This window comes from Streptomyces sp. NPDC047869 (assembly GCF_040704065.1).
GTDB lineage: Bacteria > Actinomycetota > Actinomycetes > Streptomycetales > Streptomycetaceae > Streptomyces.
In genome coordinates, this window is sequence record NZ_JBEYRK010000013.1 from 1 (window position 1) to 109,964 (window position 109,964).

112 protein-coding genes, 4 pseudogenes and 2 riboswitches (1 of these 118 running past the window's edge) are annotated in these 109,964 nt (G+C 72.6%); of the genes and pseudogenes, 67 read left to right on the top strand and 49 right to left on the bottom strand.

What is annotated here, in order from left to right:
- Positions 1–213: pseudogene (locus AB0924_RS18375) on the top strand (IS110 family transposase); the annotation flags it as partial.
- A gap of 211 nt (positions 214–424) precedes the next feature.
- Here AB0924_RS18375 and AB0924_RS18380 read toward each other — a convergent pair.
- From AB0924_RS18380 to AB0924_RS18390, 3 genes are read right to left on the bottom strand one after another with little or no spacing between them, the layout of a single operon-like run.
- Entirely contained in the window at positions 425–1,423 is a 999-nt protein-coding gene (locus AB0924_RS18380) for a phytoene/squalene synthase family protein (protein ID WP_366911927.1), read from the bottom strand.
- Entirely contained in the window at positions 1,420–2,961 is a 1,542-nt protein-coding gene (locus AB0924_RS18385; protein ID WP_366911928.1) for a phytoene desaturase, read from the bottom strand. The genes AB0924_RS18380 and AB0924_RS18385 overlap by 4 nt, the downstream gene beginning before the upstream one ends.
- The gene (locus AB0924_RS18390) at positions 2,958–4,229 is read right to left on the bottom strand and encodes a polyprenyl synthetase family protein (protein WP_366911929.1); all 1,272 of its coding nucleotides are present in this window, start codon (positions 4,227–4,229) and stop codon (positions 2,958–2,960) included. The genes AB0924_RS18385 and AB0924_RS18390 overlap by 4 nt, the downstream gene beginning before the upstream one ends.
- A 277-nt stretch (positions 4,230–4,506) precedes the next feature.
- Between AB0924_RS18390 and AB0924_RS18395 the strand changes: the two genes are divergently transcribed.
- The 4 genes from AB0924_RS18395 (at position 4,507) to AB0924_RS18410 (ending at position 8,626) form a co-directional block, all read left to right on the top strand.
- Complete coding sequence (locus AB0924_RS18395; RefSeq protein WP_358930185.1) at positions 4,507–5,718, top strand: lycopene cyclase family protein; 1,212 nt, start codon at positions 4,507–4,509, stop codon at positions 5,716–5,718.
- A 101-nt stretch (positions 5,719–5,819) separates the two neighbouring features.
- Positions 5,820–6,554, top strand: coding sequence for a methyltransferase domain-containing protein (locus tag AB0924_RS18400; protein ID WP_366911930.1), 735 nt, complete (start codon positions 5,820–5,822; stop codon positions 6,552–6,554).
- Entirely contained in the window at positions 6,551–8,131 is a 1,581-nt protein-coding gene (locus tag AB0924_RS18405; RefSeq protein WP_366911931.1) for an NAD(P)/FAD-dependent oxidoreductase, read from the top strand. Before AB0924_RS18400 ends, AB0924_RS18405 begins: the two co-directional genes overlap by 4 nt.
- Positions 8,132–8,446: 315 nt before the next feature.
- Complete coding sequence (locus tag AB0924_RS18410) at positions 8,447–8,626, top strand: DUF6480 family protein (protein WP_366911932.1); 180 nt, start codon at positions 8,447–8,449, stop codon at positions 8,624–8,626.
- 138 nt (positions 8,627–8,764) lie between these two features.
- Here AB0924_RS18410 and AB0924_RS18415 read toward each other — a convergent pair whose 3' ends face one another.
- Positions 8,765–9,334, bottom strand: coding sequence for a DUF4383 domain-containing protein (locus AB0924_RS18415; RefSeq protein ID WP_358930177.1), 570 nt, complete (start codon positions 9,332–9,334; stop codon positions 8,765–8,767).
- Between the two features lie 246 nt (positions 9,335–9,580).
- Here AB0924_RS18415 and AB0924_RS18420 point away from each other — a divergent pair, with 246 nt between their 5' ends.
- The 3 genes from AB0924_RS18420 (at position 9,581) to AB0924_RS18430 (ending at position 11,829) form a co-directional block, all read left to right on the top strand.
- Entirely contained in the window at positions 9,581–10,003 is a 423-nt protein-coding gene (locus AB0924_RS18420) for an SsgA family sporulation/cell division regulator (protein ID WP_358930175.1), read from the top strand.
- A gap of 44 nt (positions 10,004–10,047) precedes the next feature.
- On the top strand, positions 10,048–10,560 hold the full coding sequence (locus AB0924_RS18425; protein ID WP_366911933.1) for a TspO/MBR family protein: 513 nt from the start codon (positions 10,048–10,050) through the stop codon (positions 10,558–10,560).
- A gap of 78 nt (positions 10,561–10,638) precedes the next feature.
- A complete protein-coding gene (locus tag AB0924_RS18430) occupies positions 10,639–11,829 on the top strand; it encodes a spore photoproduct lyase family protein (protein ID WP_366911934.1) in 1,191 nt (396 codons plus the stop codon).
- Between the two features lie 106 nt (positions 11,830–11,935).
- Here AB0924_RS18430 and AB0924_RS18435 read toward each other — a convergent pair whose 3' ends face one another.
- Positions 11,936–12,700: a CbtA family protein gene (locus AB0924_RS18435; protein ID WP_358930169.1), complete on the bottom strand. Its 765-nt coding sequence runs from the start codon at positions 12,698–12,700 to the stop codon at positions 11,936–11,938.
- 25 nt (positions 12,701–12,725) lie between these two features.
- Positions 12,726–12,947, bottom strand: coding sequence for a CbtB-domain containing protein (locus AB0924_RS18440; RefSeq protein WP_366911935.1), 222 nt, complete (start codon positions 12,945–12,947; stop codon positions 12,726–12,728).
- A 35-nt stretch (positions 12,948–12,982) separates the two neighbouring features.
- A riboswitch (cobalamin riboswitch) is annotated at positions 12,983–13,127 on the bottom strand.
- A gap of 105 nt (positions 13,128–13,232) precedes the next feature.
- Here AB0924_RS18440 and AB0924_RS18445 point away from each other — a divergent pair.
- From AB0924_RS18445 to AB0924_RS18455, 3 genes are all read left to right on the top strand, one after another.
- Positions 13,233–13,835, top strand: coding sequence for a histidine phosphatase family protein (locus tag AB0924_RS18445; RefSeq protein WP_358930165.1), 603 nt, complete (start codon positions 13,233–13,235; stop codon positions 13,833–13,835).
- An 86-nt stretch (positions 13,836–13,921) separates the two neighbouring features.
- Complete coding sequence (locus AB0924_RS18450; protein WP_366911936.1) at positions 13,922–14,281, top strand: DUF779 domain-containing protein; 360 nt, start codon at positions 13,922–13,924, stop codon at positions 14,279–14,281.
- A gap of 76 nt (positions 14,282–14,357) precedes the next feature.
- Positions 14,358–15,599 (top strand): phosphodiester glycosidase family protein, encoded by a 1,242-nt coding sequence (locus AB0924_RS18455; protein WP_366911937.1) that lies wholly within the window; start codon positions 14,358–14,360, stop codon positions 15,597–15,599.
- Positions 15,600–15,624: 25 nt separating this feature from the next.
- Here AB0924_RS18455 and AB0924_RS18460 read toward each other — a convergent pair whose 3' ends face one another.
- The 6 genes and pseudogenes from AB0924_RS18460 to AB0924_RS18485 form a co-directional block, all read right to left on the bottom strand.
- Positions 15,625–15,819 carry a hypothetical protein gene (locus AB0924_RS18460; RefSeq protein ID WP_199209621.1) on the bottom strand — a complete coding sequence of 65 codons (195 nt, stop codon included), beginning with the start codon at positions 15,817–15,819 and terminating at the stop codon, positions 15,625–15,627.
- Positions 15,820–15,922: 103 nt separating this feature from the next.
- A pseudogene (locus AB0924_RS18465) lies at positions 15,923–16,078 on the bottom strand (hypothetical protein); the annotation flags it as partial.
- Between the two features lie 42 nt (positions 16,079–16,120).
- A complete protein-coding gene (locus AB0924_RS18470; protein ID WP_366911938.1) occupies positions 16,121–17,203 on the bottom strand; it encodes an acyl-CoA dehydrogenase family protein in 1,083 nt (360 codons plus the stop codon).
- A complete protein-coding gene (locus AB0924_RS18475) occupies positions 17,200–18,384 on the bottom strand; it encodes an acyl-CoA dehydrogenase family protein (protein ID WP_358930158.1) in 1,185 nt (394 codons plus the stop codon). The genes AB0924_RS18470 and AB0924_RS18475 overlap by 4 nt, the downstream gene beginning before the upstream one ends.
- Positions 18,381–19,352 carry an NADPH:quinone oxidoreductase family protein gene (locus AB0924_RS18480; RefSeq protein WP_358930156.1) on the bottom strand — a complete coding sequence of 324 codons (972 nt, stop codon included), beginning with the start codon at positions 19,350–19,352 and terminating at the stop codon, positions 18,381–18,383. Before AB0924_RS18480 ends, AB0924_RS18475 begins: the two co-directional genes overlap by 4 nt.
- Positions 19,353–19,439: 87 nt before the next feature.
- The gene (locus AB0924_RS18485) at positions 19,440–20,057 is read right to left on the bottom strand and encodes an XRE family transcriptional regulator (RefSeq protein ID WP_358930154.1); all 618 of its coding nucleotides are present in this window, start codon (positions 20,055–20,057) and stop codon (positions 19,440–19,442) included.
- A gap of 77 nt (positions 20,058–20,134) precedes the next feature.
- Between AB0924_RS18485 and AB0924_RS18490 the strand changes: the two genes are divergently transcribed.
- The 8 genes from AB0924_RS18490 (at position 20,135) to AB0924_RS18525 (ending at position 27,910) form a co-directional block, all read left to right on the top strand.
- Entirely contained in the window at positions 20,135–21,082 is a 948-nt protein-coding gene (locus tag AB0924_RS18490; protein WP_358930152.1) for an NAD(P)/FAD-dependent oxidoreductase, read from the top strand.
- A 29-nt stretch (positions 21,083–21,111) separates the two neighbouring features.
- Entirely contained in the window at positions 21,112–22,650 is a 1,539-nt protein-coding gene (locus AB0924_RS18495; protein WP_366911939.1) for an ATP-dependent DNA ligase, read from the top strand.
- Positions 22,647–23,120 (top strand): NUDIX domain-containing protein, encoded by a 474-nt coding sequence (locus AB0924_RS18500; RefSeq protein ID WP_358930148.1) that lies wholly within the window; start codon positions 22,647–22,649, stop codon positions 23,118–23,120. Before AB0924_RS18495 ends, AB0924_RS18500 begins: the two co-directional genes overlap by 4 nt.
- A gap of 75 nt (positions 23,121–23,195) precedes the next feature.
- The gene (locus AB0924_RS18505; RefSeq protein WP_366911940.1) at positions 23,196–24,581 is read left to right on the top strand and encodes an NADP-dependent succinic semialdehyde dehydrogenase; all 1,386 of its coding nucleotides are present in this window, start codon (positions 23,196–23,198) and stop codon (positions 24,579–24,581) included.
- 25 nt (positions 24,582–24,606) lie between these two features.
- Positions 24,607–24,837, top strand: a complete 231-nt coding sequence (locus AB0924_RS18510; protein ID WP_199209628.1) for a DUF6213 family protein — start codon at positions 24,607–24,609, stop codon at positions 24,835–24,837.
- A 157-nt stretch (positions 24,838–24,994) separates the two neighbouring features.
- Positions 24,995–26,059 carry a type III polyketide synthase gene (locus AB0924_RS18515; protein WP_358930143.1) on the top strand — a complete coding sequence of 355 codons (1,065 nt, stop codon included), beginning with the start codon at positions 24,995–24,997 and terminating at the stop codon, positions 26,057–26,059.
- Positions 26,056–27,294, top strand: coding sequence for a cytochrome P450 (locus AB0924_RS18520; RefSeq protein WP_358930141.1), 1,239 nt, complete (start codon positions 26,056–26,058; stop codon positions 27,292–27,294). The genes AB0924_RS18515 and AB0924_RS18520 overlap by 4 nt, the downstream gene beginning before the upstream one ends.
- A 118-nt stretch (positions 27,295–27,412) precedes the next feature.
- On the top strand, positions 27,413–27,910 hold the full coding sequence (locus AB0924_RS18525) for a cupin domain-containing protein (RefSeq protein ID WP_358930238.1): 498 nt from the start codon (positions 27,413–27,415) through the stop codon (positions 27,908–27,910).
- 85 nt (positions 27,911–27,995) lie between these two features.
- Here AB0924_RS18525 and AB0924_RS18530 read toward each other — a convergent pair whose 3' ends face one another.
- Positions 27,996–29,222, bottom strand: coding sequence for an acyl-CoA dehydrogenase family protein (locus AB0924_RS18530; RefSeq protein ID WP_358930139.1), 1,227 nt, complete (start codon positions 29,220–29,222; stop codon positions 27,996–27,998).
- A 183-nt stretch (positions 29,223–29,405) separates the two neighbouring features.
- Here AB0924_RS18530 and AB0924_RS18535 point away from each other — a divergent pair, with 183 nt between their 5' ends.
- On the top strand, positions 29,406–30,050 hold the full coding sequence (locus AB0924_RS18535; protein ID WP_366911941.1) for a TetR family transcriptional regulator: 645 nt from the start codon (positions 29,406–29,408) through the stop codon (positions 30,048–30,050).
- Between the two features lie 10 nt (positions 30,051–30,060).
- On the opposite strand, the gene def is transcribed toward AB0924_RS18535, so the two are convergent.
- Entirely contained in the window at positions 30,061–30,612 is a 552-nt protein-coding gene (gene def, locus AB0924_RS18540; protein ID WP_366911942.1) for a peptide deformylase, read from the bottom strand.
- Positions 30,613–30,762: 150 nt separating this feature from the next.
- Between def and AB0924_RS18545 the strand changes: the two genes are divergently transcribed.
- The 8 genes from AB0924_RS18545 to rocD all read left to right on the top strand — a co-directional run bounded on the left by AB0924_RS18545 (position 30,763) and on the right by rocD (position 37,984).
- Positions 30,763–32,001, top strand: coding sequence for a MurT ligase domain-containing protein (locus tag AB0924_RS18545; RefSeq protein ID WP_351668589.1), 1,239 nt, complete (start codon positions 30,763–30,765; stop codon positions 31,999–32,001).
- 21 nt (positions 32,002–32,022) lie between these two features.
- A complete protein-coding gene (locus AB0924_RS18550; RefSeq protein ID WP_358930130.1) occupies positions 32,023–32,751 on the top strand; it encodes a glutamine amidotransferase in 729 nt (242 codons plus the stop codon).
- A 201-nt stretch (positions 32,752–32,952) separates the two neighbouring features.
- Positions 32,953–33,978, top strand: coding sequence for a 6-phosphofructokinase (locus tag AB0924_RS18555; RefSeq protein ID WP_358930128.1), 1,026 nt, complete (start codon positions 32,953–32,955; stop codon positions 33,976–33,978).
- A 104-nt stretch (positions 33,979–34,082) separates the two neighbouring features.
- Positions 34,083–35,033 carry a cytochrome c oxidase assembly protein gene (locus AB0924_RS18560; RefSeq protein WP_358930126.1) on the top strand — a complete coding sequence of 317 codons (951 nt, stop codon included), beginning with the start codon at positions 34,083–34,085 and terminating at the stop codon, positions 35,031–35,033.
- A 71-nt stretch (positions 35,034–35,104) separates the two neighbouring features.
- The gene (locus AB0924_RS18565) at positions 35,105–35,272 is read left to right on the top strand and encodes a hypothetical protein (RefSeq protein ID WP_358930124.1); all 168 of its coding nucleotides are present in this window, start codon (positions 35,105–35,107) and stop codon (positions 35,270–35,272) included.
- A 35-nt stretch (positions 35,273–35,307) separates the two neighbouring features.
- On the top strand, positions 35,308–35,823 hold the full coding sequence (locus AB0924_RS18570) for an Lrp/AsnC family transcriptional regulator (protein WP_366911944.1): 516 nt from the start codon (positions 35,308–35,310) through the stop codon (positions 35,821–35,823).
- Between the two features lie 134 nt (positions 35,824–35,957).
- Entirely contained in the window at positions 35,958–36,767 is an 810-nt protein-coding gene (gene ddaH, locus AB0924_RS18575) for a dimethylargininase (protein ID WP_358930120.1), read from the top strand.
- Positions 36,767–37,984: an ornithine--oxo-acid transaminase gene (gene rocD, locus AB0924_RS18580; protein ID WP_366911945.1), complete on the top strand. Its 1,218-nt coding sequence runs from the start codon at positions 36,767–36,769 to the stop codon at positions 37,982–37,984. The genes ddaH and rocD overlap by 1 nt, the downstream gene beginning before the upstream one ends.
- A 41-nt stretch (positions 37,985–38,025) precedes the next feature.
- Here the strand turns inward: rocD and AB0924_RS18585 are convergent, their stop codons facing one another.
- The 3 genes from AB0924_RS18585 to AB0924_RS18595 all read right to left on the bottom strand — a co-directional run bounded on the left by AB0924_RS18585 (position 38,026) and on the right by AB0924_RS18595 (position 39,928).
- On the bottom strand, positions 38,026–38,655 hold the full coding sequence (locus tag AB0924_RS18585; protein ID WP_366911946.1) for a DUF305 domain-containing protein: 630 nt from the start codon (positions 38,653–38,655) through the stop codon (positions 38,026–38,028).
- Positions 38,656–38,731: 76 nt separating this feature from the next.
- Positions 38,732–39,127 (bottom strand): DUF6153 family protein, encoded by a 396-nt coding sequence (locus AB0924_RS18590; protein ID WP_366911947.1) that lies wholly within the window; start codon positions 39,125–39,127, stop codon positions 38,732–38,734.
- A gap of 84 nt (positions 39,128–39,211) precedes the next feature.
- Positions 39,212–39,928, bottom strand: coding sequence for a histidine phosphatase family protein (locus AB0924_RS18595; RefSeq protein ID WP_358930112.1), 717 nt, complete (start codon positions 39,926–39,928; stop codon positions 39,212–39,214).
- A 249-nt stretch (positions 39,929–40,177) separates the two neighbouring features.
- On the opposite strand from AB0924_RS18595, the gene AB0924_RS18600 reads away from it, so the two are divergent.
- The gene (locus AB0924_RS18600) at positions 40,178–40,831 is read left to right on the top strand and encodes a response regulator transcription factor (protein ID WP_358930109.1); all 654 of its coding nucleotides are present in this window, start codon (positions 40,178–40,180) and stop codon (positions 40,829–40,831) included.
- The gene (locus AB0924_RS18605) at positions 40,828–41,931 is read left to right on the top strand and encodes a histidine kinase (protein ID WP_358930107.1); all 1,104 of its coding nucleotides are present in this window, start codon (positions 40,828–40,830) and stop codon (positions 41,929–41,931) included. The genes AB0924_RS18600 and AB0924_RS18605 overlap by 4 nt, the downstream gene beginning before the upstream one ends.
- Here AB0924_RS18605 and AB0924_RS18610 read toward each other — a convergent pair.
- Entirely contained in the window at positions 41,889–42,515 is a 627-nt protein-coding gene (locus tag AB0924_RS18610; RefSeq protein ID WP_366911948.1) for a TetR family transcriptional regulator, read from the bottom strand. The two genes, AB0924_RS18605 and AB0924_RS18610, sit on opposite strands and share 43 nt — an antisense overlap.
- A gap of 269 nt (positions 42,516–42,784) precedes the next feature.
- Here AB0924_RS18610 and AB0924_RS18615 point away from each other — a divergent pair, with 269 nt between their 5' ends.
- Complete coding sequence (locus tag AB0924_RS18615) at positions 42,785–43,504, top strand: lysophospholipid acyltransferase family protein (protein ID WP_358930103.1); 720 nt, start codon at positions 42,785–42,787, stop codon at positions 43,502–43,504.
- A gap of 70 nt (positions 43,505–43,574) precedes the next feature.
- The gene (locus tag AB0924_RS18620) at positions 43,575–44,591 is read left to right on the top strand and encodes an NAD(P)-dependent oxidoreductase (RefSeq protein ID WP_358930236.1); all 1,017 of its coding nucleotides are present in this window, start codon (positions 43,575–43,577) and stop codon (positions 44,589–44,591) included.
- A gap of 52 nt (positions 44,592–44,643) precedes the next feature.
- Here the strand turns inward: AB0924_RS18620 and AB0924_RS18625 are convergent, their stop codons facing one another.
- The 8 genes from AB0924_RS18625 to AB0924_RS18660 form a co-directional block, all read right to left on the bottom strand.
- Positions 44,644–46,239: an alpha/beta hydrolase gene (locus AB0924_RS18625; protein WP_358930101.1), complete on the bottom strand. Its 1,596-nt coding sequence runs from the start codon at positions 46,237–46,239 to the stop codon at positions 44,644–44,646.
- 133 nt (positions 46,240–46,372) lie between these two features.
- A complete protein-coding gene (locus AB0924_RS18630) occupies positions 46,373–47,140 on the bottom strand; it encodes an urease accessory protein UreD (protein WP_358930099.1) in 768 nt (255 codons plus the stop codon).
- A complete protein-coding gene (ureG, locus tag AB0924_RS18635; protein ID WP_366911949.1) occupies positions 47,128–47,805 on the bottom strand; it encodes an urease accessory protein UreG in 678 nt (225 codons plus the stop codon). The genes AB0924_RS18630 and ureG overlap by 13 nt, the downstream gene beginning before the upstream one ends.
- A gap of 76 nt (positions 47,806–47,881) precedes the next feature.
- The gene (locus tag AB0924_RS18640) at positions 47,882–48,556 is read right to left on the bottom strand and encodes an urease accessory UreF family protein (protein ID WP_366911950.1); all 675 of its coding nucleotides are present in this window, start codon (positions 48,554–48,556) and stop codon (positions 47,882–47,884) included.
- On the bottom strand, positions 48,556–50,277 hold the full coding sequence (locus tag AB0924_RS18645) for an urease subunit alpha (RefSeq protein ID WP_358930093.1): 1,722 nt from the start codon (positions 50,275–50,277) through the stop codon (positions 48,556–48,558). The genes AB0924_RS18640 and AB0924_RS18645 overlap by 1 nt, the downstream gene beginning before the upstream one ends.
- Positions 50,270–50,581: an urease subunit beta gene (locus AB0924_RS18650; protein ID WP_366911951.1), complete on the bottom strand. Its 312-nt coding sequence runs from the start codon at positions 50,579–50,581 to the stop codon at positions 50,270–50,272. The genes AB0924_RS18645 and AB0924_RS18650 overlap by 8 nt, the downstream gene beginning before the upstream one ends.
- A gap of 11 nt (positions 50,582–50,592) precedes the next feature.
- On the bottom strand, positions 50,593–50,895 hold the full coding sequence (locus AB0924_RS18655; protein WP_358930089.1) for an urease subunit gamma: 303 nt from the start codon (positions 50,893–50,895) through the stop codon (positions 50,593–50,595).
- 309 nt (positions 50,896–51,204) lie between these two features.
- Entirely contained in the window at positions 51,205–51,483 is a 279-nt protein-coding gene (locus tag AB0924_RS18660; RefSeq protein ID WP_358930087.1) for a type II toxin-antitoxin system Phd/YefM family antitoxin, read from the bottom strand.
- 86 nt (positions 51,484–51,569) lie between these two features.
- Between AB0924_RS18660 and AB0924_RS18665 the strand changes: the two genes are divergently transcribed.
- The 3 genes from AB0924_RS18665 (at position 51,570) to AB0924_RS18675 (ending at position 53,566) form a co-directional block, all read left to right on the top strand.
- Positions 51,570–52,208 (top strand): ATP-dependent Clp protease proteolytic subunit, encoded by a 639-nt coding sequence (locus AB0924_RS18665; RefSeq protein ID WP_366911952.1) that lies wholly within the window; start codon positions 51,570–51,572, stop codon positions 52,206–52,208.
- A 7-nt stretch (positions 52,209–52,215) separates the two neighbouring features.
- Positions 52,216–52,524 (top strand): hypothetical protein, encoded by a 309-nt coding sequence (locus AB0924_RS18670; protein ID WP_366911953.1) that lies wholly within the window; start codon positions 52,216–52,218, stop codon positions 52,522–52,524.
- 341 nt (positions 52,525–52,865) lie between these two features.
- A riboswitch (cyclic di-AMP (ydaO/yuaA leader) is annotated at positions 52,866–53,089 on the top strand.
- Between the two features lie 3 nt (positions 53,090–53,092).
- The gene (locus AB0924_RS18675) at positions 53,093–53,566 is read left to right on the top strand and encodes a C40 family peptidase (RefSeq protein WP_358930081.1); all 474 of its coding nucleotides are present in this window, start codon (positions 53,093–53,095) and stop codon (positions 53,564–53,566) included.
- Positions 53,567–53,758: 192 nt separating this feature from the next.
- Here AB0924_RS18675 and AB0924_RS18680 read toward each other — a convergent pair whose 3' ends face one another.
- The gene (locus tag AB0924_RS18680) at positions 53,759–54,217 is read right to left on the bottom strand and encodes an ATP-binding protein (protein WP_358930079.1); all 459 of its coding nucleotides are present in this window, start codon (positions 54,215–54,217) and stop codon (positions 53,759–53,761) included.
- A gap of 211 nt (positions 54,218–54,428) precedes the next feature.
- Here AB0924_RS18680 and AB0924_RS18685 point away from each other — a divergent pair, with 211 nt between their 5' ends.
- Positions 54,429–55,289, top strand: coding sequence for a helix-turn-helix transcriptional regulator (locus tag AB0924_RS18685; protein WP_358930077.1), 861 nt, complete (start codon positions 54,429–54,431; stop codon positions 55,287–55,289).
- A 9-nt stretch (positions 55,290–55,298) separates the two neighbouring features.
- Complete coding sequence (locus AB0924_RS18690) at positions 55,299–55,523, top strand: DUF397 domain-containing protein (RefSeq protein ID WP_359549260.1); 225 nt, start codon at positions 55,299–55,301, stop codon at positions 55,521–55,523.
- A 95-nt stretch (positions 55,524–55,618) separates the two neighbouring features.
- Here the strand turns inward: AB0924_RS18690 and AB0924_RS18695 are convergent, their stop codons facing one another.
- Positions 55,619–56,746: an 8-amino-7-oxononanoate synthase gene (locus AB0924_RS18695; protein ID WP_358930073.1), complete on the bottom strand. Its 1,128-nt coding sequence runs from the start codon at positions 56,744–56,746 to the stop codon at positions 55,619–55,621.
- 147 nt (positions 56,747–56,893) lie between these two features.
- On the opposite strand from AB0924_RS18695, the gene bioB reads away from it, so the two are divergent.
- From bioB to AB0924_RS18750, 11 genes are all read left to right on the top strand, one after another.
- On the top strand, positions 56,894–58,120 hold the full coding sequence (bioB, locus tag AB0924_RS18700) for a biotin synthase BioB (protein ID WP_366911954.1): 1,227 nt from the start codon (positions 56,894–56,896) through the stop codon (positions 58,118–58,120).
- Entirely contained in the window at positions 58,113–59,402 is a 1,290-nt protein-coding gene (locus tag AB0924_RS18705; RefSeq protein WP_358930069.1) for an adenosylmethionine--8-amino-7-oxononanoate transaminase, read from the top strand. Before bioB ends, AB0924_RS18705 begins: the two co-directional genes overlap by 8 nt.
- Position 59,403: 1 nt before the next feature.
- Positions 59,404–60,120 (top strand): dethiobiotin synthase, encoded by a 717-nt coding sequence (bioD, locus tag AB0924_RS18710; protein ID WP_366911955.1) that lies wholly within the window; start codon positions 59,404–59,406, stop codon positions 60,118–60,120.
- A gap of 107 nt (positions 60,121–60,227) precedes the next feature.
- Positions 60,228–60,920, top strand: a complete 693-nt coding sequence (locus tag AB0924_RS18715) for a class I SAM-dependent methyltransferase (RefSeq protein WP_358930065.1) — start codon at positions 60,228–60,230, stop codon at positions 60,918–60,920.
- A 180-nt stretch (positions 60,921–61,100) separates the two neighbouring features.
- Positions 61,101–61,913: an ABC transporter ATP-binding protein gene (locus AB0924_RS18720; protein ID WP_366911956.1), complete on the top strand. Its 813-nt coding sequence runs from the start codon at positions 61,101–61,103 to the stop codon at positions 61,911–61,913.
- 4 nt (positions 61,914–61,917) lie between these two features.
- Positions 61,918–64,485: an ABC transporter permease gene (locus AB0924_RS18725; protein ID WP_366911957.1), complete on the top strand. Its 2,568-nt coding sequence runs from the start codon at positions 61,918–61,920 to the stop codon at positions 64,483–64,485.
- A gap of 103 nt (positions 64,486–64,588) precedes the next feature.
- Complete coding sequence (locus tag AB0924_RS18730) at positions 64,589–65,476, top strand: LLM class F420-dependent oxidoreductase (RefSeq protein ID WP_358930058.1); 888 nt, start codon at positions 64,589–64,591, stop codon at positions 65,474–65,476.
- Positions 65,477–65,520: 44 nt separating this feature from the next.
- Positions 65,521–65,946: a GNAT family N-acetyltransferase gene (locus tag AB0924_RS18735; protein WP_358930056.1), complete on the top strand. Its 426-nt coding sequence runs from the start codon at positions 65,521–65,523 to the stop codon at positions 65,944–65,946.
- Between the two features lie 217 nt (positions 65,947–66,163).
- On the top strand, positions 66,164–67,507 hold the full coding sequence (locus AB0924_RS18740) for a hemolysin family protein (RefSeq protein ID WP_366911958.1): 1,344 nt from the start codon (positions 66,164–66,166) through the stop codon (positions 67,505–67,507).
- Entirely contained in the window at positions 67,504–68,517 is a 1,014-nt protein-coding gene (locus AB0924_RS18745) for a hemolysin family protein (RefSeq protein ID WP_358930052.1), read from the top strand. Before AB0924_RS18740 ends, AB0924_RS18745 begins: the two co-directional genes overlap by 4 nt.
- A gap of 115 nt (positions 68,518–68,632) precedes the next feature.
- Entirely contained in the window at positions 68,633–69,421 is a 789-nt protein-coding gene (locus AB0924_RS18750; RefSeq protein WP_358930050.1) for an SGNH/GDSL hydrolase family protein, read from the top strand.
- On the opposite strand, the gene AB0924_RS18755 is transcribed toward AB0924_RS18750, so the two are convergent.
- Positions 69,418–69,552: a hypothetical protein gene (locus AB0924_RS18755; RefSeq protein WP_358930048.1), complete on the bottom strand. Its 135-nt coding sequence runs from the start codon at positions 69,550–69,552 to the stop codon at positions 69,418–69,420. The two genes, AB0924_RS18750 and AB0924_RS18755, sit on opposite strands and share 4 nt — an antisense overlap.
- On the opposite strand from AB0924_RS18755, the gene purB reads away from it, so the two are divergent.
- Together purB and mug are read left to right on the top strand one after the other, a co-directional pair.
- Entirely contained in the window at positions 69,553–70,995 is a 1,443-nt protein-coding gene (purB, locus tag AB0924_RS18760; RefSeq protein WP_358930045.1) for an adenylosuccinate lyase, read from the top strand.
- Positions 70,992–71,540: a G/U mismatch-specific DNA glycosylase gene (gene mug / locus AB0924_RS18765; protein WP_358930233.1), complete on the top strand. Its 549-nt coding sequence runs from the start codon at positions 70,992–70,994 to the stop codon at positions 71,538–71,540. Before purB ends, mug begins: the two co-directional genes overlap by 4 nt.
- A gap of 4 nt (positions 71,541–71,544) precedes the next feature.
- Here mug and AB0924_RS18770 read toward each other — a convergent pair whose 3' ends face one another.
- Genes AB0924_RS18770 through AB0924_RS18780 form a run of 3 tightly spaced genes read right to left on the bottom strand, consistent with a single transcriptional unit; the run spans position 71,545 to position 73,660 of the window.
- On the bottom strand, positions 71,545–71,985 hold the full coding sequence (locus AB0924_RS18770) for a hypothetical protein (RefSeq protein ID WP_366911959.1): 441 nt from the start codon (positions 71,983–71,985) through the stop codon (positions 71,545–71,547).
- 41 nt (positions 71,986–72,026) lie between these two features.
- Entirely contained in the window at positions 72,027–72,737 is a 711-nt protein-coding gene (locus AB0924_RS18775; protein WP_366911960.1) for an ABC transporter permease, read from the bottom strand.
- A 2-nt stretch (positions 72,738–72,739) separates the two neighbouring features.
- Positions 72,740–73,660, bottom strand: a complete 921-nt coding sequence (locus AB0924_RS18780) for an ATP-binding cassette domain-containing protein (RefSeq protein WP_366911961.1) — start codon at positions 73,658–73,660, stop codon at positions 72,740–72,742.
- A 106-nt stretch (positions 73,661–73,766) separates the two neighbouring features.
- Here AB0924_RS18780 and AB0924_RS18785 point away from each other — a divergent pair, with 106 nt between their 5' ends.
- The 3 genes from AB0924_RS18785 to AB0924_RS18795 all read left to right on the top strand — a co-directional run bounded on the left by AB0924_RS18785 (position 73,767) and on the right by AB0924_RS18795 (position 76,846).
- Entirely contained in the window at positions 73,767–74,921 is a 1,155-nt protein-coding gene (locus AB0924_RS18785) for a histidine kinase (RefSeq protein ID WP_366911962.1), read from the top strand.
- 14 nt (positions 74,922–74,935) lie between these two features.
- On the top strand, positions 74,936–75,589 hold the full coding sequence (locus AB0924_RS18790) for a response regulator transcription factor (RefSeq protein WP_366911963.1): 654 nt from the start codon (positions 74,936–74,938) through the stop codon (positions 75,587–75,589).
- A 99-nt stretch (positions 75,590–75,688) separates the two neighbouring features.
- Positions 75,689–76,846: an ROK family transcriptional regulator gene (locus AB0924_RS18795; RefSeq protein ID WP_358930032.1), complete on the top strand. Its 1,158-nt coding sequence runs from the start codon at positions 75,689–75,691 to the stop codon at positions 76,844–76,846.
- A 102-nt stretch (positions 76,847–76,948) separates the two neighbouring features.
- On the opposite strand, the gene AB0924_RS18800 is transcribed toward AB0924_RS18795, so the two are convergent.
- Positions 76,949–77,710 (bottom strand): GntR family transcriptional regulator, encoded by a 762-nt coding sequence (locus tag AB0924_RS18800; protein WP_358930030.1) that lies wholly within the window; start codon positions 77,708–77,710, stop codon positions 76,949–76,951.
- 278 nt (positions 77,711–77,988) lie between these two features.
- Between AB0924_RS18800 and AB0924_RS18805 the strand changes: the two genes are divergently transcribed.
- Together AB0924_RS18805 and AB0924_RS18810 are read left to right on the top strand one after the other, a co-directional pair.
- Positions 77,989–78,819 carry an alpha/beta fold hydrolase gene (locus tag AB0924_RS18805; protein WP_358930028.1) on the top strand — a complete coding sequence of 277 codons (831 nt, stop codon included), beginning with the start codon at positions 77,989–77,991 and terminating at the stop codon, positions 78,817–78,819.
- Between the two features lie 116 nt (positions 78,820–78,935).
- Positions 78,936–79,646 (top strand): annotated as a pseudogene (locus AB0924_RS18810) (PhoD-like phosphatase N-terminal domain-containing protein); the annotation flags it as partial.
- 15 nt (positions 79,647–79,661) lie between these two features.
- Here AB0924_RS18810 and AB0924_RS18815 read toward each other — a convergent pair.
- Positions 79,662–79,895, bottom strand: coding sequence for a winged helix-turn-helix domain-containing protein (locus AB0924_RS18815; protein ID WP_366911964.1), 234 nt, complete (start codon positions 79,893–79,895; stop codon positions 79,662–79,664).
- A gap of 210 nt (positions 79,896–80,105) precedes the next feature.
- Between AB0924_RS18815 and AB0924_RS18820 the strand changes: the two genes are divergently transcribed.
- Positions 80,106–80,429: a hypothetical protein gene (locus AB0924_RS18820; protein ID WP_366911965.1), complete on the top strand. Its 324-nt coding sequence runs from the start codon at positions 80,106–80,108 to the stop codon at positions 80,427–80,429.
- Positions 80,430–80,494: 65 nt separating this feature from the next.
- Here AB0924_RS18820 and AB0924_RS18825 read toward each other — a convergent pair whose 3' ends face one another.
- The 11 genes from AB0924_RS18825 to AB0924_RS18875 all read right to left on the bottom strand — a co-directional run bounded on the left by AB0924_RS18825 (position 80,495) and on the right by AB0924_RS18875 (position 93,564).
- Positions 80,495–80,653 carry a hypothetical protein gene (locus AB0924_RS18825; protein ID WP_366911966.1) on the bottom strand — a complete coding sequence of 53 codons (159 nt, stop codon included), beginning with the start codon at positions 80,651–80,653 and terminating at the stop codon, positions 80,495–80,497.
- A gap of 115 nt (positions 80,654–80,768) precedes the next feature.
- Complete coding sequence (locus AB0924_RS18830) at positions 80,769–85,460, bottom strand: peptidoglycan DD-metalloendopeptidase family protein (protein WP_366911967.1); 4,692 nt, start codon at positions 85,458–85,460, stop codon at positions 80,769–80,771.
- Between the two features lie 355 nt (positions 85,461–85,815).
- Positions 85,816–86,082, bottom strand: coding sequence for a hypothetical protein (locus AB0924_RS18835; protein WP_366911968.1), 267 nt, complete (start codon positions 86,080–86,082; stop codon positions 85,816–85,818).
- Between the two features lie 67 nt (positions 86,083–86,149).
- On the bottom strand, positions 86,150–86,656 hold the full coding sequence (locus AB0924_RS18840) for a DNA primase (RefSeq protein WP_366911969.1): 507 nt from the start codon (positions 86,654–86,656) through the stop codon (positions 86,150–86,152).
- Between the two features lie 366 nt (positions 86,657–87,022).
- A complete protein-coding gene (locus AB0924_RS18845; protein ID WP_366911970.1) occupies positions 87,023–87,361 on the bottom strand; it encodes a hypothetical protein in 339 nt (112 codons plus the stop codon).
- 727 nt (positions 87,362–88,088) lie between these two features.
- Complete coding sequence (locus AB0924_RS18850; RefSeq protein ID WP_366911971.1) at positions 88,089–88,424, bottom strand: hypothetical protein; 336 nt, start codon at positions 88,422–88,424, stop codon at positions 88,089–88,091.
- Between the two features lie 14 nt (positions 88,425–88,438).
- A complete protein-coding gene (locus AB0924_RS18855) occupies positions 88,439–89,305 on the bottom strand; it encodes a hypothetical protein (RefSeq protein ID WP_366911972.1) in 867 nt (288 codons plus the stop codon).
- A 591-nt stretch (positions 89,306–89,896) separates the two neighbouring features.
- A complete protein-coding gene (locus tag AB0924_RS18860; RefSeq protein ID WP_366911973.1) occupies positions 89,897–90,490 on the bottom strand; it encodes a hypothetical protein in 594 nt (197 codons plus the stop codon).
- A gap of 642 nt (positions 90,491–91,132) precedes the next feature.
- A complete protein-coding gene (locus AB0924_RS18865) occupies positions 91,133–91,351 on the bottom strand; it encodes a hypothetical protein (RefSeq protein ID WP_366911974.1) in 219 nt (72 codons plus the stop codon).
- Complete coding sequence (locus tag AB0924_RS18870) at positions 91,348–91,869, bottom strand: hypothetical protein (RefSeq protein ID WP_366911975.1); 522 nt, start codon at positions 91,867–91,869, stop codon at positions 91,348–91,350. The genes AB0924_RS18865 and AB0924_RS18870 overlap by 4 nt, the downstream gene beginning before the upstream one ends.
- Before the next feature lie 78 nt (positions 91,870–91,947).
- On the bottom strand, positions 91,948–93,564 hold the full coding sequence (locus tag AB0924_RS18875; RefSeq protein ID WP_366911976.1) for a recombinase family protein: 1,617 nt from the start codon (positions 93,562–93,564) through the stop codon (positions 91,948–91,950).
- A 26-nt stretch (positions 93,565–93,590) separates the two neighbouring features.
- Here AB0924_RS18875 and AB0924_RS18880 point away from each other — a divergent pair.
- The 4 genes and pseudogenes from AB0924_RS18880 to AB0924_RS18895 form a co-directional block, all read left to right on the top strand.
- Positions 93,591–94,481: pseudogene (locus AB0924_RS18880) on the top strand (alkaline phosphatase D family protein); the annotation flags it as partial.
- 150 nt (positions 94,482–94,631) lie between these two features.
- The gene (locus tag AB0924_RS18885) at positions 94,632–96,047 is read left to right on the top strand and encodes an SWIM zinc finger family protein (protein ID WP_366911977.1); all 1,416 of its coding nucleotides are present in this window, start codon (positions 94,632–94,634) and stop codon (positions 96,045–96,047) included.
- Positions 96,044–98,740, top strand: a complete 2,697-nt coding sequence (locus AB0924_RS18890) for a DUF6493 family protein (RefSeq protein WP_358930022.1) — start codon at positions 96,044–96,046, stop codon at positions 98,738–98,740. The genes AB0924_RS18885 and AB0924_RS18890 overlap by 4 nt, the downstream gene beginning before the upstream one ends.
- A gap of 118 nt (positions 98,741–98,858) precedes the next feature.
- Complete coding sequence (locus AB0924_RS18895) at positions 98,859–100,298, top strand: GNAT family N-acetyltransferase (protein WP_358930019.1); 1,440 nt, start codon at positions 98,859–98,861, stop codon at positions 100,296–100,298.
- Between the two features lie 64 nt (positions 100,299–100,362).
- Here AB0924_RS18895 and AB0924_RS18900 read toward each other — a convergent pair whose 3' ends face one another.
- Positions 100,363–101,580: a PLP-dependent transferase gene (locus AB0924_RS18900; RefSeq protein WP_358930017.1), complete on the bottom strand. Its 1,218-nt coding sequence runs from the start codon at positions 101,578–101,580 to the stop codon at positions 100,363–100,365.
- A gap of 60 nt (positions 101,581–101,640) precedes the next feature.
- On the opposite strand from AB0924_RS18900, the gene AB0924_RS18905 reads away from it, so the two are divergent.
- From AB0924_RS18905 to AB0924_RS18930, 6 genes are all read left to right on the top strand, one after another.
- Complete coding sequence (locus AB0924_RS18905) at positions 101,641–102,132, top strand: Lrp/AsnC family transcriptional regulator (RefSeq protein ID WP_358930015.1); 492 nt, start codon at positions 101,641–101,643, stop codon at positions 102,130–102,132.
- 33 nt (positions 102,133–102,165) lie between these two features.
- Positions 102,166–103,857: a DUF885 domain-containing protein gene (locus tag AB0924_RS18910; protein WP_358930013.1), complete on the top strand. Its 1,692-nt coding sequence runs from the start codon at positions 102,166–102,168 to the stop codon at positions 103,855–103,857.
- 169 nt (positions 103,858–104,026) lie between these two features.
- On the top strand, positions 104,027–104,701 hold the full coding sequence (locus tag AB0924_RS18915) for a hypothetical protein (protein WP_358930011.1): 675 nt from the start codon (positions 104,027–104,029) through the stop codon (positions 104,699–104,701).
- Positions 104,702–104,879: 178 nt separating this feature from the next.
- Complete coding sequence (locus AB0924_RS18920; protein ID WP_366911978.1) at positions 104,880–105,125, top strand: ferredoxin; 246 nt, start codon at positions 104,880–104,882, stop codon at positions 105,123–105,125.
- Positions 105,115–106,503 (top strand): FAD/NAD(P)-binding oxidoreductase, encoded by a 1,389-nt coding sequence (locus AB0924_RS18925; RefSeq protein ID WP_366911979.1) that lies wholly within the window; start codon positions 105,115–105,117, stop codon positions 106,501–106,503. The genes AB0924_RS18920 and AB0924_RS18925 overlap by 11 nt, the downstream gene beginning before the upstream one ends.
- Positions 106,504–106,538: 35 nt before the next feature.
- A complete protein-coding gene (locus AB0924_RS18930; protein ID WP_366911980.1) occupies positions 106,539–107,771 on the top strand; it encodes a cytochrome P450 in 1,233 nt (410 codons plus the stop codon).
- A 16-nt stretch (positions 107,772–107,787) separates the two neighbouring features.
- Here AB0924_RS18930 and AB0924_RS18935 read toward each other — a convergent pair whose 3' ends face one another.
- Both AB0924_RS18935 and AB0924_RS18940 read right to left on the bottom strand, forming a co-directional pair.
- Complete coding sequence (locus tag AB0924_RS18935) at positions 107,788–108,303, bottom strand: immunity 21 family protein (protein ID WP_366911981.1); 516 nt, start codon at positions 108,301–108,303, stop codon at positions 107,788–107,790.
- 37 nt (positions 108,304–108,340) lie between these two features.
- Positions 108,341–108,814, bottom strand: coding sequence for a rhodanese-like domain-containing protein (locus AB0924_RS18940; protein ID WP_358930000.1), 474 nt, complete (start codon positions 108,812–108,814; stop codon positions 108,341–108,343).
- A gap of 93 nt (positions 108,815–108,907) precedes the next feature.
- On the opposite strand from AB0924_RS18940, the gene AB0924_RS18945 reads away from it, so the two are divergent.
- Positions 108,908–109,354 (top strand): winged helix-turn-helix transcriptional regulator, encoded by a 447-nt coding sequence (locus AB0924_RS18945; protein WP_199209682.1) that lies wholly within the window; start codon positions 108,908–108,910, stop codon positions 109,352–109,354.
- A gap of 5 nt (positions 109,355–109,359) precedes the next feature.
- On the opposite strand, the gene AB0924_RS18950 is transcribed toward AB0924_RS18945, so the two are convergent.
- Positions 109,360–109,964, bottom strand: partial view of an SMC family ATPase gene (locus tag AB0924_RS18950; protein WP_366911983.1) — the final stretch only. The gene runs 2,386 nt beyond the window's last position; only the last 605 of its 2,991 coding nucleotides appear in the window; its start codon lies off the right edge, out of view — the gene reads right to left on this strand; the stop codon is at positions 109,360–109,362.

A 109,964-nucleotide genomic window follows, 5' to 3' on the forward strand; every position in this document is an offset into this window, starting at 1 on the left:
AAAGCCCTCAAACGCGTCTTCTACCAGGCGTCGTTCTGCTCGATCCAGCGCGATCCCACCTCGCGTGCCTACTACGACCGGAAGAGGGCCGAAGGTAAACGCCACCACCAGGCCCTGATCGCCCTGGCCCGCCGCAAGGTCAACGTCCTCTACGCCATGCTCCGTGACCGCCAGCCCTTCCAGGCCCAGCCACCCCTGCGTCTCGTTGCTTGACAACAGCATTAGGCAGCCTCCTCGCAGGGTGCGGACGAATACAGGGCACGGGCGGAACCACAGTGGGCGGCCAGGCCGCCCACCGCCATCCGCGGCAGGCCATCAGCGGCGACCGGCGCCCGGCGCACACGCGGCACCACAGCGCGGCAGCCGCCCGCCACGCCACGCTGACGACGACGCGGACCGGTGCGACGCGACAGACGACCGTGCGTCATGCGGCCTCCTCGCAGGGCACGGACGGGTACGGGGCGCGGCCGGACCGGCGGCGGGCGGTCAGACGCGCCGCCGCCACCCGCAGCAGGCCGTCCGCGGCGACCAGGGCGCGGCGCCTGCGGGGAACCGCCGCGCGGCGGTTCAGCACCGCCCAGCCGTCGTCGGCGACGGCGTCCAGGATGCCGCCGTAGAGCACGAACGCCGTGCGGATGCAGGGCCGGGCGACGGGGTCGAGCATCGGTACGCCGGGCGCGGCGCGCCGGTAGGCGGCGCGGGTGAGGTCGGCGAAGGCGCGCAGGGCCGCGGTGACCCGGCGGTCGGCGCGGCCCTCGTCCCGGCAGCGGCGCAGCAGTTCACGGTCGACGCCGTGGGCGCCGAGGAGGTCCTGGGGGAGGTAGACGCGGCCGCGGTCGAGGTCCTCGCCGACGTCCCGCAGGAAGTTCGTGAGCTGGAAGGCGACGCCCAGTTCGGCCGCGTACGGGGCGGCCTCCTCGCGTGGCACGACGGTGCCGAGGACGGGCAGCATCTGCAGGCCGATCACCGCCGCCGAGCCGTGCATGTAGCCGCGCAGCGCCGCGTAGTCGGCGTACTCGGTGACCGTCAGGTCGCTGCGCATGGATGCCAGGAAGTCGGTGAAGTGGCTCCGGTCGATGGCGTAGCGGCCGCTGGTGTCGGCGAGGGCGGTGACCACCGGCTCGGCGCCCCGCCCGCCCGCCAGGCCCCGGGTCAGGTCCTCGCAGAGGCGGTCCAGGGCGGCGGCCCGCCGGGCCGCCTCGTCGCCGGTGGGGGCGCCGGGGCCGAGCGAGTCGACGATGTCGTCGGCCCAGCGGGCGAAGCCGTACAGGGCGTGCACGGCGGGACGCCGGTCGGGGGGCAGCAGGCGGGTGGCGAGGAAGTAGGTGCGGCCGTGCCGGGCGTTCAGGTCCCGGCAGTGGGTGTAGGCGGCGCGCAGGCCCGGGTCGGTGATGCGAGCGGCGTCCAGCTCGCGGGTGGTCATGGCCGTACTCCCTCGGCGGCCGGCCGGGCGGCCCGGCGGGAGGTGGTGCGCGGGCGGGTGCCGCCGGTGACGCGGGCCGCGGCCAGCTTGCCGGACAGCAGCACGGGCGGGACGCCCACGCCGGGGGTGGTGCCGCAGCCGGCGAGGACGGCGTTGGCGGTGCCGCGCACCAGGTTGCGCGGGCGGAAGGGGCCGGTCTGGGCGAAGGTGTGCGCGGCGGAGAACGGCGTGCCGGCGGCATGCCCCTGCGCGCTCCAGTCGGCGGGGGTCACCAGGCACTCCTCCTCGATGGCGGACGCGATGCCCGTGAGGCCGCGGCGGTCGAGTTCGCGCAGCAGGCCGTCGCGGTAGCGCGCGCCGAGCCCGGACCAGTCGGCGCCGTCCGGCCCGATGTCGGTGTTGGGGCACGGGGCGAGGACGTAGTGCAGATGGCGGCCCGGCGGGGCCAGGCCGGGGTCGGTCGCGGTGGGCCGGGTGATCAGCAGGGAGGGGTCGCTCATCAGCTCGCCGGTGTGCGTGAGTTCACGGAAGGTGCGCCGCCATGCCTGGCCGAAGGACAGGGTGTGGTGGGCCAGTTCGGGCCAGGTGCGGTCGCAGCCGGCGTGCAGGATCACCGCCGACGGGGCGTGCCTGAGCCGTACGGGGCGGCGCGGGGAGCGGCCCAGCAGACGGTAGGTCACCGGCAGGTCGGGGGTGAGGACTACGGCGTCGCACGGGATGCGCTGGTCGTCGGTCACCACGGCGGTGACGCGCTCACCGGAGCGTTCCAGGCGGGTCACCCGCTGCCCGTAGTGGAACCGCGCCCCGGCCTCGGCCACCGCGTCGGCCATGGCTTGGGGCAGGGCGTGCATGCCGCCGCGCGGGAAGTACACCCCGGCGACGGTGTCCATGTAGGCGATCACCGCGTAGGCGGCCATCGCCCGCTCGGGCGGGACACCGGCGTACAGGGCCTGGAAGGAGAAGACGCGGCGCAGCCTCTCGTCGCGCACATGACGGGCGACCTGCGCCTCCCAGCGGCCGAAGCCGCCGAGCGCGGCGAGCCGGACCAGGTCGGGGGTGAGCAGGTGCAGCGGTGAGTCGAAGTCGGCGTCGAGGAAGCGGCCCCGCTCGGCCTGGTAGAGCTGCCCCAGCCAGTGGCGCAGCCGGTGGTAGCCCGCCGCTTCGGCGCCGCCGGCGAACCGCTCGACCTCCGCCTCCATCGCCTCGGCGTCGGTGTGCACGTCGAGGGTGCTGCCGTCGGCGAAGCGCGCCCGGTAGGCCGGGTGGAGCTCGATCAGTTCGACGCGGTCGCGCAGTGAGGTGCCGACCGCGGCGAACGCCTCGTCGGCGATCTCCGGCATGGTGAGCACGGTGGGTCCGGTGTCGATCAGATAGCCGCCGAGCTCCATGCGGCCGGCGCGCCCGCCGGGCTGGTGATCGCGTTCGACGACGGTGACGCGGCGGCCGGCGCCGAGCAGGTGCAGGGCGGCGGACAGGCCGGCCAGTCCGGCGCCGACCACGACCACGTGGTCGGTGGGTCCCGTGATGGTCCGGGTCACCGGCCCGCCTCCGTTCCGGCGGCGGCCAGGGCGGCGGCGCGCGGAGCCGCGGCCGGCTCGGGCACCTGGCCGGCCGTACCGGTGATCTCCGCCAGCAGGCCCCGCAATCGGGCGGCCCCGCCTGGTTCGAGGGAGGCTTCGCCGAGGTGGCGCAGGCCGCGCCGGACGAGCCGGGCGATCCGCGCCTCGACGTGGTCGCGGGCTCCGGTGGCGACGAGGACCTCGCGTACTTGGGCCAGTTCGCCCTCGGTGAGGTCGGCGCGGCCCATCGCGTGCTCGAGCACGCCGAGCGCGTGCTGGTCGCCGGCGGCGCCGGCCGTGGCCCGGGCCACGGCCAGCGGATAGGTCTGGGTGCCCTCGCGCACGTCGCCCCCGGACGGTTTGCCGGTGACCCGGGAGTCGGCGAAGAGGTCGTCGAGGTCGTCCCGCAACTGGAAGGCGAGGCCCGCGCAGCGTCCCGCGCGGCGCAGGGTCCTGGTGGTGAGGTCGTCGGCTCCGGCGAGTACCGCGCCCAGTTGCAGGGGCCGTTCCACGGTGTACAGAGCGCTCTTGAGGCACGCGGCCCGGATCGACCGGGCCGGGGTGCCGGAGGACACGGCCTGGCCGCGCACGTCGAGGTACTGGCCCGCCACCATCTCCGTGCGCAGCACCCGCCACACCTCGTGCAGCCGGTGCGCGGTGTCGCGCGGCAGCCCGGGGTCCAGCAGCAGTCCGGACAGGGCGTCGTCCGCCCAGGCCAGGGCGAGGTCACCGGCGAGCACGGCGGTGGACGCGCCGAGCCGCTGGGCGGCGGGGCCCGCCGTGGCACCGGCGTACTGCGCGGCCACATCCGCGTGCAGCGCCGGCGCGCCGCGGCGGGTGGGCGCCTGGTCCATCAGGTCGTCGTGGACCAGGGCGCAGGTCTGGAGCAGTTCCAGCGCCGCCGCCGTCCGCAGTGCCACGCGCACCTGGGCCGGGTCCCCGCCGCCGCAGGCGCGCAGCGACCACCACAGGAGCCGGGGGCGGATACGGCGGCCGCCGCGCCGGGTGAAGCGGGCGGTCCGCTCGGCGACGTCCCTCGCGAACACCGGGTCGAGCCCGTGGCAGCCCGCGAGACGGTCGGCGAGCAGTCCGCGCAGTTCCCGGCCGACCGCGCCCGGCACGTCCTCGTCGACGGCTCGGGCGCAACCGGGGGCGGCCGGCTCCCCGGTGTCATGAGGGCCGGCCACGGCGGGCGGCCTGCGCGGCGGGTCTGCCGTGAGACGGCCGGGCGCCTGGGTGGAACGCATCGCGGATCCTCTCGCCGGTCGGTGAGCCGGACCACCTGTCGGTGAGCCGGCCAAGTCGCGCTGTCGTTGTGCCGCACCGGTCGCGCCCGGTGCCGGCACCGTCGCGACCGGTGCGTCGTCGTGACACATTCCGCGCGGGTGGCCCCGCCGGATGCGCCATTCGGTGGACATGCCGGCGCCCTGGGCACCCACCCGCACGACACGCTCCCGGCTGCATCCGCCGGGGCCGGTGCGCGGGAAGACTGGCCGGATCCGCCGGTCCGCAGAGGGAGCCGCCGTGGAGGGAGCCGCCGTGCAGGTGGAGTCGGACGTCGCCGTCGTGGGCGCCGGGGCCGCCGGGCTGTCGCTGGCGCTGCGGCTGGCCCGCCCGCCCGCGGACGGACGCCGGGTGACGGCGGTGCTGCTGGCGGCACCGCCGGGACCGTTCCGCGCGGCACGGCGCACCTGGTGCTTCTGGGAGGCGGGCGTGGGGCCGTACGACGACGCGCTGACGGCCTCCTGGCGGCGGCTGCGGGTGCGTTCCGGCGACGGACGGACGGTGGACGCGGCCATCGAGCCGCTGCGCTACAAGATGCTGCGCTCCGACGCGCTGGAGGACCTGGCCGGTCAAGTGCTCGCGCAGAGCCCGTGGGTGACGACCGTGGAGGCCGTCGCCGAGCGGGTCGAGTCCGCGCCCGGTGGCGCGGTGGTGCACGCCCGCCGGGCCGACGGCGCCCCGGTTACGGTGCGCGCCCGCTGGGTGTTCGACTCACGGCCGCCCGCACGGCTGCCACCGGCCCGCACGACGCTGCTGCAGCACTTCCGCGGCTGGTTCGTGCGCACCCGCCGCCCGGTGTTCGATCCCGGTGTCGTGGAGCTGATGGACTTCCGCACGCCGCAGCCCGCGCACGGCCTGTCCTTCGGGTACGTGCTGCCTACCGGGCCCCGGGAGGCGCTGGTGGAGTACACCGAGTTCTCCCGCAGCCCGCTCGGCCGGGACGCGTACGACCGCGCGCTGCGGCACTACGTCACCGGTGTCCTGGGCGCGGGCGACCACGAGGTGCTGGACTGCGAACAGGGGGTGATCCCGATGACGGACGCGGACTTCCCCCGGCGGACCGCCGCGTCCGTGTTCCGCATCGGGGCCGCGGCCGGGGCCACCCGTCCCGCGACCGGCTACACCTTCAGCGCCGTGCAGCGCCAGACCGGCGCGGTGGCCGCCGCCCTGCACGCCGGGCGCCGTCCCGTCCCGCCGCGCGCCCACTCGGCCCGCTCCCGGCTCATGGACGCGGTGCTGCTGCACGCCCTCGACCACGGCCGGGTGGACGGTCCGGCCTTCTTCACCCGCCTGTTCACCCACGTGCCCGCGCCCCGCCTGCTGCGTTTCCTGGACGGGCGCACCGGACTCGCGGAGGACCTGTCCATCGGGCTGCACGTGCCCGTACCCGCGATGCTCGGCTCGGCCCTCGCCCTGCCGTTCGTCCCGCGCCGGAGCACTGCGGCCACCTGACCCCTCGTCACCGCCTCATCCGCGGCCCCCTCGACCGAACGAGCCCGCACCCGCCCTCGTACCCGACGACCCCGGACCCGACGACCTCTCAGGGAGATGGCATGCCCCTGCTGCGCGACGCCGATCTGGCGACCGCGTTCGACCACGCCGCCCGGAGCTACGACACGCTCGTGGCGGCGAATCCCGGTTACCACGCCCACCTGCGCCGCTCCGCCCGGCGCCTCGGCCTTCCCGGCGGCGTTCCCGGCCCGAGAGTCCTGGACCTCGGCTGCGGCACCGGCGCCTCGACCGCGGCCCTGGCCGCCGCACTGCCCGGCGCGGACATCACCGCCGTCGACGCGTCGGCCGGGATGCTGCGGCAGGCGGCCCGGCGCCCCTGGCCGAGGCCGGTGCGCTTCGTGCAGGCGCCGGTGGAGCGGTTGGCGGCGGCCGGGGTGCGCGGCCCGTTCGACGCGGTCTTCGCCGCGTACCTGCTGCGCAACACCGCCGACCCGGACGCGGTGCTCGCCCACGCGTACCGGCTGCTGGCGCCGGGCGGTCGGCTGGCGGTGCACGAGTACGCGCTGAGCGGGCGGGCGGCGCACCGCGCGGTGTGGAACGCGGTGTGCGGCGGGGTCGTCCTGCCGGTCGCCACGCTGCTCGGCGACGGCCCGCTCTACCGGCATCTGTGGCGCAGTGTCGTCTCCTTCGACACCGCAGGGCAGCTCGCGCGGCGGGTGGAGCGAGCGGGGTTCGAACGGGTGCGGGTACTGCCGCTGCCGGGCTGGCAGACCGGCATCACCCACACCGTCGTCGCGCGCCGCCCGTTCGACGGCGGCGGGGAGGCGGGTCGATGACCGGGCCGCGCCGCCCCGCCGTGTCCGGCGTCCGCACCCCCCGCCCCGGCCGGGACCGGCTGGCCCGGCTGCTGCCCGCACCGCCCGGCGCCAGTCGTGCCGGGGAGACCACCGCGCCGCGGGTGGCGGTCGTGGGCGGCGGCATCGCCGGGCTGACGGCGGCCATCGCGCTGGCCGAGCGCGGGGTGCGGGTCACCGTGTACGAGCGCGACGCGCAGCTCGGCGGCCGGCTGGCGGGATGGTCCACGCGGCTGGCCGACGGTACGACGGTGACGATGAGCCGGGGCTTCCACGCGTTCTTCCGGCAGTACTACAACCTGCGCGCGCTGCTGCGCCGGACCGATCCGGCCCTGACCCGCCTGACCGGTCTGCCCGACTACCCGCTGCGGCACGGCGGCGGCCGGCAGGACAGCTTCCGGCACGTGCCGCGCACCCCGCCGCTGAGCGCGCTCGGCTTCGTGGCGCTGAGCGAGTCGTTCTCGGTGCGCGACCTGGCCCGGATGCGCCCGCGCGCGGCCCTGCCGCTGCTCGACGTGCGGGTGCCCGAGGTGTACGAACGGCTCGACCACGTCAGCGCCTACGACTTCCTGGACGACATCCGGTTCCCGCCGGCGGCGCGGCACCTGGCGTTCGAGGTGTTCTCCCGCAGCTTCTTCGCCGATCCCCGGAAGCTGTCGGCGGCGGAGATGGCGCTGATGTTCCACATCTACTTCCTCGGCTCGGCCGAGGGCCTGCTGTTCGACGTGCCCCGGGAACCGTTCCCGCAGGCGTTGTGGGACCCGATCGCCGCGCGTCTGGAGCGGCTTCGCGCGCGGGTGCGTACGAGCACCGCGGTGGAGGGCGTCTCCGTCCTGCCGTCGGGCGGCTTCGCCGTGACCGCCGCGGGCGGCGAGGAGCCGTACGACGCCGTGGTGCTCGCCCTGGATCCGGCGGGCCTGCGCTCCCTGGTGGGCCGCTGCGACGGTCTCGGGGACGCCGGGTGGCGCGAGCGCGTGGCGCGGCTGCGCACCGCCCCGCCCTTCCTGGTGTCCCGGCTGTGGCTGGACCGGCCCGTGCGCGCGGACCGGCCCGGCTTCCTCGGCACCAGCGGCTTCGGGGCCCTGGACAACGTCAGTGTGCTCAGCGGCTGGGAGGGCGAGGCGGCCCGGTGGGCGGCCCGCACCGGCGGCTCGGTCGTCGAACTGCACGCCTACGCCGTGCCCGAGGACGCCGGCCGGGAGACCACGGAGAAGGAGTTGCTCGGCGAACTGCACCGTCTCTACCCGGAGACGGCCCGGGCCCGGGTGGTGGACGCACGTCACGAGTGGCGGGCCGACTGCCCCCTGTTCCCGGTGGGCGGCCACGCGGACCGGCCCACGGTCACCACGCCGACGCCGGGGCTGGTCGTCGCGGGCGACACGGTCCGCACCGGTCTGCCGGTGGCCCTGATGGAACGGGCCGCCACCAGCGGCTTCCTCGCCGCCAACACGCTGCTGCGGCGCTGGGGCCTGCGCGGGCACGCGCTGTGGACCGTGCCCGGACAGGGCCGGCTCGCCGCCCTGCGCTGGGCGGCGGCCCGGGCGGGGGGCGGCGGGTGAGAGGAAGGGGGGCTGCGTAGGGGCCGAGGCCCGGACGGCGCTACCGCGGCGTGCTCCCGCGTAGGCCCGAACCGATCTCCCCGGTTGCTCCGGCGACGAGTACGCGTGAACCGGCCAGTTCCATGTCCATGTCGTGCCTCTGAAGATCGAACGCGGTCGTGCGCCGGGCACCGCGCCGTGCGTCCCGGTGGGGCGCGCCCGCCGCATCCGGTGGTCCGGCCGGCTCGGAAGAGTTCGAGGGGAGCCGGTTCGCCGAGGTGCGCCGCACGGCCCCGGCGCGTGGCTCCCACCGCCCGAACCCTGGAGGTGGAGACGATGACCGATCCCCTGCGCCCTCCCGGAGAGACTCCGCCCGTCGAGGGATCGACGGCGGAAGCGCATCCCGAGCGGCCGGACGGCGGCATCTGGGAGCATCCCAGTGTCTGGATGGCCCTGATCGTGATCGGCTGCCTGCTGGTCGCCGCGTTCTTCGTGGTGCGGATGATCGAGCTGTGAGCCGTCGGGGCAGGGCTCCCGTCGTGCGGGGCGGCACCGCGAGTGGCGGTGCCGCCCTTGTCGTGCCGGGAAAGTGTCGAGCCGGGCGTCTGTCGTGCCGGCCTGTCGTGCCGTACGTCGTCGTGCCGGGACGCGGGTTCAGCCGTGCGGCCGGGTGGCCGGGAACCGGGACGAGGCGTCCGGTGCCGGGGCCAGGACGGCGCGGGCACGCTCCCGGCGCCGGGCGGCCAGGGACTCCCTCGCCGCCTCCCTCGGGTGGCGTCGGCGCCAGTACGGGTTGTCGTGCGGCAGGCCGCCCGTGACCCGGCCGTACATCCCGAAGGTGAGGATGAGCAGGCCCATGACGAAGGTGAAGATGACGTTCGTCATGCCGAAGTCGAGGATGTTGGCGCTCCGGTCGAGGACGAAGATGTGGACGAATCCGCTGACGAGGAACAGCGTCCCCACGGCCATGTTGAGCGTGGAGGCGAAGTTCCCGCCGACCACGGCGCCGCCGATCAGCAGCAGCCCGAAGAGCACCGAGATCAGGCTCAGCACTCCGTTCGTAGACATACCGGCGATACGGGTGCCGTCCGTGCCGAAGGGGCTGAGTTCGTCGGCGAAGCCGAGACAGCCGAACAGCAGCAGGACACCGCCGCAGAGTCCGGCGCCGTACCGGTAGACCGTCGCCAGCCCGTGGTCCACCGGCCATTCGTCGCGAAGCCTCATGACACATCCTTTCCGATGCGTGCCAGGCCCCCCAGGGGTGGAGCGGGCCGGACCGCCCTCCCACCCACGTCGCTGACTCTTCCGGCGGCGCGTGCGAAACGGTTGCACCCCGGCGGGGACGGAATCCCCGTGCCCCCCGCGATTCCCGCAGACCGCCCGCATCCACCCCCGGCCCCCGCCCGGAAGTGTGGAGTGCGGGGCTTCGCACAGGGCAGAGCCCACGAACCACCTCATCCGGGAGGTGTCATGCACTCCGCCAAGCGTCTCCACACCGACCTGGACATCCACCTGGTCCTCAGCGAAGCGGAAGCCCTCCGGCTCGAGGTCCGCTTCAGCTATGACCCGGCCGATCCGCTTGCCGTACGCATGGACTTCCGCGAGGGCCCCGAGAACGCCGCGCCCTGGCTGTTCTCACGCGATCTGCTCGACGCCGGCCTGCGCGTTCCGTCCGGCGAGGGCTCCGTGCGCGTCTGGCCGCCCTGCCGCTGCCACGGGTCCACCACCCTGCGGATCGTGCTGCGCGGCGCGGGCGGGGCCGCCGTGCTGTACGTACCGGCGGACCCGTTCGAGGGCTGGCTGGCCGAGACGTTCGAGGCGGTGCCCGCGGGCACCGAGAGCTCCCGCCTGCGGTGGGACGACATTTTGGCGGAGCTGCTGCGCGGCGACTGACCCCGACCGGTGACATCGGGCGCGGCCCGGGAAGACGTGAGGACATGAGGGTGATCAGCGAACGCGGAGGCACCCGGCGGCCCGGGCCCGGTCCCTGGCAGCGGTACGGCGCGGCCACGGCGGCGGTGGCCGTCACCGCCGCCGTGGGCGCCGCGGCGACCGGTCCGGACAGCACCTGGTACGCCTCGCTGCGCCGGCCGTCCTGGCAGCCTCCGCCGTGGGCGTTCGGCCTGGTGTGGACCCCGCTGTACGCGTCGATCGCCTGCGCGGCGGGCCACGCCCTCGGGCGCGCCCCGGACCGGCGCCGGCGGGCAGGGATCGTTCGCGACCTGGGGGCGAACCTGGCGCTGAACGCGGCATGGAGCCGGCTGTTCTTCGCCCACCGCGCCCCGAAGGCGGCGCTCGCCGGCGATGTGCTGCTGAACATCGGCAACGCCCAGCTCATCCGGCAGATCGCCCGCACCGACCGGGCCGCGGCCGGAGCCCTGCTGCCCTACGCCGCCTGGTGCGCCTTCGCGGCGGCCCTGAACGCCTCCATCGTCCGGCTCAACCGCTGACGGCCTCCGCACCGGCGTGTCACGCCTGCGTACAGTGGGCCGTATGCGACGTCAGTCAAGAAACCCGGCGAACCACACATGAGGGACTTCTCCGCCGCGCTGGACGACGGCGCGCTGTTCGGGCTCGACGCCCTGCCCGGCGTCGCGTCCTCCGGGGACGAGCCGGGACGGATGCCGGCCACCGGCCCGCTCTTCCGTGACTCCGACGCCGCCCGGCGGCTGCTTCCCGTGCGGACGATCTACGCCGAGCCCGCCGCCGCTGCCTCGCCCCGCGGCCGCCAGATCCTCGCCCGCCACCCTGCCGCGCGTGTCGTCGAGGTGGACTCCCATTGGCGCGTTCCCGAGCTGCACGGCGACGAGGGGAACGTCGGGCGCTGGGTGCGGGTGAAGGGCGAGACGCTGGTGCTGGGCGAACGCAAGACGCTCACCACGCGGCCCAACGGCCGCTCCGCCGACTGGATCGCCCCCGGCCCGTCCAACGGCTGTGCGATGGCCTGCGTGTACTGCTACGTGCCGCGCCGCAAGGGATACGCCAACCCCGTCACCGTCTTCACCAACATCGAGCGGATCATCGGCCACCTGGGCCGCCACATCGCGCGGCACGGGCCCAAGCGGGAACCCAACCAGTGCGACGAACAGGCCTGGGTCTACGACATCGGCGAGAACGGCGACTGCTCGGTGGACGCGCTGATCTGCGACAACACCGCCGATCTCGTGCACGCCTTCCGGCAGTGGCCCACCGCCAAGGCGTCCTTCGCCACCAAGTTCGTGAACCCGGATCTGCTGGCACTCGATCCGCGGGGCCGCACCCGCGTCCGGTTCTCGGTCATGCCGGGCGAGGACTCCCGGCTGCTGGACATCCGGACGTCACCGGTGGCCGAGCGCGTCGCCGCCGCGGCCGACTTCCTTGACGCGGGGTACGAGGTGCACTTCAACCTCTCCCCCGTGGTGCTGCGCCCCGGGTGGCAGGAGGCCTGGGCCGAACTGCTCCGGCGGCTCGACGACGTGCTCCCGGACCGGGTCAAGCGGCAGGCGGCCGCCGAGGTGATCATGCTGACCCACAACCGGGAACTGCACGAGGTCAACCTCGGCTGGCATCCGCGCGCCGAGGACGTGCTCTGGCAGCCCGGCATCCAGCAGGGCAAACGCTCCGAGAACGGGGCGCTGAACGTGCGCTACGACCACCTGGTCAAAGCGAGGGCCCTGGACGACCTGCGCCGGCTCGTCGCGGCGCACGCTCCCTGGCTGCGCATCCGGTACGCCTTCTGAACCCGGCCCCGCGGACCGCCTCCGACGTCGGCCGGGGATCCGCCGACGACGTGTGAGGCACCGGCCCGCGAGCGGACCGGTGCCTCACGCCGGGGCGCGGGGTGCCTCAGTGGTGCGCGGCCGGAGCGCGCGGACCGGCGTCCTGCCGCTCACCGGCCGTGCGCTCGGCGGTGAGCACACGTTCCGCGAGGACGCCGAAGACCAGCCCGAACGCGGTCCACAGGGTCGCCTGGACGGCCAGTGCCGCCAGGCGGAACTGCCACAGCAGGCTCGGGGAGAAGTCCTTGGGGACCTCGTCGACGGCCGGCAGGAACGCGTAGGCGAGCCCGGCGGCCAGCAGGAAGAACGCGCCCGCGGCCACCGTCGCGTTCCAGTTGCCCAGGCGGGGGGCGAGCCGCTTGCCGAGGATCACCGTGGCGACCGCCAGCAGCACGCTCAGGACCATCATCAGGAAGTACAGCGTCGTGCGCTTGCCGATCGTGTCGGGGTCGCCGACGGACGGCGGGTTGGCCGGGTACTTCAGGAACGGCACGACGTAGACGGCGACGAGGCCGGCGGCCGCCAGGAGCAGCGCGCTCGCGCGCGGCCCGAAGCGGCCGATGCGGCCCAGCGCGAAGCAGTAGGCGAGGGCGGCGATGCCGCCGAACGCGATGCCGTAGAGGAGGACGCCGGTGGACAGGCCGGCGGTCGACTGCATCGTGCGGGAGACCGCCTCCACGCCGTGTTCGTGGGAGTGCGCCTCTTCGTAGGCGATGGCCGAGTCGACACGCGGCTCACCGAGGAAGTAGGCGACGACGAGGGCGAGCAGGCCCGCGGCGAGTCCCGCGAGCATGCCACGCACCAACAGGTTCCGGACAGTTGCCGAGTTCATGAGCTCGTGCGCTTCCTCGCCCCGGTCAGTGGCAGGGGAAGCCGAGCAGATGCCGGGCGTCGTGCACCCACTCGTGCACGTTCTCGCCGGACATCACGGAGGTCGCGCCCTGTTCGGCGCCGACGAAGTACAGCAGGACCAGCATCAGGACGCCGAAGAAGACCGCCCAGGGGGCGATGGCGCCGATCGGCAGCTTGGCGGGGATGACGGTGGGGTTGGTGCTGGGCTGAACGGCGGACTGCGCCATGGCAGGACCTCCTGGGGAACTCGCGTCCCTGCTCGGTGGTGCACGGGACGACGGGCGGGTCTGACTTGCCCGGCCCGCACCAGGAGTGGTGTGAACGGGGCTTACAGTGGCGCGACCGTGCCGGATTCCCACCGGCTTCCGCATTCCGTCGTCGATATCGCCGAGAAGGTACCGCGAAGCGCCGGTGCGGCCAAGGGCGCACGGGTGCGGAGCGGTGCGCCCCGCGGCCGCCGTACGCTGTGAAATCCCTGTGCCGAAAGGGTTGTTGACCATGCAGGCGACCTCATGACGAGCCGAGTGATGTTGATCTCACCGGCGATGAACCCGGCCCTGCGGCAGGCCCGCTTCGACGACGGGTGCTCACTCGACGCGGCGGGCGCCGCGCGCGCCCGGTCGGCCGCGGACGGACTGCGGCCGGCCGCCGAGGCCCTCGTCTCCCCCACGGCCCGCTGCCGGGAGACGGCGGCCGCGCTGGGTCTCGACGCACGTGCCGAACCCGCCCTGGCCGGCCTCGACATGGGCCGCTGGCGGGGGCGGACACTCGAGGAGGTCGGCGCCGCGGAACCGGAGGCGCTGGCCCGGTGGCTGGCCGACCCGGCGGCGAGCCCGCACGGCGGCGAGTCGGTGCGCCTGCTGTGCGCCCGGGTCGGGGGCTGGCTGGAGGAGGCCGCCCGGTCCGCCGGCCGCACGGTGGCGGTGGTCGAGCCGGAGGTCGTGCGCGCCGTGACCGTGCGGGTGCTCGGCGCTCCGGAGGCCGCCTTCTGGCGGATCGACGTACCGCCCCTGACCGCTGCCGGGTTCACCGGCCGGGCCGGGCGCTGGAACCTCACGCCGGCCACCGTCCTGGGCGGGACGAGCGGCAAACCGGAGGGCGTCCCCGACCGCTGAGGAACGCCACCGCCCCCTGGACGCCGTGGCGGCCGGCCGTGAGACTGGGCCGGGTCCGACGCCCCCGGCTCTCCAGGACGGTGACCATGCAAGAGGAACTGCCCCGCGTCGAACTCACCCCACAGGCCGCGGAGTTGGTACGCCGGCTGCGGGCGGAGCACGGACCGCTGATGTTCCATCAGTCCGGCGGCTGCTGCGACGGCAGCGCGCCCATGTGCTACCCGGACGGCGAGTTCCGCACCGGCGGTTCGGACGTGATGCTGGCCGAGCTGGCGGTGGACGGCGTCGAGGAGCCCGTGACCTTCTGGATGTCGCGGAGCCAGTACGAGGCCTGGAGCCACACCCGGCTGATCGTGGACGTCGTACCCGGACGAGGGAGCGGTTTCTCGCTGGAGGCACCCGAGGGGGTGCGTTTTCTCACCCGTTCTCGCGTAGTCGACGCCTAGCCGCCCCGCACGTCACCGTCGTCTGGTGCACTTCCCCTGAGCACTGACGGCAGTTGACGAGGCATCAGGGGGCGCGATGAATCGGGACGGGCGGACGGCGGCGGGCAGATCGGTTCTCACGGTTCTCACGGCGTTCGGCGTACTGGCCGGCGCTGCCCTGGCCGGGGCGGCGCCGGCCGGTGCCGTGCCGGCCGGCGGACCCGGCAGGCGGATCGCTCCCGGGGTGACGTACCGGGAGTTCGACATCACGGCGGCGGCCGGACGGACCCACGCCCATCTGCTCACCGTCGACCTGGCCAATCCACACGTCCGGACGGACCTGCTGCATCCCGGGGCGGTGGCGGCCCGGGCGACCGTGTCCCGGCTGGCCGACACGGCCGGCGCGGTCGCGGGTGTCAACGGCGACTTCTTCGACATCACCGAGACCCAGCACCCGGGCGTCGAGGCGACCGGTGCGACCGTGGGCCCGGCGGTCGCGGGCGGTCAGGCGCTCAAGGCGGCGGTGCCCAAGGGCCAGCGGTTCGGGCCGGCGCTGCCGCCCGGGACCACCACGCGGGAGGTGCTGGGCGTGGGCACCGACCGGCGGGCGCGGATGGACCGCCTCTCCCTCACCGGCTCCGTGACCACACCGCGGGGGAAGCTCCCGCTGGGCGGCCTCAACCAGTACGCGCTGCCGCAGAACTCCGTGGGCGCCTTCACCTCCCGGTGGGGCGGCGCCTCCCGGGTGCGCGCCATCTGCGGCACGGACACCGACCGGGCGGCGGGCTGCGGGACGGACACCTACGAGGTGAAGGTGCGCCACGGCCGGGTGGTCGGCGCCGCCGGCACCCCGGGCGGCGGTCCGATCCCCTCGGGCACCACCGTCCTGGTGGGCCGCGAACAGGGGGCGCGGGAGCTGCGCGAGCTGGCCCCGGGCGACGCGGTGACCGTCACCCACGGCCTGGTGGCGGCCACCGCCAAGGTCCCCTACGCGTTCGCGGTCGGCGGCTACCCGGTGCTCCGCCACGGCACGCCGCTGTCCGGACTCGACGACACCGCCTCCGCCGTACGCACCGTCGCGGGTCTCAAGGGCGGCGGCCGTCAGCTGCTGCTGCTCGCGCTGGACGGCGCCGACGACTCCCGCAGCGGCCTGACGATCGCCGAGGAGGCGGCCACCATGCGCGGCCTGGGCGCCTCCGACGCGTTCAACCTCGACGGCGGCGGGTCGAGCGAGATGGTCACCCGCGACGCGGGCGCGAGCGGGGTGACGGTCCGCAACCACCCGAGCGGCGGCGCCGAACGCCCGGTGCCCAACGGCATCGGGGTCTTCTCCGGCTGACCCACGGCTCACGGCCGCGGGCTGGTCACGGCCGCAGGCTGCTCACCAGGTCGGCCGTCGCGGTGAGCCCGCTGTGGATGGTGGGCGCCATGCTGGTGCTGGCCAGGTAGAACCCGAGCAGCATGCAGACCAGGGCGTGCGACATCTTCAGCGCGCCGTTGCGGATGAACACCACCGCCAGGATCAGGAGCAGCAGCACCACAGAGATGGAAATGGCCATCGTCAACCTCCTCCGCCACGCCCCCTTGAACGGCGTTCGGCCGTAAGTGTGGCGTAGCGGAGGGTTTGTCCGGGTGGCTGACGTGTCCTCCGATCGTGTGATGTCAGGCGGACGGGTGTGCGTCGAGGAATGTCCCCAGGCCGGTGAGGTCGTCGGTGTCGAGGTGGTCGACGCCGGCCGCGGGGAGTTCCTCCCACAGGGCGTCACGGGCCGGCCCCGCCGTGTCCGGGGTGGCCCAGAACCGGACAGCGCGCGCACGAAGAAGCCCGCCCCGGGTGGGGCGGGCTTCACAGGCCGTGTGTCAGGGCGCCTGAAGGTCGACCAGTGCGGCCAGCGCCTCCCGGTGGGCGCCCGCGGTGCCGTAGGCGATCGAGTCGGCCTTGGCCCGCTTGAGGTGCAGGTGCGCGGGGTGTTCCCAGGTCATTCCGATGCCGCCGTGCAGTTGCACCGCCTCCTCGGTGGCGCGCACGGCGACCGGGCCGGCGTAGGCCTGCGCGACGGCCACCGTGACGTCGGTGTCCGCGCCGGTCGCGAGGGCGTCGGCGGCTGCGCGGGCGGCGGCCCGCAGGCTGACGACCTCCAGCCAGAGCTGGGCGAGCCGGTGCTTGAGCGCCTGGAAACCGCCGACCGGCCGGTTGAACTGCTTGCGTTCCTTCAGGTACCGCACGGTCTCGGTCAGCGCCCAGTCGGCCACGCCCAGTTGTTCGGAGGCGAGCAGTCCGGCGCCGGCCCGAAGGGCCCGCCGTACGGCCGGTTCCGCGTCGCCGACGCGGCGGCCGGGCGCTCCGTCGAGCGTGACGGTGGCGACCGGGCGGGTCAGGTCGAGGGAGACCTGCGGGGTGACGGCCGCCGCCTCGGCGGGCACGGCGTACAGCCCGCCGTCGTCGGCCGGGACGAGCAGGACGTCGGCCGCGGCGGCGTCCGCCACGCCGGTCAGCTCACCGTGCAGCGAGCCGTTCTCCAGCCGTGCGGTGCGATGACCGGCGCCCGGGGCCGTGTGCAGTCCCACGGCGAGGACGCCGATGGCCCGGCCGGACGCCAGACGGCCCAGCAACTCCTCGTCACCGCAGGCCAGCAGGGCCTCGGTGGCGACGACCGCGCTGCTGAGGTAGGGCACGGCGGCGACGGCACGCCCCAGCTCCTCCAGGACGACGGCGGCCTCGCGGTGGGTGGCGCCCTGGCCGCCCAGCGCCTCGGGCACCAGCAGTCCGGCCAGGCCCATGCCGTCGGCGAGGGACTTCCACAGCGCGAGGTCGTGCGGGGCGCCGGACTCGGTGCGGGCGATCACGCCGGCCGCGTCGCAGTGGTCCGTGAGCAGATCGCGGACTGCGGCGCGCAGCGCCTCTTCCTCCTCGGAGTAGAGGAGATCCGGCTGGGTGGTCATCGGGCCAGGTCCTTCCAGGCGACGTCCTTGTCGGTGCGCGGCTCGGCCGGCAGGCCCAGGACGCGCTCGGCGACGATGTTCAGCAGGACCTCGCTGGTCCCGCCCTCGATGCTGTTGCCCTTCGAGCGCAGGTAGCGGTATCCGGCGTCGCGGCCGGTGAAGTCCACCAGTTCGGGGCGGCGCATGGTCCAGTCGTCGTACAACAGCCCTTCCTCGCCGCGGAGTTCGACCTCCAGGCCGCTGATCTCCTGGTTGAGGCGCGCGAAGGCGAGCTTCATGCCGGCGCCCTCGGGCCCCGGCTGCCCGGCGACGAGCTGCTGGCGCAGGCGTTCGCCGGTGAGCCGGGCGACCTCGGCCTCGACCCAGAGCTTCAGCAGCCGCTGGTGCAGGTCGTGGGTGCGCAGTTCCGGGCGCTCGCGCCAGGTCTTCGACACCGGGCCGATCATGCCGCCCTCGCGGGGCAGCCGCATGCCGCCGATGGCGACGCGCTCGTTGTTCAGCGTGGTCTGCGCGACCCGCCAGCCGTCGCCGACCTCACCGAGGCGCCGGCTGTCGGGGATGCGGACGTCCGTCAGGAAGACCTCGTTGAACTCGGCCTCGCCGGTGATCTGGCGCAGCGGCCGCACCTCGACGCCCGGATCGGTCATGTCGCAGAGGAAGTAGGTGATGCCCCGGTGCTTGGGCAGGTCCGGGTCGGTGCGGGCGATGAGGATGGCCCAGCGGGCGAGGTGGGCGCTGGACGTCCACACCTTCTGCCCGTTGACCACCCAGTCTCCCCCGTCCTCGCGTACGGCCCGGGTGCCGAGCGCGGCCAGGTCGGAGCCGGCGCCCGGCTCGCTGAAGAGCTGGCACCAGACCTCCTCCCCGGTCCACAGGGGCCGCAGGAAGCGCCGCTTCTGCTCCTCCGTGCCGTACTTGAGGATGGTCGGCGCGGCCATGCCGAGGCCGATGCCGATGCGCCGGGGGTCGTTGTCCGGGGCGCCGGCGGCCTCGAGTTCGGCGTCCACGACGGCCTGCAGGGAGCGCGGGGCGTCCAGTCCGCCGAGGCCCTCCGGGAAGTGCACCCAGGCCAGGCCCGCGTCGAACCGGGCCCGCAGGAACTCCAGGCGGCCGGTCCCGGCCGGCGGGTGGGCGGCCAGCAACTCCTGCGTACGGCGGCGCAGTTCCGCTGCGTCGGTCATGCGGCGGCTCCCTTGTCCAGGACCACGGCCACCCGGCCGGTGGTCACCCCGTCGGCGACCCGCTGCACGGCGTCGGCGGCACCGTCCAGCGGCACCCGCTCGCTCACCAGCGGCCTGATCTGGCCGCGCGCGGCCAGTTCGGTGAGCTGCTCGTGGCAGTGCAGGACCAGTTCGGGGTTCTTGGTGTTGTACAGGCCCCAGTGCAGGCCGAGGATGGCGTAGTTCTTCACCAGGGCGTGGTTGAGGGCGGGGCTCGGGATGGTGCCGCTGGCGAAGCCGACGACCACGATCCGTCCCTCGAAGGCGACGAGCTTGGCGGACTGGGCGTAGGCCGAGCCGCCGACGGGGTCGTAGATCACGTCGGCGCCCCGGCCGCCGGTGGCCTCCTTCACGGCCGCGACGACGTCCTCGGCGCGCCGGTCGACGACCACGTCACAGCCCAGTTCCCGGGCGACGGCGGCCTTCTCCGCGCCGCCGACCACACCGATCACGGTGGCCCCGGCGGCCTTGCCGAGCTGGACGGCGGCGCTGCCGACCCCACCGGCGGCGGCGTGCACCAGCAGGGTCTCCCCCGCCTCCAGGCGGGCCCGGCGGTGCAGCCCGAACCAGCCGGTCTGGTAGCCGATGTGCAGCGCGGCGGCCTCGGCGTCGTCCAGGGAACCGGGCGCGGGCAGCAGCGCCCGGGCGTCGGCGACGGCGTACTCGGCGAGGCCGCCGTACGGCAGCGCGGGGTTGGCGATCACCCGGCGGCCGTCCTCGGTCTCGGCGCAGATCTCCACGCCGGGTGTGAACGGCAGCGGGGGCCGCACCTGGTACTGGCCCCGGCAGAGCAGGGCGTCCGGGAAGTTGATGTTGGCGGCACGCACGCGCAGCAGCACCTGGCCGTCACCGGGCGTGGGCCGCTCCACCTCCGCCAGGCGCATCACCTCGCGCGGCTCGCCGTTCTCGTGCACTTGCCATGCCTGCATGCGGGGCCTCCACGGGACTGCTTCGTCTGACCGGGTTCCGACGGCATACTAAGCGGTCGCTTGCCGATCAGGGAACAGTGGACCGCGTCACTTGCGCGTCGGCCGTGCCCGTACGTGCATTCGCTCTCCCTGGGGCCCGAACAGGCTGAGGAACTCCACCGGCCCCTCCCCCGTCGACCCGAACCAGTGCGGCACCCGGGTGTCGAACTCCGCCGCCTCGCCCGCCGAGAGCACCACGTCGTGCTCGCCGAGCACGAGCCGCAGCCGCCCGGAGAGCACGTACAGCCACTCGTAGCCCTCGTGGGTGCGCTGGTCGGGCTCCTGGCTGCGCTGCGGTTCGAGGATCTTGAAGGCCTGCAGCCCGCCGGGCTGGCGGGTCAGCGGCCAGAAGACCCGGCCGCCCCGCTCGACGGGCTTGGCCCGCACCACCGGGTCGCCGACCGGCGGGGCGCCGACCAGTTCGTCCAGCGCCACTTGGTGGGCCCGCGCGATGGGCAGCAGCAGCTCCAGGCTGGGCCGGCGCAGGCCGGACTCCAGCCGGGACAGCGTGCTGACGGAGATGCCGGTGGCCTCGGACAGCGCCGCCAGCGTCACCTCCCGCTCCTTGCGGATCCGCCGCAGCCTGGGCCCGACACCCGCCAGAACGCCGTCGGTGCCCTCGGCACCCCGGCCGCTCTCGGGGCTCCCGGTTCGTTCGCCGCTCATTCCCTCATTGCAGATTCGGCAAAGAAGTTTGTCAACCCGGCAGTCTCCGCGCGACCGTCGGCGGCGGAGGTGGTCACATGACCGAGAGCTACGAAGTCGTCGTGGTCGGCGGCGGCGCGGCCGGACTGTCCGCTGCGCTGGTGCTGGGCCGGGCCAGGCGGCGCACGCTGGTCGTCGACGCGGGCGAGCCGCGCAACGCGCCGTCCGCGCACATGCAGGGCTATCTGTCCCGGGACGGGATGTCCCCCGCGGAGTTCCTGGCGACCGGACGCGAGGAGATCGCCCGGTACGGCGTGGAGCTGGTCCGGGACCGGGTGGTGGACGCGACGCGGGACGGTGACTTCACCGTGACGCTCGCGGGCGGCGGCAGCGTCCGGGCCCGGCACCTGGTCGTCGCGACCGGGCTCCAGGACGAGCTCCCGCCGGTCCCGGGCCTCGCCGAACGGTTCGGCCGGGACGTCGTCCACTGCCCGTACTGCCACGGCTGGGAGGTCCGCGACCTGGCGACCGGCGTGCTCGCGAGCAGTCCGCTGAGCGTGCACCAGGCGCTGATGGTCACCCAGTGGTCCAAGGACGTGCGGCTCTTCCTGCACCAGGTGCGGGAGGCGGAGCTGACGGACGTCGACCGGCGCAGGCTGGCCACCGCCGGGGTCGAGGTCGTCCCCGGCGAGGTGGCCGAGGTGCTGGTGGAGGGGGACCGGCTCACCGGCGTCCGGCTCACCGGGGACGGCCCTTCCGGGGAAGGCACGGTCCACGCGCGCGAGGTGCTCTACGTCGCCCCGCGCGCCGTCCCGCGGGGCGAGCTGTTCGTGCGGCTGGGCGCCGAGCTGCAGGAGACGCCGTTCGGCAGCTACCCGGTGATCGACGAGCGGGGCCTGACGAGCGTGCCCGGGCTGTGGGCTGCGGGCAACGCGAGCGGCTTCGCCGAGCAGGTGGTGAACGCGGCGAGCCGCGGCTACCGGGCCGGGGCGGCGATCAACGGGGAACTGCTCTTCGCCGACCTCGACGCGGCCGCAGAGGTGTAGACCCCGCCCTCGCGGTGCACCATGACTGCATGCTGCTGACCCGGCTGGCCGAGGTGTCCGGGGAGGTCGCCGCGACGGCGGCCAGATCCCGCAAGACCGCCCTGCTCGCGGAGCTGTTCCGGGAGGCGGAGCCGGACGACGTGCCGATCGTCATCCCCTACCTGGCCGGACGGCTCCCCCAGGGCCGGCTCGGAGTCGGCTGGAAGGTGCTGAGCCGTCCGGTCCCGCCGGCCGGCGCACCCGCCCTCACGGTGCGGGAGGTCGACGCCCGGCTCAGCGAGCTGGGCGAGGTGTCCGGGCCCGGGTCCCAGGCGGAACGGGTCCGGCTCGTCGGCGAGCTGATGGGCGCGGCCACCGAGGACGAACAGCGCTTCCTGCGCGGTCTGCTCACCGGCGAGGTCCGGCAGGGCGCCCTGGACGCGGTGGCGGTGGAGGGGCTCGCCCGGGCGACCGGCGCCGACCCGGCGGACGTCCGACGGGCGGTGATGCTCGCCGGATCGCTGCAGACGGTGGCGCAGGCACTGCTGGCCGCGGGGCCCGGGGCGCTGGAGCGGTTCCGGCTGACCGTCGGCCGTCCGGTCCATCCGATGCTCGCGCACAGCGCCTCCTCGGTCGCCGAGGCGGTGGAGAAGCTGGGTTCGTGCGCGGTGGAGGAGAAACTGGACGGCATCCGCGTCCAGGTCCACCGGGACGGCGGCACGGTCCGGATCCACACCCGCACGCTGGACGACATCACCGGCCGGCTGCCCGAGGTGACCGCCGCCGCGCTCGCTCTCGCGGGCGAGAGGTTCATCCTGGACGGCGAGGTGATCTCCTTCGACGCGGACGGCCGGCCCCGCTCCTTCCAGGAGACGGCCGGCCGGGTCGGCTCCCGGACGGACGTGGCGCGGGCGGCCGGCGAGGTCCCGGTCTCCCCCGTGTTCTTCGACGCCCTGTCGGTCGACGGCCGCGACCTGCTGGACCTGCCGTTCGCCGAGCGGCACGCCGAGCTGGCCCGGCTGGTGCCCGAGCCCATGCGGGTACGCCGGACGGTGGTGTCCGGGCCGGAGGAGACCGACGCGGCGGAACGGTTCCTCGCCGACACGCTCGCCCGCGGCCACGAGGGCGTCGTGGTCAAAGCGCTGGACGCCGCGTACAGCGCGGGCCGGCGCGGTGCCTCCTGGCTGAAGGTCAAGCCGGTGCACACCCTCGACCTGGTGGTGCTGGCCGCCGAGTGGGGACACGGCCGCCGCACCGGCAAGCTCTCCAACCTCCACCTCGGCGCCCGGACGCCGGACGGCGGCTTCGCGATGCTCGGCAAGACGTTCAAGGGCATGACGGACGCGATGCTCGCCTGGCAGACGGAGCGACTGCGGGAACTGGCCGTCGAGGACGGCGGCTGGGGGGTCAGGGTGCGCCCCGAACTCGTCGTGGAGATCGCCTACGACGGCCTGCAGCGCTCCTCCCGCTACCCGGCCGGCGTCACCCTGCGCTTCGCCCGCGTGATCCGCTACCGCGAGGACAAGCGGCCCGAGGAGGCCGACACCGTCGAGGCCCTGCTGGCGGCCCACCCGGAGGTCAGGCCGTGACGGCCGGGGCGACGCGGCGCAGCGCGGGCCTGCTGCTGTTCCGGCGCGCCGACGACGGACTCCAGGTACTGCTCGGCCACATGGGCGGGCCGTTCTTCGCGAAGAAGGACGCCGGCGCGTGGACCGTGGTCAAGGGCGAGTACGACGCCGGCGAGCCCGCCTGGGAGGCGGCCCGGCGGGAGTTCCGGGAGGAGCTGGGGCTGGCACCGCCCGAGGGCGAGGGCGTGCCGCTGGGCGAGGTCGTGCAGCGGGGCGGCAAGGTCGTCACGGCGTGGGCGGTGGAGGCGGACCTGGACCCGGAGACCGTCGAGCCGGGCACCTTCGCCATGGAGTGGCCGCCGAGGTCCGGCCGCACCCGGGAGTTCCCGGAGCTGGACCGGGTCGCGTGGTTCGGTCTGGACCGGGCACGCGAGGTGATCATCTCGGCGCAGACGGCGTTTCTCGACCGGCTGGCGGAGCACTCGGTCTGAACAGCGGCGTACGCGTTGCGACGGGCGGTGTCGCGCGCGAAGGTCGAAGCAAGCCCGCTCCCAGGGAGGTCAGCCATGCCCATCGCGACGGTGAACCCGGCGAACGGCGAAACACTCAAGACGTACGAGGCCATGGGCGAGGAGGAGCTGGAGCGCCGGCTCCAGCTAGCCGGGGCCACGTTCCGCACGTACCGGACGACCACGTTCGCCGAACGCGCACGGATGATGAACAGGGCCGCCGACCTGCTGGACGAGGACCAGCAGGAGATCGGCCGGGTGATGACCACCGAGATGGGCAAGCCGGTCAAGCAGGCCCGCGCGGAGGCCGCCAAGTGCGCCAAGGCGATGCGCTGGTACGCCGAACGCGCGGAGGGACTGCTGGCCGACGAGGAGCCGCCCGAGCAGGACGTGCGGGACTCCGGCGCCTCCCGGGTCCGGGTCCGCTACCGGCCGCTCGGTCCGGTGCTCGCCGTGATGCCCTGGAACTTCCCGCTGTGGCAGGTGATCCGCTTCGCCGCGCCCGCGCTGATGGCCGGCAACGTGGGCCTGCTCAAGCACGCCTCGAACGTCCCGCAGACGGCGCTGTACCTGGAGGACCTGTTCCACCGGGCGGGCTTCACGGAGGGCTGTTTCCAGACGCTGCTGATCGGCTCGGCCGCGGTGGACGACATCCTGCGCGACGAGCGGGTGAAGGCCGCGACACTGACCGGCAGCGAGCCGGCCGGGCGGGCCGTCGCCTCCACCGCCGGCGAAATGATCAAGAAGACGGTGCTGGAGCTGGGCGGCAGCGACCCGTACGTCGTCATGCCCTCCGCCGACCTCGACCGCGCGGCCCAGGTGGCCGTGACCGCCCGGGTCCAGAACAACGGGCAGTCGTGCATCGCGGCCAAGCGGTTCATCGTGCACACCGACGTGTACGACGCCTTCGCGGAGAGGTTCGTCGCGGGCATGAAGGCGCTGCGCACGGGGGACCCGCTGGAGGAGGACACTGAGGTCGGGCCGCTCTCCAGCGAGCAGGGGCGCAGGGATCTCGAGGAGCTGGTCGACGACGCGAAGCGCGCCGGGGCCGAGGTGCTCTGCGGCGGCGAGCGCCCGGACGGGCCGGGCTGGTACTACCCGCCGACCGTGCTGGCGGGCATCACCCGGGAGATGCGTATCCACCGCGAGGAGGCCTTCGGGCCGGTCGCCACGCTGTACCGGGCAGGCGACCTGGACGAGGCGGTGCTCATCGCCAACGACTCGCCGTTCGGCCTGAGTTCGAACGTGTGGACCCGGGACGAGCGCGAGGTGGAGCGGTTCGCCCGGGACCTGGAGGCGGGATCCGTGTACGTGAACGGGATGACGGCCTCCCATCCGGCGTTCCCCTTCGGCGGGGTGAAGCGCTCCGGCTACGGGCGTGAGCTGTCCGGGCACGGAATCCGGGAGTTCTGCAACATCACCACGGTTTGGCAGGGTGCGTGAGGACCGCGCGGCTAACATCCCGATTGTGAACCGCGAAGTGACCCTGCCTCTGATCGTCGACGACCGCGGTACCTTGCAGGTGGCAGCGGCCGACGTGAGCAAGTTGTTGCGGACCGTGGGCGGGCGGTGGCTGCATCTCGTCGAGGCCGGGGAGCGGCTCGACGAGGACACGGTGGCCGCGTTGACCATCGAACTGGCGAAGCTCGCGGACCGCATCGACGTGGCGTGCATCGCCCACAGTAGCGGGGCGCCGTAGCCTCCCCGGGGGGTTTCGCAGCGTGGTCGTCCCTGACCCCTTGTCACCGGTTCGGAGTAGTCCGGCGCGAGATCGTCGCCCCGTCGGGTGAACCTGGGTGGACCACCTTCTGACCGGCGGGCGAGAGCCTGCCGGACGGCGAAAGCAGGGACGGCTCATGGCGACTTTGTGCAGACCCTCGGTGTCCGTACCAGAGCATGTGATCACGATGGAGGAGACGCTGGAGCTGGCGCGCCTGCACCACGCGGACCACCCCCAGCTCCCGCTGGCCCTCCGGCTGATCGAGAACACGGGCGTCCGCACCCGGCACATCGTGCAGCCCATCGAGGAAACCCTGAAGCATCCGGGCTTCGAGGACCGCAACAAGCTCTACGAGGCGGAGGCCAAGGCTCGCGTCCCCGCGGTGATCCAGCGGGCGCTCGACGACGCGGAGCTCCTGACCACCGACATCGATGTCATCATCTACGTGTCGTGCACGGGCTTCATGATGCCCTCGCTCACCGCGTGGCTGATCAACGAGATGGACTTCTCGAGCACCACCCGGCAGCTCCCCATCGCCCAGCTCGGCTGCGCGGCGGGCGGTGCGGCCATCAACCGGGCCCACGACTTCTGCTCGGCCTACCCCGAGGGCAACGCCCTCATCGTGGCCTGCGAGTTCTGCTCGCTGTGCTACCAGCCCACCGACCTGGGCGTCGGCTCGCTGCTGTCCAACGGCCTGTTCGGCGACGGCATCGCCGCCGCCGTGGTGCGCGGCCGCGGCGGCACGGGCGTCCAACTGGAGCGCAACGGCTCGTACCTGATCCCGAAGACCGAGGACTGGATCGCGTACGACGTCCGCGCCACCGGCTTCCACTTCCTGCTGGACAAGCGGGTGCCGACCACCATGGAGCCGCTCGCCCCGGCGCTCCAGGACCTCGCGGGCAACCACGGCTGGGACGCCTCCGACCTGGACTTCTACATCATCCACGCGGGCGGGCCCCGAATACTCGACGACCTCAGCAAGTTCCTGCAGGTCGAACCGCACGCGTTCCGGTTCAGCCGGTCGACGCTCACCGAGTACGGCAACATCGCCAGCGCCGTCGTTCTGGACGCGCTGCGCCGGCTCTTCGACGAGGGCGGTGCCGAGCACCGGGCACGCGGGCTGCTGGCCGGGTTCGGTCCCGGCATCACCGCCGAGATGACCGTGGGCCGCTGGGTCCAGGACGGCGAGATGACGCGATGACCGAGGAGATGCTCACCGAGACCCTCACCGAAACCCTCACCGAGACCCTGCCCCCGGTCCGGCACTGGCCGGCGGCCGACCTCACCGGGACGGACTTCGACCCGGTGCTGACCGACCTGATGAACGAGGGCCCGGTCACCCGCGTCCAGCTCGCCAACGGCGAGGGCTGGGCCTGGCTGGTCACCCGGTACGACGACGTGCGCATGGTGACCAACGACCCGCGTTTCGGCCGCGAGGCGGTCATGGACAAGCAGGTCACCCGGCTCGCCCCGCACTTCATCCCGGACCGGGGCGCGGTCGGCTTCCTCGACCCGCCCGACCACACCCGGCTGCGCCGCTCGGTGGCCGCCGCGTTCACCGCCAGGGGCGTGGAGCGGATCCGCGACAGGGCACGCGTGATGCTGGACGAGCTGGTGGACGAGCTGCTCCAGGACGGGCCGCCCGCCGACCTCACCAGCGCGGTGCTCAGCCCGTTTCCCATCGCCGTGATCTGCGAGCTGATGGGCGTACCGGCCGCCGACCGGCACAGCATGCACACGTGGACCCAGCTCATCCTGTCCTCCGCGCACGGCAAGGAACTGAGCGAGAAGGCCAAGCGCGATATGAGCGCCTACTTCTCCGATCTCATCGCCCTGCGCGAGAACAGCGCGGGCGAGGACGTGGCCTCGCTGCTCGGCGCCGCCCTGGGACGCCAGGAGGTCACCCTGGAGGAGGCCGTCGGCCTCGCGGTCCTGCTCCAGATCGGCGGCGAGGCGGTCACCAACAACAGCGGGCAGATGTTCTACCTGCTGCTGACCCGTCCCGAACTGGCCGCGCGGCTGCGCTCCGACCCGGCGATCAGGCCGAGGGCCATCGACGAGCTGCTGCGCTACATCCCGCACCGCAACGCCGTCGGGCTGTCCAGGGTCGCCCTGGAGGACGTCGAGATCCACGGCGTCCGTGTCCGGGCCGGGGACGCGGTCTACGTCTCCTACCTGGCCGCCAACCGCGACCCGGACGTCTTCCCCGACCCGGAGACGATCGATCTCTCGCGCAGCCCCAATCCGCACCTGGCGTTCGGCTTCGGCCCGCACTACTGCCCCGGCGGCATGCTGGCGAGACTGGAGTCGGAGCTGCTGGTGGACGCCCTGCTGGACCGGGTGCCGGGGCTCCGGCTGGCCGTGTCGCCGGCCCAGGTGCCCTTCCGCAAGGGTGCGTTGATCCGCGGGCCCGCGGCCCTGCCGGTGAGGTGGTGAGCCGCCGATGACGACGACGGAGGGGCTGGCGGTACCCGAAGGGCCCGCGGCGCGTGGAGCCGCGCCGGCCCGGGCGGTTCCGCCGGCCCAGGAGGCGGCGCCGGCCGAAGGGCTGCTGGTGCCGCCGGGCCACGGCCGGGTCGTCGAGACACCGGCCCAGCGGGTGACGTTCAAGGTCACCGGCACGCACTCGCGGATGGCCTCCACCTTCGAGGTGGACGTGCCGCCGGGGTTCGACGTCGGCGCCCATGTGCACACGCGCAGCGAGGAGTTGTTCTACGTCCTCGAGGGCGAACTGGACGTGCTCGCCTTCGAACCACGCATCCGCACCCCCGACAACTGGCAGCGCTGGGAGTCGAGTTCGGGCAACCGGGTGGTCCGGGCGACGCCGGGCACGGTCATCGTCGTACCGCCCGGCTGCCCCCACGCGTTCGCCAACCCGACGGACGCGCCGGCGAGGATGTTCTTCCAGGCGTCCCCGCCGCCTGACCACGAGCGCTACTTCGAGGAGCTGCTGGAGATCCTCGGCAACGACGGACCACCGGACCGTGAGGCCATCGAGCGGCTCCGGCAGCGCTACGACATCGAGCAGCTCACACCGCTGCGGCACAGATGACCGCGGACGGCCGCCGAGGGGCGCGGGGCCGTGACGGCTCCCGCGCCCCTCGCCGTCACCGGACCGGCGCGCGCGTCCCGGAGCGCTACCGGATCGGCATCCCGGCGAGGGTGCGGGCGATGACCAGGCGCTGGATCTCGCTCGTGCCCTCGAAGATGGTGTAGATCGCGCTGTCGCGGTGCATCCGCTCGACCGGGTACTCGCGGGTGTAACCGTTGCCGCCCAGGATCTGTATGGCCTGGGAGGTCACCTTCTTCGCCGTCTCACTGGCGAAGAGCTTGGACATGGAGCCCTCGGCCGCCGTGAACGGCTTGCCGTTGACCGCCATCCAGGACGCCCGCCACACCAGCAGCCGCGCGGCGTCGATCTGCGTCCGCATGTCCGCGAGCTGGAAGGCTACGCCCTGGTTGTCGATGATGGGCCGGCCGAACTGCTCGCGGGTCTTCGCGTAGTCGAGGGCGACCTCGTACGCGGCCCGGGCGGTGCCGACGGCCATCGCGCCCACGGCGGGCCGCGAGGCCTCGAACGTGGCCATGGCCGCGTTCTTCACCCGCTCGCCGCCCGCCTTGGCCCGCTCCCGGGCGCGGGCGAGCCGCTCGTCCAGCTTCTCCTTGCCGCCGAGCAGGCAGGAGCCGGGGACCCGGACGTTGTCGAGGATGACCTCGGCGGTGTGCGAGGCGCGGATGCCGTGCTTCTTGAACTTCTGGCCCTGGGCGAGCCCCGGGGTCCCGGCCGGGACGATGAAGGACGCGTGGCCCTTGGAGCCCAGCTCCGGGTCGACGACGGCGACGACGACGTGGACGTTGGCGATGCCGCCGTTGGTCGCCCAGGTCTTCGTGCCGTTGATCACCCACTCGTCCTTGGCCTCGTCGTAGACCGCGCGCGTGCGCATGGAGGCCACGTCGGAGCCGGCGTCCGGCTCGGAGGAGCAGAAGGCGGCGACCTTCACGTCGTTCTGGTCGCCGTACATCTGCGGGATCCAGGTGCCGATCTGTTCCTCGGTCCCGTTGGCGAGAACGCCCACTGCGGCCAGGCCGGTGCCCACAATGGAGAGGGCGATGCCCGCGTCACCCCAGAACAGCTCCTCCATGGCCATCGGGATACCGAGGCCGGTGGGGTCGAAGTACTGCTGCGCGTAGAAGTCGAGGGAGTAGATGCCGACCTTCGCGGCCTCCTGGATGACCGGCCAGGGAGTCTCCTCACGCTCGTCCCATTCGGCGGCCGCGGGGCGGATGACGTCGGCGGCGAAGCCGTGCAGCCACTCCCGGACCTCCTTCTGTTCGTCGTTGAGCTCCATGGTGAACTCGGCCATGTCCCCTCCAGCAGCGGTACGTACGGTCCTACCAGTGATGTTACTAGCGGTAACGTGAGTGTGTTACCGACCAGTAGTAAAAGTCAACTCCTGATGACGCCTCGGCATCCCGTTCGATGCCAGAGGCGCGGACAGTGCTAGTTTGCGCAGGCGTCACCGAATCAGCACGGGTGGGGAGACCACATGGACACCACGCAGCGGACCGATCAGCAGCGGTCCGCCGACCGCCGACGGCGCGAGCTGCTGGAGGCCGCCGACCGGGTGGTGCTGCGCGACGGCCCGCAGGCGTCGATGAACGCGATCGCCGCGGAGGCCGGGATCACGAAGCCGATCCTGTACCGCCACTTCGGCGACAAGGGCGGCCTCTACGCGGCTCTGGCCAAGCGGCACACGGACGCGCTGCTGGACTCGCTGCGCGCCGCGCTGGACGCGCCCGCCGAGCGGCGCGAGCGGGTGGAGTCCACCCTGGACACCTATCTCGCGGCGATCGAGGCCCGGCCCCAGGTGTACCGGTTCCTCATGCACCCGGCGGAGAGCGGCACCGGCGGCGACCAGGGGTTCGACGTCGGCAAGCACAGCGCTCCGCTCCTTCGCCGGATGGGCGAGGAACTGGCCCAGGTCATCGAGGACCGGCTGGACCTCGGGCCGGGCAGTCAGCAGCTCGCCCGGGTCTGGGGACACGGGATCGTCGGGATGATGCACGCGGCCGGCGACTGGTGGCTCGGCGAACGGCCGTGCTCCCGGGCCGAGTTGGTCCGCTCCCTCGCCGACCTGCTGTGGGGCAGGCTCGCGGCTGCCGGGGACCGGGTCGGCGGCCCGGGCTTCTGACGGCGCGGCCTCAGGGGCGGTCCGCCCGGTGCCAGGCGGCCCGGTCGATCCGCCGCCGCAGCCGCCGGCGGCGCAGACCCGTCAGGCGGTCGGCGTACACCGTGCCCGCCAGGTGGTCGCACTCGTGCTGGAGACACCTGGCGAAGAATCCCGTGCCGTGGACGGTGACCGGTTCCCCGGCCGCCGTGAAGCCCTCGACGACCGCGTGGTCGTACCGCTGCGTCCCCGCCTCCAGGCCCGGCAGGGACAGACAGCCCTCCGGACCCCGGATCACCACGCCGTCCGCCGCCACCAGACGCGGATTGACCACATGGCCGAGGTGACGGACGTCCTCGTCGTCGGGACAGTCGTAGACGAACACCCGCAAAGGCACCCCGATCTGGTTCGCGGCCAGGCCCACCCCATGGGCCGCGTACATGGTCGCCAACAAATCCTCCACGAGTGCCTCGAGTTCGGGGCCGAAGTCGGTGACGTCCGCGCAGGGCCCGTGCAGAACGGGGTCCCCGAGCAGGGAAAGGGGCCGGACGCGCCCGTGGGCGCCCGGGATCGGGCGGTGTCGCATGGCGGCAAGGGTACGGTTCGTTCGGCCCATGCCCGCCGCGAGGCGTGGGCCGCGATTCGGGTGTGCGAATGGATCTCGATAGGCTGAGGCCCACACCACGCTGCCGGATGGCCCCAGGCGCGGCGCGTACGCAAGGAGGATCGAGAACTGATGGCAGGCAACTCGGACCCGCTCTCGCCGCGGGCCAAGCTGGCCGTGACCGCGGGCAAGGCGGTCGCCGCGGCATCGCGTGCCGCTGGACGCGGCAGCGGGTCGGTGATCGGTGGCCGGGTCGCGCTGAAACTCGACCCCGACCTCCTCGGACGGCTCGCCCAGAACCTGGACGTCATCCTGGTGTCCGCCACGAACGGCAAGACCACGACCACCCGGCTGATCGCCGAGGCGCTGCGCGCCGCCGGTCCGGTGGTGTCGAACGCGCTCGGCGCCAACATGCCCGCCGGGATCACCTCGGCGCTGGCCGGCGGCTCGGACGCGAAGTTCGGCGTCATCGAGGTCGACGAGAAGTACCTGGCCGGGGTGGCCCGGGACACCGGCCCGAAGTGCATCGCCCTGCTGAACCTCTCCCGGGACCAGCTGGACCGCGCCGCCGAGACCCGGATGCTCGCCGAGAACTGGCGCGAGGGCCTGGCCGGCTCCAAGGCCGTCGTCGTCGCCAACTGCGACGACCCGCTGGTGGTGTGGGCCGCGTCCTCCTCCCCCAATGTGATCTGGGTCGCGGCCGGCCAGATGTGGAAGGACGACGCCTGGTCCTGCCCGTCCTGCGGTGGCGTGATGCAGCGCCCGGGCGAGGACTGGTTCTGCGGTGAGTGCGGCTTCCGGCGGCCCACGCCGAGCTGGGCGCTGTCCGGAGACCACGTCCTCGACCCGCACGGCTCCGCCTGGCCCATCCACCTCCAGCTGCCGGGCCGGGCCAACAAGGCGAACGCGGCCAGCTCCGCGGCCGTCGCCGCCGTCTTCGGAGTGCCGCCGCAGGTCGCCCTGGAGCGGATGTACCAGGTGCAGGCCGTGGCCGGCCGGTACGACGTCGTCCAGTTCATGAACCGCGACCTCCGGCTGCTGCTGGCCAAGAACCCGGCCGGCTGGCTGGAGACGTTCTCCCTGATCGACCCGCCGCCCACCCCGGTGATCCTCTCCGTGAACGCGCGCGGAGCCGACGGCACCGACACCTCCTGGCTGTGGGACGTCGACTACACGCGGCTGACCGGCCACCCGATCTTCGTGATCGGCGACCGCAAGCTGGACCTCGCCGTCCGCCTCGAAGTCGCGAACCAGCAGTTCCAGGTGTGCGACAACCTCGACCAAGCCGTCCAGGCGGCCCCGCCGGGACGCATCGAGGTCATCGCGAACTACACCGCGTTCCAGGACCTGCGCCGCCGCGTCGGCAACTGATCTTCGAAAGGCGATCACCTCATGAGCGACAACCAACTGCGGCTGGTGTGGATCTACCCCGACCTGCTGAGCACCTACGGCGACCAGGGCAACGCGCTCGTCGTGGAGCGCCGGGCGCGCCAGCGCGGCCTGGACGTGGCCCGGCTGGACGTGCGCAGCGACCAGCCGATCCCGACGTCCGGTGACATCTACCTCATCGGCGGCGGCGAGGACCGGCCGCAGCGGCTCGCGGCCGAGCGGCTGCGGCGCGACGGCCATCTGCGCCGGGCCGTGGAGAACGGCGCGATCGTGTTCTCGGTCTGCGCCGGCTACCAGATCCTCGGCCACGAGTTCATCAACGACCTCGGCCAGCGGGAGCCGGGCCTCGGCCTGCTCGACGTGACGTCGGTGCGCGGCGAGGGCGAGCGGTGCGTCGGTGACGTCCTCGCGGACATCGACCCGCAGCTCGGCCTGCCCCCGCTGACGGGCTTCGAGAACCACCAGGGCGTCACCCACCTCGGCGCCAGCGCCCGCCCCTTCGCCCGCACCCGGATCGGCAGGGGCAACGGCACCGGGGACGGCACCGAGGGCGCGTACAACGGGACCGTCTTCGGCACGTACATGCACGGCCCGGTCCTCGCCCGCAACCCGCAGATCGCCGACCTGCTGCTGAAGCTGGCGCTCGACGTCAACGCGCTGCCGCCGGTCGACGACCGCTGGTACGAGGCGCTGCGCAACGAGCGCATCTCGGCCGCGCAGCAGCCCGCGTAAGGCTCGCGTCAGGGGCCTCTCAGCGCTCTCCGGCAGGCTCGTGACGGGCCCGCCTGACGGCCCGTCCGCTCACATGTGCGGGCGCGTCCAGCAGGCGGACGCCCGCTACGGAGCCACCCCCTCACGCCGGTAGGGTGACCGGGAATCCGCCGGACGACGTGGTCCGGTTTCCCGGCCCACGTTGAGAAGGTATTTCGGGCTATGCGCATTGGTGTCCTCACGTCCGGCGGCGACTGCCCCGGCCTGAACGCCGTCATCCGGTCCGTCGTGCACCGTGCCGTGGCCGACCACGGTGACGAGGTCATCGGTTTCCGGGACGGCTGGAAGGGCCTCCTGGAATGCGACTACATGAAGCTCGACCTCGATGCCGTGGGCGGCATCCTGGCGCGCGGCGGCACCATCCTGGGCTCCTCCAGGGTCCGTCCCGAGCATCTGCGTGACGGCGTCGAGCGGGCCCGGGGCCATGTCGCGGAACTCGGCCTGGACGCCATCATCCCGATCGGCGGTGAGGGCACGCTGAAGGCGGCCCGACTGCTGTCGGACAACGGGCTGCCCATCGTGGGCGTGCCGAAGACCATCGACAACGACATCGCTGTCACGGACGTCACGTTCGGCTTCGACACGGCGGTCGGGGTCGCCACCGAGGCGCTGGACCGGCTGAAGACCACCGCCGAGTCCCACCAGCGGGTGCTGATCGTGGAGGTCATGGGCCGCCACACCGGCTGGATCGCGCTGCACTCGGGCATGGCGGCCGGCGCCCACGCCATCGTCGTCCCGGAACGGCCCTTCGACATCGACGAGCTGACGCGGAAGGTGGGCGCGCGGTTCGAGGCGGGCAAGCGGTTCGCCATCGTGGTCGCCGCCGAGGGGGCCAAGCCGCGGCCCGGCGCCATGGAGTTCGACGAGGGCGGCAAGGACATCTACGGCCACGAGCGCTTCGCGGGCATCGCGCGGCAGCTCTCGGTCGAGCTGGAGCACCGGCTCGGCAAGGAGGCGCGGCCGGTCATCCTCGGGCACGTGCAGCGGGGCGGCACGCCGACGGCGTACGACCGGGTGCTGGCCACGCGCTTCGGATGGCACGCGGTGGAGGCCGTGCACCGGGGCGAGTTCGGGCGGATGACCGCGCTGCGCGGCACGGACATCGAGATGGTGTCGCTGGCGGAGGCGGTGGAGACCCTGAAGACGGTGCCCGCCGAGCGGTACGACGAGGCGGAGTGCGTCCTGTAGTCCGTTTCGGAACCACCTGCCCCCGGTCACGGCGCTGACCGGGGGCGGTTCTACTCTTGTGGGCGGACAGACGCGTACAACCCCCACGAATCAGGAGCCGGCGGATGGATCACAGCGGCCACGGCATGACGATGGACCTGCCGCCGTTCACGCTGGCCCGGGGGCTGCACTGGTCTGCCGACCCGTTCTTCCTCGTGGCCTGTCTGGCCGGGCTGGCCCTGTACGGATGGGGTGTCGTGCGGCTGCGGCGGCGCGGGGACTCCTGGCCGGCCGGTCGGACCGTGTCGTACGCCGTCGGTGTCCTCACCATCGCCCTGATGATGTGCACCAGGCTGAACGACTACGGCATGGTCATGTTCAGCGTGCACATGGTGCAGCACATGGTGATCAGCATGCTGTCGCCGATCCTCGTCCTGCTCGGCGCCCCGGTGACCCTGGCGCTGCGGGCGCTGCCGACCGCCGGCCGGGGCCGCAAGGGCCCGCGCGAGCTGCTGCTGATGCTGCTGCACAGCCGCTACATGCGGGTGATCACGCACCCGGTCTTCACCATCCCGCTGTTCATCGCAAGCCTGTACGCCCTGTACTTCACCCCGCTGTTCGACTTCCTCATGGGCTCCAGGACCGGGCACGTCGCGATGATGGTGCACTTCCTCGCCGTGGGCGTGGTGTTCTTCTGGCCGATCATCGGCGTGGACCCCGGACCGCACCGGCCGGGCTACCTGATGCGGATGCTGGAGCTGTTCGCGGGCATGCCGTTCCACGCGTTCTTCGGCATCGCGCTGATGATGGGGTCCACGCCGATGGTGGCGACGTTCCGGAACCCGCCCGCCTCGCTCGGCATCGACGCGCTCGCCGACCAGAACGCGGCCGGCGGCATCGCCTGGGCGTTCAGCGAGATCCCGTCCGTGCTGGTGCTGATCGCGCTGCTGTTCCAGTGGTACGGCTCCGAGCAGCGGCAGGCCAGGCGCAAGGACCGGGCCGCGGACCGGGACGGCGACAAGGAGCTGGAGGCGTACAACGCCTATCTGGCCTCCCTCAACGCGCGCGAGGGCTGAGTACGCGGTATGCCTTCCGGGCGGAAACCGGGGCACCATGGTGAGGGACGGACCATGAGGAGGGTGTCGCGATGCCCGGTTCCACAAACGGTTCCACCAAGGCCATGGGGGCGATGACGGTCGGCGGGCTCGTCGTCGTGACGGCGTACACCGTCGCGCTCGGCGGCAACGGCTGGCTGTGGTTCGGCTGGGTGGTCCTCGGGCTGCTGACACTCGCGATGGTCGTCACCCAGTCATAGGCCCGGTCGCGGGTACGGCTGACTACAGTGCCCGCATGAACAGCAGGGCCGCGTCGTTCGACGACCTCGACCGCAAGATCGTCACCGCGCTGATGGCGAACGCCAGGACCAGTTTCGCCGAGATCGGCGCGGCGGTCGGGCTGTCGTCCACGGCGGTCAAGCGGCGCGTGGACCGGCTGCGGGAGACCGGGGTGATCACCGGGTTCACGGCGACCGTGCGGCCCTCCGCGCTGGGCTGGCGCACGGAGGCGTACGTCGAGGTGTACTGCGAGGGCGCGGCCCCGCCGCGGCGCCTGGCGGAGGTCGTCCGCAACCATCCGGAGATCGCGGCGGCCATGACGGTGACCGGCGGCGCGGACGCGCTGCTGCACGTGCGGGCGCGGGACGTGGAGCACTTCGAGGAGGTGCTGGAGCGGATCCGCGCCGAACCCTTCATCCGGAAGACGATCAGCGTGATGGTGCTCTCCCATCTGCTTCCCGAGAGCCCGGAGGCGGGCGCGACCCAGGCGGCGCCCGAATCAGCGAGCGGCAAACCCTTTTTCACGCAGTGATGATGCGTTCACGCCGCCACGAACGCAGTGATGCTGCACATGTACGCAGCCCTTGTTTCTTGTCGTCCGTCTCCGTCGCTTTCTACCGTGGTGTCATCCTTCAGTGACACACAGGAAAGCGGAGGGAACCCTCTGTGCCCGAAAGCCGTGTGCCGCGCCATCGGCGCTTCCTCGTCTGCGAACCCAGACACTTCGCCGTGCAGTACGCGATCAATCCGTGGATGCATCCCGACAAGCCGGTCGACGTCGACCTGGCCCAGGAGCAGTGGCAGGCCCTGATCGGCGCCTACCGGACCCATGGGCACACCGTGGACGCGGTCGATCCGGTCCCGGGCCTGCCCGACATGGTCTTCTCCGCCAACGCCGCGTTCGTGGTGGGCGGCCGGGTCTTCGGGTCCCTGTTCCACGCCCCGGAGCGGCGTCCCGAGTCGGTCCACTACGACACCTGGTTCAAGGCGGCCGGGTTCGACGTCCACCGCCCCGAGGCGGTCACCGAGGGTGAGGGCGACCTGGTGTGGACGGGCCGGTACGTGCTGGCCGGCACCGGCTTCCGCACCACCCGCGAGGCCCACCGCGAGGCCCAGGAGTTCCTCGGCCACCCGGTGATCGGCCTGACGCTGGTGGACCCGTACTTCTACCACCTGGACACGGCGCTGTTCGTCCTGGACGACGACAACATCGTCTACTACCCGGAGGCGTTCTCCCCGGGCAGCCGGGAGGTGCTGCGGCGCCTGTACCCGGACGCCGTGCTCGCCACCCGCGACGACGCGATGGCTTTCGGCCTCAACTCCGTGTCCGACGGCAGGCACGTCTTCATCGCACCCAAGGCCGAGGCGCTGGCCGAGCGCCTGGCCGACCACGGCTACGTTCCCGTCCCCGTCGACCTGTCGGAGTTCCACAAGGCCGGCGGTGGCATCAAGTGCTGCACCCAGGAGATTCGCTGATGACCGCACCCGCGCGCACCCGTACGTCCGAGGACCTGATCCGGGCGGAGGAGCCGGTCCTCGCGCACAACTACCACCCCCTGCCGGTGGTCGTCGCCCGGGCCGAGGGCACCTGGGTGGAGGACGTCGAGGGCCGCCGCTACCTCGACATGCTGGCCGGCTACTCGGCCCTCAACTTCGGCCACCGCCACCCGGCGCTGATCGAGGCCGCGCACGAGCAGCTCGACCGGCTGACCCTGACCTCCCGCGCCTTCCACAACGACCGGCTCGCCGGGTTCGCGGAGCGGCTCGCCGCGCTGACCGGGCTCGACATGGTGCTGCCCATGAACACCGGCGCCGAGGCGGTGGAGAGCGGCGTCAAGGTGGCCCGCAAGTGGGCGTACGACGTCAAGGGCGTCCCCGCCGACCGGGCGACGATCGTGGTGGCGGCCGAGAACTTCCACGGCCGTACGACGACGATCGTCAGCTTCTCCACGGACGAGTCGGCCCGCGCGGGCTTCGGCCCCTTCACGCCCGGCTTCCGGGTCGTGCCGTACAACGACCTGGCCGCGCTGGAGGCGGCGGTCGACGAGACGACCGCCGCGGTACTGATCGAGCCCGTCCAGGGCGAGGCCGGGGTCGTCATCCCGGACGACGGCTATCTGACCGGTGTCCGTGAGCTGACCCGCCGCAAGGGCTGCCTGTTCGTCGCGGACGAGATCCAGTCGGGCCTCGGCCGCACCGGCCGCACCCTCGCCGTCGAGCACGAGGACGTCGTCCCCGACGTGCTGCTGCTGGGCAAGGCGCTGGGCGGCGGCATCGTGCCGGTGTCGGCGGTGGTGGCCCGGCGCGAGGTACTGGGCGTGCTGCGCCCGGGTGAGCACGGCTCCACGTTCGGCGGCAATCCGCTGGCCGCGGCGGTCGGCTCGGCGGTCCTCGGGCTGCTGGAGACGGGCGAGTACCAGCGCCGGGCGGCCGAGCTGGGCCTGGTCCTGCGGGACGGCCTGACCGAGCTGGTCGGCAGGGGCGTGACCGGGTTCCGGGCGCGCGGGCTGTGGGCGGGCGTCGACGTCGACCCGGCGATCGGCACCGGCCGTGAGATCAGCGAGCGGCTCATGCGGGAGGGCGTCCTGGTCAAGGACACCCATGGCTCCACGATCCGGCTGGCGCCCCCGCTGACCATCACGGCCGAGGAGCTGCGCTCGGCGCTGGGCTCCCTGGAGAAGGTGCTGGGCTGAGGGAGGCGGGGGCCGGACCGGTGCCGGCCCCCCGCTTGGTGTCAGCTCCCGCCGAGGATCCGCTCCATCTCCTGGATCTCGGCGTTCTGCGCCCGGACGATGTCACCGGCCATGGTCCTGGCGGGGCCGTAGGCGCCCCCGGACTTCTCGGTGCCGGCCATCTCGACGGCGCCCCGGTGGTGTTCGACCATCAGCGACAGGAACCTGCTGTCGAAGTCCGCGCCGGTGGCCTTCTTCAGCGCCGCCATGTCGTCGTCGCTCATCATCCCGGCCATGCCGGTCGTGCCGGTGTGTCCCGAGTGGTCCATGCCGGCCATGGGCACCTGCTCGCCCCAGGCGGTCAGCCAGCCGGTCATGGTCCGGATCTCCGGGTCCTGCGCCTCCTCGATCCGGGCGGCGAGGTCCTTCACCCGGGCCGAGGAGGCCCGGCCGTCGGCGAGCTTCGCCATCTCCAGGGCCTGCCGGTGGTGCGGGATCATGCCCTGGGCGAAGGAGACGTCCTGGGCGTTGTGGGTGCCGGCGGCGGTGGCGGACGCGGCGGCCGACGCCGGGCCGCCGTGTCCCGCGTGGGCCGCGCCGTCATCGCTGCCGCCGCAGGCGGCGAGGGCCAGTGAGGCGGTCGCGGTGACCGCGAGGAGGGCGGCGCGGCGCGTCAGGGTACGGATGGTCATGCTGGAACTCCTGTCGGAGAGATGATTTCGGGCACGCGTGGGTGGACGGCCGCCGTGCGGGCGGTCGTCGGTGCCTCTAGATCCGCAGGAGTTGCAGTTCGGCCAGGGTGGGCGGTGCGCGGGCGCCGTCCGGTGCGGCGGCGACGAGGGAGCGGCGGGCGCCGGCCGGGGGCCGGACGGTCACCGGGCCGGGCACCAGTACTGGCGGCTGGGGGCCGTCCTTGACGGCGCCGGACGCGCAGGACGGGTCGGCGTGGTGCAGGTGGCCGCCCCCGCAGTGACCGTCCGGACAGGCGTCCTGGGCCATGACGGCGACCGCGTGGTGCTGGGCCTGGGCCCGTGCCGGGTGCCCGGTGCCGCCGCCGGGCGCCAGCGCGTGCATACCCAGCAGGCCGGCCACCACCGCCAGCACGAGCAGCGCACGACGGGACCGTCGAGGCGGTCGCGGGGCGCGCTGCTGGTTGCCGGGCATCGGGGACATCGTACGGGGGCGGGCGGCGCGAGCGGCGACGGGACTCGCGTCACGGCCGCGGCGGCGGCCAGGGCGGGGGCGCCGCTACGGGCGCGTGGCGGCGTAGTCGGCTCCGTCCACCCGGGGGTACCGCAGGGGCTCGGCCCAGGTCCCGGCGGACGGGACGAGGGCGTGGGCGGCCTCTCGGCCGGCGTGCCGGTGCGGGGACCGGTGGATCACGGTGAATCGCCGGGTCGCCTCGAAGTCGGCGGAGCCGAAGCTGACGTCCCAGTGGCCGCGTTGCCAGGTGAGGGACACCGGGGACAGGGTCGGCACGTCGAGGCGCCAGAACGCTCTCGCCGGCGCGGCCAGGGCGTGTACGAGCGCGGCCCGGACGACGGCCGGCTCGGTGACGGCCAGCACGTGGCCCGGCTCGTCGGCGACGGCGCCGAGCCAGTTCGCGGTGCGCCGGCAGAACCGGCGGACCGACTCGCCCCCGTGCGGTGCGGCGTCCGGGTCCGTCAGCCAGGCGGTGAAGGCGTGCGGGTCAACCGCGGCGATCTCGTCGACCGTACGACCGCGCCAGGTGCCGAGGTCGAGGTCGCGCAGCGCGGGCTCGCTCGCCGCCGTCAGGCCCAGGGCCTCGGCGGTCCACCGGCAGCGCAGGGACGGTGCCCGCACGGCCCGGGTGTGGGAAGGCAGGTCCGCTCGGGCGGCGCGTGCCGCACCCAGCTCGCGTCCGGTCGGTGGAGCGTCACCGAAACGGGTGCCGGGGGTGGGCTCCCCGCCGCTCGTGCTCAGGAACGTGAGGCGGATCGTCATGCGACTGACCTCCTTCGTGCACCGGCACGGCTCTCGGTCAGGGGAGACAGGGCGCGGACCGGCTCCGGGCTCATGCGTACCAGGGTCCGTGGCCGCCACCGGCCACGACCATCCGGCGGATGTCCGGAACCGCCCCGCCGACCGGCTGGGACGGCCCCGCCGCCCGGCTGAACCCGCCGCCGTACCGGCCCGGCGCGCCGCTCGGCGCGGTACGGATGAGACTGGAAACCGGCAGCGAGTGGAGCACACGTGATCCGGGTACTGGTGGTCGACGACGAGGCCCTCATCCGCACGGGCTTCCAGCACATCCTCGACGCGGCGGACGACATCGAGGTCGTGGCGGCGGTGCCCGGCGGCCGGGCGCTGACCGCCGTGCGGGAGGCGGGGCCGGACGTCGTGCTGCTGGACATCCGGATGCCGGACGTGGACGGGCTGACGATCCTGGCGGAGCTCCGCCGGCTGCCCCACCCCCCGGTCGTGGCCATGCTCACCACGTTCGACATGGACGAATACGTGGAGACGGCCCTGCGCTCGGGTGCGGCGGGCTTCCTGCTCAAGGACACCGACCCCGAGGAACTGCCCTTCCTGGTGCGGGCCCTGGCCGACGGCGGCACCGTCCTGTCGTCCAAGGTGACCCGGACGGTCGTGGACGGCTTCCTGGGCGCCGGCTCGCAGGAGGCCGCCGCCCACACCATCGAACGGCTGACCGACCGTGAGCGCCATGTGCTGCTCCTGGTCGCGGAGGGGCTGTCCAACGGCGACATCGCCACCCGGATGCATCTGAGCACCGGGACGGTCAAGGACCATGTGAGCGCCATCCTGACCAAACTGGGAGTGGGCGGCCGGGTCCAGGCCGCCCTGCTCGCCCAACGGTCCGGGCTCCTCGAGAAGGGGGAGGGATGACACCCCGCCGCCTGCCCGCGCCGCTGCTGGACGCCGCCGTCGTCGTCTGCTCGCTGTTCGACGTCTGGGTGCACTTCGACAGCGACGAGCCGCTGCGCATGACCTTCGCATTCATCGCCGCCTTCGCGCTGCTGCTGCGCCGCCGCCTGCCGCTGCTGACGTTCCTGCTCACCCTGCCCTCCGTCCTGCTCTCCGACGCCGTCTTCGCCGCGCTGGCCGCGCTGTACACCCTGGCCTCGCTCACCCGCCGCCGCGTCCTGCTGGCCCTGTGCGCGCTGACGTTCACGTTCAGCGACGTCACCCGATGGCCGTCGCCCGCGATAGACCTGCTGGGCACGTCGACGCTGATCACCCTGACCTACACCGCGGCGATGGCCGCCGCCCCCGTGTTCCTCGGCCAGCTCGTCCAGACCCGGCGCGATCTGTCGCTGCGGCTCACCGAGATCTCCGAGGCGCGCGACCACGAACAGCTGCTGACCGCCCAGGCCGCGCTGTCCAAGGAACGCGCGCAGCTCGCCCGCGAGATGCACGACGTCGTCTCCCACCAGGTGAGCCTGATCGCGGTACGGGCGGGCGCGCTGCAGGTGGGCAGCAAGGACCGGGAGGCCAAGGAGGCGGCGGCCACCATCCGTCGGCTGAGCGTCCAGACCCTGGACGAGCTGCGGCACATGGTCAACGTCCTGCGGGCCTCCGGCGGCCGCCCGACCGAGCTGACCCCGCAGCCGTCCCTGGCCGATCTCCAGCAGCTCGTCGAGGGCAGCGGCATCGAGACCAAGCTGCGCATGGATCTGCCGCGGGACCTGCCGCCGACCGTGCAGCGCGCCGTCTACCGCACCATCCAGGAGGCCCTGACCAACATCCGTAAACACGCCCCCGGCGCCGCCGCGACCGTCTGCCTCGGCCACCAGGACGGCACCGTGCGCGTCACGGTGACGAACTCCGCGCCGACCCGGCCCGCGCTCCCCCTGCCCAGCTCGCACTACGGCCTGGTCGGCCTGGGCCAGCGCGCCTCGCTCCTCGGCGGCACCATCACCTCCGGACCGACTACGGACGGCGGCTACGAACTGCGTCTGGAACTGCCCGCGACGGGCGCGCCCTGAGTACCGAGGGAGTCCAGCCAGCGCAGCAGCCGGGCGCCCTCGCGGGTCATGACGTCCGGATCGCGCAGGGCGTGGGCCATGAGCGACATGCCCTGGTAGCCGGAGACGAGAGTGAGGGCGAGGTCCTCCGGGCCGGGCAGGCCCAGCTCCCGGAACTGGCCGGCGGCCCAGTCCAGCAGCCGCCGCAGCACCGCCCCGGCCTCCGTGCCGAGGGCGTCGTCGGCACGCTTGCCGAGTTCGGCGGCCAGCGTGCCGGTGGGGCAGCCGTGGCGGGCGATGACGTCCCGCTCCCCGATCCAGGACTCGACCAGCGCCTTCAGGCGGTCGCGCGGGCCGGCCGCCCGCTCCAGTCGCCCGGTGAACTCGTCCAGCCGCGCGCCGTGCTCGGCCAGCGCGGCCCGGACCAGGTCGTCCTTGGTCTTGAAGTAGTAGTAGACGTTGCCGGCGGGGACGCCGGCGGCGCGCGCGATGTCGGCGAGGGTGGTGCGTTCGACCCCCTGTTCGTGCAGCACCCGGGCCGCCGCCGCGGTGAGCCGCTGCCGCTTGGCCGACGCCTGTGCCCGCCGGTCCGCTGAGTTGGTCACCCGCCCGACTATAGGCAGCCCCACGGCCGCCGGGCGCGGTGCGGGCCGCGCCCTTCGTGCCGGGGTGACCGTGCGGCGAGCAGGCCGCCCGCGGCCTTCCGGCGTTAGGGCAGCACCCGTCCGGGGCAGCCGGTCGGGGCCGGACCCGACACGGTCCGGACCGGTGCCGGACGGCCGCGCCTGCACCTACACTGACATCCCACGCCAGGCCGAATGACGAGCGAGAACGCGGTGGTTGAGCCAGTCCGCCAGGAGTGAGGAGCGACCCCTTGTTCTACTACGTGCTCAAGTACGTCCTCTTGGGCCCCCTGCTCAGGCTGGTCTTCCGGCCCCGGATCGAAGGGCTGGAGCATGTGCCGGCGTCGGGTCCGGCGATCGTCGCGGGCAACCATCTGTCCTTCTCGGACCACTTCCTGATGCCGGCGATCCTGAAGCGGCGGATCACCTTCCTCGCCAAGGCCGAGTACTTCACCGGGCCGGGCGTCAAGGGCCGGCTCACCGCCTTCTTCTTCCGCAGCGCCGGGCAGATCCCGGTGGACCGCTCGGGCAAGGAGGCGGGGCAGGCCGCGATCCGCGAGGGGCTCGGGGTGCTCGGCAAGGGCGAGCTGCTCGGCATCTATCCGGAGGGGACCCGGTCGCACGACGGCCGGCTGTACAAGGGCAAGGTCGGCGTCGCGGTCATGGCGCTGAGGGCCGGGGTGCCGGTCGTGCCCTGCGCGATGATCGGCACTTTCGAGGCGCAGCCGCCGGGCCGGGTCGTACCCCACATCCGCCCCGTCATGATCCGCTTCGGCGAGCCGCTGGACTTCTCGCGCTACGCCGGCATGGAGAAGGAGAAGGCCGTGCTGCGGGCCGTCACGGACGAGATCATGTACGCGATCCTGTCGCTGTCCGGGCAGGAGTACGTCGACCGGTACGCGGCCGTCGTCAAGGCGGAGCAGGCGGACGCGAAGAAGGAACGCAAGTCCCCCCGGACGCCGCTCGGCTGATCTCTGCCCTCGGCAGAACGGCTCGGCCCCGGGCCTGCCCCGTGCCTAGGCTCGCCGCATGAAGAGGGCAGTGGTGATCGGGGCGAGCGGGCAGATCGGCCGTCCGGTGGTGGCGGCGCTGGCACGGGACGGCTGGGAGGTGACGGCCGCCTCGCGGGGCGGCGGCCGGGACGGGACGTGGGACACCGGCGTGCGGGTGGTACGGCTGGACCGGTCCGACGACGGCGCGCTCGCCGCCGTGGTGGGCGACGGTTGCGACCTCGTCGTCGACATGGTGGCGTACGACGCCTCGCACGCACGGCAGTTGACGTCCCTCGCGGACCGGATCGGCTCCGCGGTCGTCGTCTCCAGCGTGTCGGTCTACGAGGACGGCAAGGGGCGGGGCTTCGACACCGCCGGCGAACCGGACGGCTTCCCCGTCTATCCGGTGCCGGTGCCCGAGTCCCAGCCGGTGGTGGCGCCGGGCGCGGCGACCTACTCCACCCGCAAGGCGGCCCTGGAGCACGAACTTCGCCTCGCCGAGTCGGAGTTGCCGACGACGGTGCTGCGGGCGGGCGCGGTGCACGGCCCGCACAGCCCGCTCCCCCGGGAGCTGTACTTCGTGAAGCGGAACCTCGACGGCAGGCGCCGCCGGGTGCTCGCGTACCGCGGGGAGAGCCGCTTCCATCCGGCGAGCGCCCGGAACATCGCGGAGCTGGTGCGGCTGGCGGCGGCCCGTCCGGGTGCCCGGGTGCTCAACGCCTGCGACGGCGGGGCGCCGACGGCGGCGGAGATCGGGGCGGCGATCGACGCGGTCATGGGCGTGGAGACGGAGACGACGCTGCTGGACGGTCCGCCGCCCGGTGGGACCGTGGGCGGGAGCCCGTGGTCGGTGCCGCTGCCGGTGGTCTTCGACATGTCCGCCGCCGAGCGGGAGTTGGGCTACCGGCCGGTGGTGTCGTACCCGGACAGCCTGCCGGAGACGGTGGAGTGGCTGACCGGTGCGCTGCGCGACGGGGACTGGCGGGAGCGCTTCCCGGTCATGGCGCGGGCGTACCCCGGTGCCTTCGACTACGCGGCCGAGGACGCCTGGTCGGCCGAGGCATGACGAAGGGGCGGCCGGGAAGCCCGGCCGCCCCTGTGGTCCGAACCGCCGCCGGTTACGGCTTGGGCGTGGCGTGCGGCGCGCAGGTCACGTCGGCGGAGTCCAGCTTGCCGCCGAGGAGATAGGCGTCGACCCGGTCGTTGATGCAGGGGTTGACCAGGCTGGTCACACCGTGGGAGCCCGCGTCCCGCTCGGTGATGAGACGGGAGCCCTTGAAGCGCTTGTGCAGTTCGACGGCGCCCTGGTAGGGGGTGGCGGCGTCATGCGTCGACTGGACGATCAGCACCTGCGGGAGACCGCGGTGGGTGCCCACCTCGACGGGCGTGTGCTGCTTGGCCGGCCAGGTGGCGCAGGGCAGGTTCATCCAGGCGTTGGCCCAGGTCATGAACGGGTGGTCCCGGTGGAGCCGGGTGTTGTCCCGGTCCCACTTGCTCCAGCTGGTGGGCCACTTGGCGTCGGCGCACTCGACGGCGGTGTAGACCGCGTTGCTGTTCTCCGAGGCGGCGTTGCCGGCCGTGTCCGCCATGTCGGGGGCGGCCGCGTCGACGAGGGCCTGGGTGTCACCGGCGACGTACTTGCTGAACACCGAGGCGACCGGCACCCACGAGGAGTCGTAGTACGGGGCGCTCTGGAAGAACGAGATCAGCTCGGCCGGGCCGACGACCCCGCCGAGCGGGCTCTTCTTGGCGGTGGCACGCAGCTCGAGCCACTTGGCCTGGACGGCGGCGCGGGTGGTGCCCAGGTGGAAGGCGGCGTCGTTGGCGGCGACCCAGTCCTCCCAGTCCTTCCAGCGGCCCTCGAAGGCGACGTCCTGGTCCAGGTTGGCCTGGTACCAGATGCTCCGCTTCGACGGGTTCACCACGCTGTCCACGACCATGCGGCGCAGGTGGCCCGGGAACAGGGTGCCGTAGACGGCGCCGAGGTAGGTGCCGTAGGAGACGCCGAGGTAGTTGAGCTTGCGCTCACCGAGCGCGGCGCGGACGACGTCCAGGTCGCGGGCGGTGTTCGGCGTGGTCATGTGCGGCAGCATCGTGCCGCTGTGCTCGGCGCAGCCCTGCGCGTACTCGCGGGCGAGCTTGCGCTGGGCGGTCTTGTCGGCCTCGGTGTCCGGCACCGGGTCGGCCTTGGGCGCCTTGACGAACTCCTGCGGGTCGACGCAGGAGATGGGCGCCGAGTGGCCGACGCCGCGCGGGTCGAAGCCGACGAAGTCGTAGGCCTTCGCCGCGTTCGCCCAGACGGCGCTCTTGGTGGTGACCCGGCGCGGGAAGCGCAGGCCGGAGCCACCGGGGCCGCCCGGGTTGTAGACGAGCGCGCCCTGGCGCTCCTTCTGGGTTCCGGTGTTGCCGATGCGGTCGACGGCGAGCTCGATCTGCTTGCCGTCGGGCTTGCTGTAGTCGAGCGGCACGGTGACCCAGCCGCACTGGATGGGCTTCTCCAGCCCCCAGTCGGCGGGGCAGTCCCGCCAGTCGATGCCGGCCTTGGCGGCGCGGGCGGCGGCGACCTCGGCGCCGACGGCCTCGCGGTCCCGTCCGTGACGGCTGTCGGCGCTGGCCGCGGGCGCCGACACCGCGCCGGCTATCAGGGTCGCCGTGACGAGCGCTCCGGCCGAACCGAGCGCCAGCAGGCGGCTCTTCGGTCTGTTGTCCCTCAAGTGGGCTCCCATTGCACATCGCTGCGAGTGGTCAGACGGGGATCCTCGCGGCTGTGAGCCACCTGAGAACAGAGGAGGCCGATCTTCTTTACCAATCCGATAAACGGATCAGTGCGTCTTCTGAGCGGAACAACTAGCTGAGCAGGGCGAGCGCCTCGTCGAGCAGCCGCCGTAGCCTCAGCGCGTCGGGGGCCACGGCACTGACGAGCACCGCCGGTCCGGCGAGCGGCATCAGCGCCGCGCTCTCCCCCAGTACCCGCGCGGCGGGCGGCCGCTCCGCGAACTCGGGCCGCACCAAGACCAGTTGCCCGACGGACCGGTGGCCGCCGAGCACGGCGGGGCCGTCCCAGCCGCCGGGTGCTCCGGGCCCGCAGCTCAGCTCCTGGTCCAGCAGGGTCCGGCCGGCGAGCCGCACGGTGAGCCGGCTGGTCAGCCGTCCGGGCTCCTCTCCGGCCCGCCCGAGCACCTGCTCCTCGCGCAGCACGAGCCGTGCCCCGGTGGCGAGTTCGACCCGGGTGGTGACGTGCAGGTCGCTGCCCCCGGCTGAAATGAGCTGTTCCGGCAGCCAGTTGAGCTCGGCGCCCTCGGCGACGTCGAGCCGTACGTCGTACCGTGCCTCGCCCTTGTGCTGGCCCGGCAGCGCGATGGTGGCGGCGGCCGAGCCGACGCGCAGCCGGGCGCCCTCGGCGACCCGTGCCCGTACCCGGAAGCGGTCGCCGCCGAGCGGGCCGCTCATCGCGCCGACGACCATCACCCGCGCCTCGTCGCCGCTCGCCCGGACACGGCGCAGCGCGAGCGGACCCTCGCCGTCCAGTACGGGCAGGGCGGTGCCGCCCCGTCCGTCGCTCCGGGCGACGATCCGCGCGTCCGCCCGGACCCCGGCCCCCGTCACGCCGTCCACGCGGCCAGCCGCTCCCGCACCCACGCGGCCACGTCCGAGACTCCCGCGTCGTCTCGCAACGACTGCAGGACCACCGGGAGTTCGGCCCGCTGCGCCTTGGCGTCCGCGGCCATCCGGGCCAGGTCGGAGCCGACGTACGGTGCCAGGTCGGTCTTGTTGACGACGAGCAGGTCGGCGGTGGTGACGCCGGGTCCGCCCTTGCGCGGGATGTCGTCGCCGCCGGCCACGTCGATCACGAAGATCTGCGCGTCGACGAGTCCCCTGGAGAAGGTGGCGGTGAGGTTGTCCCCGCCGGACTCCACGAGGATCAGGTCCAGCGGCCCGACCGCGTCCTCCAGGTCCTCCACCGCCTCCAGGTTGGCGGAGATGTCGTCGCGGATCGCGGTGTGCGGGCAGGCGCCGGTCTCCACTGCGGTGATCCGCTCGGGCGGCAGCACGGCCTCCCGGAGCAGAAACTCGGCGTCCTCACGGGTGTAGATGTCGTTGGTGACGACGGCCAGGGACCACTCCTCGCGCAGGGCCCGGCAGAGCGCGGCGACGGTGGCGGTCTTCCCGGACCCGACGGGACCGCCGAGCCCGATGCGCAGGGCACGCCGGGCCCCGTCGGGCCGGTGGGCGTCGGCGCTCACGGCGGAGGGGCCGTGGTGGGTGTGGTCGAGGTGCATGTACGACTCCTGTCCGGGGTGCCGTGACCGGGGGCGGTGCCCCTGTCGGACGGCAGAGGCTGCGGGTGGCGGTTTTTCAGGACGCGAACAGCCGCACGGGCCAGGCCGCATGCCATTCGGCACCGGCCTCCAGCAGCGGTCCCGACCCGGCCGGCAGCGCGTCGGTCCCCTCCTCGGGGACTCTCCGCGCGGCCGCCACCGCGCGGTCCACGACCCGGTCCAGCTCCGGCGCCAGCCGCGCCAGTACACCGGTCGCGTCGAACGGGTCGAGGCTCAGCAGCCGCACCGTCGCCGTCGCCGGCCCGCTGACGCTCTCGTACGCCGCGCAGTACGCCGCGTCCCCGGGTTCGAGACCGGCCGCGCGGGCGGCGAGGCCGAGCACCACCGGCTGATGTGCTCCCTTGGGGAACTCCCGTGCCAGCGCGTCGAGTTCATCGCACGGCCAGCAGGACCGGGCGGCCCGCAGCAACTGCCGGCCGAGTCGCCGCGCGGCCACGCGCAGCGCGGGTGAGGGCGTGCGGGCGTCCGCGGCCGCGTCCAGCTCCCGCGGCTCGGCGCCCAGGGCGGCGGCCGCCGCGAGCGCGCCCGCGACCAGCCCGGCGGTGTGCAGCCGTCCGCGGCAGAAGTCCTCCAGGCTCGCGGCGCAGGCGATCCGGCCCGCCTTGACGGCGGCCTCCGCCCCGCCGGAGTGCGCGTGCCCTCCGGCGGGAAACCGGCCGTCCGCCAGGACGAGCAGTGCTGCCCTGGACATCAGAAGAGGAAGTAGCGCTGGGCCATGGGCAGTTCCGCGGCCGGCGTCGCCTCGACCAGCTCACCGTCGATGTGCACGGCGAAGCTGTCCGGATCGACCCGCACCCGCGGTCGCGCGTCGTTCTCCCGCATGTCGGCCTTGGTGACCGACCGCGTCGAGTCGATGGCGACGAGCCGCTTGCCGAGCCCGAGCCGCTCCGGCAGCCCGTCCTCGACGGCGAGCGGTGCCACGAAGTTGAACGAGTTCCCCGCCGGCGCCCGTCCGATCGCCCCGTACATCGGGCGGGGCAGGACGGGCTGCGGGGTGGGGATGGAGGCGTTGGCGTCGCCCATCTGCGCGTACGCGATCTGGCCGCCCTTGATGACGAGGAGCGGTTTGACGCCGAAGAACGCCGGCTCCCACAGCACCAGGTCGGCGAGCTTGCCGGTCTCCACCGACCCGATCTCCCGGGCGAGTCCCTGGGCGAGCGCCGGGTTGATCGTGTACTTGGCGACGTAGCGCCGCACCCGGTGGTTGTCAGCCCGGCCGTCGCCGGGCAGCGCGCCGCGCCGCCGCTTCATGACGTGGGCGGTCTGCCAGGTGCGCAGGACGACCTCGCCGACCCGGCCCATGGCCTGCGAGTCCGAGGAGATGATGGATATCGCCCCCAGGTCGTGCAGGACGTCCTCGGCGCCGATGGTGGAGGGCCGGATACGGGACTCGGCGAAGGCCAGGTCCTCCGGGACCGCCGGGTTCAGGTGGTGGCAGACCATCAGCATGTCGAGGTGTTCCTCGGCGGTGTTGACGGTGAAGGGCCGGGTCGGGTTCGTCGAACTCGGCAGCACGTGCGGCTCGGAGACGACCGTCATGATGTCCGGCGCGTGCCCGCCGCCCGCGCCCTCGGTGTGGTACGCGTGGATGCCCCGCCCGGCGATCGCGGCGAGCGTGTCGCCGACGAATCCGGCCTCGTTCAGGGTGTCGGTGTGGATGGCGACCTGGACGCCGGTCCGGTCGGCCACGGTCAGCGAGGCGTCGATGACGGCCGGGGTGGAACCCCAGTCCTCGTGCAGTTTGAGCCCGAGGGCGCCGCCGCGGACCTGGGAGAGCATCGCCTCGTGCGAGACGGTGTTGCCCTTGCCCAGCAGGCCGATGTTGAGCGGGTACTGCTCCATCGCCGCGAACATCCGGGCCAGGTGCCAGGGGCCGGGCGTCACGGTGGTCGCCTTGGAGCCCTCGGCGGGGCCGGTGCCGCCGCCGACCAGGGTGGTGATGCCGGCGGCCAGCGCCTCGTCGGCGATCTGCGGGCAGATGAAGTGCACATGGGCGTCGATCGCGCCGGCGGTGAGGATCCGTCCGTTGCCGGCGATGATCTCGGTCTCCGGGCCGATCACCAGATCGGGGTGGACGCCGTCCATGGTGTCCGGGTTGCCGGCCTTGCCGATACCGGTGATCCGGCCGTCGCGGATGCCGACGTCGGCCTTGACGACGCCCCAGTGGTCGACGACGACCACTCCGGTGATGACGGTGTCGGGGGTGCCCTCGGCGCGGGTGGCCCGGGACTGGCCCATGGACTCGCGGATGACCTTGCCACCGCCGAAGACCGCCTCGTCCCCGGCGAGTCCGGGCCCGCCGGAGCGGTCCTCCTCGATCTCGATCAGCAGATCGGTGTCGGCCAGCCGGACGCGGTCGCCGGTGGTGGGGCCGAACAGGTCGGCGTACGCGGCACGGGAGATCTCAGGCATCCAGGGCACCTCCGGTCGCGCCGCGCAGCCCGGGCACGATCCGGGCGCCGGCCAGGGGCACGAGTTCCACGTCGACGGGGATGCCGGGCTCGAAGCGCACGGCGGTGCCGGCGGCGACGTTCAGCCGCCTGCCGTGCGCGGCGACGCGGTCGAACTCCAGGCCGGGGTTGGCCTCGGCGAAGTGGTAGTGGGAGCCGACCTGGACCGGCCGGTCGGCGGCGTTGAGGACGGTGAGCCGGGTGACCTCGCGCCCCTCGTTGCAGACGACGGGGCCGTCCGCGAACAGGACTTCTCCGGGGATCATCGCGGGCCCCCTCAGACGATCGGCTCGTGCACGGTGACGAGCTTGGTGCCGTCGGGGAAGGTGGCCTCGACCTGGACATCGTGGATCATCTCCGCGATGCCGTCCATGACGTCGTCCCGAGTGAGGAGCTTCCGGCCGGACGACATCAGCTCGGCGACGGTACGGCCGTCCCGGGCGCCCTCGAGGATGTGCGACGTGATGAGGGCGACCGCCTCGGGGTGGTTGAGCTTCAGTCCGCGGGCCCGGCGCTTCTCGGCGACGTCCGCCGCCACGTGGATCAGCAGCCGCTCTTGCTCGTGCGGGGTCAGTTGCACGTCCCACCTCACAGTCCTCGCTCCGGACCGTGCGGGGTCCGGTTGCCGCAGCCACCGCGACGGGGACAGATGTAACACACGGACAAATTGCCCCGATGGTGATCAACGCGGGCAGAAAAACCCCTGGTGGCGTGGAGCGGCAGGCTAGTTCGCCGGAGTTTCAGCGACGTTAACCAGCCTTTGATCAGCCCATGAGCACTCGATCGGCCCCTCCATACGCGGACGCCGACGGGCCCTCGGCGCGCCGGAGCTAGGGCTGTTGCGAAAGTGGCCGCCCTTCGGGCGACGAGGCCACTTTCGCAGCAGACCCTAGGAGACGCCGGGCCCCCGGTGCTCGGCGGCGATGCCGAACCGCTGCCGCTCCCGGGCCGCGGGCGCGGCCTCGCGCACCTTGGACACGGAGCTGACGATCTCCTCCCCGTCCGGCTCCTCCAGGGCGTCCAGGCGCTCCAGATCGGCGGCCGAGACCAGGGCGACGAGCGGCTTGCCGTGCCGCGTCACGACGACGCGCTCGCCGCCGTACACCACCCGGTTGATCAGGTCGGCGAACTCAGCCCTGGCTTGCGTCACCGGAATCTCGTAGGCCATGCCCCCATCATAACGTCACGTACTTCCTGTACATTTTGTACAGACGCGGGGCCGCTGGAGGCCCCGTCGCGAGGAGGGGTACGTCCATGGCACGACCGTCCGCCCGCCACGTCCTGCCCGAGTTCACCGAGCGCACGGACACGGGCCGGGACCGCACGCTCGATCCCTACTCGAAGCTGTTCGAGAACCGGGTCGTCTTCCTCGGGTCAGCTCTCGACGACGCCGCGGCGACCGATGTGATCAGCCAGTTCATGCAACTCGAACACACCGCGCCGGACCGGGACATCACGCTGTACCTCAACTGCCCGGGCGGCTCGTTCGGCGCCATGACCGCCGTCTACGACACGATGCGCTACGTCCGCTGCGACGTGGAGACCTACTGCCTGGGCCAGGCCGCCTCCGCCGCCGCGGTCCTGCTCGCGGCCGGCGCCCCGGGCAAGCGCTTCATCCTGCCGGGCGCGCGCGTGGTGCTCGAGCAGCCCGCGCTGCCCGAACCGGCCCAGGGACAGCCGAGCGACCTCCTCATCCAGGCCGGGGAGCTGACCCGGATGCGGGCGCTGATGGAGGAGATGCTGGTCCGGCACACCGGGCGCACGCCGGAGCAGGTCGGCCAGGACCTGGAGCGGGATCTGGTGCTGGACGCGCGGGGCGCGCTGGCGTACGGACTGGTGGACGGTGTCGTCCCGAGCCGCAAGACCGCCCCCGGCGCCGAGCGGGCGGAGTGACCCGCCGATGCTGCCGCCGGAGCTTCCGCCGCTGCCCGCGCTGACCAGGGCCGAGGGCGAGCTGATCGACCGTTACCTGGAGGCGGTCGACCTGCTCGGCCGGATCAACCCGGCGCGGCCGGGAGACACCTACAGCGGGCTGCGCGCGGCGCAGGCCCTGGTGCGCAAGGCGGCCGAGCTGCGCGACGCGCTCGCCCTGATGCACCGGCGGGGCGAGGCGGAGCTGCACGGGGACACGCTGGCACGGGCGCTGCGGGTGCTCGACGGTGAGCGCCGTACCGCGCGCGTCGTGCTCCCGCCCGATTGCGTGGGCTGACCCGGACGCCGGTTCCCGCGCCGGGTGGACCCGATCGTCGACGGTCCGCCCGGCGTGGAGTTGAAACGGCCCGAACGACGTACCCCCGGCCGGAGTATCTCCAGGCTGTTTTTCTGACCCTCCGACTTGCGCGATCGGCGGATCAAGGACGTGCGCGGAGGTGCTTCTTCCCAGGTCCGGGGCTACGTCCGGGAGTTGACGGCAACTCGAACAGAGCAGTGTCCACCCGAACGGGTGAGTGGTGAGTAACGCCACAAATCCCCGGTTCCGTTGGGATTTTCGGACACCTGTGAGTGAAGATCCCTGTCTGACGACAAGCCCCCGCCACCGCGGCGGGGCGATCCGTGCGGACGCCGAGTCCTGCCGCCGCCCGGATGACCGGTCGACAGGAGTGGATCGGCAGGAGTGGAGGACCCAGGCAAGACGGGTCGCCGGGACGGACGTTCGTCGCAGACGGACGGTCGTGCCGAGCAGCCCTTGGGGTGAAGCCGCGGCAACGCGGCCGGGCCACTTCGCCAGCCCGAATCCGACAGGTCATCCTTCACAGGCGGCTGACGAAGGGTTGCGCATGACTGCGCTGAATCGTGTCCCGTCGATGATGGCCCGGGCCGGTACGGCCTCGGCTCTTACGCTTGCAGCGGTGGGCGGCTCCATCGCCGTGCCCGGCCTGGCCGGCGAGGCCTCGGCCGCCACGCTGGCGACGAAGGCTCTGCACATCGCCGCCTCCAAGAAGGGCTCCCCTTACCAGTACGGGGCAACCGGTCCGCGCCGATTCGACTGCTCGGGTCTGACGCTCTACTCGTTCAAGAAGGCGGGCAAGAAGCTGCCGCGTACGGCAGCCCAGCAGTACAACCGGACCCGGCATATTTCCGCCGGCCACCGCAGGGCCGGTGACCTGGTCTTCTTCCACTCTGGATCCAGCGTTTACCACGTCGGCATCTACGCCGGGAAGGGCAAGATCTGGCACGCCCCGAAGACCGGGGCCGTGGTGCGGCTCGAGAAGATCTGGACACGGAGCGTCTGGTACGGCCGGGTCAGCTGACCCCGCCCCGCCCCTGGAGCGGCTCCAGCAGCAGGGCCGCTCCCCCTGACCGTCGGCGCCGTCCCGGTGCCCGCCTGAAGCACGCGGGCGGCCCCGGGGCGGCGCGGCCGCGTCCGGCTCCGTGGCGAGCCGCCGGGGCGGCCGCAGGGCCGCGCGCCGGGCCGTGGTCCCCCGGCTTCCGCAGTTCCTCTTCTAGGGTTCCTGCTGCCCGGCCGCCGTGAGCTGCTCCCCCTGGGGGGTCCACGGCAGTTCGATCGACACCGTCTTGCCGCCCTCGCGGGTGGGGCGGACGCGGAGTCTGCCGCCGCACTCGGCGGTGAGCCAGCGGATGATGACCATGCCGCGCCCGTTGTCCTGCTGGACGGCGGCGGGCAGTCTCTTCGGAAAGCGCGGATGGCTGTCCGTGACGCCGATGCGCAGGTGTTCGTCACGGTCCAGCGCGATGTCGACCGTGAAGGTGGGTGACTGACCGAAGGTGTGCTGCACGGCGTTGGTGGCGAGTTCGGAGACGATGAGTCGCACGGTGTCGGCCACGTCGGTGTCCGACGGCAGGCCCCACTCCGCGAGGGTGCCCACCACGTAGGAACGGGCCGCGGAGACCGAGGCGGGATCGCTCGGCAGAGTGACGGATGCTTCCAGGTGGTCTGCCATGGCGACGTCGTCCCTTTCCCACGGGACCGCAGTCCGACGAGGAGCGGATGGTTCGAGTACGGTCCCGGACTGGTGCTTCTTCGCCAGACTGCCATCACCGGGCCGGTCAGGGGAGCGATCCACCAAGATATGCATATATCTGTCGCCCGAAGCGGTGAACTCTGCGACGCGAGACCGTATCCGGGCGGCCCGGAAGGAGTAAGGAGTTCCCATGCAGAACGGTCCCGCGGTGCGGCGCCGCAAGCTGGGCGCCGAACTGCGTGCGCTGCGCACCGGGGCCGGGCTCACCAGTGGCGAGGCGGCCCTTCTGGTGGGCTGGCACCAGTCGAAGGTGAGCCGCATCGAGACCGGCGCCAGTGGGGTGAGGCCGGCGGACGTGCGGTTACTCCTCGACGCCTACGACGTCCGGGACCGGCAACTGCGCGACATGCTCCTGATGTTGACGGGCTCGGGGGACGCGGGCGGCCGCAACCGCTGGTGGCACGCGTACCGGGGCGTCCTGCCGCCCACCTACCGCGACTTCATCAGTCTGGAGTCGCAGGCGAGCGGGATGCGCACCCTGGAGACCACGGTGGTTCCCGGCCTTCTGCAGACGCCGGAATACGCTCGCGCGGTGACCCGGGCAGCGGTGGAGGGAGTGGACGAGGAGCGGCTGGACGCCCTGGTGGAGGTGCGGCTGGCGAGGCAGGACGTGCTCCGGTCCGAGCCGCCGCTGGAGCTGACCGCGGTACTGGACGAGGCGGTGCTCAGGCGGGAGGTCGGCGGCCCCGAGGTGATGGCGCGGCAACTGGAACGGCTGATGGAGGCCGCCCGGCTGCCCCAAGTGCGGCTCCAGGTACTGCCGTTCGCGGCGGGGGCGCATGTCGGCCTCACCGGGCCTTTCGTTATCTTCTCATTTCCGCGCACTTCTGATCTGGACGTGGTTGTTCTCGACCAGTTGACGAGTAGCCTCTACCTGGAACGGAAAGAAGACCTCATGGCCTACGCCGAGGCCTTCGACACCCTTCAGTTCCACGCCCTTTCACCCGAGGAATCGTTGGACTACATCGCCGGGATAGGTGACGGCGCGTAAGGAGGCACCATGACAGCACTGCCTCGGAACGTCCCAGCCAGTACCGATCTGCACGACGTGCGGTGGCTGCGCAGCAGCTACAGCACCGGAGCGAACAACTGCGTGGAGACGGCCCGGCCGCACTCCGGCCCGTGGGCCGGACTGCTCGCCGTGCGCGACTCCAAGGCTCCGGCCGGACCCGCGCTGCTCTTCTCCCCCGGGAGCTGGGCGGGCTTCGTGGCAACGCTCCGGTGACCGGGTCGAACCCGACCTGACCACCGGCCGGCGGGCCGACCCCTACTGATCAGATCCGATCACTTTCGCCAGACGTGCGGCCGTGTCACGCCGACTCATGGTCGCGCCTCGCGAATCACACGTACAGCGCGTTCGATCTCGGCCCCGGAGAGGTCCGCACGGGCGGTCAGCCGCAGCCGCGAGATGCCGTCGGGCACGGAAGGAGGACGGAAGCAGCCCACGGCCAGGCCTGCCGTACGGCAGTCGGCCGCCCAGCGCACGGCCTGCTCCGGGGACGGAGCCCGCACGGAGACCACCGCGGCGTCCGGTCGTACCGCCTCCAGACCCGCGGCGGTCAGCCGTGCGTGCAGTTCGGCGGCGACCGCGCGGGCCCGTTCCGCCCGCGACGGCTCGCGCCGCAGCAGCCTCAGCGCCGCGAGCGCGGCGCCCACGGCCGCGGGGGCGAGACCGGTGTCGAAGATGAACGTGCGGGCGGCGTTGACCAGGTGGGCGACGACCCGGGCCGGCCCCAGCACCACACCGCCCTGGCTGCCGAGCGACTTCGACAGTGTCGCCGTGACGACCACGTCCGCGGCGCCCGCGAGCCCGGCGGCGTACGGGGCGCCCCGGCCGCCGTCGCCCAGCACCCCGAGCCCGTGCGCGTCGTCCAGGACCAGGCCCGCGCCGTGCTCACGGCACGCCTCGGCCAGGGCGGCCAGCGGTGCCGCGTCGCCGTCGACGGAGAACACCGTGTCGGAGACGGCGATCGCCGGTCCCGGGTGCGTGCCCAGCGCCTTGCCCACGGCCTCCGGGTCGGCGTGCCCGACCACCTGGGTGTTGCCCCGGGCGAGCCGGCAGCCGTCGATGAGCGAGGCGTGGTTGCCCGCGTCGGACACGATCAGGGACCCGTGCGGGCCGAGCGCGGTGACCGCGGCCAGGTTGGCGGCGTAGCCGGAGGAGAAGACCAGGGCCGCCTCGAAGCCGCAGAAGTCCGCCAGTTCCCGCTCGAGCTCGGTGTGCAGCTCGGTGGTACCGGTGACCAGCCGGGAACCGGTGGACCCGCCGCCCCAGGTCCGGGCGGCCCCGGCCGCTCCCTCGGCGACCTCGGGATGGTGGGCGAGACCCAGGTAGTCGTTGCTCGCCAGGTCCAGCAGCGGCGAGTCGGCCGGGCGCGGGCGCAGGGTCCGTACGAGTCCGGCGCGACGGCGCGCCTCGGCCTGCTCGTCGATCCAGCCGAACGCCATGGGTCCTCCGGGGCTTTTGTAGGTAGCGGACAGACACTAGCCGTACGGCCCTCCACCCAGGGTGTGGCAATACCCACACGGTGAACCGTCTCCGTTGTGCAAACTCTCCTTGGCCCGAGGCGGTCCCGTAGGACAGGATCGTGCCTCATGGACCTGCTGAACACGCTGGTGGACAAGGGGCTTCGGCGCGAGTCGCCGACCCGCGACGAGGCTCTCGCCGTGCTCGCCACCTCCGACGACGACCTGCTCGATGTGGTGGCCGCGGCCGGCAAGGTGCGCCGGCACTGGTTCGGCCGGCGCGTGAAACTCAACTATCTGGTCAACCTCAAGTCCGGCCTGTGCCCTGAGGACTGCTCCTACTGCTCCCAGCGGCTCGGCTCCACCGCCGGCATCCTCAAGTACACCTGGCTGAAGCCCGGCGAGGCCTCCGAGGCCGCCGCCGCGGGCCTCGCGGGCGGCGCCAAGCGGGTCTGCCTGGTGGCGTCCGGGCGCGGCCCCACGGACCGGGACGTGGACCGGGTCTCCGAGACCATCCGGACCATCAAGGACCAGCACGAGAACGTCGAGGTGTGCGCCTGTCTCGGCCTGCTCTCCGACGGCCAGGCCGAACGGCTGCGCGAGGCGGGCGCGGACGCCTACAACCACAACCTGAACACCTCCGAGGCCACGTACGGGGACATCACCACCACCCACACGTACGCCGACCGGGTGGACACGGTGAACAAGGCGCACGCCGCCGGGCTGTCCGCCTGCTCCGGGCTGATCGCCGGTATGGGCGAGAGCGACGAGGACCTGGTGGACGTCGTCTTCTCGCTGCGCGAGCTCGACCCGGACTCCGTTCCGGTGAACTTCCTGATCCCGTTCGAGGGGACCCCGCTCGGCAAGGAGTGGAACCTCACCCCGCAGCGCTGTCTGCGCATCCTCGCCATGGTGCGCTTCGTCTGCCCGGACGCCGAGGTGCGCATCGCGGGCGGCCGCGAGGTCCACCTGCGCACCATGCAGCCCCTGGCCCTGAACCTGGCCAACTCCATCTTCCTGGGCGACTACCTGACCAGTGAGGGCCAGGCGGGCAAGGCCGACCTGGAGATGATCGCGGACGCCGGGTTCGAGGTGGAGGGCGCCGAGCAGGTGACCCTGCCCGAGCACCGGGCGGCGGCCGCCGCCGGCGGCTGCGGCTCCCACGGAAGCGCCGGGTGCGGGTCGGGTGCGGAGGCGGGCTGCGGTTCGCACGCGGAGGCGGGCTGCGGTTCGCACGAGGGCGGCGGTGTCTGCGGTACGGCGTCCGCACCGGAGCCCGCGGCGAACGAGGCGCGCACCGACCTGGTCGCCGTGCGCCGCCGGGGCGCCGGAACGGATCTCGCGCCCAATGCCTGACCTGCCCGGCCTGAGCGTGCCCGAGCTGCTGGAGCTGGACCGGCGGCATGTGTGGCATCCGTACGGTCCGATGCCCGGGCGCGCCGAACCGCTCGTCGTGGAGTCGGCGAGCGGGGTCAGACTGCGCCCGGCCGACGGCTCGGGCGAGCTGGTCGACGGCATGTCCTCGTGGTGGTCGGCGATCCACGGCTACAACCACCCCGTCCTCAACGAGGCGGCCCGTGAGCAGCTCGGGCGGATGAGCCACGTCATGTTCGGCGGGCTCACGCACGAGCCCGCCGTCCGGCTGGCGAAGCTCCTTGTCGACATGTCTCCAGAGGGGCTCGAGCATGTGTTCCTCGCCGACTCCGGCTCGGTGTCGGTCGAGGTCGCGGTGAAGATGTGCCTGCAGTACTGGCGTTCGCTCGGCCGCCCGGCCAAGCAGCGGCTGCTGACCTGGCGCGGCGGCTACCACGGGGACACCTGGAACCCGATGTCGGTGTGCGACCCCGACGGCGGGATGCACGACCTGTGGACCGGTGTGCTGCCGCGTCAGGTGTTCGCGGACGCTCCGCCGGCCGAGTACGAGGAGCCGTACGCACTGCGGTTGCGTGAGCTGATCGGGCGGCACGCCGACGAGCTGGCCGCGGTGATCGTGGAGCCGGTGGTGCAGGGGGCCGGCGGGATGCGGTTCCACTCCCCCGCGTATCTGCGGGTGCTGCGCGAGGCGTGCGACGAGCACGGCGTGCTGCTGGTGTTCGACGAGATCGCCACCGGATTCGGGCGCACCGGCGCGCTGTTCGCGGCGGACCACGCGGGCGTAACCCCGGACGTGATGTGCGTGGGCAAGGCGCTGACCGGCGGCTATCTCACCATGGCGGCCACGCTGTGCACGGCGCGGGTGGCGGACGGCATCTCGCGGGGCGAGGTGCCGGTGCTCGCCCACGGCCCGACGTTCATGGGCAACCCGCTGGCGGCGGCCGTGGCCTGTGCCTCGATCGGCCTGCTGCTCGGGCAGGACTGGCGGGCGGAGGTCCGGCGGATCGAGGCGGGCCTGCGGGCGGGCCTGGCACCGGCCGCCGCGCTGCCGAGGGTGAAGGACGTCCGCGTCCTGGGCGCCATCGGCGTGGTGCAGCTCGACCACGAGGTCGACATGACCGCGGCCACCCGGGCCGCCGTGCGGGAGGGCGTGTGGCTGCGCCCGTTCCGCGACCTGGTCTACACGATGCCGCCGTACGTCACCTCGGACGAGGACGTGGCACGGATCGCGCGCGCGGTGTGCGCCGCGGCGCGGGAGGGTTGAGATGCCGGTACTGGTGATCACGGGGACGGGCACGGAGGTCGGCAAGACCGTCACGACCGCGGCCGTCGCCGCCACGGCGCTCGCGGCCGGGCGTTCGGTGGCGGTGCTGAAGGCCGCGCAGACGGGCGTACGGCCGGACGAGCGCGGCGACGCGGACGAGGTGGCCCGGCTGGCCGGGCCGGTCACGGCCGCCGAACTGGCCCGCTTCCCCGAGCCGTTGGCGCCGGGTACGGCGGCCCGGCGGGCCCGGATGGCTCCGGTGCATCCGCACGAGGTCGCCGAGGCGGCGGCCAAGCTGGCCACCGAGCACGATCTGGTGCTGGTCGAGGGGGCGGGCGGGCTGCTCGTCCGGTTCGACGCGGCGGGCGGAACCCTGGCCGACACGGCCCGGCTGCTGAACGCGCCGGTGCTGGTCGTCGCCTCGGCCGGCCTCGGCACGCTCAACACCACCGAGCTGACGGCACGTGAACTGCGGGCCCGCGAGCTGGATCTCGCCGGGGTCGTGATCGGGAGCTGGCCCGACGACCCTGACCTGGCCTGCCGCTGCAACGTCGTGGACCTGCCGGAGGTCGCGGGCGCCCCGCTGCTCGGCGCGCTGCCCGCCGGGGCGGGCGCGCTGCCGCCCGCCGCGTTCCGGGCCGCCGCGCCGGGCTGGCTGGCCGGGCGGCTGGACGGGACATGGGACGCGGAGGCGTTCCGCATCCGGCAGGCGCCCTGAGTGACGGCCCCGCACGCCTCGGCCGCCGCTCATGACCTTGGACGCGGCGGGGGTGTGCCGGGGCTCCCCGGGGGACAATCACCCTAGGCCCTGCCCGGGAGGTTGCCATGCGGTTGTCGTCGGCCGGTTCCGGCACGGTGGCGCGGAGTTCCGTCCACCACCCGCTCTTCGCCCGTTACTACGCCCGGCTCAGCGTGGGCGCCGAGACCCGGCTCGGGATGGCCCGGATACGTGAGCGGCTGCTCGCCGGGCTGTCCGGGCGGGTGATCGAGATCGGTGCCGGGAACGGGCTGAACTTCGGCCACTACCCCAGGGAGGTCGCGGAGGTCGTCGCGATCGAACCCGAGCCGCTGCTGCGGAAGCTGGCCCTGGAGTCGGCCCTGCGCGCCCAGGTGCCGGTCGACGTGGTGCCGGGAGTCGCGGAGGCGCTGCCGGTGAAGAGCGAGGCCTTCGACGCGGCCGTGCTGTCGCTGGTGCTGTGCAGTGTGCGGGACGTGGCACGGGCGCTGGGCGAAGTGCGGCGGGTGCTCAGACCGGGTGGCGAGGTGCGGTTCTTCGAGCACGGCCGAGGCGGCGGCCGGATGATGGTGCTGACCCAGCGCACCCTGGACCGCACGCTCTGGCCGGCCCTGAGCGGTGGCTGCCACCTGGCCCGTGACCCGGTCGCCGGGCTGCGTGACGCCGGGTTCGAACTCGGGCCGCAGCGGCGGGTGCTGCTGCCGGAGCGGGGACCGAGGCTGCCCACGTCGTACTGCGCGCTGGGCACGGCCTGGCGGCCCGGGGAACCGGCCGAGCGCTGACCGCCGCGGGCCGCCCCGGCACCGGGCGCCCGCACTCGCGGTTGCGGGCGCGCTGGGCCGTCCCGGGGACGGTGTCCCTTACACGGTGTGCGTGTCGTCGGTCCCTGGAGGGATACCGACTGTGGGGCCGGTCACACTAGGCTCGGTCGGAACGAGGGAGTCGACGACCGGGAGGCGGTCTTGTCCACACCTGCTGCGGAGCACGCGCCGGGCCTGACGCCGGACGGCGGGATCGCGGCCCGCGCGCGCGGCCTGACCAAGGCGTACGGCTCGGGCGAGACCGCGGTGCTCGCCCTCGACTCGGTGGACGTGGACATCGCCCGCGGCCGCTTCACCGCCGTGATGGGCCCCTCGGGCTCCGGGAAATCCACACTGATGCACTGCCTGGCGGGCCTGGACAACGTGTCCGCCGGTCAGGTCTGGCTCGGCGCCACCGAGATCACCGGTATGAAGGACCGGGAGCTGACCCGGCTCCGGCGGGACCGGATCGGCTTCATGTTCCAGTCGTTCAACCTGATCCCGACGCTGACCGCGGCCGAGAACATCACGCTGCCCGTGGACATCGCGGGCCGCAGGCCCGACCAGGCCTGGCTGGACCAGGTCATCGACACCCTCGGTCTGCGCGGGCGCCTGTCCCACCGGCCCGCGCAGCTCTCGGGCGGTCAGCAGCAGCGGGTGGCGTGCGCGCGGGCGCTGGCCTCCCGGCCCGAGCTGATCTTCGCCGACGAGCCGACGGGCAACCTGGACTCGCGGGCCGGGCTGGAGGTGCTGGGCTTCCTGCGCAGCGCCGTGGACGACCTCGGACAGACGGTCGTCATGGTCACCCATGACCCGGGCGCGGCCGCCCACTCCGACCTGGTCCTCTTCCTCGGCGACGGGCGGATCGTGGACGAGATGGCGCGGCCGACGGCGGACGCGGTGCTGGAGCGCATGAAAGCGTTCGACGTGGTGCGGGGACGGCTCGGCGACGACGTCACCGCCCACGAGGGCTGACCCGGTGCTCAGGGCGACCCTGCGCGGTTTCCTCGCCCACAAGGGCCGGCTGGCGCTGTCCGCGCTGGCCGTCGTCCTGTCCGTGGCGTTCGTCGCGGGCAGTCTGATCTTCTCCGACACCGTCGGCCGCACCTTCGACCAGCTCTTCGCCTCCACCGCCGCCGATGTGACCGTGGAACCGAAGGAGGACCTGAAGTCCGCCGTGCCCGGAGGCGTGGTCCGGACCCTCCCCTCGGAGCTGACGGACCGGATCTCGAAGGTGGACGGGGTCGCCGCCGTGTACGCGGACGTCTCGGTGCGGAACGTGGTGGTGGTCGACAGCCGCAACCGGTCCGTCGGGCCGACCACCGGCGCCCCGACCGTCGCCGGCTCCTGGTACGCCGCCCGGCGCAGCCCGGTGAAGCTGACCTCCGGTCACGCCCCGCACGGCGCGGGGGAGGTGCTGCTCGACGCGGACACCGCCGGCGAGAAGCACGTACGGATCGGCGACACGCTGACGGTGCAGGCGCAGCCGGGTTCGTTCCCGGTCCGGGTCGTCGGCATCGCCACGTTCACCACCACCAATCCGGGTGCCGCCCGGGTGTTCCTGGACCCCGCGGTGGCCGGCCGCGTGCTGCTCGGCTCCGCCGGCCGGGCCACCGGCGTCTCGGTGGACGCGGCGAAGGGCGTGACCGACACGGAGCTCAAGCACCGCGTCGGCGCGGCGATCGGCACCGGGACGTACGACCTGAGGACCGCGGACGAGCAGGCCAAGTCGGCCGCGGCCGACCTCGGCGGCTTCCTCGACGTGATCAAGTACGTGATGCTGGGCTTCGCCGGCATCGCCGTGCTCGTCGGCGTCTTCCTGATCGTCAACACCTTCTCCATGCTGATCGCCCAGCGCACCCGCGAACTGGGGCTGCTGCGGGCGCTGGGCGCGGACCGGCGGCAGGTGCGGCGGTCGGTGCTCACGGAGGCGGCGCTGCTGGGAGTGGTGGGCTCCACGCTCGGCCTCGCCGCCGGGATCGGCCTGGCGTTCGGCCTCATCCGGCTGATGGCCGCGTTCGGGATGAACCTGAAGGCCACCGAGATGGTGATCGGCTGGGGCACCCCGGTCGCCGCGTACGTGGTCGGTGTCGGCGTCACCTTCGTAGCCGCGTACCTGCCCGCGCGGCGGGCGGCGGCCGTCTCCCCGATGGCGGCGCTGGCGGACGCCGAGGTCGCCGGCGTGGGCAGGCCGCTGCGGACCCGGGCGATCGCCGGCGCCGTGGTCGGGGCGGCCGGTGCGGCCGCGCTGGCCGGCTGCGCCGCGGCCACGCGGACCACCCCGGCGTCCTCGTTGCTCGGCCTCGGCGTGGTGCTGACGCTGGTCGCCACCGTGATCGCGGGCCCGCTGCTGGTCCGGCCCGTGATCCGGGTCCTCGGCGGAGCCTTCCCCGCGCTGTTCGGGCCGGTCGGCCGGATGAGTCAGCGCAACGCGCTGCGCAACCCGCGCCGCACCGGTGCCACCGCCGCCGCGCTGATGGTGGGTCTGGCGCTGGTCGGCGGCATGTCCGTGGCGAGCGCGTCGATGTCGGCGTCGTTCGACCGGCAGATCGACAGGACGCTCGGCGCCGACTTCATCGTGCAGGGAACCGAGTTCAGGCCGTTCAACAAGGACGTCACGGACGCCGTGACCGGTACCCGGGGCGCCGGGCTGGTCGTACGGCAGCGGATCGCCCCGATCGCCCTGCGGCTGCCCGACGGCAGGCGCGTCCAGACCACGGCCGCCGGGTACGGCCCCCGGCTCGACGACGTCGCCCACCTCACCTACGCCCGGGGCGGCTCGCCCGCGGCGCTGGCGGCGGGGCACCTCGCCCTCGACGCCGGCTTCGCCCGGGGCCACCGGGTGCGGATCGGCACCGTGCTCCCCGTCGAGTTCCAGGGCGGCCGCCGGGCGGAACTGACGGTCGGGGCCCTCACCGACCAGGAGGGATCGCAGGCCTTCGGTTCGCAGGGCGGTGTCTTCCTCGGCCTCGCGACGCTCCAGAAGCACGTGCCGGACGGCCAGGACTCCGCGCTCTACGTCAACGCGGCCCCCGGCACCGGCGCCCAGGAGCTGCGCTCGGCTCTGGAGCGGTCGCTCAAGCCGTTCCCGCAGGTCCAGGTGCGCGACCAGGCCGACTACAAGAAGCTCGTGCACGACCAGATCGCGGTGCTGCTGTACCTCGTGTACGCGCTGCTCGGGCTCGCCATCGTCATCGCGGTGCTCGGCGTGGTCAACACCCTCGCCCTGTCGGTGGTGGAGCGCACCCGGGAGATCGGGCTGCTGCGCGCGATCGGGCTGGGCCGGCGGCAACTGCGCCGGATGATCCGGCTGGAGTCGGTGGTGATCGCGGTGTTCGGGGCGGTACTGGGACTGGGGCTCGGTCTGGTGTGGGGTGTCTGCATGCAGCGGGTGCTGGCCCTGCAGGGCATGACCGCGCTCGCCATTCCGTGGGGCACCGTCGTCGCGGTCGTGATCGGCGCGGCGGTGGTCGGCATCGTGGCGGCCCTGCTGCCGGCGCTGCGGGCGTCCCGGATGAACGTGCTGGCGGCGATCGCGCACGAGTGACGCCGGTCGCCTCCGCGGGACGGCACGGGCTTCCGCGAGGCGCCGCGGAGGCGTGATGGAATCGTGGCGCCAGGCTCAAGTCACCTGCTGACGAGGAGAGTCCATGCCGCGCCCGTTCCGCTTCGGGGTCAATCTGCTCACGCCCTCGCCCGCCGCCGAGTGGCGGGCCTCGTGCCGCCGTGCCGAGGAGCTGGGGTACGACGTGATCCTGGTCCCCGACCACCTCGGCATGGTCGCGCCGTTCCCGGCGCTGGTGGCGGCCGCCGAGGCGACCGAGCGGCCGCGCCTCGGCACCTTCGTGCTCAACGCGGGTTTCTGGAACTCCGCGCTGCTGGCCCGCGAGGTCGCGACCACCGACGCGCTGACCGGCGGCCGGCTCGAACTCGGCCTCGGCACGGGCTACGTCGAGGCCGAGCACGAGACGGCCGGGCTGCCGTACGGCTCCCCGCGCGAGCGGGTGGACCATCTGCGGCGCACGGTCGTGGAGCTGGACCGGCTGCTCGGCTCGCAGGAGCACCGGCCGAAGCCCGAGCAACGCGGGGTGCCCCTGCTGATCGGCGCCAACGGGGATCGGATGCTGCGGCTGACCGCCGAACACGCGGACATCGCGGCGTTCACCGGAGCCCGGCCCGGTCGCACCGCCGGGACGCTTCAGCCGCTGACGGCCGAGGAGCTGGACGAGCGGGTGGCCCGGTACCGGGAGCACGCGGCGGGCCGGCCCGAGGAGGCGGAGCTGAACCTGCTCATCCAGATCGTCGCCGTCACCGACGATCCCGAGCCCGTCCTGGGGCCCCTGCTCGAACGCCAGCCGCAGCTCACCCTGGAGGCGGCGCTGGCCCTGCCCATCGTGCTGGTCGGCCCGCTCGATCACCTCGTGGAGCGGGTGCGGGCGCAGCGGGAGCGGTTCGGGTTCTCGTATCTGACGGTCCTGGAGCCGTCGATGGAGGAGTTCGCCCCGGTGCTGGCCCGGTTGCGCGAGGAGTCCGCATGATGGAATTCCGGGGCGGAAAACTCTTCGCGTGATGGGGTCTTCGCATGATCGGACTCCGACTGCGCCCCGCCCTGCCCGCCGACCTGGACGCCGTCCTCGCGTTCTGGCGGACGGCCGCCGAGGGCACCAGCATCAGTGACGACCGCGAGGGGATGGAGCGGCTGGTCGCCCGCGATCCCGGGGCGCTGATCCTCGCCGAGGCGGAGGGCGGGCTGGTCGGCACGGTGATCGCGGGCTTCGACGGCTGGCGCTGCCATCTGTACCGGCTCGCGGTGTGTCCCGGACGGCGGCGGCAGGGCATCGGCTCGGCGCTGCTGGCCGCCGCCGAGGAGCGGTTCGCGGCGCTCGGCGGGCGGCGCGCGGACGCGATGGTGCTGGTCCGCAACGAGAGCGCGCACCACGCGTGGCGGGCCGCCGGGTACGGGCCCGAGGAGCGGTGGCGGCGCTGGGTGAAGCCGCTCACGGACTGATCCCGGGCCGCTCACGGACCGGATCCTGCCGCCGCACGGACCGGCGTCCCGCCGTTCACCGACCGAATCCACAGGACTCTTTGCCCATCCTTTACCATTGAGGGAGCACTCGGCCCTCCATGAAAGGTTGTGAGAGTCCGCCCATGGGCGATCCTCCCAGTCCGCGACACCGCGCGCCCCGCCCGGCCCTGCCCGATCATGGGACGGGGGTGACCCGATGACCGAAGTGCTGCTCCTCCTGCTGGCGATCCTGCTCGCCGTGGCCTGCGGCGCGTTCGTGGCGGCCGAGTTCTCGCTGACCACCGTCGAGCGCGGAGAGCTGGAACGGGCCGCCGAACGCGGCGAGCGGGGCGCCGCGGGCGCCCTGAAGGCCGTACGGAACCTGACCTTCCAGCTCTCCGGCGCACAGCTCGGCATCACCGTCACCAACCTGGTGGTCGGCATGCTCGCCGAGCCCTCCATCGCCAAGCTCCTCGCCGGGCCCTTCGAGGCGCTGGGCCTGTCCGCCACCACGGCGAGTACCGTCGCGCTGGTGCTGGGCACGGCCCTGTCCACGGTGTTCCTGATGGTGGTCGGCGAACTGGTGCCGAAGAACTGGGCGATCTCCTCGCCGCTGGCCGTGGCCAAACGGGTGGGCAATGCGCAGCGCTGGTTCAGCGCCGCCTTCCGCCCCTTCATCACGCACCTGAACAACATGGCCAACCGAGTGGTGCGCCGGATCGGTGTCGAGCCGGCCGAGGAACTGGCCTCCGCACGCGGGCCGCAGGAGCTGGTGGCCCTCGCCCGGCACTCCGCGAAGGCGGGCGCGCTGGAGGCGGACACCGCGGAGCTGTTCGTCCGGACACTGAACCTGGCCGACCTGACGGCGGAGAACGTGATGACCCCGCGCGTCCAGGTCGTCGCCCTAGACGCCCAGGCGACCTGTGAGGACGTCGCGAACGCGACCCGGGCGACGGGCCTGTCCCGGTTCCCCGTCTACCGCGGCAGCCTCGACTCGGTCGTGGGCGTCGCCCACATCAAGGACGTCCTGGCCATGCCCGCCGACCAGCGCACCCGCCGCTCCGTCGGCCAGGTGATGCGCGAGCCCCTGATGGTGCCCGAGTCCCTCACCGTCGACCGGCTGCTGGACCGGCTGTCCGGCAGGCGCACCATGGCCGTCGTCATCGACGAGTACGGCGGTACGGCCGGTGTGGCCACGCTCGAGGACATCGTCGAGGAGGTCGTCGGCGAGGTGCGGGACGAGCACGACCCGCACGAGACGCCCGACCTGGCCCCCGCGGGCGCCGACACCGAGGGCCGGGCCCTGTACTCCGCGGACGGCGCCGCCCGCACCGACCAGCTCGCCCGGGTGGGCCTGCGGGTACCCGAGGGGCCGTACGAGACGCTGGCCGGTCTCGTCGCCACCGAGCTGGGCCGTATACCCAGCGTCGGGGACACCGTCGAGGTGGCCGGCTGGCGGCTGGACGTGGTGGACGCCTCGGGGCGCCGCGCCGCCCGGGTGCTGCTGCACGCGCCACTGGACGACGAGGAGCACGACCGCCGGACGGAGGGGGCGCGATGACCGCCGTACAGCTGCTGATCGGCCTGGCGACGCTCGTCGTCAACGCCTTCTTCGTGGGTGCCGAGTTCGCGCTGATCTCGGTGCGCCGCTCGCAGATCGAGCCGCTCGCCCAGGAGGGCGACCGGCGCGCGAAGAGCGTGCTGTGGGGCCTGGAGCACGTGTCCGCGCTGCTGGCCGCCGCCCAGCTCGGCATCACGCTGTGCACGCTGGTCCTCGGTGTGGTCGCCGAGCCGGCGATCGCGCATCTGCTGGAGCCGGTGTTCCACGCGGTCGGCGTGTCCACGGGCGTGGGCCACGCGGTGTCCTTCGTGATCGCGCTGACCCTGGCCACCTATCTGCACATGCTGCTGGGCGAGATGGTGCCCAAGAACATCTCACTCGCCGAACCCGTGCGCAGCGCGCTGCTGCTCGGCCCGCCGCTGGTCGCGCTCTCCCGGGCACTGCGCCCGGTGATCTTCGCGATCAACGCCTTTGCGAACGGGCTGCTGAAGCTGCTCAGGGTGGAGGCCAAGGACGAGGTGTCGGCGACCTTCACGGACACCCAGCTCGCCGAGATCGTCAAGGACGCCAGCGAAGCGGGGCTGATCGACGACCGGGCGCAGGAGCGGCTGCACGACGCCCTGGAGCTGGGCCGCCGCCCGGTCCGGGACGTGGTCGTCCCGCTCCGGCGGGTGGTCTACGCGCGCGTGGGCGTCACCCCCGAGCAGTTGGAACGGCTGTCGGCCGAGTCCGGCTTCTCCCGGTTCCCCGTGGTCGACGAGGGCCGCCGGATCGTCGGCTATCTGCACGTCAAGGACGCGCTGGACGTCGTGCCGCGGGATCTGCCGTTCCGGCTGCGGGACATGCGGCCCATCGCGCGCGTACGGGAGAGCACACCGCTGGACGACGTGCTCACCGCGATGCGCGGCAGCCGTACGCACGTGGCGGGCGTGCTCGGCGACGACGGCCGGCTGGCGGGCCTCGTGACCATGGAGGACGTCCTGCGGGAGCTGTTCGGGCAGCCCGCCTGAGCCCACGCCCGGCGGGCCGCCCGGCCCCGTCCCGCCCGGTCGCCCCCGGCCCGCCCCGAGCGGTCCGAGGGCGACCGACCGACGGGTATGGAGCCGGGTTACCATCGCTGACGCCATGCACACGAATTCCATACCTCCCGCGCACACCAGCCTGGTCGCCCTCGGCGACTCCTTCACCGAGGGCATGTCGGACCTGCTGCCCGACGGCTCCTACCGGGGCTGGGCCGATCTGCTCGCCGCGCGGATGGCGGCCCGCAACCCTGGATTCCGGTACGCCAACCTCGCGGTGCGCGGCAAGCTGATCAAGCAGATCGTCGACGAGCAGGTCGACGTGGCGGCCGCGATGGGCGCCGATGTGATCACCCTCGTCGGCGGGCTCAACGACACGCTGCGGCCCAAGTGCGACATGGGCCGGGTGCGGGGTCTGCTGACGGAGGCCGTGGAGCGGCTTGCGCCGAACTGCGAACAGCTCGTGCTCATGCACAGCCCCGGCCGGCAGGGCCCGGTGCTGGAGCGGTTCCGGCCGCGCATGGAGGAGCTGTACGCCTGCATCGACGAGCTGGCCGCCAAGCACGGCGCGCTGGTGGTCGACCTGTACGGGGCGCCGTCACTGGCGGATCCCCGGCTGTGGGACGTGGACCGGCTGCACCTGACGGACGAGGGGCACCGCAGGGTCGCCGAGGCGGTGTGGCAGACGCTCGGCTACGAGCCCGAGGACACCGAGTGGCACGTCCCGGTTCCGGCCACGCTGCCGCCCGGCTGGATGCACCGGCGGATCGCCGACGCGCGGTTCGCCCAGCAGCACCTGCTGCCGTGGATAGGCCGCCGGCTGACCGGCCGTTCCTCCGGCGACGGCCGCCCGGCCAAGCGACCCGAGCTGCTGCCGTACGAGGGGCGGGCCTAGGCCCGCGCGAGGAGGCGGGCCGGGTCCCGGCGACGGGCCGGCCCGCCTCCCGGCGTGACGTGGCTCTCGTAGCTTCCGCCGAACGAGACCGTGGCGCTGGCCTGCACGAACCGCCAGTAGAATCTGGACACGTGACTTCCGCTCCCGCCAAGCCCCGCATCCCGAACGTCCTCGCCGGACGCTACGCCTCCGCCGAGCTCGCCACGCTCTGGTCCCCCGAGCAGAAGGTGAGGCTGGAGCGGCAGCTCTGGCTCGCCGTGCTGCGGGCCCAGAAGGACCTCGGCATCGAGGTGCCGGACGAGGCGATCGCCGACTACGAGCGCGTCCTCGACACCGTTGACCTGGCCTCGATCGCCGAGCGCGAGAAGGTCACCCGGCACGACGTGAAGGCCCGGATCGAGGAGTTCAACGACCTCGCCGGCCACGAGCACGTGCACAAGGGCATGACCTCCCGTGACCTCACCGAGAACGTCGAGCAGCTCCAGATCCGGCTCTCCCTGGAGCTGATGCGCGACCGCACCGTGGCCGTCCTGGCCCGGCTCGGCAAGCTGGCGGGCGAGTACGCCGAGCTGGTCATGGCGGGCCGCTCGCACAACGTGGCCGCCCAGGCGACCACCCTCGGCAAGCGGTTCGCGACCGCCGCCGACGAGCTGTTGGTCGCCCACGGCCGCGTCGAGGAGCTGCTGGGCCGCTACCCGCTGCGCGGCATCAAGGGCCCGGTCGGAACCGCCCAGGACATGCTGGACCTGCTCGGCGGCGACGCGGCCAAGCTCGCCGAGCTGGAGGACCGCATCGCGCGGCACCTGGGCTTCTCCCAGGCGTTCACCTCGGTCGGCCAGGTGTACCCGCGCTCGCTGGACTACGAGGTCGTGACCGCGCTGGTGCAGCTTGCCGCGGCGCCGTCCTCGCTGGCGAAGACGGTCCGGCTGATGGCCGGGCACGAGCTGGTCACCGAGGGCTTCAAGCCGGGCCAGGTGGGCTCCTCGGCGATGCCGCACAAGATGAACACCCGCTCCTGCGAGCGCGTCAACGGCCTGATGGTGATCCTGCGCGGCTACGCCTCGATGACCGGCGAGCTGGCGGGCGACCAGTGGAACGAGGGCGACGTCTCCTGCTCGGTGGTGCGCCGGGTGGCCCTCCCCGACGCGTTCTTCGCCCTGGACGGCCTGCTGGAGACCTTCCTGACCGTGCTCGACGAGTTCGGCGCCTTCCCGGCCGTGGTCGCCCGCGAGCTGGACCGGTACCTGCCGTTCCTCGCCACCACCAAGGTGCTCATGGGCGCCGTCCGGGCGGGCGTGGGCCGCGAGGTCGGGCACGAGGCCATCAAGGAGAACGCCGTCGCCACCGCGCTCGCGATGCGTGAGCAGGGTGCCGAGCGCAACGACCTGCTCGACAAGCTCGCCGCCGACGAGCGGCTGCCGCTCGGCCGCGAGGAGCTGGCCGCGCTGATGGCCGACAAGCTGTCCTTCACCGGTGCGGCCGCCGCCCAGGTCGGTGTGGTCGTCGGCCGGATCGAGGAGATCGTCAAGCAGCACCCCGAGGCGGCCGGCTACACCCCGGGAGCGATCCTCTGACCCGCTTCGCCCCGGCGGAACTGGAGGCCGCCCGCGACCGTCTCGTCCCGGACGTGGTCGCGGACGGCCTCCGGGTGCTCTTCTGCGGTATCAACCCCGGTCTGATGTCCGCTGCGACGGGCCATCACTTCGCGCGCCCGGGCAACCGGTTCTGGCCGGTGCTGCATCTGTCCGGCTTCACGCCGAGGCTGCTGAAGCCCGCGGAGCAGCGGGAGATGCTGACGTACGGGCTCGGCATCACCAATGTCGTGGCGCGGGCCACGGCTCGCGCCGACGAGCTGACCGCCGAGGAGTACGTGACGGGCGGGCAGTCGCTGACGGCCAGGGTGACGCGGCTGAGGCCGAGGTGGCTGGCCGTGGTCGGCGTGACCGCGTACCGGGCCGCCTTCGGCGACCGCAGGGCCGGGGTGGGTCCGCAGGAGGGAGCCATCGGTGACACCCGGGTGTGGGTGCTGCCCAACCCCAGCGGGCTGAACGCGCACTGGACGGCGGCGACGATGGCGGAGGAGTTCGCGCGGCTGCGGAAGGCCGCGGAGGAGGCCTGAGGGGTCAGGGCGGGTCGGTCTCCGTGACCACCGCCAGCAGCTGGAACGGCGGTTCGCCGTCCCACCGGGACACCCCCAGGGCGACCCAGCGGCCCGACTCCGCGCGCCACAGGTGCAGATCCGGTACGTGCGCGGCCAGCGTCCCCCACGGCTCCGCCGCCTCCTCCCCCTCCGCACTCCGCAGCAGCACGCCGGCCAGACCGAACACGTCCGCCGGCCCCCACCGTTCGGCGAGCCGCTCGCCCAGCGCGTCCCGGTCGGCCTCGTACTGCGCCTCCACGGTCTCCCGCTCGGTGCCGTCGTCCTCGTGGAAGTCGCCGCTGGTCCGCAAGGCGGCTATCAGGTAACCGGGCCCGCCCGTGCCGACGTCCGTCCTGCCGTGCTCCCGTGGGAACTCCCGCCCGCACAGCCGCTCGATCAGAGCGAGACAGTTCGCGATGTCCATGTGATCCAGTAAAACCGGCCCCACTGACAATTGGCATGCCGTCAGGCATCCCTGCGCCGCACGCTCCAGGCCCCCGCGGAGAGGGCCGCCGCCGCCCAGAGCGCGGCCACCGCGAGCCCGGTCCACGGACCGAGGGCTCCGTCATGGGCGCTGTGCAGGGCGACTTGACCGGCCCGGTCGGGCAGCAGATCGGCCACGCCCGAGGACATGTCGCCGATGACGAAGGACACGATCAGCAGGAACGGGATGAGCACGGAGAGCGTCGCGACGCCGCTGCGCAGGACGGCCGTGAGTCCGGCGGCGAACAGCGCCATCAGCGTGAGGTGGAGACCGCAGCCGACGGCGCCGCGCAGCCCCTCGGACCAGGTGGGCCCGGAGTCGCCGAGCACGGCCTTGCCCACCAGCAGTGTCACGAGGCCGGTGAGCAGCCCCGTCGCCAGCACCGGCAGGGCGATCGCCGTCACCTTCGCGGCGAACCACCGCCGCCGGTCCGGTACGGCCGCGAGCGTCAGCCGCAGCGCGCCGCCCCGGAACTCGGAGGAGACGGCCGTCGTACCGAAGGCGATCACGGCGATCTGACCGAGGTTGATCCCGAAGAACACCGAGAACAGCGGGTCCGTGTCATCGGCGTCGGCGGAGGAGAGCGCGGAGAACGCGACGGTGGCGAGCAGGACCGCGGCCAGGCTGCCGACGAGCGAGCGCAGGGTGCGGATCTTGATCCACTCCGCGTGCAGGACCGGGGTGAACGGCATGGTCAGACCTCCTGGGGCTGGGCGGTGAACTCGGCCTCGGCGGCCGTCAGATGGAGGTAGGCCTCCTCGAGAGTGGCCTTCTGAGCGGTCAGTTCCAGCACGGGCACGCCCGCCTCCGACATCAGGCGGCCGATGTCGTCCACGCGCGCGTGCCGCACGGTCCAGGTGCCGTCCTCGTCCTGGGAGGCGTCGTGGCCGTGGCGGGCGAGCAGGCCGCCGAGCGCGGCGGCGTCGGTGGTGCGGACCTTGACCCGGGGCCGCACGCGCGCGTGGATGAACTCCTGCACCGGTGTGTCGGCGAGGAGGCGGCCCCGGCCGAGGATCACCAGGTGGTCGGCGAAGGCGGCGGTCTCGTTCATCAGATGGCTGGACACGAGGACCGTGCGGCCCTCGTCCGCGAGGCCGCGCAGGAGGGTGCGGATCCAGATGATGCCCTCCGGGTCGAGGCCGTTGGCGGGCTCGTCCAGCAGGATCACCTCCGGGTCGCCCAGGAGGGCGGCGGCGATGCCGAGCCGCTGGCGCATGCCCAGGGAGTACGTCCGCACCCGGCGGCGGGCCACCGCGGCGAGTCCGGTCCGCTCCAGGACGGTGTCCACCCGGTGGGCCGGGATGCGGTTGCTCACCGCCAGGGCCCGCAGATGGTCACGCGCGGTACGGGAGCCGTGCGCGGCCCCGGCGTCCAGCAGGGCGCCCACCCGGCGCAGGGGGTCCTGGAGTTCGGCGTAGGCGCGGCCGCCGATCGTGGCGGTCCCGGAGGTCGGCCGGTCGAGGCCGAGGACGAGCCGCATGGTGGTGGACTTGCCGGCGCCGTTGGGGCCGAGGAATCCGGTGACGCGGCCGGGACGGACGCCGAAGGTGAGCCGGTCCACGGCGCGCCGGCCGCCGTACTCCTTGGTGAGGTCTCGTACGTCGATGCTGGTCATGGCAACAGCCTTGCGGGGAACGGGCGTCGGCTCCTCCCCCGCCGGTGGAGAGCGTCTCCCCCGCGCGGGGGAGGATTGCCTCCAGGACCCCTGCGAGGATGGGCCCATGGTCCGCTTCCTGCGCCCGCTGTCGCGCGGGACGACGTACACGCGTCTGCTGCATCTGTGGGTTCCCATGCTGCTGCAGAGCGTGTGGATGCTGATCGACGAGTCGAAGCCGTGGGTGCCCGCGCTCGTGCTCGTCCCGGTCGGCCTCGTGCCGGCCGTGCGCGTGGGCGAGGGCGTCCAGGGCCGGCTGCTGCTGACGCCCGGCGCGGAGAATCCCGGCATCTCCGCCACCGCGTCGGCGGGCTGGCGGGACCGCGGCCGCGTGGTGCTGTGGCTGGAGCTGCGGATCCTCCTCGGCTGGGTGACCTCGTTCTTCTCGGTGTGGATGCCGATCGCGGCGTACGAGCTAGCGAAGTGCGCCTGGGGGCGGGCTCTTTCGGGGGTGCCCCTGCTGGACCTGCTGCCGCCGGACCGGGCGTGGGCCCTGCTGGCGCCGGTGCCGCTGCTCGCCCTGTACGGGGCCGTCGTCGGACTCGGAGAGCTGATCACCGTGTGCGCTCGCCGGCTGCTCGGGCCGTCCGCCGCGGAGCGGCTGGCCGCACTGGAGGAGCGCACCGAACGGCTGCTGGAACGCACCCGCATCGCACGGGAGTTGCACGACTCGATCGGCCACGCCCTGACGGTGGCGGTGGTGCAGGCGGGCGCCGCGCGGGCGGCGGGCGATCCGGAGTTCACCGACCGGGCGCTGGAGGCGATCGAGGAGACCGGACGGGCCGCGCTCGACGATCTGGAGCGGGTGCTCGGTGTGTTGCGCGAGTCGGAGCGGCCGGCGAGCGCCCGGCCCACCCTGGCCGACGCCGACCGCCTGCTGGAGTCGGCACGCGCCTCCGGTGCCAAGGTCGAGGCCGAGGTGACCGGCCCGGTGGCATCCGTACCGGGGCCCGTCTCGCGTGAGGGATACCGGATCCTGCAGGAGGCGCTCACCAATGTGCTGCGGCACGCGGGAGCCGTCCCGGTGCGGGTCCGGCTGTCCGTGCGCGCGGACGCGCTCACCCTGGAGGTCCGCAGTCCGCTGCCTGCCGGGCCGCCCGGGACCGGGCGGGGCAGCGGGCTGCGCGGGATACGGGAGCGCGCCGCGCTGCTCGGCGGCAGCGCCCGCACCGGCCCCGACGAGGGCGACTGGCAGGTGCGCGCGGAGCTGCCGCTCGGTTGATCTACGCTGGCCGGATGCCGGTCACCGTACTCCTGGTCGACGACGAGCCCCTGGTGCGCGCGGGTCTGCGCGCCGTACTGGAGGCGCAGCCCGACATCCGGGTGGTCGGCGAGGCCGCCGACGGGGCGGCGGTCATCCCGCTCGTGCGCCGGCTGCGGCCGGACGTGGTCGCGATGGACGTCCGGATGCCGCTGATGGACGGGATCGAGGCCACGCGCGCGGTGCTGCGCACGGTGGACGCACCGCCCAAGATCATCGTGGTGACCACCTTCGAGGACGACGAGTTCGTGTACGAGGCGCTGCGCGCCGGCGCCGACGGGTTCCTGCTGAAGCGGTCCCGGCCGGCCGAGATCGTGCACGCGGTGCGGCTGGTGGCGGACGGCGAGTCGCTGCTGTTCCCGGCGTCCGTGCGGCGCCTCGCCGCCCGGTTCGGGGAGCGGCACGCGGCCGGCGCCCCGCTGACCGGGGCCGGGCTGACCGAACGGGAGGCGGAGGTACTGCGGCTGATGGCACGGGGGCTGTCGAACGCGGAGATCGCCGCCCGGCTGGTCGTCGGGACGGAGACGGTGAAGTCGCACGTGAGCGCCGTGCTGGCCAAGCTGGGGGCGCGGGACCGCACGCAGGCGGTGATCGCCGCCTACGAGTCGGGGTTCGTCGCGCCCGGTTGACCCCGGGGGGCCGCGGGGTCGACGGGGCCCGGCACTCGCCGGGGTGGGCCGGGCCGAGTACGATCCGCCCAACACGCCCGCGAGCTGGGAGGACGGACGGTGGGGCAGCTTACCGGCGGCGATCCCTCGCTGCTGCGAAGGATCAACTCCGCGGTGGTGCTGCACGCGTTGCGAGCCACGGACTGCGCGACGCTCACCGAGGTCACCCGGGTCACCGGTCTGTCCCGGCCGACCGTCGAAGGCGTCGTCGAGGGGCTCATCGAGGCGGGGCTCGTGGTCGAGAAGGCCGCCGACGAGGGCACCGCGCGCCGTCAGGGGCGGCCCGCCCGCCGGTTCCGGTTCCGGGCCGAGGCCGGGCATCTGCTGGGCCTGGAGATCGGCCCGCACCGGGTCGCGGCGCTCCTGTCCGACCTGGACGGACGGGTGCTGGGCACGCAGGCCAAGGAGGTGGCCGAGACGGCGCCGGCGGACGAGCGTCTGGACCGGCTGCGCGGCGCGGTCGCCGAACTGCTGCGCCGGGCCGGGGTGGCACGCGGCTCGCTGCGGGCGGTGGGCGTGGCCTCACCGGGCATCGTGGAGGCGGACGGGACGGTACGGCTGGGGACGGCGCTGCCCGGGTGGACAGGCCTGCGGCTCGGCGAACGGCTGAGTCGTTCGTTCAAGTGCCCGGTGCTGGTGGAGAACGACGCCAACGCGGCGGCCGTCGCCGAGCACTGGAAGGGCGCGGCGGCGGAGACCGACGACCTGGTGTTCGTCCTGGCCGGGCTCAGCCCGGGCGCGGGCGCGCTGATCGGCGGGCGGCTGCACCGGGGGTACGGCGGGGCGGCCGGGGAGATCGGCGCACTGCATCTGCTGGGCCGGGAGGTGACCCCGGAGACCCTGCTGTCCACCACCGACGAACCGCTGCACCCCCTGGACGAGCAGGCCGTCGCCGAGGTGTTCGCGCTCGCCCGGGAGGGCGACCTGCGGGCGGGGGCGGCGGTCGAACGGTTCATCCAGCGGCTCGTGCACGACGTGGCCGCGCTGGTGCTGGCCCTCGATCCCGAGCTGGTGGTGATCGGCGGCTGGGCGGCCGGCCTGGACGGTGTGCTCGATCCGCTGCGCCACGAGCTCGCTCGCTACTGCCTGCGCCCGCCCAGGGTGGCGCTGTCCGCGCTCGGCGGGGCGGCCGTGGCCACGGGTGCGCTGCGGCTGGCCCTCGACCACGTCGAGGCGGAGCTGTTCGCGGTGGAGGGAACGGTCACCGCGCGGCGGTGAGACCGGGCACCTGATCGTCGGGGCGGCGGCGACGGCCACCGGCGAGGCCGACGCCGGGCCGCGCCCCGGTGGAGTTCCGGGGCGCGGGCGGAGGTGCGTCGTTCAGGAGGCGCGCCGCTCGGGGTCGTGGTGTATCTCCACGTCGGGCGAGTCTCCGAAGGTCAGCCGGCAGGTGTCCGCGCGGTAGGTCGCCACGGAGAGCGCGGCGGTGCGGCCCTCGGCGAAGAAACGCGTGGTGAGGACGAGGACGGGTGCGCCGGGCAGCCGGTCGAGGTCCTTGGCGTCGTCCGCGCGGGCCGAGCCCAGCTCGACGGCACGGTCCTGGCCCTCCAGCTCCAGGCGCTGCAGCTCGCGCAGCACCGCACGCGCGCGTGCCGCGCCGGACGGGGCGTCTATGGCGGTCAGGTCGGGCACCGCGGCGTCGGGGATGTGGAGCAGTTCGGTGGCGACGCGCTGGCCGCCCGACATCCGGGAGCGGCGCACGATGTGCACCGGCTCCCCGGAGCCGGTCTCCAGGGCGGCGGCCACGGCGGCGGGCGGCGCGGAGCGGACGCAGTCCACGGGCTGCCAGGCGTCGTCGCCGGAGCCCGGCCAGGTGTGCTGCCGGGTGCCCACGGCCACGCCCACGCGCGGGGGCGCGACGGTCGTGCCGACGCCGCGCCGGCGCTGGAGCCGGCCTTCCAGCTCCAGCTGTTCGAGGGCCTGGCGGAGCGTGGCGCGGGCGACGCCGAAGCGGGCGGCCAGATCGCGCTCGTTGGGCAGGATCTCTCCGACCGAGAACTCCGAGTCGAGTGCCTCACTGAGCACGGTCTTGAGATGCCAGTACTTCGGTTCCGGCACCGATTCCAGCTGCGTGGTCCCCACCCTGTCCTCCGCAAGTGCCGTGGTCCGGCGGTTTTTAGCGCCCTTGTTTATTAAAGGTTGTTGCACTTATCTGCGACCATAAGGCGGCCCACACCCTTGGTCAAGACCAATCCTCGATCCCTGGGGCACAGCACAGGGGCGGCACCGCGCAGCGTTCACGCGGCGTTCGCACACGTGGGCGGGTGCGACGTCCCGGAGAAGCAAGGGGCTACCCGTCGGTAGCAATTGCTGACAAGCTGTCTACGGCGTCCGTCAGCAGCCCAGACGAGGAGCACTCCATGTCCGCCACCGCCACCTTCCCGGTCCCGACTCCGCACGGCCCGAGGGACGTGACCGTCTCCTACGCGCGCGTGGGACGCGGTGCGCCACTCGTCCTGCTGCACGGCATCGGCCACCACCGGCAGGCCTGGGACCCGGTGGTCGACATCCTCGCCACCGAGCGCGAGGTGATCGCGGTGGACCTGCCGGGCTTCGGCGCGTCCCCCGGCCTGCCCGGCGGCCTGCCCTACGACCTGCCCACGACCAACACCGTGCTCGCCGCCCTCTTCGAGGCGCTGGAACTGGACCGCCCGCACGTGGCCGGCAACTCACTGGGCGGCCTGCTGGCCCTGGAACTGGGCCGCGAGAAGCTCGTACGGTCCGTCACCGCCTTGTCCCCCGCCGGGTTCTGGACCCAGGCCGAACGCCGCTACGCCTTCGCGATGCTGCAGACCATGCGGGGCGTGGCCCAGCGGCTGCCGCTGCCCCTGGTGGAGCGGCTGTCGCGCTCCGCGGCCGGGCGCGCCGCACTGACCAGCACCATCTACCGCCGCCCCGGCCGCCGTTCCCCCGACGCCGTGGTCGCCGAGACGCTCGCGCTGGCCGACGCCACCGGCTTCGGCGCGACCCTGCGGGCGGGTACCACCGTCCAGTTCACCGACGACCTGCCGGGGCTGCCGGTCACCGTCGCCTGGGGCGCCCAGGACCGGCTCCTGATGCGCCGCCAGGGCGTCCGGGCGAAGACGATCATCCCGCACGCCCGTCTCGTACGGCTGCCGGGCTGCGGGCACGTCCCGATGAACGACGACCCGGCGCTGGTCGCCCGCGTCATCCTCGACGGCAGCCGCTGACCGGCTGAACGCCCCAGGGACGGCCCATTGTTCACCTGCGGTTCGCGCGCGCGCCGCGACGCACCAGTAGGTGTGGCTCTGCACACTGGCCGGATCCCGTCCTTGGAGGCACAGCCATGTCCCACCGTCCGTTCCCGGGCCGCCGCGGCGTGCTGCGCGGCTCCCTCGCCGCGTCGGCGGCCCTGACCCTGCCCGTGGGCCTCGGCGCGGCCCCCGCCTTCGCCCGCTCCGGGCGCCCCTCGGCGGACTGGGGCGTGCAGACCGGCGACGTGACCACCGACTCCGGTCTGGTGTGGGTGCGTTCGGACCGGCCGGCCCGGATGATCGTGGAGACCTCGGCCACCGAGTCGTTCCGCGACCCGCGCCGGTGGCACGGCCCGCTGCTGGGCCCGGACACGGACTTCACCGGCACCACCCGGCTGCACGGCCTGCCCTCCGGCGAGCAGATCCACTACCGGGTGCTGCTCGCCGACCCGGACGACCCGCGCCGCACCGGCGAGCCGGTGACCGGCACCTTCCGCACCGTCTCCCGGCACCGCCGGGACGGCGTGCGGTTCCTCTGGTCGGGCGACCTGGCCGGGCAGGGCTGGGGCATCAACCCCGACCGCGGCGGCTACCGGATCTACGACGCGATGGCGAAGCTGAACCCCGACTTCTTCCTGTGCAGCGGCGACAACATCTACGCGGACGGCCCCATCGCCGCCACCCAGGCCCTGCCCGACGGCGGCACCTGGCGGAACGTCACCACCGAGGAGAAGGCCAAGGTCGCCCAGACCCTCGCCGAGTACCGTGGCAACTTCCGCTACAACCTGCTGGACGCAAGTCTGTTGTAAGGCGGTTCTCTAGCCGTCAGCCGAGCCAGCCACGAACGACCCGCGCCCGGACCACGTGATGATGAGTCCCTCTCCCCGCAGCGCAGCCATAGCGCGATGCACGGTGGAGACGGCTACGTCGAACTCAGCGCTCAGCGCCACGACGCCAGGCACGCGCGAGCCGGCCGGATAGGTCCCGTCCGCGATGCGCTGCCGCAGGATCGCTGCAATCTGCGGGTGCACGGGCTGAGTCCTATCGATCATGGACCTAGCTTCCGACGTTTTCGGCGTTCACGCTTCCGAGGTTTCGACCCTTCGGGGGTTCGACGTTTCGCGGTACGCTCGTACTGCCGTAAACGAAAGCGTCCCCGGCGGGCCGGGCAAGGGCCACACCGGGGACTAGCCGACGCTAGGAGTCGACGTGAGCAGCACACTACCGAGCACTCCCCGCACCTCCTATGGGGAGGCGCGCTCATGACCACGCGACGAGTCACCTTCAGCAGCCCGCAGGGCGGCACGGTCTACATCAAGTCCTCTACGCCGAATGGCGTCGTGTCCCGCCTGGCCGATCACATTGAGGACTCGCGCGTCGACACTGCGCGCGTCCTCCTCGCGCTCGTCCTCCCCATGCTGGAGGCCGACAAGATGACGGCCGACGAAGCCACGTTCATGCTCGGGCGTACCGCGGAGAGTCTCGCGGAAGTGATCGCCGTCGCTGAGTCACGCGGCGAGCGGCTCCGCCCTCCCGGTGAGTACGACGAGGAAGACGACGACGAGGACGACGAGGCGTCGGCGTAGCGCGTAACGCAGACAAGCCCCCGCCCTCCCCTACTCAGGGGAAGACGGGGGCTTTGTTGTGCACCTCAGACGTCGAAGCCAAGGGCGCGCATGCGCTGCCGGTAGCTTCGTCCCGCCTCAGGGGTGCAGTAGCGCTTGACCCTGCCGGCGCCCGGCTTCTGCTCGACGACGGCATTGCAGTGCGGGCACGTGACCTCGTGGCTCTTCGCCGGCTGACCCATCATGTCTGTTCCTCCTGAACGTCGAGAGCCCCGCGGCTCCATGCCGGCTCCGCGGGGCGTGGGAAGGGCCGCCCGTCATGGCGACGAGCGGCCCGTGTGTGCGTGTGGTGTGCTTGTGTCAGACGTAGCGGCCAGTGTCGATTGCCTGACCCGTGCGGACGTCGTGAGCCTCAATCCGCTGGTCGACGAAGCCGCCGACTTCGCGGCCGTCGAGGTACGTGCGGGACTCGACGCTGACCTGAACCTGAGGCGAGCCTCCGTCCTTGGCAGCGCGAATGTCTTCCCACTGCTGCGACGTGAACACCGGCTCAGGGCTCCCGGTCCCGTTGGCCACGAGCGACAGACCGGGCGGGAGGTAGCCGCCCTCGTCGTACCAATGCGGCGAGCGGGCGAGCCACTTCGAGTAGGCGGCTGCGGGGGAGCCGTAGTCCGGGCGGTTCTTGATGTAGCCCAGACCCCACTTGATCTGCGTCTTGTAGTTCGTCAGCCAGTCGGGGCCGGCCGACGCCATCTTCGACGCGGGGAGCGCCTGCGGGATGCCATAGGCGCCGCTGGACATGTTCTTCGCATTCCAGCGCCACCCGGACTCGCCGTCCCACAGCTTCTTCAGCGGTCCGAACTGATTCGCACCCCAGCCGTAGTGGCCAAGGATGCTCTTCGCGTACTCCTGCGCGGACCCAACTGCGTTGGCGTTGAAGCCTCCGCCGGGCCCCGTCAGGTATGGCATGGGGTCGACAGGACGCCCGTTGACTCGCGCCTCCAAGTGGAGGTGCGGGCCGGTGACGTTGCCCGTTGCGCCGACCTTGCCGATCACCTGTCCCTGCGTGACGTGCTTGCCGGTGGAGGTGAGGCTCCGCGACATGTGCGCGTACAGGGAGGCCAGGTTCCCGCCGTGGTAGACGATCACATGGTTGCCGTACGGGCCGTAGCCGGCGTTACCGGTGACCTCACCGTCGGCCACAGCGTGAATCGGAGTGCCGACAGGCGCCGGGAAGTCCAAGCCCGTGTGATGGCCGGACGACCACATGGGGCCAGCCACGCCGAACTTCGTTCCGAACCCGACGTTGACGGGCTTGATCCATTGGCCTCCGCCTCCGTCGCCACCGAACATGGAGGCAACCGCGGAGAGCAGCTTGTCTCGGAGTCCGCCTGCCATCTTCGACGGCACCTTCGCGAGCACATCGCCTATCGGGGCGCTGCCTACTCCGTCACGGACGTGGGAGAGCGTGCCCTTCAGGAGCCGGTCCCACACCTTGCCGGGGTGAACCATGAGATCAGCACTGGTCTTCGCCCAGTCCAGACCCTTGCCGAGCACGTCCTTCGTCCAGTCCCACGCTCCGCCGACGAGTCCGCCGTTCGCGAAGCGGGGAATCTCGCCGGTACGGTTCATGTGCTCCAGGGCACCGAAGCCGATCTTCCGGGCGCTGCTGCGCTTGATGACGTACTCGTCCGCCATGAGGAGCGCGTGAATGGAGTCCTTGCCCGGGATTCCGCCGCTCGTCCGCCCGCCTTCGGCAAACTTCGGCGTCTCGTCGAGGAGCTTCGGAGCCTTCGGGAGTTTGTCCAGGCCGACGAATCCGGCGACCTTGTCCCAGACCGCCTTGATTCCGTGCGTGTACACGGCGTCGACGATGAAGTTCACGGGCTTAGCGGTGACGCCGGCGACTCCATCCCAGGCACGCTTGATGTCCTTCTTCGCCGCACCGAAGGCGTCGGAGACGAGCCTCAAGCCATGCTTGATGTTGTCGAAGGCAGGCTTTACGCCCTTGTCGTACAGCCAATCCGTCTTGTCCGCTATCCAGTTGGCCGCCGGCTTGACGCCGTGGTCGTAGAGCCACTTGAAGGCTTCGCCCACTTGCTTCAGTCCGTCGCGGATATCGCGGAAAGGAGGCTTGATGCCGTGGTCCCACAGCCACTTCGCCTTATCCGCGATCCATCCCGCGGCAGGCTTGATGGCCTTCTCGTAGAGCCAGACGAAGGCGTCGCCTAGTTGCTTCACTCCGTCCCAGACGAACTTGAAGAACGGCTTCAGCGCATTCGTCCAGAGCCATCCCGCGATAGCGGCGATATCCTCGAAGGCGGGCTTGAATTGCTTCTTCCAGAGCCATTCGAGAACTCCCGCGATCAGGTTGAACGCGATGACGAGGGGCGCGATCAGGACGACAGCGATGATCGCCGCCGCTACCTTCGCGGCGAGCGCGATCCCGTTCCACGCTGGGACGAAGACGTTACGCCAGAGCCACACAGCCACGTCACCGACGAGCTTGATCCCGGCCCATATGGCGTCGAAGGTTGGCTTCAGTACGTTCGTCCACGCCCACTGTGCAGCGTCGGAAATGATCTTCCAAGTTCCCTGGACGAGATCCCGGAACCACCCGAAGTGCTTGTACGCGTAGATGACGGCAGCGACGAGCGCGACAATGCCGGCGACGATAAGGACGAGCGGGTTCGCGTCGACGACGAGGTTGAACGCGAACAGTGCCAGCGTCCACAGCTTCGTCGCGACCCAGACACCGTAGATGAGCTGAATCAGCCACGGCAGGGTGTCGGCCACGCTCGCGATTCCGTCGGCCACCACTCCGATTACCTGGAGCAGCGGCGTCGAGATAGGCGCCAGGGCTGATCCGATGGCCAGGAACGCGCCCGCGATGGAGCCCAGCGTCTGAGCTATCAGCGGTCCCTTATCGTTGGCGTACTTCAGGAACGCCTCGAATTGCGGCGAGCCCTTCAGCTTCGATCCCCAGTTGGCGAACTTGCCCGACGACCGAACCATACGATCCGCGATATCGTCGATGTGGGGAAGGAATGCGTCAATGACGCCGGCGGCACCCTTGATGACGTTGCCGAAGGTGCGGCCGAATCCGACGATGGCAGGCTTCGCGCTCTTGTCGATGTCCTTCTTGAGGCCGCGCCAGAACGGCGTTTTCAGCTCACGCGACGCGTCATCGAACAACACTCCCACGGCGTCCGCTGCTGCCTTGACTAGCGGCGTCAGGCCCGGGAGGGCGCTCTTCGCTCCGTTGACGGCACGCGTCAGGAGCGGGACGACGGCCGGCGACATCGACTTGGACCAGTCGGAGAACGCAGCCTTCAGACCCTTCGGCCCCGCGATGGAGTCGTACAACTTCCGCTGTTCGGGGCTGAGCTTCGCCAGCGCCTGGCGGTACGCGTCCGTCGCCGTTGAACTCTTCTTCGTCGTGTCGACGGACGACAGCCGAGCGGATTCGACGCCACGCTCCGCGGAGGCGATGGAGTCGGCCGCTTGCGCCTGCGTGTTCGCAGCGCTCTCGACGGCATCGGCTAGGTTCCGCTGAGCGTCAGCGACGGTCTGAGCCGCCGCAACCTGTGCGCGAGCGGAGGCGCGCTGAGCGTCAGCAACCGCGCGCGTCTGGTCCTGGACGTTGCGCTGAGCGTCGGCAAGGCGGTCTGCCGCCTTCTTCACGTCGGCGTTGCCGTCGACGCCTGCCTTACGTGCCTTCTTCGCGTCGTCCTGGAGCCGCTTGTATTCCTTGCCCTGCTTCTTCTGCGACTGGAGGGCCTGATCGTAGGAGAGCTGCGCACGAGCCAGGTCGGAGTCAGACGCCGTGCCGGCGTCGTGGGCAGCCTTGACGCGGTTCAGCTCGTCGGCCGCCTCCGCCACACGGAGAGCCGCCTCACGCTGGTTCAGCGCGCCATCGGCCAACTTGTCGTTGAGGTCGTCAAGCTGCTGCGCTGCCGTGCGACGCGCGGCCGTGAGGTCGTCCTGAGCCTGCCGCGCCTGGCGCTGAGCGTCGCTGAGGGACCGCTCCGCGCGCTCTACCGCTTCCGCAGCCTGGCGCCGCTGGTCCATCGCGCGAGCCCCCGCCTGAGCTAGAGCCCGCTCCGCGTCCTCGACGCGCCGGTTGGCTTGCTCGATGCTCTGCGCCGCCTGGCGGTGAGCCGACGTGAGGGCAGCCTGAGCACTCGCCATCTGCAAGGCTTGCTGCGCTGCCTTGACGTTGCTCGCCGCGGAGTTGTCCGTCGCGCTCGCGGCTTCCTTGTCGGCTGCCGTCTTCGCCTGGATTGCAGCCGTCACGCCCTTGATGGCGGGGACCGCGACGAGGGCAAGCGCTCCGACTCCCGCTCCAGCGGCGACGGCCGCGGAGGCTATGGAGCCGATGCCGGCGGCAGCGACGGGAATGACGGGCAATGCGGCGACGGCTCCGAGAGCAATCGTCAGAGCGCGGAGGGAAGCCATTGCGCCGGCGGTATCTGCCTTGACGCGGATATGCACGTCGTCGCGATCGACGTCGTTGATCTGCCGTTGCACCTCCGCCAACGCAGCACGCGCGGCAGCCGTGTCCGTTCTGATCTGAACGCTAGGGTTCTCAGCGGCCAAACGCTGCAAACGCGCGTCGATATCGGTGATCTCCGCGAGCGCTGCGCCCGCGTCAATGTCGATTCCGATCGTCTTACCGGACAACGTCTGAATGCGGGCGCGCAAACGGTCGATGTCGGCGTTAATGCCCGTGTCGCCCAGCCTGACGTCAGCGCGCGGGAGGGAGCGGAAAGCCTCTTCGAGCTTGCGCTTGATAGCGCGCCCGAAGGTGCCTCCCACAGTCCCACCCTCACGGTCCGCGGCCACCCGCGCACGTCGTCCACCTGCGACGATGGCGTCTGGGATGTTCACCGCGATGTTGCGGGAGATGGCGTCGCCCATGCGTCGGCCGGCGTCCTCCCCCACCCTCGTGGCGGCAGGGAGGACAACGGCCTTTAGGTTGTTGTGGAAGTTCGGCGCGACGGGTACGACGTCGACGCCGGCTGTTCCGACAATGTCAATGTCGCCAGCCATCACGCCCCCGTTTCAGCCGTCAGAACGGGCGTTGGGGTCGTGAAGAACGTCATGTCGTCCGGGTGGTCGCGAAGGTTCAGGAGTTCACCGACGAGAAACAGTCGGTGAGCCTGTCGTTCAACGTCCGGAGACTCGTCGGAGCGGGCGTTTTCGACGGCAGCGCTAAGCCAGTGAGCGCATGCCGGGGAACAGAATTCGGATACCTCCAGAGCGCCCGATTCCGTCAGCCCCGGCAATGGGGAGAAACGGCAATCGGGGCGGAGGCACCGCATTGGTTCATGATTCATGCGGAATTCCAGACATGAGAAAACCCCCAGTGCGTCCACTGGGGGCTGATGGGTTGCTGGTCGCCTGGCTACTCAGCCGGGCGGGTGTCCTCGAAGATGCCGGGCACCTCTTCACGGGGCGAGCGGCGAGCGTCGAGGAGAGCGCTCAGCCGCATGAGTTCCGCTGCCTCGTCGGCGTTGCCGTTCTTCAGCGCGCGGTGCGCGCGCATGTCCCACACGCGGCAGTGCGGAGAGCACATCCTGAGCTGCTTGTACTGGCCGTCCGACGTCCGCCGGTGCCCGCGTGTGAAGCGGCACCCGGCGCGCTTGCAGGGGTACGTGGGGCGGGTGGTCATGGCTCCTCCAGGGCATACGAAAGGGCCCCCGGCAATGCCGGAGGCCCTGTGGTGGTCTGTGGTGTTGTTAGGCCGTCAGAGCGGCCGTGAGAGCGCCGATGTCCCCCAGCGTCGATGGGGCTCCGCGGAAGCGTCGGCCAGTGACGGCTATGAAGCGTCCGGCGCCGTATGCCTCTACGCAGTAGCCGCCCTCACGTCGGATACGGCGCCCCTGTCGGACCTCGGCGTATCCGAAGACGTGGAGCCCGCTACCGGACCGCGACACCTCCACGTACGTGGCTCCCGCCCGTCGCAGGATGTCGGCCGCCCACGGCTTCGGCGTGCCGTCGGTGTTCAGCGCGTGGTCCAGGTCCAGGCACGCAACCCCGTCCCCGTCGAGGACGAAGCCAACGCCGACGCCTGCCGTGGACGCTGCCGCCTCCCGGTAGCTCGTCCACGTCCGCGGGTCGGTGCTCGAAGCCGCCGTGCCGGCGGTCGTCAGCGGGACCTTCGTCGCGGAGTGACGGACCCACCTGTCGCGGGTCCGGAGTTCGCTAGGGATGGCGTCCGCCTTCGCGGCCCGGTGCGACGCCACGCGGCAGCGCGTCGAGCAGAAGCGGGCACGGTGTGAGTGCCTTGCCCGCAGGTGCTCGCCGCACCGCTCGCAGCGTCGAGTGTTCATGGGTTCATGATAGCGCGTGTAACGGTGGAACGTACGCTGATCAGGACGTTTGCTCCGACGAGTTGCGAGCCTACGGAGTCGAAGCCCTAGGCGCCCGCCTCCCGATTTGGGGGTCTCCAGCACTCCGGGAGGCCGGCGTTCGGGGCTCCAGTGGGCGCCTGAGGGGTCTCTCGTGGACGTTCTGCGTCGCAGATACGGGGCGCGCTCCAGCACGCTTACGGTGCGGAAGGAGGCCCCACCACGGGACACCCCCCTGGTCCTTGCAGGTCAGAGGCTTGATCAACTACGCCGTATGTGCCACGGCTCGCCCAGCTCGTCACGCCAGACGGGCCGGCTGACGGGGCCGCACAGCTCAGCCACGCGGGCGCGGAGGCGGACGTCGTCGCCCGTCTGCTCACGCGCGAAGGCGTCGCGAGCGTCGACCCAACGACGACGGCACATGATCACTGCGTCCACGTCGCTCAGGGCGTCCAGCTCCACGGGCGTGAGCCACTCCTCCACCACGGCCGGCGCCAGTAGGCGGGGCGGACATGGGTAGTCGGGCAGCTCACCCGTGCGTGTGTCGACGCCTCGTGCCTCGTCCCGCATGCGCTGTGCACGCTGCTGACGTCGGCTCATGGTCACCCCCTCACGGCGTCCGGTGGCTCACCGATGACCCAGCGCATGCGCTCCATCGAAGACGGAGTCAAACCTAGATCGTTCATCAACGCGCGCTGTTCACCGATGAGTTGTGCGCTCACACGACCTGAGCCAAGGATCGTCGACGTGGCGACGACGAGAGCAGCGACGGCCGGAAACGCTGAGTCCTCCCAGGCGTCACCCTGAGGCGACGCCCACAGCTCTCGCCAGTGGTGCTCTTCCGCCTCCGACCACGCTCGCCCTGGCGGCATGGGAGGCGGGTCGTCCTGGCACCCGTCGGGCGGGAGGTACGTCACGGGCCGCTCATCGACCCTGTGGCGGGAGCGGGGAGCGGTGGGGTTGGGCCGTGGCCCGGGTCTTCCGCGGTGTGGCACTGCGGCTCCAATCCGGGGCGCCTGTCGGTCCGCCCCTGTACTCTGGTTGGCGTCGGCGCAACTACCGGCTCTGACCACGCAGGAACCCACGTGGACGCTCCCACTACAGGGAGCCGCAACCGCATTCGTTTGCGGTGGGTTCCTGCGCTCTGCCCACCGCCTCCACTCCACAGGGGTACTCGGTGGGTTCGTTCATCCTCAGCACTCTCGCCGCAGGGTTTCTCGCAGGCTTCGGGCAGCACGCAGCTAACGCAGCGTGGCGCCGTACTCGCCGATGGTGGGGGGTGCTGCGCCGCCGATGGGCGTCACGCCGAGAGGGATAGTCCCGGCAATCAGCGCTCCATCTCGTATGTCGTGGTCTGGAACGGGTTCCGCCCGCTCGTCGGCAGGGGAAGCGCTTCGGGACGTCGGCCCTCGTCGTCAAGCCCGTGCTTGCGTCGGTACGCTTCCGCGCCGGCTGCCACGCCCTGAGGCGCGTTGACGTCAGTCCCGCGGGTGCCGCCGGAGCGGGGAGCGGGCGGGGGCGTCTGGGTCGCGAGGAGCGACAGGAACGCGTCAGCGCTAGTGCCGAGTTCTTCGGGGTTCTCGCCGCGCAGGAAGACGCACATCTCTGGCGTCAGCCCCTTGGGCTGTCCGGCGGCGAGCTGCTCGGGGGTGGGTTCGGTCATGTCCGTTCCTCAGGTCAGTAGGAGAGTTCAGGAGTGCGCTCAGCGCCCGTCGGTACGGGAGCCGGCGGCACAGGGATCGGCGTCACTCGGGGGCTGAAGTCGCGCAGGGGGCCGTGATCGTCGTAGGAGAGGGGTTCCGTCGACGCTGTGACGTTGTCGGCCAGGGCGTCCACGGACGTCGGCACGTAGCCGGCGCCACTACGTGCCAGCCACACGAGGTACTCGATGCTGTAGGCGTGCGAGCGCATGACGCCGGCGATGTGCGCGGGGATGTCGTCCATGCGGAGGCCCTGAACCTCACCGTGTCCCGCGGCCGTCCACTGACGGATACGCGCCCGCTCGTCCTCCCCCGCCACGGCACGCAGGACGCTCCACTGAGCATCACGGACGTTGCCGAAGTCCTTCAGGAGGGCCGTCAGGCGACGCCAGGCGTCCAGGACGTCCCCGCCCGCCTCGATGGCTTGCTCCGCCGTGGTGACGTCGCCCAGGGTCGCGCCAGCGCTCTTCGCGGCGTCGAGGATCTCCTTCAGCCGGCCGTCGAGGTGCGTGAGGACGTCGACGGAGAGGACGTCACGCAGGTTCTCCGCGACGTTCTTCGTCTGGTCCTCCAGCAGACGCAGGGCGAGCGCCTCCGCCTCGTAGACGAGGGCATCCGCGTGCGCCTTCGCTGCGTCCTTGGCGAAGTCCGTAGGCCACTTGCCCGTGTCGTTGAACCTGGCGATAGCGGCGTCACGGACGGCCGCCAGAGCCTCTACGGGCGTGTTCCTGCGGGGGAAGTCCCGACGCAGCTTCACGGCCGCCTCATGGCGCTCCTGCGCCTTCGCGACGTCAGGAACCGTCGCCCACGCCTTCATCAACTCGTCGTTCTGGCTTGCTCGCATGGTCATCCTTCGTTGTCGGGAAACGCCGAAGGGCCCTGCTCACGTGGAGTCAGGGCCCTTCGGAAGTGTTCGGCTCGCGTGGCGTAGCGCTCGCGCATACGCCGGCGGTGTGGTTCGGGGTTGGATGCGTACGCCTCCCGGCGCTTGCTGTTCCAACAGGTGATGCAGTGAGGTCGCGTCCCTCCGCGCCCCATGGCGTCGAAGGGGAAGAACTCCAGCGTGTGCGGAAGCCACTCGCCGCACGTCAGGCACGGCCGCGACCCACGGCTAGGCACTTCATGAGTGCTCATATCGGCGCTCCGTCCGTGGTCTTCGTTCATATCGGTCGAATCGAGGGCATAAGAAAGGGCCCTCACCCGCGGAACAGCGGAGCGGAGCAACGCAGCCCCGAAGGATGAAGGCTGGTGCTCGACACGCTCCCGGAGGACGCGGGTAAGGGCCCTTCAGCGTGACGCTGGGAGAGAGGTCAGCGTCACGCGGTCGGGAGCCTTCAACGGCTGTTTCCGGGCCGGAGGCTCCACGATGCGACGAGGAGAGGGGCCGCCTAGTCGCTGGGGTAAGCCCCTCTCCATTAGAGATACGAAGGCGTGACTAGGCCGCTTCGCCGCTCCGTTGACGCCGCTTGCGCTCGCGGGCACGATCACGGTCCCACGCCTTCCGGCAGACGTCGGAGCAGAGACGACGCCACTTCTGACGCTGTGACACGGGCCGGCGCTGTTCCCAGGGCTGCGAGCACTGCGCGCACGGACCGCGCCACACCTTCGTCAGCCCTTCGACGGTCACCACACCGCCGGCTGTCTCGTACGTCATGGGCTGCGCAGTCTCCGCCTGACGCGCTGCCTGGCGCTCCGCGTACCGTCGCGCGACCTCCGGATCGACCGTCACTGTCACCTCACCGACGTACGGAGACTCGACGTCGGCCGTGCGCCCGGGGCTGCGCCGCTCCGGACGCTCCTCCTCGTTCTCGGAACGGGCGTGCCACTCCTGCCAGAGCCGCTCACCGCGCGCGAACGGGTCTTCGTCGTCCAGCGGGTCGTGTCCTTCGAGCCCCTTCCACGGCGTCGTGTAGCCGGGCGAGACATAGGCGCCTGATGCTCCCAGCTCCTCCACGAACGCAGCCTCCTCCAGCTCCTCGTAGGAACGTCGGGCAGGGCGGCGCGCCGGGCCGCTGAAGTCGTCGCTCATCACAGTTCCCCAATCGTCGGCAGGCCGCACGGTCACGGCTTACACCTGCGTTATGGGGCGCTGAGCGCCGGATGTTAGGCGCGCCCCACACAGGGGTCATGGGGGAATGGACGCCGTTTGTTTGGATGTACTTGCGCCTGTGACGCTGTGTGACATTGAGCAGGTGAGCACGCGAGTAGCCGCGCACGGCCTGCATGAACGCCTCAAGCGGCACCAGGAGGCCCTAGAACGGCTCCGGACGAGGCGAACATCCTCCGCCCACCCGTTCGGCCGCGAGAGGGGCCGTCACGGGCTCCCTGGAGCCTCTTCCGCCCTCCACCTCGTACCGCCTCCGTCAGATGGGGGCTCGACGTCCTCCCGGACAGACTGAGTGTCGAACTAGCAAACTAACCCCCACTTCTGGATTCTCCTTAACGCGCTATAGAGCTAAGGAAAGTAGGGTCCGAAAATGTCCAGCCGCAGGTCAGAGGGCATGCAATTTGCCAACCTCACGGGAGGCGGATGCTGGGCGACGGAGCCGGCTCGATGCGGAATGCCGCAAAAAGGACGGAGGGTATTGCTCCGCTTCTCGTGACGCCGGACGCCGGACGCGCGAAGAGCCCCGCCGACAAGCGTCGGCAGGGCTCTCGATGTTACGGAGTGTTACTGATTTCTGGCTTCCTCCTCCGCCATCTTCCGGCGGAGGTAGTCGACGTTCCAGGCGACGTCTTGCGGGTCCTCGTCGAGCGCTCCGCGGATGGTCGTCCGGGCCCACATCGCGCGGTCGTAGATGCGCCGGCGGTCAAGGTCTTCACCCGGGACGGTGAGCGCGTCACAGACGGCTTCGAGGATGGCGCGGAGGTCGCTCGCTTCGGCGCTCACTTGGCAGCCTCCAGGGCGACGAGGAGGTTGGCCGACGTCGAGCGGCGCAGGCGGTCCCGGCAACCGGGGTGGAGCGGCACCCACGCGTCGCCCTCTTCGACGATCTCCAGGTCTTCCATGTCGTTCCACTCGAAGCACCACGCGCAGGCGGAGTCTCCGCGGCACTCCGCGCACCACACGTCGCCGCTCTCGTCGACGTCGGGGCGGGTGAAGTGGTGGACGAGCCCGCAGTCACACGTGACGGCCTCCTCCACCGTCAGCGGCTCGTGGACGTCGACGCCGGCCGCCAGTGCTTCACCGACGAGGACGAGGGTCGACGCGTCGAGCATCGACTCCGCGTTGCCGACGAGGTACACGGCCGCGAAGTCGGTGACGCGGTAGTCGTTGTGGAGGGCGAAGACGGCCGGGGTGCCCAGCTCGTACGCGACGTTCCATGCGACGTGGCGGAGGCGCTCGACGTCGGACGGGGAGGACGTGGGGCCGACGACGAGGACGCGGGCGGAGTTGATCTCGTACACTGGTGTCTCCTCTGTTGAGGACGAGAGCCCCGTGAATCTGTCCAGGATGCTGCGGGGCTTTCGCCGTATTTCGGTGGTTCAGGCGGACGGCTGGCTAGAGATCCACTCCAGGTTGATGCGGTCCGCGACGGGGGTTCGGTCGCCTCGATGCTTCGCCGGCACGGCGTGCAGCTTGCGAACGGTCAGGGTCAGTAGGAGTCGCTGTGTCGCTAGGTCTGCGGCACTCCACGCCTCCGCGAGTTCTTCGGGCTCCAGTAGCGGCGTCAGGTCAGCGTCATGCGACAAGTCCTCCACCTCTGTGCGCAGCGTCGCCAACTGCCCGTCGAGCGCTGCCTTCAGCGTCTTGTAACGCTGCTCCCCCTCCTCCCCGGGGAACGCTCCTGTGACGTAGTACGCCGTGTCGAGCTTGTTCCTGCGCTCGACGACACCTTCGATGGCAGCCTTCGCCTCATGGAGACGGAGCCGGCGGGAGGGGTCCTGATGCCCGTACCACTCACGCGCGATCTTCATCAGGGTGTCTACGTCGTACGGGTCGTGCGGGTCCAGCGTCGGCACCCACGTTTGCCAGCGTTCGGTGACTGCCTCGTCGGCGTCCGCGGCGTCGATGTACATGCCCTGGCAAGCCGTGGGGCCGCTCTCCGAGCGCGTCAGGCACCGGTATTGCTTGCCGCTCCGCACCATCGGCCCCTCACATCGGCCGCACCGGATGACTCCGGTGAGAAGCGACTGAGCCTGTCGGGCACCGCGTCGCTTCCCTGCCTTGCCGGCGTTCGTGAATCCGGGCGTCAACTCCCGGGTACGAGCCCTCAGGGTGGCGATGATGCGGAGCCGCTCATCGGGCGTCACCACTCCTTCGCCTACCCGGACGGGGGTACCGTCCAGGCCTAGTACCACGTCGCCTGTTGCGCGCCAGTATTCGCGTCCGGTGTCCGCGTCTTCGACGCGCTCCTTACGGTGCATGAGCCCTGCGGTGCCCGGGGTCTGTGCCCACGCTGAGACTGTCGTCGCGCGCCACAGCTTGCCCCGTCGCGTGAAGTGCTCTTCAGCGTTCATCCATGCGGCGACACTTACCGCTGACTCTCCGGCCAACAGCCTGTCGGCCATCTCTCGCGCTACCGGGTACTCCTCCGGGTGCCTGACGAGCTGAGCGGCTCGACGTCGAGAGTCCTCGGGGAAGAGGCGTTGAGACTTCAGACCGTATGGCGCGGGGCCACCGGGCCAGTGCCCTAGCGGGCGGTGCGCCTCCTTCCCGATGCGGGTACGCACGCCGATGTTGATCGCTTCGGATCTTGCTTGCTCAGCGGCAACGGCGAAGATGATGCGATGGTTCGGGTTCCGCGAGTCAAGGCCGTCCATGTGTGCGCGGAGTGCGGCGCCGATGCGCTCGAAGTCGTCGAGGACGATTCCGACGTGGCCCATTCCCCGCCGGCTCAGCCGGTCCAGCTTGTAGACCCACAGAGCGCCAGTCTCCCGGGCGAGTGCTGCCGCTATGGCAGCGTCGAACTCCTCGCGCTTGACGCCTCGTTTGGAGGCGCTGACTTCCTCCCGCCACACCTTGCGGACGGTCTTGCCCTCTGCCTCAATCGCCGCTCGAAGCACCTTCTCATGGGCGTCTAGCGTCGCCTTATCGTCCATGAGTGTGGAGCGGCGGAGGAAGATGTCCGCAAGCCCCGACGGATCAGCCGTAGTTGCCATGTGGACAACCGTAGTTGAGCAGGTTCGTGGACGACAACCTCAGGCGGTTCAACGCCCAGGTGCCGTCCATCGTGCAGTGGGACGACCACGAGGTGCGCAACAACTGGTACCCGGGCGAGGTGATCGCCTCCTCGGACACCCGGTACACGGAGAAGAGCATCGACGTGCTGGCGGCACGCGCCCGGCGGGCGTTCGGCGAGTACTTCCCGCTCTCCACGCCGCGACCGGGCGCGAAGGAGGGCCGGGTCCACCGCGTGCTCCGCCAGGGCCCGCTGCTGGACGTGTTCGTGCTGGACATGCGCACCTACCGCGACGCCAACTCGCCCGACGACCAGGCCACGGATCCGCAGGGCATCCTCGGCCGTGAGCAGCTCGAGTGGCTGAAGCGGGAGCTGGCACGGTCGCGGGCGGTGTGGAAGGTGATCGCCGCGGACATGCCGATCGGCCTCGTGGTGCCCGACACCACGGAGGGCCGGCCGAACTTCGAGGCGGTCGCGCAGGGCGACCCGGGGGCCCCGCTGGGCCGGGAGCTGCAGATCGCCGAGCTGCTGCGCTTCGTCAAGCACCGCCGGATCACCGGCACGGTGTGGCTGACGGCGGACGTCCACCACACCTCGGCACAGCACTACCAGCCGTCGCGGGCGGCGTTCACCGACTTCGAGCCGTTCTGGGAGTTCGTCTCGGGCCCGCTGAACGCCGGCGCCTTCCCGGCCAGCGCGCTGGACGCCACGTTCGGCCCGGAGCGGGTGTTCGTGAAGGCACCGACCGCGTCGAACGTCTCGCCCGCCGGCGGTTACCAGTTCTTCGGCGAGGTCGACATCGACGGCGGCAGCGGCGAACTGACGGTACGGCTGCGCGAGCAGGACGGCACGGTGCTGTTCACACGGACGCTGCAGCCGGGCCGGGTCGGTCAGTAGGGCCGCCGGGTCCCGTACCCTCGATGTCGTGCCGCGCACCGGCGTCATCCCCCGGAGCGCGGCACGCTCACGAGCTCCCGCCAACTCCCCGCCGCGGCAGCGTTTTCCCAGCTCGGGCCCATTGTCAGTGGTCGCCTCTACGGTTCTTCCATGACGCGATCACTGCAGGCCGTGGCCTACCGGCGACCCTCCGCGCTGGAGTCCGCGGCGGACGGACGCCGCCTCGGGCTGGAAACGTCCCGCGGCGCGACGCCCACGGGCGCCGAGGACCATCCGCGGTTCTTCTCGGGTTTCCTGACCGCGCCTCAGGCGGGCGCCGCCGCGCTGCTGGCGGTGGCGGACGTGGCGGCGGCGCGCTACTACCAGCCGCAGTCCCGCGCCTCGCTCGACCCCGTGGTGACCGGCAACGGCGACCGGCTGCGCTTCGAGTCCTTCTCGGGCTGCGGCGGGGTGTACGCCCGACTGGACGTCCTCACCCCCGGCCTGGACGGCGGCGAGGTGGGGCACGGCACGACGAACGTCGACGTCAACGACCCGTTGCGCGAGGCCCTGTCCCGGATCGGCTCGGACGATCCGCTGCATCTGCGCGTCGGCCCCGAGGAGTTGACGGCCACCACCCTGGACGGCCCCGTGGTGGAGAAGAAGGTCCCGCTGCCCGACCGGTGGCTGCGCGGCTTCGCCGAGGCCCAGGTGATCGCGGCCGCGTTCGAGCTGCGGGCGGAGCTCCCGGCCGGCGAGGCGGTGCGCTTCCTGCGCGGGCTGCCCGGCGCGGGCGCGGGACGGCGGGCCGCCGGCGGGCCGCGCTGGGTGGTGCCGGTGGGCCGCGGGCTCCGGCCGACGACCCGGCCGGTGCCGGGCGCGGTGTGCCTGCCGGGTCCCGAGCGGCTGGGCGCGCTGCGGCGGGTGCTGCGGCACGCGACGGCACTTCGGGTGTACGGCCCCGCGGTCGGCGGTACGGCGGGCACGGCCGGTACGGCCGCCGCCTGGGAGGTCGTCCTGCCGGGCATGCGGCTCACGCTGACCCTGTCGCCGGATGCCTCGCGCGGCTTCTCCGGCGAGGGCGGCGTCCTGGACGCGCTCGCGACCGAGGAGGCCGCGGGGGACGCCGAGCTGATCGCGGTCCTGCTGGCGTGGGAGCCCCGGATCGAGGTGGCCGACCTCGCTGCGGCCTCGGGTCTCACCGCCGACCGGGTACGCGCCGCCCTGGTCCGCCTCGGCACCTCGGGCCGCGTCGGCTACGACACGGCGGAGGCCGCCTACTTCCACCGGGAACTGCCCTACGACGCCGGGCGCGTCGAGAAGCACAACCCACGGCTGCGCTCGGCCCGGGCACTGGTCGCGGCCGGCGCGGTGACCCTGGACGGCACGGTGGCCACGGTGACCGCCGAGGACGGACACGCGCACCGGGTACGGGACGCGGCGGGGGTGCTCAGCTGCAGCTGTCCGTGGTGGGCGAAGTACAGGGGCGGGCGTGGTCCGTGCAAGCACGCGCTGGCGGTGCGGATGGTGCGGCGGGGCGCCGCGGCGGAGCCGGCGCCGGGCGGAATCGACGGGGGTCTGCGGTGAGCGCGCTGATGGAGGCCGTACGGGCCGGGCGGACGGCGGAGACGCTGCGCGTGGTGCGGGGGATGACGGACGCCGAGCGGCGTGCCTGCCTGCCCGGACTGAAGGCGCTGCGCAAGGAGCTGCGGGAGCTCTCCCCGTGGGACAGCCGCTCGCAGCGGGTCCGTCCGGCGCTGCACCTGGCCGGGGCCGCCTGCCACACCGGCGCCGCCGCTGCCGCCGCCTGGCTCGGAGCGAGCGACCTGCGCCGGCAGCACGCGCCATCCGATGCCCTGTTGCGCGCCCTGGAGACCCGGGCCGCCGGCTGGCTGGCCGATGTCGCGCACCGGCTGACGCAGCGGCCCGTGTCCGCGGACGTGCCGTACGAGCTGATGGCCGGGCTGGTGAGCCGGTCGGGATGCGAGGTGCCGGCGACGGACGCCTATGTGACCGGCTGGGTCCGGCACATCGGCGGCGGTTGGAGCGGCGGCAAGGTCCTCGACCGGCTGCGCCGCGAGCCGAATCTCGCTCCGCTGGTCGCCGGTCTCTTCACGCTCACGGATCTGGCCGAGGTCCGCTGGCTGCTGGGCGACGGACCGGACTCCTGGCCGAGCGCGCTCGCGACGCTGGCCCGGGAGGGACTGCTGGACCGCGCGCTCCTCGTCGACGCCTGTGTGGCCCGGCTGCTGCGCGGCGCCGGCGGCACCGACCACCGGATCCTCCTGCCGGTCCTGACCGGGCTGGGGCTCACCCGGGAGGAGGAGCGGGCCCGGATCGCCGACTGGACGGCGCTCGCGCGGGACGCGGCCTCCCCCGTCGCCACACATGCGCAGACGGTGCTCGGCGCACTGGCGCTGGACGGCGAGCTGACCGTGCGGCAGCTCGCCGAAGCCTCCGAGGGGCTGCTGTTCCGCGGCGAGAAGAAGCTGGTCCGGGCCCAGCTCGTGCTGCTCGGCAAGGTCCTCGCGCGTGACCCGGGCACGGCGGCGGAACTGCTGCCTGTCGTGGCACAGGCGTTCGGGCACGAGGACACCCAGGTGCAGGAACGGGCGCTCAAGCTGGTCGAACGGCACCCGGCGAAGCTGGCTGACCCGGTTCTGCGGGACGGACTCTCCGCTGCCGCGACTCAGTTGACACCGGGGTTGCGCACCCGGGCGGCGGCCCTGCTGGACGTCGCGGTGGAGTCGCGGGCGGCGTACGAGGAGGTGCTGCCGCCCGTGCCCGAGCCGGTCCGGCTCGCACCCGCGCCGGCGACGGCCGAGGAACTGGCCGAGGAGCTGGGCGCGCTGCTCGCCTCGGGCGGTGATGTCGCCACCTTCGAGCGGGCCCTCGACGGCCTGGCGCGCCACGCGTACCGGGACCCGGACGCCCTGCGCGAGGCGCTCGTGCCGGTGGTCGCCCGGCGCTGGTGGGCCGCCGCGAACCGGCCGGGCCCCGACCACCTGGCCGTCGACACCCGCTACGGCCACTGCAACACCCAGGAAGGCCTCGACCTGCTCCTCGCGGCCCTGCACGACAGGGTCCGCACGGCCGATCTCCTCGATGCCGTGAGACGCGGTCCGAGCGAACACGGGTGCGCGCACAGCGGTCTCGCCCGGGTCTTCGACGCCAGGCTGCACGCCCTGGCGTACCGGCTGCGCGCGGAGCCGCTGCCGCTGCTGCTCGCCACGCCCACCTGGAGCACGGGGCTGCTGGAGCCCGGTGACCTGGTGGACCGGCTCGCCGAGTACCGGCGTCTGGACGCGCGGGTGTGCCCGACCGACTTCGGCCAGGCCCTGCTGCGGGTGCGCAGGGACGACGGTGCGGCGGCCCGGGAGGCGGCGGTCCGGGCGAAGGCGCTGGGGACCCGGGAGGGCGCCCGGCTCGCCCGCCGGCTGGGCACCGGCACGGAGTCCTCCGGAGCGCGGCTCGCCCGCTGGTTGCGTACCGGCGCCACCGCCCCGGTGGCGGCCGGACGGCGGACCACGGGTCCGAGGATTCTGGTGGAGACGGCCGAAGTCCCCGAGTTGCAGCAGGGGTTCCCGCAGGAGTTCCACGGCCTTGGCCGCCCGGTCTCCGTCTTCACCGTCCGCCGGCACTGCCACCACTGGGACGACTCGATACGTCCGCACTGGCTCGCCGTGCTGCCGGAGCGGCGCGAACTGGTCGCGGCACGACTGCTGCCCGACCTCGCGGACACGGCGGTGGAGGACGGCCGGGGCGCGAGTGTGCTGCCACTGCTCGCCGAGGCGGGCGGCGAGGCCGGCGACGCCGTGCATCTGTGCGTGGCGTACGGGCTCGGCGCACGGCATCAGGAGGACCGGCTGGCCGCCGTGGACGCCTTGCTGGTGCTGGCCGCGCGGGGGCAGCTCGACGCGGTCCGGCTGGGCACGGACCTGGGCGAACTGGTGGCGAGCGGAGCCGTGAAGGCGCGGCGGCTGGCCGACTCGGCGCGGACGGCCGCGTCGACGGGCGCCGACGCGACGATATGGGAGACGCTCCGGCACGCCCTGCCCGTTCCGCTGGCCGGCCTCACGGCCGCGCGTCCCGAGGCGGCCGCCGTGGCGGCCCGGGGCCTCGGTGACCTGCTGGCGGTGGCGGCGGAGTGCGCCGAGCGGTCCGGGGCACGCGGGGAGGTGCCGCATCTGGCGGAGACCGCCGCGCGGGGTGGCTCCTCCCGTCTGGTCACCCAGGCACGGCGGCTGCGGGACGCCCTGGCCCTGGAATCGGCCGCCTGAGCCGGCACCGGTACTGGAAAATCCAACAAAAAGGACGGAAGCATGCTTTACCCATCGGTCACACATCGTTCGTGATCACGCAACACCGTTCCTTCACAGTGGCTGCATGACTTCAGACATGTCTCGAGTGACCCGGACGAAGCACGGCCGGCCCGTGCACCACTGGCGGCGGGACCTCGTCGAACTCGCCGCCCTGTTCACCGCGGTGGCGGTGGCGGACGGCGTGGCCAACCTGATCGGACACGGCCCCGACGGTCCCGCGCTGCTGGTGATCTCGGCGGTCGTGCTGGCCGCGACGGCAGGCTTCCACACGTGGTGGGCACGCCACCACGGGCATGCGCCGCCGGCCGGGGATACCGGTGCCCGGCCGGCCGCCGAGGTGCGGCCGGCCGGGCCCGCGCAGGATCCGGACGAGTCGGCACCGGACACGGCCCGGGCGAGCGCGCTGTGGCGGATGCGGACCACCGTGCGGGACGAGCCCGGCTCGCTGGCCGCGCTGTGCGCGGCGCTGGCCGGACAGCGGGTCGACATCCTGAGCCTGCAGACGCACCCGCTGGCCGAGGGCACCGTGGACGAGTTCCTGCTGCGGGCGCCCGAGGCGCTCACGGCGACCGAGCTCACCCGGACGGTGTCGCTGGCCGGCGGCACGTCCACCTGGATCGAGCGGGCCGACGCCCACGACCTGGTGGACGCCCCGACCCGGGTTCTGGCCCTCGCGGCGCGCACCGCGCTGGACACGGCGGAACTCCCGCTGGCACTCAGGCAGTTGCTGGGCCGGTGCACGATCCGCTCGCTGCCCGCCACGCCCTTCGGCGGGGGCCGCGGGCCGGAGCCGGTGCCCGCTGAGGGGGTCCTGGAGGACACCGTCATGCGGCTGCGGGCGCCCGAGGGTGGCGTGCTCACCGTGGAGCGGGCGTATCTGCCGTTCACCCCGGCCGAGTTCGCGCGGGCCAGGGCGCTGGTGGAGCTGGACAGGCGGCTCGGTCCGCGGATCCCGGACGGCCACGACGTGCTCACGCTGCCCGAGGGCGCAGACATCACCGTGCGCCGGGTGGACACCGGCGATCTCGCGGCGGCCAGGGACATGCACGAGCGGTGCTCGCGGCGCACCCTCGGCCTGCGCTACCACGGGCCGGCCGGGGACGCCGACCGCTATCTGAACCACCTGCTCAGCCCCCGCTTCGGCCGGACGCTGGCCGCGCAGACCGCCTCCGGGCGCATCGTCGGCCTCGGCCACCTGCTGTGGGACGGCGACGAGACCGAGGTCGCGCTGCTCGTCGAGGACACCTGGCAGCGGCGCGGCATCGGCGCCGAACTCCTCGGCCGACTGGTGGCGATGGCGGTGGAGGCGGGCTGCGAGAGCGTGTACGCCGTGACGCAGGCCTCCAACACCGGGATGGTCGCGGCGATGCGCGGCCTCGGGCTGCCCCTCGACTACCAGATCGAGGAGGGCACCCTGGTCGTCACGGCACGTCTGGACAGCGCTGTCGTCGCCGCCGCCCGGGCGTCGCACGAGGGCCGCGGGGGACGGCTCGGCGAGGCGGCCCGCCGCGACTGAGGCCGCGTCGGGAACGGCGGCCCGGGGCCCCCGTCCCGGGCCGCCGTCGTCGGTGCGGGCCCGTTCAGCCCACGGTCTCGTGGAGGGGGGCGGCGTCCCGCAGCGAGACCGGCGTGCGCGTCCGCTCCCCCAGCGCCCGGTCCAGGTCCGCCCACAGGTCGTCGACGTCCTCCAGGCCCACGGACATGCGCAGCAGCCGGTCGCCGACCCCGGCGCCGCGCCGGTCGTCGGCGTCGACGATGCGGTGGCTGATGGACGCGGGGTGCTGGATGAGGGTGTCGACGCTGCCGAGGCTGACCGCCGGGGTGATCAGACCGACCCGGGCGATCACCTCGTGCGGGTCGCCGTGCACCTCGAAGGCGACCATCGCGCCGCCCAGCTTCGGGTAGTGGACACGGGCCACCCGGGGGTCGGCGGCGAGCCGGCCCGCCAGTTCGGCGGCGCTCGCGGAGGCGGCCCGGACCCGCACGGGCAGCGTGGACAGGCCCCTGAGCAGCAGGTAGCCGGCCAGCGGATGCAGGACACCACCGGTGGCGAAACGTATCTGCCGGAGCTGCCCGGCGAACTCCTCATCGCAGGCCACCACACCGGCGAGGACGTCACCGTGGCCGCCGAGGTACTTGGTGGCGCTGTGCAGCACCAGGCGAGCGCCGTGTTCGGCGGGACGCTGCAGCACCGGCGTGGCGAAGGTGTTGTCGGCCAGCAGCGGGACCGAACCGCAGGAGTGGGCAACGGCCCGCAGGTCGACCTCGGCGAGGGTCGGGTTGGCCGGTGACTCGACCATCACCAGTCCGGTGTCGGGGCGCAGCGCGTCGGCGATCCCGGCCGGGTCGGTCCAGGTGACCTCGGTGCCGAGGAGCCCGGCGGTCAGCAGGTGGTCGCTGCACCCGTACAGCGGGCGCACGGCGACCACATGACGCAGATCCGACGCGGACCGCGCCAGGAGGACCGCGCTGAGCGCGGCCATGCCGCTGGCGAAGGCGACGGCCGACTCGGTGCCCTCCAGCCGGGCGAGGGCGGTCTCGAAACGGGCCACGGTCGGATTGCCGAGGCGGCCGTAGATCGGCGGGCCGTCGGGGTCGGCGCCGTCGGTGGCGAAGGCGTCGATGCGGGCTGCCTCGCCCCGGCTGTCGAAGGAGGGGTAGGTGGTGGACAGGTCGATCGGCGGGGCGTGCAGCCCCTGGCGGGCGAGGTCGTCGCGGCCGGCGTGCACGGCCTCGGTGGCCAGTGCTCTCGATGCGGTGCGTACGGCGTCGTAGGCACCGGTGCTCGATGTGTCCATGGGCGGAAGGTTGAACACCGGACGGGCCCCGGGGTCGAGACACCGTGCTACGTTCGGCGCATGGCCGAATCTGTCGCACTGGATCCGGTGGATCTTCATCTGCTGCGGCTGCTGCAGAACGACGCCCGGACCACCTACCGCGATCTCGCCGCCCAGGTGGGGGTGGCGCCGTCGACCTGTCTGGACCGGGTGACCCGGCTGCGCCGCGCGGGCGTGATCCTCGGCCACCAACTGCGCCTCGACCCGGCCAGGCTGGGACGCGGCCTGGAGGCACTGCTGCTGGTACAGGTGCGGCCGCACCGCCGGGAGCTGGTGGGGCCGTTCGTGGAGCGGATCCGCGCGCTGCCGGAGTCGCGGACGGTGTTCCATCTGACCGGTCCCGACGACTACCTGGTGCACGTGGCCGTGGCGGACATGGCCGATCTGCAGCGGCTGGTGCTGGACGGGTTCACCGCGCGGCGGGAGGTGGCCCGGGTGGAGACCCGGCTGATCTTCCAGCAGTGGGACTGCGGGCCGCTTCTGCCCCCGGCTGAATCCGGGATGCACGGGTGACGCAGGGACTGTCCGCGTATGAGGATGGGCGCCATGTCTGAGATCCAGATCCCGCTGCCCCGTCAGGTCGCCGACGCATACGTGGACGACCTCATCGCCCTCGACCCGGTCACCGGTACCTACCTCGGTGTGAGGGAGAGTTCGGCCGAACTGCCCGACTACTCCCCGGCCGGCCAGGAGGCCCTGGCGGAGCTGATGCGGACGACGCTCGCGCGGCTCGACGAGGCCGAGCGGCAGCCCGGTGCGGACAGTGACGTGGAGCGCCGCTGCGGCCGGCTGCTGCGGGAGCGGCTGACCGCCGAGCTGGCCGTGCACGAGGCCGACGAGCACCTGCGCGCGGTCGGCAACATGAGCACGCCCGGGCACTCGGTGCGGGAGGTGTTCACGGTGATGCCGGCGCAGACCGAGGAGGACTGGGCGGCGATCGCGCAGCGGCTGCGCGCGGTACCGGCCGCGGTCGCGGGCTACCGGGAGTCCCTGGAGCTGGGCCTGGAGCGCAAGCTGTACGCGGCGCCCCGGCCGACCGCGACGTACATCGGGCAGCTCTCCGAGTGGACGGACACCGACGGCAAGGGACGCGGCTGGTACGAGGACTTCGCCGCGGCCGGTCCGGACGCGCTGCGCGCGGAGCTGGACGAGGCGGCCCGCACGGCGACGGCCGCGCTGGCCGGGCTGCGGGACTGGATGCGGGACGTGTACGCGCCGGCCGTCGAGGGAGCACCGAACACGGTGGGCCGCGAGCGGTACGCCCGCTGGGCCCGCTACTTCAACGGCACCGACCTGGACCTGGACGAGGCGTACGCGTACGGCTGGTCGGAGTTCCACCGCATCCTCGGCGAGATGAAGCAGGAGGCGGAGAAGATCCTGCCCGGCGCCGGGACGCCGTGGGTGGCGCTGGCGCACCTGGACGAGCACGGCCGGCACATCGAGGGCGTCGACGAGGTCCGCGAGTGGCTTCAGGGCCTGATGGACCGGGCCATCGCGGACCTGGACGGCACGCACTTCGAACTCGCCGAGCGGGTGCGGAAGGTGGAGTCGCACATCGCCCCGCCCGGCGGTGCCGCCGCCCCGTACTACACCGCTCCGTCGGAGGACTTCTCACGTCCCGGCCGGACCTGGCTGCCGACCATGGGCCTGACCCGGTTCCCGGTGTACGACCTGGTGTCGACCTGGTACCACGAGGGCGTGCCCGGGCACCATCTGCAGCTCGCGCAGTGGGCGCACGTGGCGAAGGACCTCTCCCGCTACCAGGCCACGGTCGGCGGCGTCAGCGCCAACGCGGAGGGCTGGGCCCTGTACGCGGAGCGGCTGATGGACGAACTGGGCTATCTGACGGACCCGGAGGAGCGGCTCGGCTACCTGGACGCGCAGATGATGCGCGCGGCCCGGGTGATCGTCGACATCGGCATGCACCTGGAGCTGGAGATCCCGGCGGACTCGCCGTTCCACCCCGGTGAGCGCTGGACCCCGGAGCTGGCGCAGGAGTTCTTCGGCTCCCACAGCAGTCGTCCGGCGGACTTCGTGGAGAGCGAGCTGACCCGGTACCTGACGATCCCGGGCCAGGCGATCGGCTACAAGCTCGGCGAGCGTGCCTGGCTGCTGGGCCGTGAGAACGCCCGTGCTCGGCACGGTGACGCCTTCGACCTGAAGGCCTGGCACATGGCCGCCCTGTCCCAGGGATCCCTGGGCCTGGACGACCTGCTGGACGAACTCTCCCGGCTCTGACCCGCACCCGCCTCCCGTCCGCAACCCCGCTTCCGGAGCCCGCCGGCCCGCCCGCGGACACCGGTCACGTCCCGTGCGGCCGGCTCGGCCGTACGGACGTCCCCGGTGGCGCGGGCCGCGGTGAGGCCGCTTGCTGGTGCCCGGGCTGTGCGACGGGAGGCGGGCCGGCATGCGGGACGTGGGACCGAGGCAGAAGGCGCTGGAGACGGCGCGGGCCGCCGGGCTGGCGGGAGTGGTGTTCGCGGTGCTGCTGGCGGCGGCGATCGTGCTGGTCAGGCTGGCCATTCCGGAAGGGGCCGAGGCGGTCACCGCGCAGGCGGCCGCCGACTCCGGGCAGCGGGACGCGGTGCAGTGGGCGCTCGACCTGATCCCGTTCGCCGGGATCTTCTTCCTGTGGTTCCTCGGTGCCGTACGGGCTCATGTGGGTGAGGTGGAGGACAGGTTCCTCGCCACGGTGCTGCTCGGCAGCGGGCTGGTCTTCACCGCCACGATGTTCGGCGGCGCCGCGGCGGCCGCCGCCGTGCTGGAGATCGGCCGGTCCTCCGGGGGCACTCCCGACATGGCCGCGTGGGACCTCGGCCGCGATCTCGCCTACTCCCTGCTGACCGGCTACGCGATGCGCATGGCGGCCGTCTTCGTGTCCTCCCTGTCGGTGATCGGGCACCGGCTCGGGGTCCTGCCGCGCTGGCTCATGGTCCTCGGTGTCCTCACCGCGTTCACGCTGCTGTTCGTCTCGTCGAACGTCCCCTGGGCGGAACTGGCCTTCCCCGCATGGTCGCTGGTGCTGAGCCTGTACATCCTCGGCAGCCGGCGCACAAGGCCCCCTGCTCCCGCCGCCGCGTGACATGGCGACGGCCGGACCGCCGTGCCGTCCGGGGCCGCTCACCCGAACGGCCCGCCCGGCGCGCGGCGCCCCCGCACGGCTTCCATGCTGGCCAGCGGGACATGACCGCCGTCCGGAAGTGCCCGCACTGGGCGGGTGGTGAGCACCGGACCTGGCCACCGGAAGGGCAGGAGCATCGATGCGGCTCGTCGTCGATCTCAACAAGTGCCAGGGGTACGCGCAGTGCGCGTTCCTGGCGCCCGACGCCTTCGCCATGCATGGCGAGGAGTCGCTGGTCTACAACCCCCGGGCGGACGAGGGACAGCGCGAGCAGCTGGCCCGGGCGGTCGCCGCCTGTCCGGTCCAGGCGATCACCGCCGACGGCCTGGACGGCCCGGCCGGCGGTGGGGCCGCGTCCGTGGGTGGTGCGTCCGATGGCCGCTGACCACGTGGACGGGCTCCGGCGCGAGGGCCGGATCGTGATCGTCGGCGCCTCGCTGGCCGGACTGCGGGCCGCCGAGACGCTGCGTGCGGAGGGGTTCACCGGTTCGCTGACGATGATCGGTGACGAGCCGTACGAGCCGTACGACCGGCCGCCGCTGTCCAAGGCGGTGCTGCTGGGCAAGGCGTCCCCGCACCGCACCGACCTGCCCCACCGCCGGGAGATCGACGCCAAGTGGCGGCTCGGCGTGGCGGCGACCGGTCTCGATCTGTCCGCGAAGCGGGTGCGGCTGGCCGACGGGGACGAGGTGGAGTACGACCGGCTGCTGATCGCCACCGGAGTGCGGGCCCGGCCGTGGTTCAAGGAGGAGGAGGGCCGCCTGGACGGCGTCTTCCTGCTGCGCACCCGCGACGACGCGGCCCGGCTGCTGCAGCGGCTGAGGTCGGCGCGCCGGGTGTTCATCATCGGCGCCGGGTTCGCCGGCTGTGAGGTCGCCTCGGCGTGCCGGGAGATGGGCCTCGCCGTCACCCTGGCGGAGCGGGCCGGAGCCCCGCTGGTGGGTGCGCTCGGCGGGGTGATCGGCGCCGTCGCCGCCGAGCTGCAGACCGAGAACGGCGTGGACCTGCGCACCGGTGTCACGGTCACCGCGCTGGAGGGCGACCCGGCCGGCCGGGTGCGTGCCGTCCATCTGTCCGACGGGGGCAAAGTCGAGACGGATGTCGTGGTGGTCTCGCTCGGTTCGCTGCGCAACACCGAGTGGCTGACCGGGTCGGGACTCGGCGCGGGACCGCGGGGTATCGCCTGCGACGCCGGCTGCCGGGCCTTCGACTTCCGGGGCATCGTCACCGACGACGTGTTCGTCGCGGGTGATGTCGCACGGTCGCCGCACGCGCTGTTCGGCTACCAGTTCCTCTCCCTCGAACACTGGGGCAACGCCGTCGCCCAGGCGGAGACCGCCGCGCACAACATGATCTGCCGGGGCGCCGACCGGCGCCCGCACCTGTGGATGCCGGCCTTCTGGTCCTCGCAGTTCCGGGTGAACATCAAGTCCGTCGGCGTGCCTCCCATGGGCGACCAGATCATGATCACGCAGGGTTCACTGGCCGAGCGCCGGTTCGTCGGCGTCTACGGCCACAAGGGCCGGGTGGTCGCCGCCGTCAGCTTCGACAACACCCGCTGGCTGGAGTTCTACCAGCGGCAGATCGAGCGGGGCGCGCCGTTCCCGGTGGAGTACGCGACGGTGGACCGGCGCCCCGAGGGCCGCCAGCCCCTCGACGCCGACTTCCCCGACCCCTCCCTGCCGACGCACGGCCCCACCGTGACCCTGAGCGGCTACTCACCGGCCGACCAGCAGCTGGTGTTCACCCCGGCCCACCCCTGAACGCCGCCGTGGCCCCCACGCCCCAAGGACTTGTCATGACGCAGGCCTCCCTGTTCCGCCGGATCACCGACTTCGCCAACCGCGCCGACCCGTATCCGCTCTACGAGGAGCTCCGCAGGACTCCGGTGCTGCACGAGGAGGAGGACGGCCCGTACGTCATCAGCTCGTACTGGGACATCGAGGGCCTGCTCCACGACCCGCGGATCAGCTCCGACGCCGCCAACCTGGCCGCTGCCGGGGACGAGCTGGCCGAGGCGCAGAGCACCGGACTGCCCCCGTCCTTCCTCCGGCTCGACCCGCCCGAGCACGACCGGCTGCGGCGGATCGCCAACAGCGCCTTCGGGCCGCCCCACAAGCCGCGCCGGATCGAGTCCATGCGGGGTGAGCTGCACGAGATCGTCGGCGGGCTGATCGACGGCTTCGGCGAGGCGCGCGAGATCGACCTGGTGGACCAGTTCGCCTACCCGTTCCCGGTCACCGTCATCTGCCGGCTGCTGGGCGTGCCCCGCGAGGACGAGCCGCGCTTCCGTTCGTGGGTCGATCCGCTCGTCGCCAGCCTGGACCCCGAGACACGCGAGAGCGCGGACGAGGAGTTCGTGAAGACGGCGCAGGAGGCCCGGATGCAGCTCGGCATGTACCTGGCCGGGCTGGTCGAGCAGCGCACCAAGGATCCGCAGGACGACATGCTGTCCGACCTCGCGGACACCCGCGGACCGGAAGGCGCGATGACGATGATGGAGGTGATGAGCACCGCGGTGCTGCTGTTGATCGCCGGTCACGAGACGACGGTCAACCTCATCACCAACGGCATGCTCACCCTGCTGCGCCACCCGGACGTCCTGCGGCGGCTGCGGGACGACCCGGGCCTCGCGGCCAACATCGTGGAGGAGTTGCTGCGGTACGAGCCGCCGGTGCAGATCGTGCCGCAGCGCACCTGCATCGCCGACATCGAGGTACGCGGGGTGACCATCCCCAAGGGCTCGCGGATCTGGCTGATGCTCGCCGCGGGCAACCGGGACCCGGAGCGGTTCAAGGACCCCGAGCGGTTCGACCCGGACCGCGGCGACATCCAGCACCTCGGGTTCGGCAGCGGCATCCACAGCTGCTTCGGCGCTCCGCTGGCCCGTCTGGAGACACAGATCGCGCTGTCCGAACTGGCCCGGCGGCTGGACAACCCCCGTCTGGTCGAGGATCCGCCGCCCTACCGGCAGAACGCCGTGCTGCGCGGCCCGCGCCACCTGCGGATCGCCTTCGACGACCGGCGCTGACCCGTGGCCTGCCGGGTCAGGGGGCGAGCGGTCTGAGCCGGACCAGGCCCAGCCAGGTCTCCGGGCCCGGCTGGGCACAGGCGGCGGCGACCGCGTACGGGCCCGGCGCCAGCGGGACGCGCAGGTGCGCCGCGCGGTCCACCGCCCCGCCCGGCCGGGCGGCGTCGAACAGCACGACCGGACCGGGCACCTGCCAGCGGACCTCGGGTTCCCACACCGCCGTGCCGAGCGCGGCGGGGACATGGGCGAGCAGTTCGCGCTCGGAGTGCGCGGCGGACCAGCGCACGAAGACGCCCTCACCGGGCAGGTAGGCGGTGGCGGCGGGTTCGTCGCCGAGGACGAGGGCCGCGCTGTCGCCGACCGGGAGCAGGCCTGCGTAGCCGTCCACCTCGCACGCGCGGTCGTAGTCGGTGGCGAACTCCTCGCTGTCGGCGCCCGCCCAGAACGGCAGGACCGTCTCCGGCACGGCTATCAGGGGCCCTCCGCCCGACTCCACCCATTGCAGTGCGCCTGGATCCGCGTTTCGAGACATGGGCAGAACCTACACGCACGGCGATCACCCGCCGGAATCAGCAGCCGCATTCGCCTTCGGCCGGCGCGGTCAGCGGGTCGGTGTCGCGCCGGGCTCCGCCCTGCCAGGTCTCGTAGGGGAGGCCCTCCCGCGCCCAGTACTCGAAACCGCCGAGCATCTCCTTGACCCGGTAGCCGAGTTCGGCGAGTGCGAGGGCGGCGCGGGTGGCGCCGTTGCAGCCGGGGCCCCAGCAGTACGTCACCACGGGCACGGCCTTGTCGAGGAGTCGTTCCGCCTGCTCGGGGACGAGCGCGGTGGGCAGGTGGACGGCGCCGGGGATGTGCCCCTGGTCCCAGGCCTCGGCGGAGCGGGAGTCGACCAGGACGAAGCCGGGGTCGCCGCCGGCCGCGAGTGCGGCGGCGACGTCGGAGACGTCGGCGTGGAAGGCCAGCGAGGCCCGGAAGTGGGCGGCGGCCTCGGCCGGGGTGGCGGGGGCGACGCGCAGGACGGGGTTCGCGGTGTCGGTGATCATGCCAGCAATCTATGGCCGCGCGCTCCTCCGGCGAAGGCACGATCCCCGGGGTTCCGCTTGATCGGCCGGTGTTTTCCCTGCTATCCATCCGGCATGACCGTGTATTCCCCGGACGCCACCGACTGGCGCATCCTGGACGTCCTGCAGCGCGAGGGCCGGGCCAGCTACGCGGAGCTGGCGCGGGCCGTCTCGATGTCACCGAGCGCCGTCACCGAGCGGGTGCGCCGGCTGGAAGAGGCCGGCGTGATCCAGGGGTACGCGGCGGTCGTCGACCCCGAGCGGCTCGGACTGCCGATCCTCGCCTTCGTCCGGCTCCGCTACCCGCACGGCAACTACAAGCCGTTCCACGACCTGGTGGCGGCGACGCCGGAGATCCTGGAGGCCCATCACGTGACCGGTGACGACTGCTTCGTCATCAAGGTGGCCGCGCGGTCGATGCCGCATCTGGAGGAGATCTCCGGAAGGATCGGCGGGCTGGGCTCGGTGACCACGAGCGTGGTGTACTCCTCTCCGCTCCCCCGGCGTCCGCTCGGCCGCTGACCGGGTCAGCCGCCGCGCTGCCGCAGCGAGGACCCCGATCTGCCCTTCACCACCTCGAGTTGGGCGTGGACGCGGCGGCGCAGGTCGGCGACGTGGCTGACGATGCCCACGCTGCGGTCCCGTTCGCGGAGCGTGTCCAGGACGTCCAGGACCTCGTCGAGGGTCTGGTCGTCCAGGCTGCCGAAGCCCTCGTCGATGAAGAGCGTGTCCAGCCGGACGCCGCCCGCCTCGTCGGTGACGACGTCGGCGAGGCCGAGGGCGAGGGCCAGGGAGGCGAAGAAGGTCTCACCGCCGGACAAGGTGGCGGTGTCGCGCTCGCGGCCGGTCCACGCGTCGACGACGTGCAGGCCGAGGCCGCTGCGGCCGCGTCCGGTGCGGTCGTCGGAGTGGACCAGGGTGTAGCGGCCGGAGGACATGCGGTGCAGGCGCACGGTCGCGGCGGCGGCTACCTGCTCCAGGCGGGCCGCGAGCACGTACGACTCCAGACGCATCCGGCGTTCGTTGTCGGCGGAGGTGCCCGCGGTGAGCGCGGCCAGGCGGGCCACCCGGTCGTACTCCTCGCGCAGGGGCGCGAGCCGGCGCACCCCCTCGGCGGCACGGGCGGAGAGCC

What these genes read in the sequence shown, in the direction of transcription:
- AB0924_RS18785 (WP_366911962.1), top strand. Translation starts at nt 73,767, where the DNA reads ATGGTCCGCTTCCTGCGCCCGCTGTCGCGCGGGACGACGTACACGCGT.
- AB0924_RS18440 (WP_366911935.1), bottom strand. Translation starts at nt 12,947, where the DNA reads ATGGCGCAGTCCGCCGTTCAGCCCAGCACCAACCCCACCGTCATCCCC.
- AB0924_RS18650 (WP_366911951.1), bottom strand. Translation starts at nt 50,581, where the DNA reads ATGATCCCCGGAGAAGTCCTGTTCGCGGACGGCCCCGTCGTCTGCAAC.
- AB0924_RS18920 (WP_366911978.1), top strand. Translation starts at nt 104,880, where the DNA reads ATGCGGCTCGTCGTCGATCTCAACAAGTGCCAGGGGTACGCGCAGTGC.
- AB0924_RS18380 (WP_366911927.1), bottom strand. Translation starts at nt 1,423, where the DNA reads ATGACCACCCGCGAGCTGGACGCCGCTCGCATCACCGACCCGGGCCTG.
- AB0924_RS18480 (WP_358930156.1), bottom strand. Translation starts at nt 19,352, where the DNA reads ATGCAGGCATGGCAAGTGCACGAGAACGGCGAGCCGCGCGAGGTGATG.
- AB0924_RS18940 (WP_358930000.1), bottom strand. Translation starts at nt 108,814, where the DNA reads ATGATCACCGACACCGCGAACCCCGTCCTGCGCGTCGCCCCCGCCACC.
- AB0924_RS18505 (WP_366911940.1), top strand. Translation starts at nt 23,196, where the DNA reads ATGCCCATCGCGACGGTGAACCCGGCGAACGGCGAAACACTCAAGACG.
- AB0924_RS18460 (WP_199209621.1), bottom strand. Translation starts at nt 15,819, where the DNA reads ATGGCCATTTCCATCTCTGTGGTGCTGCTGCTCCTGATCCTGGCGGTG.
- AB0924_RS18730 (WP_358930058.1), top strand. Translation starts at nt 64,589, where the DNA reads ATGCCGCGCCCGTTCCGCTTCGGGGTCAATCTGCTCACGCCCTCGCCC.
- AB0924_RS18425 (WP_366911933.1), top strand. Translation starts at nt 10,048, where the DNA reads ATGAGGGTGATCAGCGAACGCGGAGGCACCCGGCGGCCCGGGCCCGGT.
- AB0924_RS18860 (WP_366911973.1), bottom strand. Translation starts at nt 90,490, where the DNA reads ATGAGCGACGACTTCAGCGGCCCGGCGCGCCGCCCTGCCCGACGTTCC.
- AB0924_RS18550 (WP_358930130.1), top strand. Translation starts at nt 32,023, where the DNA reads ATGAGCGACAACCAACTGCGGCTGGTGTGGATCTACCCCGACCTGCTG.
- AB0924_RS18815 (WP_366911964.1), bottom strand. Translation starts at nt 79,895, where the DNA reads ATGATCGATAGGACTCAGCCCGTGCACCCGCAGATTGCAGCGATCCTG.
- AB0924_RS18820 (WP_366911965.1), top strand. Translation starts at nt 80,106, where the DNA reads ATGACCACGCGACGAGTCACCTTCAGCAGCCCGCAGGGCGGCACGGTC.
- AB0924_RS18805 (WP_358930028.1), top strand. Translation starts at nt 77,989, where the DNA reads ATGTCCGCCACCGCCACCTTCCCGGTCCCGACTCCGCACGGCCCGAGG.
- AB0924_RS18455 (WP_366911937.1), top strand. Translation starts at nt 14,358, where the DNA reads ATGAATCGGGACGGGCGGACGGCGGCGGGCAGATCGGTTCTCACGGTT.
- AB0924_RS18850 (WP_366911971.1), bottom strand. Translation starts at nt 88,424, where the DNA reads ATGACCGAACCCACCCCCGAGCAGCTCGCCGCCGGACAGCCCAAGGGG.
- AB0924_RS18670 (WP_366911953.1), top strand. Translation starts at nt 52,216, where the DNA reads ATGCTGCCGCCGGAGCTTCCGCCGCTGCCCGCGCTGACCAGGGCCGAG.
- AB0924_RS18415 (WP_358930177.1), bottom strand. Translation starts at nt 9,334, where the DNA reads ATGAGGCTTCGCGACGAATGGCCGGTGGACCACGGGCTGGCGACGGTC.
- AB0924_RS18535 (WP_366911941.1), top strand. Translation starts at nt 29,406, where the DNA reads ATGGACACCACGCAGCGGACCGATCAGCAGCGGTCCGCCGACCGCCGA.
- AB0924_RS18645 (WP_358930093.1), bottom strand. Translation starts at nt 50,277, where the DNA reads ATGCCTGAGATCTCCCGTGCCGCGTACGCCGACCTGTTCGGCCCCACC.
- AB0924_RS18695 (WP_358930073.1), bottom strand. Translation starts at nt 56,746, where the DNA reads ATGGCGTTCGGCTGGATCGACGAGCAGGCCGAGGCGCGCCGTCGCGCC.
- AB0924_RS18875 (WP_366911976.1), bottom strand. Translation starts at nt 93,564, where the DNA reads ATGGCAACTACGGCTGATCCGTCGGGGCTTGCGGACATCTTCCTCCGC.
- AB0924_RS18470 (WP_366911938.1), bottom strand. Translation starts at nt 17,203, where the DNA reads ATGACCACCCAGCCGGATCTCCTCTACTCCGAGGAGGAAGAGGCGCTG.
- AB0924_RS18925 (WP_366911979.1), top strand. Translation starts at nt 105,115, where the DNA reads ATGGCCGCTGACCACGTGGACGGGCTCCGGCGCGAGGGCCGGATCGTG.
- AB0924_RS18885 (WP_366911977.1), top strand. Translation starts at nt 94,632, where the DNA reads ATGACGCGATCACTGCAGGCCGTGGCCTACCGGCGACCCTCCGCGCTG.
- AB0924_RS18390 (WP_366911929.1), bottom strand. Translation starts at nt 4,229, where the DNA reads ATGCGTTCCACCCAGGCGCCCGGCCGTCTCACGGCAGACCCGCCGCGC.
- AB0924_RS18590 (WP_366911947.1), bottom strand. Translation starts at nt 39,127, where the DNA reads ATGCCCGGCAACCAGCAGCGCGCCCCGCGACCGCCTCGACGGTCCCGT.
- AB0924_RS18665 (WP_366911952.1), top strand. Translation starts at nt 51,570, where the DNA reads ATGGCACGACCGTCCGCCCGCCACGTCCTGCCCGAGTTCACCGAGCGC.
- AB0924_RS18475 (WP_358930158.1), bottom strand. Translation starts at nt 18,384, where the DNA reads ATGACCGACGCAGCGGAACTGCGCCGCCGTACGCAGGAGTTGCTGGCC.
- AB0924_RS18555 (WP_358930128.1), top strand. Translation starts at nt 32,953, where the DNA reads ATGCGCATTGGTGTCCTCACGTCCGGCGGCGACTGCCCCGGCCTGAAC.
- AB0924_RS18485 (WP_358930154.1), bottom strand. Translation starts at nt 20,057, where the DNA reads ATGAGCGGCGAACGAACCGGGAGCCCCGAGAGCGGCCGGGGTGCCGAG.
- AB0924_RS18855 (WP_366911972.1), bottom strand. Translation starts at nt 89,305, where the DNA reads ATGCGAGCAAGCCAGAACGACGAGTTGATGAAGGCGTGGGCGACGGTT.
- AB0924_RS18400 (WP_366911930.1), top strand. Translation starts at nt 5,820, where the DNA reads ATGCCCCTGCTGCGCGACGCCGATCTGGCGACCGCGTTCGACCACGCC.
- AB0924_RS18945 (WP_199209682.1), top strand. Translation starts at nt 108,908, where the DNA reads ATGACCGTGTATTCCCCGGACGCCACCGACTGGCGCATCCTGGACGTC.
- AB0924_RS18595 (WP_358930112.1), bottom strand. Translation starts at nt 39,928, where the DNA reads ATGACGATCCGCCTCACGTTCCTGAGCACGAGCGGCGGGGAGCCCACC.
- AB0924_RS18900 (WP_358930017.1), bottom strand. Translation starts at nt 101,580, where the DNA reads ATGGACACATCGAGCACCGGTGCCTACGACGCCGTACGCACCGCATCG.
- AB0924_RS18845 (WP_366911970.1), bottom strand. Translation starts at nt 87,361, where the DNA reads ATGAGCCGACGTCAGCAGCGTGCACAGCGCATGCGGGACGAGGCACGA.
- AB0924_RS18490 (WP_358930152.1), top strand. Translation starts at nt 20,135, where the DNA reads ATGACCGAGAGCTACGAAGTCGTCGTGGTCGGCGGCGGCGCGGCCGGA.
- AB0924_RS18705 (WP_358930069.1), top strand. Translation starts at nt 58,113, where the DNA reads ATGCCTGACCTGCCCGGCCTGAGCGTGCCCGAGCTGCTGGAGCTGGAC.
- AB0924_RS18565 (WP_358930124.1), top strand. Translation starts at nt 35,105, where the DNA reads ATGCCCGGTTCCACAAACGGTTCCACCAAGGCCATGGGGGCGATGACG.
- bioB (WP_366911954.1), top strand. Translation starts at nt 56,894, where the DNA reads ATGGACCTGCTGAACACGCTGGTGGACAAGGGGCTTCGGCGCGAGTCG.
- AB0924_RS18780 (WP_366911961.1), bottom strand. Translation starts at nt 73,660, where the DNA reads ATGACCAGCATCGACGTACGAGACCTCACCAAGGAGTACGGCGGCCGG.
- AB0924_RS18420 (WP_358930175.1), top strand. Translation starts at nt 9,581, where the DNA reads ATGCACTCCGCCAAGCGTCTCCACACCGACCTGGACATCCACCTGGTC.
- AB0924_RS18445 (WP_358930165.1), top strand. Translation starts at nt 13,233, where the DNA reads ATGACGAGCCGAGTGATGTTGATCTCACCGGCGATGAACCCGGCCCTG.
- AB0924_RS18450 (WP_366911936.1), top strand. Translation starts at nt 13,922, where the DNA reads ATGCAAGAGGAACTGCCCCGCGTCGAACTCACCCCACAGGCCGCGGAG.
- AB0924_RS18740 (WP_366911958.1), top strand. Translation starts at nt 66,164, where the DNA reads ATGACCGAAGTGCTGCTCCTCCTGCTGGCGATCCTGCTCGCCGTGGCC.
- AB0924_RS18545 (WP_351668589.1), top strand. Translation starts at nt 30,763, where the DNA reads ATGGCAGGCAACTCGGACCCGCTCTCGCCGCGGGCCAAGCTGGCCGTG.
- AB0924_RS18530 (WP_358930139.1), bottom strand. Translation starts at nt 29,222, where the DNA reads ATGGCCGAGTTCACCATGGAGCTCAACGACGAACAGAAGGAGGTCCGG.
- AB0924_RS18515 (WP_358930143.1), top strand. Translation starts at nt 24,995, where the DNA reads ATGGCGACTTTGTGCAGACCCTCGGTGTCCGTACCAGAGCATGTGATC.
- AB0924_RS18790 (WP_366911963.1), top strand. Translation starts at nt 74,936, where the DNA reads ATGCCGGTCACCGTACTCCTGGTCGACGACGAGCCCCTGGTGCGCGCG.
- AB0924_RS18775 (WP_366911960.1), bottom strand. Translation starts at nt 72,737, where the DNA reads ATGCCGTTCACCCCGGTCCTGCACGCGGAGTGGATCAAGATCCGCACC.
- AB0924_RS18930 (WP_366911980.1), top strand. Translation starts at nt 106,539, where the DNA reads ATGACGCAGGCCTCCCTGTTCCGCCGGATCACCGACTTCGCCAACCGC.
- AB0924_RS18410 (WP_366911932.1), top strand. Translation starts at nt 8,447, where the DNA reads ATGACCGATCCCCTGCGCCCTCCCGGAGAGACTCCGCCCGTCGAGGGA.
- AB0924_RS18745 (WP_358930052.1), top strand. Translation starts at nt 67,504, where the DNA reads ATGACCGCCGTACAGCTGCTGATCGGCCTGGCGACGCTCGTCGTCAAC.
- AB0924_RS18520 (WP_358930141.1), top strand. Translation starts at nt 26,056, where the DNA reads ATGACCGAGGAGATGCTCACCGAGACCCTCACCGAAACCCTCACCGAG.
- AB0924_RS18605 (WP_358930107.1), top strand. Translation starts at nt 40,828, where the DNA reads ATGACACCCCGCCGCCTGCCCGCGCCGCTGCTGGACGCCGCCGTCGTC.
- AB0924_RS18895 (WP_358930019.1), top strand. Translation starts at nt 98,859, where the DNA reads ATGTCTCGAGTGACCCGGACGAAGCACGGCCGGCCCGTGCACCACTGG.
- AB0924_RS18560 (WP_358930126.1), top strand. Translation starts at nt 34,083, where the DNA reads ATGGATCACAGCGGCCACGGCATGACGATGGACCTGCCGCCGTTCACG.
- AB0924_RS18660 (WP_358930087.1), bottom strand. Translation starts at nt 51,483, where the DNA reads ATGGCCTACGAGATTCCGGTGACGCAAGCCAGGGCTGAGTTCGCCGAC.
- AB0924_RS18675 (WP_358930081.1), top strand. Translation starts at nt 53,093, where the DNA reads ATGACTGCGCTGAATCGTGTCCCGTCGATGATGGCCCGGGCCGGTACG.
- AB0924_RS18910 (WP_358930013.1), top strand. Translation starts at nt 102,166, where the DNA reads ATGTCTGAGATCCAGATCCCGCTGCCCCGTCAGGTCGCCGACGCATAC.
- AB0924_RS18735 (WP_358930056.1), top strand. Translation starts at nt 65,521, where the DNA reads ATGATCGGACTCCGACTGCGCCCCGCCCTGCCCGCCGACCTGGACGCC.
- AB0924_RS18405 (WP_366911931.1), top strand. Translation starts at nt 6,551, where the DNA reads ATGACCGGGCCGCGCCGCCCCGCCGTGTCCGGCGTCCGCACCCCCCGC.
- AB0924_RS18640 (WP_366911950.1), bottom strand. Translation starts at nt 48,556, where the DNA reads ATGTCCAGGGCAGCACTGCTCGTCCTGGCGGACGGCCGGTTTCCCGCC.
- AB0924_RS18690 (WP_359549260.1), top strand. Translation starts at nt 55,299, where the DNA reads ATGACAGCACTGCCTCGGAACGTCCCAGCCAGTACCGATCTGCACGAC.
- AB0924_RS18585 (WP_366911946.1), bottom strand. Translation starts at nt 38,655, where the DNA reads ATGACCATCCGTACCCTGACGCGCCGCGCCGCCCTCCTCGCGGTCACC.
- AB0924_RS18750 (WP_358930050.1), top strand. Translation starts at nt 68,633, where the DNA reads ATGCACACGAATTCCATACCTCCCGCGCACACCAGCCTGGTCGCCCTC.
- bioD (WP_366911955.1), top strand. Translation starts at nt 59,404, where the DNA reads ATGCCGGTACTGGTGATCACGGGGACGGGCACGGAGGTCGGCAAGACC.
- AB0924_RS18495 (WP_366911939.1), top strand. Translation starts at nt 21,112, where the DNA reads ATGCTGCTGACCCGGCTGGCCGAGGTGTCCGGGGAGGTCGCCGCGACG.
- AB0924_RS18430 (WP_366911934.1), top strand. Translation starts at nt 10,639, where the DNA reads ATGAGGGACTTCTCCGCCGCGCTGGACGACGGCGCGCTGTTCGGGCTC.
- AB0924_RS18835 (WP_366911968.1), bottom strand. Translation starts at nt 86,082, where the DNA reads ATGACCACCCGCCCCACGTACCCCTGCAAGCGCGCCGGGTGCCGCTTC.
- AB0924_RS18830 (WP_366911967.1), bottom strand. Translation starts at nt 85,460, where the DNA reads ATGGCTGGCGACATTGACATTGTCGGAACAGCCGGCGTCGACGTCGTA.
- def (WP_366911942.1), bottom strand. Translation starts at nt 30,612, where the DNA reads ATGCGACACCGCCCGATCCCGGGCGCCCACGGGCGCGTCCGGCCCCTT.
- AB0924_RS18715 (WP_358930065.1), top strand. Translation starts at nt 60,228, where the DNA reads ATGCGGTTGTCGTCGGCCGGTTCCGGCACGGTGGCGCGGAGTTCCGTC.
- AB0924_RS18915 (WP_358930011.1), top strand. Translation starts at nt 104,027, where the DNA reads ATGCGGGACGTGGGACCGAGGCAGAAGGCGCTGGAGACGGCGCGGGCC.
- AB0924_RS18435 (WP_358930169.1), bottom strand. Translation starts at nt 12,700, where the DNA reads ATGAACTCGGCAACTGTCCGGAACCTGTTGGTGCGTGGCATGCTCGCG.
- AB0924_RS18825 (WP_366911966.1), bottom strand. Translation starts at nt 80,653, where the DNA reads ATGATGGGTCAGCCGGCGAAGAGCCACGAGGTCACGTGCCCGCACTGC.
- AB0924_RS18570 (WP_366911944.1), top strand. Translation starts at nt 35,308, where the DNA reads ATGAACAGCAGGGCCGCGTCGTTCGACGACCTCGACCGCAAGATCGTC.
- AB0924_RS18770 (WP_366911959.1), bottom strand. Translation starts at nt 71,985, where the DNA reads ATGGACATCGCGAACTGTCTCGCTCTGATCGAGCGGCTGTGCGGGCGG.
- AB0924_RS18905 (WP_358930015.1), top strand. Translation starts at nt 101,641, where the DNA reads ATGGCCGAATCTGTCGCACTGGATCCGGTGGATCTTCATCTGCTGCGG.
- ureG (WP_366911949.1), bottom strand. Translation starts at nt 47,805, where the DNA reads ATGCACCTCGACCACACCCACCACGGCCCCTCCGCCGTGAGCGCCGAC.
- rocD (WP_366911945.1), top strand. Translation starts at nt 36,767, where the DNA reads ATGACCGCACCCGCGCGCACCCGTACGTCCGAGGACCTGATCCGGGCG.
- AB0924_RS18685 (WP_358930077.1), top strand. Translation starts at nt 54,429, where the DNA reads ATGCAGAACGGTCCCGCGGTGCGGCGCCGCAAGCTGGGCGCCGAACTG.
- AB0924_RS18935 (WP_366911981.1), bottom strand. Translation starts at nt 108,303, where the DNA reads ATGTCTCGAAACGCGGATCCAGGCGCACTGCAATGGGTGGAGTCGGGC.
- AB0924_RS18680 (WP_358930079.1), bottom strand. Translation starts at nt 54,217, where the DNA reads ATGGCAGACCACCTGGAAGCATCCGTCACTCTGCCGAGCGATCCCGCC.